This is a genomic window from Actinoallomurus sp. CA-142502 (assembly GCF_050936355.1).
Classification (GTDB): Bacteria; Actinomycetota; Actinomycetes; order Streptosporangiales; family Streptosporangiaceae; genus Actinoallomurus; species Actinoallomurus iriomotensis.
This window is the reverse complement of the sequence record NZ_JBNJMY010000001.1, coordinates 9823351-9937760: the sequence shown is the minus strand read 5'-3', so window position 1 is coordinate 9937760 and position 114410 is coordinate 9823351. Positions and strand designations below refer to the sequence as shown.

Sequence of the window (114410 nt, the reverse complement as noted above, 5' to 3'; positions counted from 1 at the left end):
CTCGCTCACCACGCTCACGTCGACGCGCTCGGCGGCGATGCGGCACGCGTTGTCCAGGATGTTGCGCACGGCGCGCCACAGCGCGAGCGGGTCGATGTGCGCCCACGCCGGGCTCGCGACGTATCCCACCTGGCGGATCGCGGCGAGACGCACCCCCGCGACGATCTCGCCGACGAGCTCGTCCACGCGGACCCGTTCCGGACGCGGCGGGTCGGCCGGGGGACCGTCGTCGTCCTCGTCGAGGCGGCGGAGCAGGTGGTCGAGCCAGCGAGTCTCGCCGAGCAGCGCCTCCACGCGGTCGCGGCTGGCCGGCCCGACGTCGTCGGCGACGGAGACCGCGGAGGCCAGCATGATGATGGTGCCCAGCTCATGGCGGATGTCATGACGGATCCTGCGCCGCCGGAGAACCGGGTCGTCGGCCGGCGGGGCCGGCAGGGCCAGAGCGTCACCGGCCGTCACGACCGCACGGCAGCCGAGCCGCGGAGTGGTCGCGGACGGTGAGGAACGCGATTGTCCATCGATCATGGCAGACCCCCGTCTTGGGAAAACATGTACCAACCTTGTCGACCGTCACTCGGTAAGACGCCGGTGTCCAGGCAGCCGGCGGTAAAGACAGGGTTGCTGGCCGGAGGTGGTCATGTCGTCACTGAGGGTAAACTACGCGTCGATCCGATGCGTCTCCTTGCCTCAAACGGCGGGGGAGGATCCGCGATAAACCAGGTCCAACGTCACAGAAAGTGACCGCGGATCGCACCGGTCGGCCACCCGTTTCAGGGCCGCGCGGCTCATTCGGCGTGCCTCGGCCGGGTTGTCCAGCAGGTAGCCGATCGCGCCGGCGAGTTGCGCCGGGTTGCCGGGGGCGGTGAGCAGGCCCGTCTCGCCGGCCCGGATGATGTCCGGCCCGCTCGGCGCCACCGTGCCCACGAGGGGCACGCCGGCCGCGGCCGCCTCCACCGCGGCGTACGGCACGCCCTCGTGCCGGCCGGTCATCGCGAGCACGTCGAAACCGGGCAGCAGGTCGGCGATGTCGTCGCGCCGGCCCAGCCAGATCAGGCGTTCACCGCCGAGCCGCTCGGTGAACCCGCGGCCGACCCGCCCCGGCAGGCGCGCGGCCGGCCCGCCGTCGCCGTCGGCCCACACTCCGTAGACGCCTCCGGGCAGCCGCGCGATCGCGCGGGCGAACACGTCCGGACGCCGCGCTCCGTGCGCCGGGCCGATGCCCCCGACCACCTGCGCGCCGAGCGGCAGCCCCAGCAGTTGCCGCGCCCGCGTACGCGTGCCGGCGCGGTCCGGCAGGGCGACGGCGGGCCAGATCGCGCGCAGCCGCTCCGGAGTCGCCAGGCCCAGCCGGAGCGCGCGGGACGCCGTTCGCGTCCCCACCGCGAGGAACATGCCGGTGTGCCGCGCGGCCCGCCGCTCCGCGAGCGTCGGCGCGGGCGGGAAGTACCAGGTGTGCACGACGCGCGGGACGCCGGCCCGCGCGGCCGCGAGCCGCCCGGCCGTTCCCTCGTGCGTGTGCACGACGTCGTACGCGCCCGCCCCGATGACCTCGGCCAGCGCGTACCGCCCTAGCGCGCGCACGACCTCCACCCCCGAGCGTTCGGCCCACGCCTCGAGCCCCCCGCGCTCGCCGGTGATCACAGTGTGCGTGTACGCGTCCGGGTCGAGCGCGAGAGCCGCCGTCACCGCCGCCCGCGCCGGCCCGCCCTCGAACCGGTCGAGCACCAGGGCGACACGCAGCGGCGCGCCCGTCCCCCCGCCGCGCTCAGTCATGAGCCCTCCTCCGTCGGAAGAGAGACCAGGGGCGCGGGTCGTCTGATTCGCTCGCTCCGCTCGCTCATGGGCCCTCCTTGGTCGGAAGAGAGACCAGGCGCGCGGCCTGCTTGCTTCGCTCGCTCATGGGCGTTCCTCGTACGGCCGGTACTCCGGCAGGATTCGCCGCATCAGCATCCGTACCTCGTCGTCGGCGTCGCGCGCGGCCGCGTCGAGCAGGGCGGTCAGCGGTTCGCTCCGGCCCTGGGCCGGCGGGGTGGCGCGGGTCGCGCAGATCAGCGGATGGGCGGTCCGCGCCCGCTCCTCCGAGTCGGCGAACGACCGGGCGCGCAGCCGCTCGCCGGGCCCCAGCCCGGTGAACCGGATCGTCGCGTCCGGCACGCGCAGCCCGTCGACGAGCGCGCCCACCACCGCCAGCACCGACGACGGCGGACCCGTGTCGAGGGCGAACGTCTCGGCGTCCTCGGCCATCACCGTCGCCTCCAGCACGAGTTCGGCGGCCTCGCGCGCGGACATGAGGTGCCGGGTGGCGTCGGGATGGGCCACGGCGACCGGCTGGCCCGCGGCGAGCCGGCCGGCGACCGCGCTCAGCGGAGAGTCGCTCGAGCCCAGCACCCCGCCGGCGCGTACCGCCGCGAAACAGGTCGAGCCGCCCGCCTCCGCGTGCAGCACCAGTTCCGACAGCCGGCGGGTCGCGCCGAGTACGGAGACCGGCTCGGCGGCCTGGTCGGTGGAGACGAGGACGAAGCGTTCGACGTCATGACGCAGGGCGGCGCGGACGAGGTTGCGCGTGCCGAGGACGTTCGTGCGCACCGCCGCGGACGGGCGGCGTTCGAGCGGGCGCGGGTCGTGGTTGAACCCCGCCGCGTGCAGCACCAGCTCGGGCCGTACGTCCTCGAACAGCGCGTCGACGCGTGACGCGTCCCTGATGTCCACCACCGCGGAGCGACCGGTCTCGCTCTCGGCGGCGAGCCTGGCCAGGCCGTCCGCGTCGTGGTCGAGCTGGACGAGCGCGGCCGGGTGGAGCGTACGGAGCCGCCGGCACAGCCGTGCGCCGATCGTGCCGCACGCGCCGGTGACCAGCACGCGGCGCCCCGAGACGAACCGCCGCGCCCGCGTGCTCGCCACGAGCAGCTCCCGCCGCCCGAGCAGACTGAGCGGCGTCTCGCGCGGGCCCGCGCCGGGCGGGAGGTAGCGCACGTCGAGGCCGGCCGCGCAGACGTCGTCGATGAGCCGCGCGACGCGTACGGGGGGCAGCGAGGGGATCGCCACGATGACGAGGTGCGCGCGGACCGGCCAGGTGGCGCCGGCGATGTCCGCGGTGCCGCCGAGCACCGGCAGGCCGTCGACCGTGTCGCCCACCGGCCCGTCGTCGAGGAACCCGACCGGAGTCAGGCCGCCGTCCCTCTCCAGCAGCGCCCTGGCCACCGTACGGCCCGCGCCGCCCGCACCGACGATCACAGTGCGGACGCCGTCACCGCCACGGCACCGTCGCCTGCGCAAGCTCAGCCCCGTCCGATTCTCACGAACACCCCTCTCGCCTGCGCCGAGAGTACGGCCGCCGCTCCGGCGCCTGAACGCGCATCAGGACGATGAGGACCTACGCCATATGGTGGACGCCGTTTCACATCGGGGGATCATCACCGGGATTCGACGGGCGCATGCCCGCACGCATCGCCACCGTGATCGCTTCGAGCGCGGAGTGCGCGTCGAGCTTGCCGAGAAGGTTCTGGGTGTGGGTGCGGACGGTGTTGGCCGACAGCCCGAGCCGGTCGGCGATCTCCGGCCGGTTCAGCCCGTCGACCATGCAGCGGAGCACCTCGCGTTCGCGCGGTGTGAGCTCGGCGAGGTCGTCGGCGTCCGGCGCGCCGTCGGCGAACAGCCGCCGCAGCACCTCGCCGAGGACCGTCGGCGGGATCCAGCCGCCGCGCCCGGCCGCTCCCCGGATCACCTGCGAGACGAGGTCGGCGCTCTCGGTCTTGGGCAGCCACCCCACCGCCCCGCGCCGCAGCGCGGTGACCATCGGGTCGAGGTCGGTGATGCCGCTGAGCACGACCACCCGGACGTCGGGATGACGCCGCCGGATCAGGTCGAGCGCGTCGAGCCCGCTCTCCTCGCCGAGCACGAGGTCGAGCACGACGACCTGGGGCGCCTCGGTCGCGATGAGCGCGGTGGCACGCCGGATGTCATGGGCGACGGGCAGCACCTCAAGGTCACGCTCGGCTCCGAGCCGCGCGGCGAGCGCCTCGGCGAACAGAGCCTGGTCGTCGACGATGAGGACGCGGATAGGCCTCATGCGGGCCAGGATGACGCACCCGACCCGATCACGGATCCCGCATTTGCTGGAGACCGCCCCTCGGAGAACCGGGCGGCCGGATCAGGCGACGGCGCCCCGGTCGCGCAGGTCGGCGATCTCCTCCGGCGACAGGCCGAGTTCGGTCAGCGTCGCGTCGGTGTGTTCGCCCGCGCGTACGGGCGGTGCCGGCTCCTCGGCGGCGGTGCGGCTGAAGCGCGGGGCCGGGGCGGGCTGCGTCAGGCCGCCGACCTCCACGAACCCCTGGCGCGCCGTCACATGCGGATGGCCCGGGGCCTCGCCCAGGTTCATCACCGGTGCGACGCACGCGTCGGTGCCGTCGAAGATCTCCGTCCACTCCGCCCGGGTACGGGTCTTGAACACCTCGGTGAACCGCGCGCGCAGTTCCGGCCAGCGGTCCGTCTCCAGCTGGCCCGGCAGGTCCTCGTCCGCCAGTCCCAGGCCGTGCAGCAGCGCGGCGTAGAACTGCGGTTCGAGGGCTCCCACGCTCATGTACAGCCCGTCGGCCGTCTCGTACGTGTCGTAGAACGGCGCGCCGCTGTCGAGCAGGTTGGTGCCGCGGGCGTCCGACCACAGGCCCTGGCCCCGCATGCCGTGAATGAACGACGTCAGCAGGGCGGCCCCGTCGACCATGGCCGCGTCGACGACCTGTCCCCGGCCCGAGCGCGACCGCTCGTACAGCGCGGCGAGGATGCCGACGGCGAGCAGCATGCCGCCGCCGCCGAAGTCGCCGACGAGGTTGAGGGGCGGCAGCGGCCGCTCGCCGGCGCGGCCGATCGGGTCCAGCGCGCCCGCGACGGCGATGTAGTTGATGTCGTGTCCGGCCATTCCGGACATCGGGCCCTCTTGGCCCCAGCCCGTCATCCGGCCGTAGACGAGGCCGGGGTTGCGGGCGAGGCAGACGTCCGGGCCGAAGCCGAGACGCTCGGTCACGCCCGGGCGGAAGCCTTCGACGATGACGTCCGCGTCGTCGACCAGGCGCAGGAGTACGTCGACTCCGGCGGGGTCCTTGAGGTTGAGGCCGATGGAGCGGCGGCCGCGGCCGAGCGGATCCGTCGGCGCCTCACCGCCGACACCGGCCGGGCGGTCGACGCGGATGACGTCGGCACCGAGGTCGGACAGCACCATGCACGCGAAGGGCGCGGGTGCGAGACTCGCGATCTCGATGACGCGGACACCGTTCAGCGGTCCCATGCTCACCTCTTAGGTCGGTCGCTGCGGAACACTCTAGAACGTCGTTCTGGAGCGCCGAGCACCGCCTTCGGGGAAGGGGGATACGAGAAACCGGTGCTCCGTGGCGGGAGACCACGGTGGGACGACAGCGGAGAACCGCCGTTGAAGCGTTGAGGTGGCGCGGCCTGAGCCGCGCCGGAGATCACAGTGCGTTCACGAACCTTGACAAAGAGTGGCCCGCGTCGGAGAGGCTGCCGAGTGCGTTGTGCACCACGCGAGCCGCGCCGGACGGAGAAGTCAGCAGGTAGAACACAACAAAGGCCCCGAGTGCCCAGGTAAGGTACTTCTTCATTGGCGCTCCCGCCTCCCTATGAACGCCGATTTGCCGCCAACGTGTGGCGCGGACGGCATCCTTCCGGTTTCAGTTGTAGTGATGCGAGCCGCCCGGTGGGCGGACCGTCATCGCGATCGTCCGTGTCTCATAGTCGAGTATCACCGCTTCGCTGCCTTCTGTCGCGTGTCAACTTTGACACACATTGGTGCGAGGGGGCGACCAAGAGTCGAGACCCCGTCTGAGGTTTCGCTAATGACATCAAATGTACTGGTCACGGCGGTGTAGTGGCGATGTCATGCGTTCCTTCGCGGCGGCCGGTGTGGCGCGAACAAGATGGCGCGGAAGTGTGAGATATGCCGACGGTTCCGTCGCGGAGCGTGTCCGGTGATCACTCCCGGTTCGCGAACCGTATCGCCGCCGTGAAACGGGAACAGATGTATATATCGCCCATCTTCTCGTCGCCGGCGGCAGCCGGGCCCCGGCCGCTTTCGGACAGCCCGTGCCCCGGTCAACGGTGAGACCGCCAGACGCCCGCCGACCGGGCGTCCGACCGTCGCGACCCGGCGGACGGAGGGCCGTACAGCACCTCTGGCCTGCGCAAATGCATGAATTAAGCGCCCGCCGGGTAACTCATCGTTGCCGTGCGTGGCCGTCGGGGGGCGCCGCTCACGGCCGAAAACCGTGCGGCCTTCGAACGAGCAACTCATCAGAGTGCGCGTCACCGTCATCGCGATGGTGGTGACGGGCTTCCTCGCCATGCTCGGGTACGGGGGGCTGCTCGCCTTCATCCGCATCCAGGCGGGCATCCAGCTCGACAACCAGCTGACGTTCACCGCGCGCCAGGTCGCCACCCTCGTCCGTGCCGGTCACCTGGAGAACCCCATCGTCCTCGGCAACCCCGGCCTGATCCAGGTGCAGAACGACCGCAGGCAGGTCGTGGCGGCCAGCCGCTCGCTGGTCGGCCTGTCCGCGCTGCGGGCGAAGGCGCCCACCGGCGACGCCCGTCTCTTCGAACGCGTCTGCCCGGGAAACCGCTGCTTCCGCGCCGTCTCGATGCGGGTGGCCGGCCCGGACGGCCCACTCACCGTGTACGTCCTGGCGCCGGAGCTGGGCCTGTTCCCCCGGCCGGGGCTCGCCGTCTTCCTCGCCCTCGGCATCCCGTTCAGCATCGGGGTGACCGGGGTCTGGCGATGGTGGCTCGCCGCGCGGAGGCTGCGGCCCGTCGAGCTGATCCGCGCCGAACTCGACGAGATCAACGCGGCCGACCTGCACCGGCGAGTGTCGGTGCCGCCCCGGCGCGATGAGTTCTTCTCGCTGGTCGAGGCCGTCAACGCCACGCTGGACCGGCTGGAGGCGGCGGTCGAGCAGCAGCGGCGACTGGTCTCCGACGTCTCGCACGACCTGCGTAGCCCCATCGCCGGCCTGCGTGCCGAGCTCGAGGCAGCTCTGATCGACCCGGAGGGCACCGACCTGCGGTCGGCGCTGACCCGTACGCTGAAGAACACCGAACGCCTGCAGAACATCGTCACCGAGCTTCTCGTGCTCGCCCGTAGAGAGGCGGGCCTGCCCGGCCGTACCGAGCGCGTCGACCTTGGCGAGCTCGCCGAGCGCGAGGTGGCCCGCCGGCCCCGCCGCGTCTCGGCGAAGGTCGCCGCCGAACCCGGCGTGATCGCCCGGGTGAACGACGTCGACGTCGGCCGGGTGCTCACCAACCTGCTCGACAACGCCGCCCGGCACGCCGACTCCGAGGTGATCGTGACCGTACGGCGCGACCGCGACGTCGCGGTCGTGGAGGTCTTCAACGACGGTGAGGCGATCGCGCCCGAGGACCGCGAGCGGATCTTCGAACGGTTCATCCGGCTGCCCGCCTCGCGGAAGCGGGACTCGGGCGGTACGGGGCTCGGGCTGGCCATCTCACGTGACATCGCCGACGCGTACGGCGGTTCCCTGGAACTGGCCGACGACGACCTCGGCACCCGGTTCGTCCTCACGCTCCCACTCCTGGAGGAGCCCGAAGCCTGAACGCCTGAGCTACTGCGGGTTCCGCCACATCGGCCAGACGCGCGGCCCGCCCCCGGACACGCGGATCTCCCCGGTGACCCGGAAGTCGAAGCGCTCGTAGTAGGCGATGTTCGACTCCTTGGACGACTCCAGGTACGCGGGGAAGCGCCCGTCGTCGCAGCGGGACAGCCGCGACATCAGCAGGGCCGAGCCGAACCCGTGGCCCTGGGCCGCCGGATCGGTGCCGAGCACCGCGAGGTAGTAGTGCGGCTCGATCGGATGGGCCCGCTCGATCTCGCCGAGCCCGCGCAGCACCGTGTACGTCCGGGTGCCCAGGACGCGGAGCATGGCGGGGAACTGCCGGAGCTGGGCGGCGAGGGAGATCTGCCAGCGGCCCGGCGGGTCCCACAGCGCGCCCGCCCGGACCCGCCCGTTCTCCTCGGCCAGCTCGTTCAGCCCGTTCGGCAGGTGTGCGTGGCGGAGCAGCAGGGCGAACATGGCGGCCATCCGCTCCGGATGGCGGGGAAACATCCACGTCCAGACCGGATCGTCGGCGAAGGCGCGTCCCAGCACCGCCGCGAGGGCGTCGGCGTCTGAGGCCAGGACGTCACGGACCGCGTTCATCCGCGAAGTGTTTCGTGCAACGATCGGTATGTGAAGATCCTGATTCGAGTGGTTACGACCGCAATCGCACTCTGGGTGGCGACACTCATCGTCAGCGGCATCGACCTGACAACGGCCTCCACACCGAAGAAGGTCGGCACTCTCATCGCCGTGGCCGTCGTCTTCGGTCTGATCAACGCCTTCCTGAAACCGATCGTCAAGACGCTCGGCTGCGTCTTCTACATCCTGACGCTGGGCCTCTTCGCGCTCGTGGTGAACGGCCTGCTGCTGTGGCTGGCCAGCTGGTCGGCGGGCAAGATGAACCTGCCCTTCCACGTGAGCGGGTTCTGGCCGGCGTTCTGGGGCGCGATCGTCGTCGGCGTCGTGAGCTGGCTCCTCAACCTGTTCGTCCACGACGACAAGGAGTGAGCCCCGGCGATCTCAGGCGGGCAGATCCGCGGCGTCGAGGTGCTCGGTGCTGTTGGAGGTGACCAGCCGCAGCTCGCCGTCCTTGCGGGCCCACAGCGTGAGGGAGGCGTTCGGGACGAGCGTGCGCTCGATCTCGAGCAACTCCTTCTCGCTGAGCCGCTCCACGATGTAGCGCGTGAGGACCACGACCGCGTCGTGGGCGACGACGAGCACCCGGCCGTCGGGGTGCTCACTCTGGATCTCCGCCAGCACGCTGCGGAGCCGGAGGGCGACGTCCGCCCAGGACTCGCCGCCGGGCGGCCGGTAGTAGAACTTGCCGGTGAGCCGCTTGCGCGCCGCCTCCTCGGGGAACCGGGCGGTGATGCCCCGCCACGTCAGCGCGTACAGCGCCCCGTTCTCCCGGTCGCGCAGCCGCTCGTCGTACCGGATCGGCAGGTCGCCGAGCTCCGCCATCGCGATGCGCGCGGTCTCCGCGGCGCGGACGTACGGCGAGGAGTACACCACCGTGGGCCGCTCGTCCGGCGGCATCGCGGCCAGCCGCCGGCCCAGCGCCTCGGCCTGCCGCCGGCCGGTCTCCGACAGCGGCACGTCGGGGTCGCGCAGACCGATGTCGATCTCCTCGAGCCGCTGCGTCTCGGCCTCGCGCCAGGCGACGTTGCCGACGCTCTCCCCGTGCCGGGCCATCGCCAGCCACTCCACTTCGTTCAGGAGTCCTCCTTCGTCGGAAGAGTGACCAGGTGCGCGTGTTCATTGGTTCGCTCGCCACGCTCGCTCACAGAAACTCGACCTTACCCGTCTGATCAGGACATGGGGCATTCCTGGCCGCACGTGAGGCGGATCAGCATCTCCAGGAACACCTGCTGGATCCCGCCGGGGTCCAGGGTGACGAACGCCTGGCCGCCGGTCCGCCCGGCGATCTGCTGGAGCGGGCCGGGGTCGATGTCGGGCCCGAAGGCGATGGGCACGATCGCCACCGGCTTGAGCGGGTCCGCGATGCGCTCCAGCTCCTTCAGCAGCTCCTGCAGGAGGATCGTGTGCCCGGGGTCGTAGTTCATGCCGTCGGTGAGCACGACCAGCACGTTGTTGCGGTCCGGCTGGTAGGTCCGCACCGCCTCCTTGTACGCGGCCAGCACCGAGTCGTACAGCGCGGTGCGGGTGCCGGGCGCGGGCTGGGCGGCGTTGAACGCGGCGATCACGGCGTCGCGCTGAGTGCCGGCGCCCACCCGCTGGGTCAGCTGCCGGTACGGCACGAGCTGCCGGTAGTCGCGGTCACCGTCCAGCCGCGTGGAGAACTCCCAGAGGGCGACCTGGGAGTTGCCGCTGAGGATGCGGGTGCCGCCGATGGCGGCGCTGGTCGTCGCCCGCATGCGGGTCTCCTTGCCGCGCGGCACGGGATCGGCCATCGAGGGGGAGACGTCGAGCAGGATCAGCATGCGCGCGCCGAGCACGGTCCGCTGCCACATCTGCAGGATCCGGCCGACCGTCGCCGGGTCCTGGGGACGCGTCGGCGCCGGCGCCTCGGCCGTGACGCCGTACCGGGCGCCGAACCCGGCCCCGGCGACGCCGTCCGGGGTCCGCAGGCCGAGCGGCTGCAGGGCCTCGCGCGTCGGCGACTGCGACAGCGCGGCGCCGAAGTCCTCCACGGTCCGCGACCGCTCGCGGTCGGTGGTCGCCGAGACGTACGGGAAGTCCAGCGTGAGCGCGCCGTCACTCGGATAACGGGCGCTGACCGGCCGTTTCGGGTCCGCGTGGTTGTGCTGCCAGACCGACTGTTCCGACAGCACCACGGCGGTCGGCGGGTCCCCGCCACGGAACATCGCCTCGTACGCGGCCTTGTCGTCGGGCAGGGCGGAGCCGAGGTCGGAGTACAGGGTGATCGCGAACGTGCCGAGCCCGGACTTGCCCGATCCGGACGCCTGGTGGGCGAGCATCAGCGCGCCGAGGCCGCTCGCCTGCGTCGTGGGGTCGAGGAACCGTACGCGGACCGCCGGCCGCGCCGCGCCGGTGCCGGGCAGCCGGGAGGACAGCAGCAGCCGCCAGCTCACGTCGTTCGGCGAACGCCCCTCGGCGGCGGCCAGCACCAGAGGCGAGGACGCGATCGAGGTGCCCGCGGCCCGTACGGCGCCGGCGCCGAGGCGGGTGCGCCGGGCGACCGGCAGCCAGAGCGAGGAGTCCGGAATCCACGCGTCGGGCCGTACGGCGCCGGGAGAGGAACCCTGCCCGGACAGGACGCCGGCCACGTCCGCCGGCTCCTCGCTGCGCACGGTGACGCGGACGCAGGTCGTCCGGGCGTTGAAGCGGCGGGCGGTCTGCTCGACGGCCGGGGCGATCGTGGGCGCCGCCGCCACGGTGATCGCCTCGGCGCGGCACCCGTCGGCGTGGGAGCCGAGGCCGCAGGCGGCGGAGCCAGGGACGATGGTCAGCAGGAGGAACAGTGCTCTGGCGCAGGCGGCGCCACCGCGACGGTATGACATCCAACACCCGTCCCCGATCATCGACGGCATCCCGTCATTTGCCCCGGAGATTATCCGGTTAAGCGCCGACCAATGCCCCTTTCCTGACATTCCGGTGGAGTGTGTCCGGGGAGTGAGATGACCGTCGTCACACCAGTCACAGAACTTTCCTTACGCCATTCTGTTAACAGCTGATACCGGGAGGACTTTCCGCCGGTCGGCTCTTGACCAATGGGAATACCTGACGTCGCATAGGTCACTGACTAAGCTTCGCGGTTGTGGGACGTCATGTCTCTTCCGGGCGAAGACGTGCGCTTCGTGGCCGGTTCCTCCTCGCGCTTCTCGCGATCGCGGCTCTCGTATGCCTGGCGGCCTTCGCCGGCTACCGGATCTGGGACGAGACCCGCGGCCGGCCGCTGTCCCGGCACGGCCGGCCGTCGCCCTCACCGACCCCGGTCACGCTGACCCTCGCGCTCACGGTGACGGGACCGAAATGCGAGGTGTTCGTCCGGGTGCCGGGCGGCGACATCCTGGTCAACCGGAGCTTGGTGCGCGGCCAGTCGCTGCGCTTCGACGAACAGCGCCTGAGCGTCGTCCTGAGCGACGCGGGCGCCGCGCGGGTCTATGTGAACGGCCGACTGCGCCCACCCGGCAAAGCGGGTCAGCGCGTCGCCTTCAACGCGCTGAAGGGCTGACCGCTGAAGCGATTTTCGGCTCGCCGGAAAGGTGGATTAGGCGTCTGTCGTCATTGCGGTCGGCAGTGCGGCGCGTCGGCGGCCCGGGTGAGTTCGCCGACGCGCTCGGGATCAGGTGCCGTCCCGTGCCTTCTCGCGGTGCATCACCGCGGCCGCAAATGGCGGGGACTAGGAGACAGACCCTCGCGCCGATCCGCCGCCGCGCAGGCGCTTCGCGACGTGCTGTACGCCCACCGGAGTGCTGGCCCGGATCACCTGACTGCCCTGTCCACCCGCCACCGACCCTGCGTACGGCCACCGGCACCTGGAGCCGCGCCCTGACGCCACTGCTCCTGATGTGCGCGGTGGCAGGCATGCGCGCAGGCCCACGGCCCGCGCCGAACGCCCGCCCGGCGCCGCCACCTCACCGATGGCGGCAAGGACGACCAGCCCGATCACCAGGCGGCGCTGGAGGTGTCATAGGGGTTCGGCGGCGAGGGAGGTCGGTGCGGTCGACGCGGAGCCCGTTGGAGGCACGGACAGAAGGCCGCCCGCCCGTCCGGCGTGGTCCTCGCCCGCCGGGGCCGGGGACCATGTGATGTCAGGCTCGGCCGTTCGTGGTGCGGCGGCGGAGCCTGACATCACGGCGCAGATCGCGGCCTGGTGGCGCGTCACCGCCTGTGCATCACGCGCCGGAGGAGGGGGTAGCCGATGGCGGGCCTCTTCTGAGAGAAGAAAATTCTCCTGTCAGGAGAACCCCTTGAGAGGAACACCCGCCTCTCGCCCGGTCCGACACGTCCGACCGCCTACGACCACTGACATCAAGCCCTTGGCGGCCGGTGCGGTCGGTGCGGTCGGTGCGGCGCCCGCTGGGGCGGCGGACGGAGAGCCGCCCGGCCGTTCGGGGTGGTCCCCGCTCGCTGGGAGCGGGGACCACGCGGTGTCAGGCTCGGCCGTTCGGGGTGCGGCGGCGGAGCAGTGCCACCACGCCGGCGATGGCGGCGAGGATGACGACGACCAGCCCGATCCACCACCAGCCCGCGCTGGAGGTGTGTCGTACCGGTTCGGCGGCGGGGGAGGCCGGTGCGGACGACGTGGGGCCCGCCGGGGCCGCGGACGGAGAGCCGCCGCCCGTCACCGTGAACTTGTACTCGCCGGTCACGGGGTGGCCGTCCTCGGCGACCACGCGCCAGCCGACCGTGTAGACGCCCGGCGCCAGTGCACCGCCGACCTGTTGGGTCACGTGGTTGTCGACCGCGCTCGCCTTGCCCGCCTCGTGGTGGCCGCCCTTGGCGTCCAGCAGGACGACGCCGGGGAAGCGCACCGGGTCGGCGTAGGTCAGGCGGATCTGGGCCGGGGCCGTCACCGAGGCGCCCTTGGCCGGGTCGGAGGACGTCAGGGTCGTGTGGGCCTCGGCCGGCGCGGCCGTGGCCAGTACGCCCAGCAGCGCCGCCGCGGCCGCCGCCGCCGCGAACCTCATGACGCGCGCTTCCGGGTCAGGCCGTACGCGCCGACCGCCAGGCCCACGATCCCGACGGCGAGGCCCAGGCCGCCGAGCAGCCGGGCGGTGCCGTCGTCCGAGGACGCCGGGGCTTTCGCCGCGTTCACCCGTGCCGTCGCGTCCTTGGCGTCGGACGCGGTGGCGACGAGGTGGATGGTCGGGGCGGGGTGCTCGGGTTCCTGGCCGCCGTTGCCGGGGTCCTGGTTCCAGTTCACCACGTCGCCGTTGGAGTAGGTCTGGGCCGCCTTGAACATCAGCCGGTCGACGCCGGTCGGCAGCGGGCCCATCGAGACGTCGAACTCCTGGAACTCGCCGGGCGCGATCTTCCCGCCGCTCCAGGTGATCTTCGAGACGGCCTCGGTCAGCTCACCGCCGTCGGTCTTGAGCGGCGTGGCGAGCTTGGCCTTCTCGACCTTGATCTTCCAGCCGGGGACCGGGCGGACCGACACGGACGCGATCGGGTGGTCGGCGGGCAGGTCGACCTCCAGTTTCGTGGTGTCGGCGTCCGGCTGCTCGTTCGGGACGCGGAACGACACCTTGCTGTACGAGCCGGGCTCGGCCGTGCTCGGGTTGGCGGTGACGTGCGCCGAGGCGGCTCCGGCCGCCAGGGTGATCGTGAGCCCGGCCAGGGCGGCCACGGTCGCCACGCGCTGTGACATGCGCATAAGGGGACTTCTCTCCATTTGATGGTGGAACGCCGAAGTGCCGGATCGGTAAGGACCCGGGAGCGGTGCGGCGCTCAGCCGTCGAGCGCCGCCGTGAGAGCGGCGGGAGGTCCCCGTCGAATGACGACGTGACGCAGGAGGGCGCCGCGCGGCGCGGCGCCGGGAGCGGCGGTCTGAAGGCGCGGCGCCACGCACACCGGCGGCTCCGCCGACAGCAGGGCGCGCGCCGGGCGTACGAGAGCGGCGGCGACGCGCCGGGCCAGCCTCCACACCGCGCGTTCGCCGCGCCGGAGCCACCAGGCGGACACGGCCGCCGCCGCGACGTGCGCGAAGGTCATGGTCCAGCCGGCCGTCGACGGTGCCATGGTGTGGCCGTGGGCCAGGTGCTGCCCGTGCTCGGCGGCCGAGAACAGGGCGTGCAGGACGAACTGCCCGCCCAGCAGTCCACCGAAGATCGTCCCGAGGGAGCGTTCGGCGCCGCCGAGGACCGTGCCGACCGCGGTCATGACCGCGAGGCCGCCGATCGCCGCCACCGGGGAGACGGTCGCGTGCGAGGCCATCATGTGTCCGGTGACGGCCAGCGCGACGCACACGGTGGCGAACACCACCGCGCGCGCGGCACGGTACGTCGGACGGGTCGGCATGACGCCTCAATTATCGGTGTACGGCCTCTGTGCTCGCGGCCGCATCGCCGGATACGGGCGGTCGTGCGGCCCGGCCCGCGCGCCGATGTCGGCCAACCTTGACGTCGCAGGCTATTGACGCCGTGATCGTTAGTACTTAACTTCCATACGACCACGTGATGACGTTGGTTTTTTCCAGAACCACCGGGAGATCCATGTTCCGGCCCGCCTCGCCCTCCCCGCGCCTCGTACGCCACCGCGCCGCCGTACCGGCCCTCGTGGCACTGCTACTCGGCGCGCTCGCCACCGGCCCATCCGCCCATGCCGCCACGCAGAGTGACCACGGTCGAGGCGTACGGTTGCGGGTGATGAACTACAACATCCAGGCCGGCGCCGGCTCCGATCATGTGTTCGACCTGGAACGACAGGCCGAAGCCATCGAGTCCGAGCACCCCGACGTCGTCGGTCTGGAAGAGGTCGACGTCGACTGGGGGACCCGCAGCGACTACACCGACGAAGCCGCGTGGCTGGCCCGGCGGCTGCGCATGCACGTCTTCTTCGCGCCCATCTACGACCTCCCGCCGGACCGCGACGGCGCGCCCGACCGGAAGTTCGGCGTCGCGCTGCTGTCACGCTTCCCGATCATGTACGCGAAGAACCACGAGATCACCCGGCTGTCCACGCAGGTGCCCGACCCGGTGCCCGCGCCCGGCCCGGGCTTCCCCGAGGTGCTGGTCAACGCCCACGGCGTGCCGCTCTGGGTGTACGTCACCCACCTGGACTACCGCGCCGATCCGGGCGTACGGGAGGCGCAGGTGGCCGACATGGACGCGATCATGGACCGCCGGCACGGCCCCAAGCTGCTCCTCGGCGACTTCAACGCCCAGCCGGACGACCCGGAGCTGGCGCCACTGTGGACGCGGCTGACCGACGCCATGACGGTCGCGGGACAGCGCACCACGCCGACCTGGCCCGCCGACACGCCGACCAAGCGGATCGACTACGTGACCTACTCGGTGGGGTACGGCATCCGTACCGTCGGCGCCCACGTGCCGGACACGCTCGCCTCCGACCACCGGCCCGTCGTGACCGACCTGACGGCCTTCTGAAGGGGGATCACATGACGACTCGACGAGGAGTACTGCGCGGCATCGCCGTCACCGGAGCCGCGGCACCGTTCGCCTCCCTGGCCGCCGCGCCCGCCGAGGCGAAGAAGGCCGGCGGCGTGCAGACCGGCTTCGACGTGCTGCACGCGAGCGGCTACCAGCAGCTCAAGGGCCAGAAGGTCGGCATGGTGGCCAACCCGACCGCGGTCGTACGCGACCTGACCCACGAGGTCGATGTCATGCACGGCTCCGGCGCCGTCGACCTCGTGGCGGTGTTCGGCCCCGAGCACGGCTTCCGCGGCTCCGCGCAGGCCGGCGGCTCCGAGGGCTCCTACAAGGACCCGCGGACCGGTATCCCCGTGTACGACGCGTACGCCAAGAGCGTGCAGGCGATCGCGGACGACTTCACCAAGGCCGGCATCGACACGGTCGTCTTCGACATCCAGGACGCGGGTGCGCGCTTCTACACCTACATCTGGACGATGTACGACTGCATGCAGGCGGCCGTCCTCGCCGGCAAGCGCTTCGTCGTCCTCGACCGGCCGAACCCGCTCGGCGGCACCGAGGCGACCGGCCCGGTCATGCACCCGGAGTACACCTCCGGCGTCGGCAAGCAGGCGATCTCCGAACAGCACGGCATGACCGTCGGCGAGCTGGCCCTGCTGTTCGACAAGGAGTTCCTCGGCGGGAAGGTCAAGCCGCAGGTCGTCAAGATGCGCGGCTGGCGGCGTGGCGTGTTCTTCGACGAGACCGGCCTGCCCTGGGTCATGCCCTCGCCCAACATGCCGACCCTCGACACGGCCATCGTCTACCCCGGTCTCGGCCTGTTCGAGGCCCTGACGATCTCCGAGGGCCGCGGCACGACCCGGCCGTTCGAGATCATCGGCGCGCCGTTCCTCGACTGGCACTACGCCGACGCCCTGAACGCGCTCGCCCTGCCCGGCGTGCGGTTCCGCGAGATGTACTTCGTGCCCACGTTCAACAAGTGGGCGAACCAGAACTGCGCGGGCGTCCAGGTCACGGTGACCGACCGCCGCCGGTTCGACCCGATCCGTACGGCGATCGCCATGATCGTGACCGCGAAGAAGCTCTACCCCAAGGACTTCGCCTGGCGCGAGAGCGCCCCGCCGTACTGGATCGACAAGCTCACCGGCTCCGACCTCGTCCGTAAGGGGGTCGACGGCGGCTCCACCACGGATCAGATCGTCGCCTCCTGGCAGGGGGAGCTGGCACGGTTCCGCGCCCAGCGGGCCCGTTATCTGCTGTACCGCTGAGGAGGAACCGATGCGTCGCCCCCCACGTCGCTCCCTCATGGTCCTGACGGCCGCCGCGTGCCTGTGCGCGCCGGCGGTCGCCCAGGCCGCCCCCGCCGCCGCGCCCCCGAGCGGCCCGCCGACCGTCACCGCCTCGGACCTGAAGTTCACTTCCGGCCGTACCCTGCACTACGGCTCGGCCGCCTCCGCCGGGCTGCTGCCCGACCAGGTCGCGGCGATCGCCCGTGACGCCGCCGCGTACGAGACCGCCCTGCCGGGCGCGGCGCACCCGCTGTACCCGGGCGCGGTCGTGCTCGCCGCGCACGACGGCACGATCGTGCAGCACAGCGCGTCCGGTTACGCGCTGCGCTACTCCGACGACAAGCCGACCGAACTGCCGCGGGACCAGTGGATCCCGATGCGCAACGACACGATCTTCGACCTGGCGTCGATGTCGAAGCTGTTCACCACGATCGTGGCACTGCAGGAGGTTGAGCGCGGCAAGATCGATCTGGACAGCACGGTCGCAACGTACCTGCCCGGTTTCGCCAAGAACGGCAAGGACCCGATCACCCTCCGCATGCTCCTCACGCATACGAGCGGCCTGCGTCCGGACCTGCCCTTCTACAACTACACCGGCCGCGCCGCGCAGGAGCAGGCGCTGTACGACGAGCAACTGCAGAACCCTCCCGGCACGGCGTACGTCTACTCCGACCTGAACCTCATCACGATGCAGTTCATCCTTGAGAAGGTGACCGGCAAGACCCTCGACGTCCTCGTACACGACGGGATCACCGGACCGCTCGGGCTGAAGGACACCGGCTACAACCCGCCCGCCTCCAAGAAGCAGCGGATCGCCGCGACGGAGTACGAGCACAAGCCGGTCGCCGCGCTCGACCGCGGCCTCGTGTGGGGCCAGGTCCACGACGAGAACTCCTACGCCCTCGGCGGCGTCGCCGGACACGCCGGGGTCTTCTCCACCGCCCACGACCTCGCGGTCATCGCCCAGATGATCCTGGACGGCGGCCGGTACGGGCACGCGCGGGTGCTCGGTGACTCGTCGGTGCGGCAGATCTTCACGAACTTCAACCAGAAGTTCCCCTCCGACTCGCACGGCATCGGATTCGAGCTGGACCAGCGCTGGTACATGGGCGGCCTGTCCTCCCCGGTGACCGCCGGCCACACCGGCTACACCGGGACCGACATCGTCATCGACCCGCTGTCCCGGTCGTTCAGCATCCTGCTGACCAACCGGGTGCACCCGAGCCGCAACTGGGGCAGCATCAACCCGGCGCGCGTCGCGGTCGCCCAGGACCTGGCCCGCGCCATCCCGGTACGGCCGGCCGAGGGCCGCACGGCGTGGTTCTCCCAGACCAGGGACAAGACCACCGCGACGCTCACCGCCCCGGTGACCGGCGCGACGAAGCTCTCCTTCGACCTGTGGTACGACACGGAGGAGACCGACCTCGGCGTGCTGGAGACCTCGTCCGACGGCGCCAACTGGACGCCGGCGCCGTTCTCGCTGAAGGCGGGCCGCAGCTCCTGGACGTCGGACGGCACGTTCTCCGGCTTCGAGGACCGCCGCTGGGCGAAGGCCACGGCGACCCTGCCGCCGGGCACCACGCAGGTGCGCTGGCGCTACACGACCGACCCGCTGTACGAGGGCCGAGGCGTGTACGTCGACGGCGTCCGCGCCTACGACGCCCACGACCACGTGGTCCTCAACGGCGAACGCCCGTCGGACGCGGCACGCTTCGTCACGAACGGCTGGGTCGTGAGCTCCGACTGACCTTCCCGGCCCGGCTCGCGGCACCCGCGGGCCCCGGCCTCTCCCGGCCCCTGATCCCGCCGCACGCGACCCGTGCGGCGGGATCAGGGCGTGGAGCGCCGTACAGGGCCAAGCCGTCGCGGTCGACTGCCGCCGGGCCTGAGCGGCACCGGCACGGCTCAGGGACTCGGCCGGGGCCTGATCGCCCTTCTGCCAGCGGGAACCCGCGGTCAGCGGCTATCGTTCCAAATGAGGGGAGTACTTCTCAGCGTCGGCCCGGTCAGCACGGACACCCCTGCGGTGGCCCCGGGCGGCGGCCCGCCTCGCGGGTGAAGGAGACCTCGGACGATGAGCCGTTCGAGGAGCCCGCATGTCCACTGCCGTATCTTCCGTCGCTTCACCTCTGGTCTGGGGCGTCACCCTCGCGGGGGTGCTGTTCTTCTTCGCGGTGGACTTCGTACTGACCCGCCGCCCGCACGCGGTCGCCTTTCGTGAGGCGCTCGCGTGGACGGCCTTCTATCTCGCCCTGCCGATCGTCTTCGGTTTCTTCGCCTGGCAGCGGTGGGGTTCGGAGACCGCGGTCGACTACTTCACCGGCTGGCTGGTCGAAAAATCCCTGTCAGTCGACAACCTCTTCGTGTTCATGCTGCTCATCGCCGCCTTCGCGGTGCCGGCCGCGCTCACCCAGCGGGTGCTGCTGTACGGCATCGCCGGCGCCCTCGTGCTGCGCGGCGTCTTCATCGCGATCGGCGCCGCGGCGGTCCAGGCGGTCTCCTGGACCTTCGTGATCTTCGGCGCGATCCTCCTGTTCACCGCCATCAAGATCATGAAGGACACGGTCACGGGGGCGGGGCACGAGGTCGACGTGTCGTCCCTGCGGTCGGTCCGTCTCGTACGCCGCCTGATGCCGGTGACCGACGACTACCGGGGCCCGCACCTCACCGCGCGCCACGAGGGCCGACGGGCCCTTACACCGCTCGCGGTCGTCGTCGTCGCGGTGTTCGGCACCGACCTGGTCTTCGCGGTCGACTCGATCCCCGCGGTGTACGGCGTCACCCAGGACCCGTACCTCGTCCTCACCGCCAACGCCTTCTCGCTCTTCGGCCTCCGCGCCCTGTTCTTCGTGCTGCAGAGCACGCTGAGCAAGCTGGTCCACCTCGGGTACGGCCTGGCGGTCATCCTCGCCTTCATCGGCGTGAAGCTGATCCTGCACTGGGCGCACGGCACGTGGAAGTGGCTGCCGGAGATCCCCACGCCGGTCTCTCTCGCCGTCATCGTCGTGACCCTGCTGACGGTCACTCTGACGAGCCTGCACGCGAGCCGCCGGCGCGCCGCGTCCGCGGTCGCCGACAGCCGCTGAGCGGGTACGCGGGTCAGCGGCCGATGATCCTTTCCGCGACCTCTCGTACGACCGCGCGGGTGTTGGGTTCGGTGGCCAGCCAGGTGGTCATCATCAGGGAGAGGTCGGTGAGGGCACCCCAGCGCCAGGCGGGCAGCTGGGCCGCGGCGGTGTGCGCGCCGACCAGGACGGCGTCGGCCTCGGTCGCGTAGGCGTGCGCGTACGCGTGTTCGGTGAACCGGGCGAAGTGCCAGTGAGGCCGCACGCCAGCCGCCTGCGCGGCCGCGATGAGGCCGTGCTGCTGGGTCGGCACCTGGTCCTGAGAGTGCAGGAGGGTGCGGAGTCCGTCCAGGTCACCGAGCCGATAGGTGGCCTTGGCGGAGAGCGGGTGCCCCGGCCGGACGGCGATTCCCAGCGGTTCCTCGTGCAGTTTCCGTACGGTGTGGCCGTCCGGCGGAGCCTGGTGGACGATGCAGATGTCGAGGCGCCCCTGCCTGAGCATGCGGAGCTGCTCGGAGCTGTTGGCCTCGACGAAGTCCGGAGCCGCCCGCGGCACCCGCTCGCGGATCGTGTCGACGACCTCGATCAGCCATGGGCCGTCGGTTCCCGGCGGAACCCCGATGGTGACGGACTGGCGGAGGGCCGTCGTCCCGGCCACGGTCTCCCGGGTCGCGTCGGCCATCGCGAGCAGCTGGTGGGCGTGCGGCAGCAGTGTCTCTCCGGCCGGGGTGAGCCGGACGCCCCGGGACGTCCGCTCCAGCAGCCGGACGTCGAGCTGCCGCTCCAGGTCGATGATCTGACGGCTGAGTGAGGGCTGGGACGTCAGGAGGCGCTGGGCGGCCCGGTTCATTGAGCCCTCCTCGGCGACGACCACGAAATAGCGCAGATGCCGTAGTTCCATCTGTCCGGCCTCCGGGTGTCCGAGTTATGCGGCGTGAGCATAGCGGGTCTGCTGGACAGGACTTGGACGACGGTCCTGGTCAAGGTCTCTAATGAAGCGACTCGGCGTGCAGATGCCATGGCCGGTACCGAATTGAGGGTGAGTGGATGAGACTCGGGGTGTGTTCCGTCGGCCTTCCCGACCTGACGCCGGACCAGGCGATCCCCCTGGCGGCTCAGGCGGGCTATGCCGGAATCGAATGGCGCGTGTCCCCGGAAGTGGGCGGCCCCGGCCCGGCGCACTTCCTGACGAACAACCGGTGCACCGTGCCTCCCACCGACGCCGCCGTCCGCGCCGTACGCGAGCGCTGTGCCGAGGCCGGGCTGCGGATCATCGGCCTCAACCCGTACCTGGAGCCCGGTGACCTGGCCGGGCTGGAGGAGATGATGCGACTGGCCGTCATCGCCGGCGCGGCCGGTGTCCGGCTCCGCGCGCCGCGGATGGGCGACGCGGGCTTTCACCGGTTGGTCGCGACGGCGACGGAGTACTTCACCGCGGCGGCGGAGCTCGCCCGCCGGTACGAGATCAAGGCACTGCTGGAGATGCACCAGGGCACCGTCTGCCCCAGCGCGTCCCTGGCCGTGCGGGTCGTCGGCGAGCTGCCGGCCGAGCACGTGGGGGTGATCTACGACGCGGGGAACGTCGTCCTCGAGGGCAGCGAGGACCCGTCGATGGCCCTGCAGATCCTGGGCCCGTACCTCGCCCACGTGCATCTGAAGAACGCCGCCTTCACCCGCCCGCCCGGCGGGGGTGTGTGGCGGCCGGAGTGGACGCCTCTGGACGATGGGGTCCTGGACGTTCCCCGGGTCCTGGACGTGCTGGCCGCCGCCGGATACCAGGGCTGGATCTCGGTCGAGGACCTGTCCACCGACCGGCCGCCGGCGGATGCCCTGCGGTTCAACGCGTCGTTCCTGTCCCGGCACGTGGCCTGCACCGGCTCCGCCCCGGCCGCGCGGGCCGCGGTATGAGCGGGCATGCTTCCGGCGGCGCCGCACCGGGCCCGGTGGCCGTGATCACCGGCGGTGGCGGGACGCTCGGTACCGCGATGGCCACGCGCCTGGCCGAAGAGGGGAACGCCGTCGTGCTCCTGGACCGGGACGAAGCCGCGGCCCGCGCGGCGGCGGACGAGGTCGCGGCACGTACGGGAGGTTCGGTCGTGGGCTGGCGCGCGGACGTCGCCGACGAGGACGACGTCCGGGCGTCGGTCGACCGGATCGTCCGTACGCACGGCCGCCTGGACCGGCTCGTGAACAACGCGGGCGTCAACCGGCGGGACACCCTCGCCGACCAGGATCCCCGGATCTGGGACGAGGTGATGGCCGTCAACCTGCGAGGACCGATGCTGCTCTGCCGCGCCGCACTGCCGCTGTGGCGCCGTACGGGATCGGGCCGCGTGGTGAACATCGCCTCCCGGACGTGGCTGGGCGGCGGCCCCACGTCCTATGTCACGTCCAAGGCCGGCGTCGTCGGTCTCACCCGTACGCTCGCGGTGGAGCTCGGCCCGCTCGGCGTGACGGTCAACGCGGTGGCGCCCAGCATGATCGTCACGGCACTCACCAGCGCCGGACGCGACGAGGCCCGGCTGCGCGAGCTCACCGAGCGGCACCGGCGGATGACCCCGATGAGACGGCTGGCCACACCGGAGGACGTGGCCGAGGCCGTCGTGTTCCTCACCTCGGACGGGGCCGGCTTCATCACCGGCGAGGTGCTGCACGTCTGCGGTGGGGCCCAGCTGGCCCCCGCCCCCTGAACCACCGTCGCCGACGCGGCGGTCCCCCGGCACCCCCGAACCCACATCCCGACACACACGGAGCCGCGCACACGGCAGGAGTATCCGCATGCCCTTCCTCGATCTGCCCGAAGTCCGCCTGTTCTATGTCGACCACCCACCGGCCGATCCCACCCGTACCGGCGCGCTCGCGACGCCGACCGTCCTGCTCCACGGGCTGTGGAGCAATGCCGAGGCCTGGATCCACCAGCTCCCGCACTTCCGCGCCCGCTGCCGCACGATCGCCGTGGACCTGCGCGGGCACGGCCGCTCCGGCCTGGCCGACGCATACTCCACCGACCGGTACGCCGCCGACGTCGCGGCGCTGATCGAACGGCTCGCGACCGGCCCGGTGGTCCTCATCGGCGCCTCGATGGGGGCCTCGGTGACGAGCCTGCTCGCGGCGCGCCGGCCCGACCTCGTCCACGCCGTCGTCTCAGTGGACCCCGACTACGCCGGCGCCGACGACGACCGTGCCCGCATGCGGGCACTGGCCGACGCGTTGGACGGCCCGGACGCCGAGGCCACCGCCCTGGACATCGTCGACCGTCTGGTCGAAGGGCCGGACACGCCACCGCACGTGGACGAATGGCAGCGGCTGGCGGTCCTGCGGCTGTCGCCGGAGACGCGTGCGCGTACGTGGCGGCAGAACGCCTTCAGCCCGGGCGGCCTCCGGTTCCGGCACGAGGCCGACGCCGTGCTGCGGGAGCGTTCCCAGCCGGTGCTGGCCCTGCACCGCGACCCGGAACGGCTGAGAGCCGACGAGCGGTCGTTCGCCCACCCGGCCAGCAGGGCGATCCTCGTCTCGGGCGCCGGCCACTGCCTGCACCAGGAGATTCCCGAATATGTGAACGCCGAGATCGATCGCTGGCTCGCCACACTGTCCCTCTCGTCCGGCGACGTCTCGTCGCGGGACGCGTTCGGTGAGGAGCGGTGATGGCCGTCTCAGAGAATGTGACCCCCACCGGAAGCGATGGGCTCACCACCGCCTGGCACCGTACGGACCGGCTTCGCGCCTGGGTGGTCACCGCTCTGGTGGTGGCCTCCGCCGTCGTCGTCTATCTCGACAAGGTCCTGCTCGGGCTCGTGGCCACGCCCATGAGCCGTGAGCTGCACCTCGCCGCGGCGGACTTCGGCGCGCTCGCCAGCGCCTCGTACGCCCTGTTCGGGGTTACCTGCCTGATCGTGGGCTTCACCGCGCAGCGTGTCTCGCCGCGGCGCGCATCGGCCCGTACGGGGCGGAGTCGCCGCGCACCTCCGCCGAGCCGGGTGAGCCGTCCCGTCCGGCCTCGGTGCCCTGGCGAAGGGCGCTGCTCAACCGGACCTTCATCGGCTGTCTGACCGCCTGTCTCACCCAGAACGCCCTGGCCGCCGTCGTCATCACCTGGCTGCCGTCCTACTTCCACAACGTGCTCGGCTTCTCCGCCCTGTCATCCGGCTCGCTGCTCGGGCTCCCCAGCGTCGGCGGCGTCATCGCCTTGTTCGCCACCGGATTCATCGCCGACCGCCTGGTGCGGCGGGGCGTACGGTCACGACGCGCGAGAGGGCTGTTCGGCGGCGCCGTGCTGGCCTGCGCCGGCCTGGTGCTCGTCTTCCTTCCCTGGACCCACCGCCCGGTGCCGGCCATCGCCCTCCTGATGCTCGGCTACGGCGGTTCGGTGACCGTCAACACCTTCACCAACCCCGTACTCGCCGAGATCGTGCCCTCTCACCAGCGTCCGGCCATCATCGGGGTGATGACCGGGCTCGGCATCAGCGCCAGCGCCTTCAGCCCCGTCGTCTCGGGCATGCTGCTCGACGCGAGCACCACGGCCCGGGCCGGGTACGGCAGCGTGTTCTGCTACTTCGGAGCCCTGGTGGCGATCGGTGGCATCACCTTCGCCCTCCTCGTCGACCCGGAGCGCGACGGCGACCGAACGCCGATCCGAGACTGAGCACGGTGAGCGGGAGGGCCGGACCGGTCCTCCCGCTCACCACCGCGTCACAGCCAGCCGTCGAGGGCGGCGAGGAAGCCGTCGAGGTCGTCGTTGTGGATGTTGTGGCTCGTGTCGGGCACCGTCCGCAGCTCGAATCCGGCGGCGGTGAACTCCTCCGCGCGGTGCGGCGGGATCAGCGCGCTGGGATCCGCCAGCAGCACCAGAGACGGGACGCTCGGGATGACGGGCACGTACGCCGTCTCGACGTAGCGCATATGCGTCGTGGCGGGGTCCCACCGCTCGAACGCGGCCAGCCTCGCCTCGTGGGCCTGCGCGGACCAGTGCGGGAACGCTCTCTTGAGGTCGTCGATCGTCCAATTCTTGGCGTCGGCGATGGCGGGCATGCCCGCCCCGTAACCGCCCTCGGCGGGATACCAGGCCGGATCCTCATAGACGGCCCGGGCTGGGCGAAGCCGGTCGACGATCATCGCCAGCAGCACGCCGCCGAGCGAGTGCCCGATGGCCAGGTCGGGGCGCGCGGGCAGGGTTTCGAGGAGGTCGCCGGCCCAGCGTTCGCGGCTGTACTCCCCGCGAGGACTCTGGCCGTGCCCGGTGAGGTCCGGGGCGAGGACGCGGTATCCGCGCCGGGCGAGCTCGGGAGCCACCTGGAGCCAGCCGGACGAGTCTCCACTGAGGCCGTGGACGAGTACGGCGACCCGGTCGCCCTCGCCCCATTCCCGTACGTGCAGTCGTGTCATGAGATGAGACCTTTCGTAAGTGTTGGGGGCGCCCGGTCAGGCGTGCTCGCGCAGCCAGGTGTCCAGCCGCCCGAAGAATCGGGGGAAGTCCTCACGGAACAGCGAGTGGCCGGTGCCGGTGACGGTCTCCACCTGCAGGCCGCGGCGCCGCAGGTCCGCGGCGTGGTCCGGCGGGATGAACCCGCTGGGGTCGGCGGCGAGCACCAGAGAGGGCATGCTCGCCCGCTCGGGCGACAGGTCGTACCCGCAGCCGGCCGCCAGACCGGGGACGACGGCGGGGTCGGCCCGCCACATCGACGCCCAGCGCAGGCGCACGTCGATCTCCGGCCAGCGGGCGCCGAGGTGGTCGCGCAGCTGCTGGACGTCGGTCCACGCGAGCCAGCTCGACCAGACCGCTCCGAGCGACCGGTTCTGGTCCGCCGACATCCGCCAGGCCGGGTCGAGGTAGACGGCCGTGGCCGGTTCGAGGACCTCGGCGACCATGCCGAGCGCCAGCCCGCCGAGCGAGTGCCCGATGGCGACGTGGGGCCGTATCCGGACCGTGTCGATGAGGTCCATCGCCCAGTCGTGCGGAGAGTACCGGCCGCGCGGGCTCCGGCCGTGCCCGCGAAGCTCCGGGGCGAGGACGTGGTACCCCCGCTCCGCCAGGGCGGGACCGAGGCGATGCCAGGAGTTCGCGTCGCTGAACAGGCCGTGCACCAGCAGGGCGTACCGGTCTCCGTCCCCCCATTCGGCGACGTGCAGTCTCATCGGAGCTCCCGTGCCGGCTCGGTGCCGGGGGCGGAGCCGGACGCCGCCGGGTTCGCGTCGTCGATCTCCAGCCACGACGCACCGCGCGCGTACAACGCGCGGACCTCGGGCCCGGTGAGGCCCGGCATGTCGCGCTTGACCTCGTATCCGAGCTGGGTCTGGAGGTAGGCCAGATGTCGGTATCCGACGGGAAACGCCGCCAGCAGGGAGCCGTCCAGGGTCAGAGAGGCGGCCGGGTCGACCGGATCGAGCCGATCGCTCTCATAGATCGGCTGCCGGTGAACGATCGCCCATCGTCCCTGCACCCGTTCGAACAGATCGTAGAAGCGCCCGGTGCAGACGACGTCGCACTCCACCCCGTGCACGCTCCCGCGCTGGGAGATGGTCATCTTCGTCTGCGCGACCGCGTGCGTGCCCACGACGTCGATCTGTGACCCGCCGAGGAAGTGCAGGATGCGCACCCCGCGGTCGAATCCGGCGCGACTGGCCTCGATGAACTCTTCGGCGGAGCCCTGGAACCACGTCGCCATCATGCGTCCGTGCGGAGCCCAGACGGTGGCGAACCGCTCCCAATCGGCGGCGTCGCGCCACACCGCCCAGTTCTCCACCACTTCACGGACCGAGAGCCGATCCAAGAGATCTTCCATGCGCACCAGCCTGGTCGGCGCCCATCCCGGGGCGGAAGCGGCGAGTTTCGCCCAGTGGAAAGCCCGCCCCGGGTGCTCCTTGAGCGACCGTCAAGCCACTGCGGCCACCGTGCCGGCCGGGTGGCAGGCTGTCAGGGTCAACGGCGCGAGAAGGCCCGCCCGGAGCATCTGGCTGGCCTGTCCGCCACTGGGCTGATCACCGCGGGCGCGCGGTCGTGGTCGCCGCGTGTCGGGCGGCGTCGGTGCGGTGCGCGGCGGGCTGGGGCGGATCTGAGCGAGCCGGTGCAGGGCGCTGAACACGTCCTGCACCGGCCGGCCCGCCGCTATCGGATCCTCCGGCCCCAAGTTCCCCTCCAGTGTCCGGCCGGTGAGCCGGTGGCGGAAGGCCCGCAGCACGGCTGTGGGCAACCGGCGGCAGCGAAGGGGCACCGGAGTGCTGAGCGCTATTGGCCGGGCAGGCCCTTGTCGAGGCCCGCGCGGCGCAGGGCGTCGGCGAGCGCGCCGCCGCCCGAACCACCCGAGCCGCCGCGGCCTTGGCGTCCGCCGCCGTTCCGGCCGCCGCCTTGGCGTCCGCCGCCTTGGCGTCGTCCGCCGCCGTCGCGTCGGCCCTCGTCCGGTTTGCGTCGGTCGGCCTCGTCGTCGAGCCGGAGCGTCAGTGAGATCCGCGCCCGCGGGATGTCGACATCGGCGTGAGGCTGATCCTGCACTGGGCGCACGGCACGTCGAAGTGGCTGCCGGAGATCCCCACGCCGCGTTCGCGGTTGCCGACAGCCGCCGAGCGGGTCAGGGCCGACCCCTCCGCCAGACGATCAGCGCGGCGGAAGGCTGGAGTCTCACGCCCTTTCGGTCACGACGAGGCGAAGACGCCCGCGCGTGCGGCGGCGGCGACGGCCGCGGCCGCCTGGTCGGCCGCGGCGCTGTCGAGTGGTTCGGCCGTGACGAGCAGCCGCATGTAGAGGGGCGCTCCGACGGCTCGGGACACGTCCGCCGGTCGAGTGTCAGGGGGAAGTTCGCCGCGGCGGACGGCCCGGGCGACGATCTCGGCGACCATCGTGGTGTGGTCGGCCCAGAACGCACGGATGACCTGCGCGACCTGGCTGTGGTGGCCGGCCGAGACCATGGCCCGGACCAGCGCCTGCCCGGTGCGGTCGGCGAGTACGGCCAGCGCGGAGCGGGCGAGCTCGCGTAGGTCGCCGTCGATGTCGCCGGTGTCGGGCGTCGGTACGGACTGGTCGGCGAAGAACGTGAGGGCGTCGACCAGGAGACCCTCGAGGGTGCCCCAGCGCCGGTAGACCGTCGCCTTGTGGACGCCGGCGCGGTGGGCGACGGACTCCATGCTCAGTCCCGCGTAGCCGGTCTCGATGAGCTCGTCGACGGTCGCCGTGAGCACGGCCGCGCGGGTGCGTGCGGTGCGGCCACCGGGCCGGGTCTGGGTCATGTCCGCCTCGACATCTGATGCGACGAATCGTTGCATTAAGGGCTCGGTCATGTCATCGTAGCCGTTAATGCGACAGTTCGTCGCGCATGGATTTGTCAGGGGAGTGGATCGTGAACGCTTCGACGGCCGGCACATCGTCTCGGTGGCGGACCACCGGGCAGCTTCTGACCGGGTTGGCCGCGGTCTCCGCACTGCTCGCGGCGGTCACCGCGGTTTCCGATGTGACCGCGGCGGACCATGCCACCCTCGTCGTGCAGACCTGGCGGATGTACGGCCTGTTCCTGTGCGGCGGGATGTTCGCGCTGCTCGCGCTGAGGCCGCGAGTCCATGGCGCGGTCTGGGCATTGGTGATCGCCAACAAGGCGGCACTGACGGTCACCGCGGCCGCCTACTCGGCCCACGGCGGCATCGCGGAGGCGGCCAAGACGGTCGGCTGGGACGGCACGCTGACCGTCGCCCTGGTCGCAGCCTTCGTCATGTGCCGGGCGAACTCTGAGAGCGGGTCGGAGCTCGCCCGCTGATCCATGGGGTCTGGGCGTGCCCGTTCAGTCGGATGCCAGGAGCGTCCGGGCTCTCAGTGGCCGCGCGGCGCAGGGTGTCGGTGGACTCTGAGAGCGGGTCGGAGCTCGTCCGTTGATCGACGGGGTCGTGGGCACGCCTGTTAAGCCGGATGCCAGGACCGTCCGGGCTCTCAGTGGCCGGGCAGGCCCTTGTCGAGGCCCGCGCGGCGCAGGGCGTCGGCGAGCGCGCCGCCGCCCGAACCACCCGAACCACCCGAGCCGCCGCGGCCCTGGCGTCCGCCGCCGTTCCGGCCGCCGCCCTGGCGTCCGCCGCCGCCCTGGCGTCGTCCGCCGCCGTCGCGTCGGCCCTCGCCCGGTTTGCGCCGGTCGGCCTCGTCGTCGAGCCGGAGCGTCAGCGAGATCCGCGCCCGCGGGATGTCGACGTCGAGCACCTTGACCCGGACGATGTCGCCGGGCTTGACGACGTCACGTGGGTCCTTGACGAACGTCTTGGACATCGCCGACACGTGCACGAGCCCGTCCTGGTGAACGCCGACGTCCACGAACGCGCCGAACGCCGCGACGTTGGTGACCACGCCTTCGAGGATCATGCCGGGCTCGAGATCGGCGATCTTGTCCACGCCCTCCTTGAAGGTCGCGGTCTTGAACTGGGGGCGCGGGTCGCGGCCCGGCTTGTCCAGCTCCTTGAGGATGTCGGTGATCGTCGGCAGGCCGAACGTGCCGTCGACGAAATCCTCCGGCCGGACCGTCCGGAGCGCCGTGGTGTTACCGATCAGGGCGGAGACGTCGCCGCCGTCCTTCTTCAGCCCGGTCGACTCGAAGATCCGGTGGACCAGGGGGTACGCCTCGGGGTGCACGCTGGAGCCGTCGAGCGGGTCGTCGCCGCCCCGGATGCGGAGGAAGCCCGCGCACTGCTCGTACGCCTTGGGGCCCAGCCGCGGCACCTCCTTCAGCGCGTTCCGCGATCGGAACGGGCCGTTGGCGTCGCGGTGGAGGACGATGTTCTCGGCGAGGCCCGAGCCGATGCCGGACACCCGCGTCAGCAGCGGCACCGAGGCCGTGTTGACGTCGACGCCGACCGCGTTCACGCAGTCCTCCACGACCGCGTCGAGCGAGCGGGACAGCTTGGTCTCCGACACGTCGTGCTGGTACTGCCCGACGCCGATCGACTTGGGGTCGATCTTGACCAGCTCGGCGAGAGGGTCCTGCAGGCGGCGGGCGATCGAGACCGCGCCGCGCAGCGAGACGTCCATGCCGGGCAGCTCCTGCGAGGCGTACTGCGAGGCGGAGTACACCGACGCCCCCGCCTCCGACACCATGATCTTGGTGAGCCCGGGCATCAGCTTGATCAGGTCGGCGGCGAGCTGGTCGGTCTCGCGGGAGGCCGTGCCGTTGCCGATCGCGATCAGGTCGACGCCGTGGAGCTGGGCGAGCTTGCCGAGCGTGGCGAGCGCCTCGTCCCAGCGGCCCTGCGGCTTGTGCGGGTAGATCGTGTCGGTGGCCACGACCTTGCCGGTGGAGTCCACCACCGCGACCTTGACGCCCGTGCGGAAGCCAGGGTCCAAGCCCATCGTGGTGCGGGTGCCGGCGGGCGCGGCGAGCAGCAGGTCGCGCAGGTTCGCCGCGAACACGCGCACCGCCTCGTCCTCGGCCTCCTGCCGCAGGCGCAGCCGCAGGTCCAGGTCGAGCCGGACGAGGATGCGGGTGCGCCAGGCCCACCGCACCGTCTCGGCCAGCCACCGGCTGCTCAGCGGCACCTCGAACCGCCGCGCGATCGACCGCTCGTACGCGGTGACCTCGCCGTCCTCCTCTTCCGGGGTCAGGGTGAGGTCGAGGACCTCCTCCTTCTCGCCGCGGTAGAGCGCGAGGATCCGGTGCGAGGGCAGGCTCGTCAGCGGCTCGGCGAAGTCGAAGTAGTCGGAGAACTTCGCGCCGGCCTCCTCCTTGCCCTCGCGTACGCGTGAGACCATCCGGCCCTTGGACCAGAGGCGCTCGCGCAGCTCACCGATGAGGTCGGCGTCCTCGGCGAACCGCTCGACCAGGATCGCGCGGGCGCCGTCCAGGGCCGCCGCGGCGTCCAGGTCGTCCTTGACGAACGGCTCGGCCGCCGCCTGCGGGTTCAGCGACGGGTCGGCGAGCAGCCGGTCGGCGAGCGGCTCGAGGCCGGCCTCGCGGGCGATCTGCGCCTTGGTGCGCCGCTTGGGCTTGTACGGCAGGTAGATGTCCTCGAGCCGGGCCTTCGTGTCGGCCTCGTTGATCTGCGCGCGCAGGGCGTCGGTCAGCTTGCCCTGGGACTCGATCGACTCCAGGACCGCGGTGCGCCGCTCCTCCAGCTCGCGGAGATAGCGCAGGCGTTCTTCGAGCGTCCGCAGCTGGGCGTCGTCGAGCGTGCCCGTCGCCTCCTTGCGGTAGCGGGCGATGAACGGCACGGTCGCACCGCCGTCGAGCAACTCGACGGCGACCTGTACCTGCCGTTCGCGCACGCCGAGCTCTTCGGCGATCTTCTGGTGAACAGACGTCGACACGATCCCTTGCCCTCTCACTGAGCTTGGGATGCATTGTGCAGGCATCCGCTGACATTGTCGCGCCGGACCGGCCCGGTCCGGGGAGACGATCCCCGGAATCCGGCCCGACTCCGTTGTCCACAGGCTGTGGATAACATGCGTCGCGCGCCGGTGGTCACTCGGGCGTCAGGTGCGGGCGCCACGGACCTGGAGGTCGGCCAGGAGATCGGCGGTGGCCCGCGTCACGGCGTCGACCGCGCGCTCGAAGACGGCCTCGTTGTGGGCCGCCGGCTTGCGGAACCCCGAGATCTTGCGTACGTACTGCAGCGCGGCCGCGCGGATGTCGTCGTCGGTGACCTCATCGGTCATCGGTGGCCGGAGGGTCTTGATGCTTCTGCACATGCCGCCCATCTAACGCCCTCGGCCGTGCGGCCGGGAAGGCATCGCCGGGCCATGGCGTTACATGAGCGACATGAGTGATGCGACCGGAACTGTGGGCGAACGCCGGGACGCGCCGGAGCGCGCCCGAGCAGGCCTGGCGGCGCTGGCCGACCTCGTCGCGGACGGCGACGTGGTGGTGCTCAGCGGCGCCGGCCTGTCGACGGAGTCCGGTATCCCGGACTACCGCGGCGAGACCGGCCGGAAGCGGCGGGCCGAGCCGATGACCTACCAGACGTTCACCGGGAGCGCCGCCGCCCGCCGCCGCTACTGGGCGCGCAGCCACCTCGGCTGGCGGCACGTCGCGCGCGCCGCGCCCAATGACGGGCACCGCGCCGTCGCCGAGCTGGAGCGCCGCGGTCTCGTCGGCGGGATCATCACCCAGAACGTCGACGGCCTGCAGCAGGCCGCGGGCGGGCACCACGTGATCGAACTGCACGGCAGCCTCGACCGGGTCATGTGCCTGAGCTGCGGCCGGCGCACCTCCCGCGAGGTCCTCGACGAACGCCTGGCCGCCGCGAACCGCGCGTGGAGCGCCGAGGTCAGCGCGATCAATCCCGACGGCGACGCGGTCCTCGCGGACGAGGAGGTCGCGTCGTTCCGCGTGGTGGACTGCGTCGACTGCGGCGGCCTGCTCAAGCCCGACGTGGTGTTCTTCGGCGAGAACGTGCCGAAGTCGCGGGTGGACGAGTGCTACGCGCTGACCGCGCGCGCGGGGCTGCTGCTCGTGCTCGGGTCGTCGCTGACGGTGCTGTCCGGCTACCGGTTCGTCCGCCACGCGGCCCGGCTCGGCATCCCGGTGGCCATCATCAATCAGGGCGTCACCCGGGGCGACGAGCACGCCCTCGTGACGTTCGACGCCCCGCTCGGGCCCACGCTCACCGCGCTGCTGGCGGAGCTGGGCGACGGGTCGTTCGCGTCGCGTTAAGGACCGCCGCGGCGCTGTGAAGGCTCCGTGTACGGGCCGCCGGGATGTCTGATGCGTCCCTAGCGTGACCGTCATGAGCGAAACGGGATTAATGGTCGTGCCGGTACGGAGCGGGTCAGGGATGGTCTCGCTCCGCTGTGGCCGGCTTCCCAACGGCGAACGGGTCGGGATCGCCTTCACGACCGAGGCGCGCCTGGTCGAGGCCATGGGCGCCGGCCAGGCGTGGATCCGGCTGCACGAACGCGCGATGCGCGCGATGCTCGCGCCGCTCGGCGTGACGCGTGTTCAGGTGGACCCTCGGGTCGTCGCCACCACCCCGTCGACGGCGCGTCTCGCCGTCCCGGCGGCGGTGTGAACCGCCGCGAGGCCGCCTCCGAACCCGGCCGGCGAGTTTCGCCGCGTCGTGAATTAGTGGACCGGCCTGACGGTATTCGTATCCTCGGCGGCCGCACAGGACCATACTGAGAAGAGTGAAGCCACCCCGCGCCGCGAACCGGCGACATCTGCCCACCAGCCCGTTCAAGCCTCCGGCCGACGCTCCGCCGGTCGAGCGGTTCGCCGTCGACGACCAGGTCGTCCACGACCAGTTCGGCCTCGGCGTCGTCATCGGTGTCGAGGACGACGTCGCCGTACTCGTCGACTTCCGCCCGCGCCGCGAGCGCATCACGGCGCCGTACAACAAGATGACCAAGCTCTGAGCGGAGTCACGGCGACGGCCTCCTCCCGCCCGCGGTCCCCGCGGCGTGGCGGGCACGGGCCGCGCCCGCTTCCCGGCACCGATGCCGTCCGGCTCTTACCCGGAGTACGGTGTCGTGCATGCCGGCGGCCATCGTCCACCTGACGATCGCGGCCGTCTGGCTGGGCTCGATGGCCTACAGCATGTTCGTCGTCCAGCCTCGCGTGGCGCGCTTCTTCACCGACGAGAGCCGCCGCGAGGAGTTCCTCCTCGTGCTCGCCCACGGCAACCGGCGTGGCGTCGTCGCGGTGGTGACCGGGCTGTCTCTCAGCGCCGTCGCCGTCATGGCGACCTGGCCGGCCGTCGCGACCGCCTACGCCGTCGCCCTCGTGCCGTACGCCGCCGCCACGGGCGTCTTCGTGAACGTCTCCTGGCGGCACTGGCCGGCTCGCGTTTTCGCCCTTCCGGAGGAGCTGCCGCGCTTCCGCCGGCGGCTGCGGGCCCAGGCTTGGGCGATGCTCGTGCTCGTGGGCGTCGCCTTCGCGCTCACCCTGTCCGCCAGCGTCCTGCGGTGGTGACCTGGGCGGGCTCAGGGTTTCGCCGATCGGCACCGGGTAGGTCCCTGGGCGAGTCGGCGATGCGCGGAGAAAGGAAGTCCGGCCATGGCCCAACGTCCGGAGACGATGCCGCAGACCGGCGCCGTCGCGTTGCTGCTGCGTCAGCACGAGGAGATCCGCCGCCTCTGTCACCGGGTCGAGGCGAACACCGGCCGGCGCCGGGAGGAGGCGTTCGAGAGCCTCCGGCGCCTGCTCGCCGTGCACGAGACCGCGGAGGAGCAGGTCGTCCACCCGATCGTCCGGCGCATCGCCCCGCGCGGCGACCAGATCGTCGACCGGCTGCTGGAGGAGGAGAAGCGGGGCAAGATCATGCTCCGTGACCTGGAGCGGATGGGCACCCACGACCCGAGCTTCCCGCCGATGTTCGCGCGCTTCCGCGCGGCGGTTCTCGAGCACGCCGAGCGCGAGGAGCAGCAGGAGTTCCCCGTGCTGAGCCGGCGCGGTCAGGCGGAGCTGCGCGGGCTGGCCGCCGCGATCAAGGCGGCCGAGGCCATGGCGCCCACGCACCCGCACCCGGGCGTGGAGTCGGCGAAGAGCAACATGATCTTCGGTGTCTTCGCCTCGGTGACCGACCGCGCCCGCGACCTGGTCCGTACGGTCACCCGCCGCGGGCGCCGCTGACGGCTCCGCGTTCCGTTCACGCCACGATGGTGAACGAGGGGTGCCGGCTTCTGAGGAAGGCGAGGTCGGCCTCGGTGAGCGCCAGGTAGAACCCGCGCGGGATGTCCACGAGCAGGTCCGTGCCGTCCGGCAGGTGAGCGACCCCGGTCACGTTGGCGGCGAAGAGGTTGGTCGGGGAGACCGCCTCCTCGTCCCGCTCCCGGATGTCGGTGGCGCCGGCGTCGTTCGAGAACGTCGTGCCGCGTTCGCCGCCCCGGCTGCCCAGGCCCGTGAGGACCTCCGGGCCGCCCGAGACGCCGGTCTGGTGGCTCGTGCTCCTCCCTTGTGCCTGGGTGTCCTTGTGGAGCGTGGTGTCCTGCTGGTACATGCGGATCTTGTACGTCGCGTCGGTGACCTTGACGAGACTCGAGATGTTGATTCCGAGCCGGATCTTCTCGCCCGGACGGTGGTCGCCGCCCTCGACGGTGAACTCATGGGCGAGGAGCTGGTCCACGTGGGCCAGCAGGTTCCGCTCGCTGAACCTCTCATCGAGGTCCGCGTCGAGGTACCGGTTGAGCTCAGGTCCCCGGAGCGGCTCGGACAGCTGCGGCACCGGGCCGCGCAGCTTCTTCGGCACCGCGGCCATCGCGGCCATCTCCCGGATCGCCGGCGCCCCGGGGAGCGCGATGCGGTGGAGCAGGCCGGGTTCGAGCAGCGTGGCCTGGTGGGCCAGCGGCGGGGTGTACCTCGCCCAGCGGTGCGCCTCGCCGGCCACCGGCCTCCATCCGGGCACCGGCTCGCCCGCCGTGGCGGGCCGGGTGAGGTGGTTGGAGACCGCCACCACGATCCGGCCGGAGGTGTGCTCGGTGTGCGTTCGGACGTTCTGCCGGTGGTCGCCGAACGCCGCGGCGGTACGGTTGCCGGTCCGCGCCGCGACCCAGCCGCTGGCGTTCCGGGCCGTGTCGACCAGGGATTCGGCGACCTTGGCCGGTAGGTCCACGGACTGGATCGAGACCTCGAAGTCGACGTCGTGGGTGAATTCCTGCGAGCCCTCGAGCGTCTGGCGCCGGTCGTACCGTCGCCGGCTCTCCCTGGCGCTGTGGCCGGTCTCCGTCTGGGAGCTCCTCCCGTACGTGTGCTGACCGCCGATGCCTACATCGTGGTAGCCGACGATCCCGCGGACGCGCCACTTGAACCCGCGGCTGGACGTGGCCTTGCTCGTCGTGCTGGTCGCGTCCTCGGGCTGGGTCCGGATCATCTGACGGAGCTCGGGACGATCGCCGGTGTGCCTGCCCTCGTTCAGCTCGGCACGGACGGAGACGCGCGTGACACGGGTATGGCCGTCGCCGATCGGCGTGTGGAACACCTGTGTCACACCGTGGTCGACCAGCGTCGGCAGGTCCGCGGCGAGGGCCTCGGGCGCGAACCGCTTCTCGAGGATCCGCATGTTCTGGCTCGCGGTGAGGCGCTCTCCCTCGAAGAGCGTCCCGGCGTCCTCGAGCGCGCCGACGATCCGGTCGAGCAGGTGCGGCGCCTCCACGACCTCGGGGAACGCCGACGGCATCGCCGCCTCGGGCAGATAGGTCCGCGGCTCGGTCGCCGGGACCACGGCCGTGGGCGGCCCGGCGAGGGCGTGCCTCTGCGCCATGCGGTCGGGCACGGTCAGGTCGACGCTCTCGTGGGCGCGAAGGTGCACGGGCGTGCCCTCCTCGACCGTGTGCCCCTTCCAGCGCACCGGCGTGACCTTGATGTGCAGGTCCGCGCGGTCGATGATGTGCGACACGCCCTCATCCGAGTACGTTCCGCGCAGGACGCCGGTCGAGCCCTCCGCCGCGGTGACGCTCGTGTTCCGTCCGATGCCCCGGGTGAGGCCGACCTCGTGCAGACCCTCCACGTCTCCCGCGTGGACGTGGACGCCGAGGAGCCGTGCCTGCCCGGCCAGGTGCCAGCCGCCCTCCGTCGTGGCGACGCCCTCATAGCCCGTGGTGCGGTAGTGCTCGCTCTCGATCCCCCGGACCGGGAACTGGTCGCGCGGGGCACCGACTCTGAGCTCGATCCGTACGGCCTGCTGCCAGCCGTCCGCCGTCTCGCCGACGGGGATCTTCAGACCGCCGGGGGCCGTGTACCTGCCGAAGTCGGTCTGCAGCCGCGAGGGCTGGGTCGCGTCGCGGATCCGCAGGGGAACGTCGAGGCGGTCGTGCGGAGCCTCGTGGCCGTTCAGGTCCGCCAGGGTTCTGGCGACCTCCAGGTCCAGGCCCCGGATGGCGGCGATGGTCGGCGTGATCCCGGTGACCTGACCGGACAGATCCAGGGAGTTCTCGGGGAAGTCCGTGGTCCGTTCGAGCCGGCCGATGTCGGCGACGTCGGCGTTGGCGCCGCGGGGGACGTGCACCTCCGGCACCAGGACATTGGCGGTCATGTCCTTCCCGTGTATGTTCCACGAGACGTCCGTCATGGGGGACCCGTCCGGTCCGTGCACCCGCACCCGCGCCGTGTACGAGACGCTCTTCTTGATCGTTATGGTCGGCCCGCTCGTCTCCCTCCGCGAGTACGTGGTCATGTTCTTCACGAGCTCGTCGCCCCTGGTCCGGTCGAGCCCCACGCTTCCGGTGAGCTTGGCGGGGCTGACCTTGACCCACTTCAGCGGTGCGAGAAGCCGGCGGAGGCGAGGGCTGCCGGGCATGTCGGCCACGCCGTCGAGCTTGAGCTCCACCGCGCCGACGGTGTCCGCCCCGACTCCGAAGACCTTGCCGTGTCCCACCACGACCCCGGACATGGTGAGGTCCCGGGTGTTCACCGTGACGTCGGACGTGGAGCGGCTCACGACGTCCCCCAGATTCGCGGTGAGGGACACGTCGACGCGATGCCCCTTGACCACGGCGCTGAAGTCCACGCCGTTCACCAGATCGGCGACCGTGCGTCCTTCGAGACCTCTCTGGCCGAACGAGGGCGCGAGCAGTTCCGCGAGGCGGCTGGAATCCGCGTCGGTGAGGCCCGGGACCGCGCCGGTGACCGTTTCCCTGATCTGCGGAACGATGCGTTCGGCTCCGGGCAGCTCGTGCAGGGTCGCCCGGCCGGTACCACGCCCGGCGGCCAGAGCCGGTGGTTCCTCCGGGATCCGCGCGGGCCCGTGATGCGCCAGGGCCGGTGCCGCGGAATGGGCGCTCGGCGGGGGCGGCAGGAGGCCGTCGGTCTTCTCCGCGCCCCAGATGTCGCGTTCCATCTGGGCGGCGTCCTCGGCTCGTACGGTCAGCCAGCTCGGCGCCTCGGTCGTGAACGTGCCCAGGTCCTTGGACTTGATCTCGACTTCCAGCCGGGCGCGGTACACGTCGAGCGGCACCTGCTTCTGCAGCGCGGTCAGTTTCACCATGCTCGTGTCGGTGTTCATGGTGACGTGGATATGGCCCTTCTGGTAGTGCCCGCCGAGGGACCACTTGAGGGTCCGGCCGGACGGGTCGAAGAACCAGCTGATCTTGATCCGGCCCGCGGCCTGCCACTTCGCCTTGCTGCGTTCCCCGTCCCGGTGGATCGTGCTGGTCGCGAGGTCGTCCCGGATCGTCCCGTGGGTCCTGGCCAGATGCTCCATACGCACGACCTTCGCCCGGACCTCGACGCCGCCGACGCTGAAACCGTCGAGCAGGGCCGCGCCCTGGTTCGCCAGCTGCTGCTGGCCGAGTGGTCCGGCGGCCAGCCTGTTCGCCAGTTCCTTCGCGGCCTCGGGCCGCATGCCCTTGGCGATGGCGTGGCTGACCAGCTTCGCGACGATCGGGCGGTTGTCCACCGCGGTGAGGATGGGACGGTACGGCCGTACCGCGCCCGCCCTGTCGTCCGGGACCGCGTGCCGGGGGAGCGGCGGCAGCGTGCCGTCGGCCGGATTCTCTCCCCGGAAGTTCTCCGGGTAGGCGATGGTCATGGAAAGGTCCGGGACGCGGGCGTCGTTCGCGACCTTGGCCCCGTCGAGGTACACCTCGACCGATCCGCGGACGTCGAAGGCGTCGTGGGCGGCCACCATCACCTTGTGACCGGGCATGACACGCGTCACTCTGGCGTGGGTCTCACTCGACGTCTTCGACCGTGCGACGCCGGGCAGAGCATTGTCGTCGGTCATGTCGGAGATCTCTTCGTTGTGCGCGGCGCCGATCGAAGCATCCTTCTCGTTGCTCCGGCCCTCCCGTACCGCCGCTTCCCAGCTTCCGAACTCGACCGAGTACTTGCGGGCTCCGCCGGTCCCCTGGAGGTGGACCGGATCGCGAGGGTTGAGCCACAGCGTCACCGCGTGTTTGCCGTCCTTGCCCCGTACGGTGAAGGTCTCGCCGTTCTTCAGCAGGTCGAGCAGCCGGTCCGGGCTCCCGTCGGCGAGCACGTCTGCGAGGTGCCGTTCGATCGCGTCACGGACGCGCGGATCCAGATCGGGCGCGAAGCCCTTGCCCCAGCGCCGGGCCGCGGCGAGCGGGTCGGCGGGAAGCTCGGCGGTCCGGACGTCCATTCCGTCCCCGGCCACGCCGTCCTTCGCGTAGTCCGGCCAGATGACCTCGGGGCGGTCACCCGATGTTCCGTGGGTGCCTCCCGCGGAACCGGCAGGGGACGCGCCTTCGCCTGGCTGGAGCGGTTGTGCCGGAGCGGCGGTGCCCTGCTCGTGAGGCGGCGGCTGCTCGGGCGTCACCGCCTGCCCGCCACGGCGTACCGGGCGGTTCAGGACGTCGGCGATCCGGTTCTCGGAGCCGCCGTTCGACGACGACCCGGCGGACGCGGAGTTCTCCGGGTGGGGGCCGGCGACGAGAACGTCTCCAGCGTGGGGGACCACGGGAGCGGACGGCTTGGGAGTCGGCGTGTCGGGATGGACCGTTCCCACGCCGTGGCCGGGCGGTGTTCGGCCGGTGGAGGGAGAGGCGGGCGGCTCGGGGGCCCTGGCGAGTTCGGTGTGCGGTACGGGCCCGGTGGGGCCGGTCGTGAGCCGGGCCGGTTCGCTGCTGGAAGGCCCGGGCTCGAGCTGCCATCCGGAATCGGAGACGACTTCGCCTTCATGGTCGTAGCCCTCGCCGGTTTCGGAGTGGAACTCGTGGGCGCGGGGAGGCGCTCCGGCGGGCGGGGGCGTCGGCTCGTCGGGAACGATCTCGCCCTCGACCACCTCGTCGCCACCAGTGCCGGTGGAGCCCCTCTTCCCGGAGAGCGCGGCCGAAGCGACCCCGTGCTTGCCCGCGTCGAGCGCGGCCATCCCGAAGCCGAACGCGGCCGCCTGCCCCACATCCATGTGATGCTCCACCGCCTCCTGGCCCGCCAGGTTGCCCGCCGTACCCGTCGTGCCGGAGAACAGGAACCGCGCGGCCCCGCCCTTGAATCCGTCGGCGCCCATGAGGTTCGCCAATGCCGTGGTCAGCCGGTTTCCCCGCTTCGCCACCCACGAGCCCGCGCCGCCCATCACCGCACCGGCGATCGCGCCCTCTCCCACGGCCTTGAGGAACTCGCCCCCGTCGAAGCCGTCCTGCAGCCCGTAGTGAATGCGCGCGTACTGTCCCGCCGCGTCCATTCCCCCCGCGTACCAGGCGCCCATCAGCACCGCCTTGGCCACGTTCCGCAAGAACTGCTTCAGCGTCAGGCCCGCGGCCCGCGACACCAACGTCGCCGACTCCACCGACCCACCCGCGGTGAACGCCGACCAGGCCATGGCGATCGCCCAGGTCGCCACCAGGAAGTCCAGGGTCAGGGTCCACTGCAACCGCGCCGCCTTCTTCTGCGCGATCAGGTTGTCCACCGAGCCCGCCAGGCCCTCACACGCCTCCGCCAGCCAGACCAGGCCGCCTTCCTCCCCGCCGCCCTGCAGCGCGTCCGCGTACGAGGCGAACTGCTGCGTCGCCTCACCCGCGTTGTTCGCCGTGACCGCCCGCGCGTGACCCGTCACGTCCTCGGCCACCAGCCGTACCTGATAGGCCGCGATCCGCCACTCCCGCGCCAGCCCGCTCATATAGCCGAGACTCCCGTCCGGCCACGGGCACCCGCCCACCAGCGTCTCCAGGAACGCCGCCATCTGCGACAACGACGACGGCTCCGGGTCCGACTGCGGGAAGGCCTTCGTCTCCGGCGGCAACGTGTACGGCCGCGTCTCCGCCAACGCCCCCTTGTCCGCTCCCGGCGGCAACGCGGACCCGACGGTGCTCGCCTCCTCCGCCAGCGCATAGGTGTGACCCGAAACGATCAGCATCCCGCCCGTGGCGCGCAGGAGGTTCACCATGTCCGCCAGCGCGTCCAGCACCTGGGTCCGCGACGCCCCATACCCCGGCGTCTTTTCATCACCATTGAAGAAAGCGCGGCCGATGTCGTCCTGACCCCAGCAGTCACCCGTGCCCATCAGGCCATAACACAAGGCGTCAACCACCGTGCCGAGAGTGTCTCCCGAATCCAGCATCCCGCGCCCCGACCCCACCCAGGTCTTGGGATGCGCCAGGTATCCGGACATGGGCTACTTCCCTCCGGTCGTCGGCATGCCATCGCAGGTCGGCGTGATGATGGCCGCGCCGACCAGGCCGGCCACCCGGGGTTCACCAAGAATTCGCCGACAGTTCTCCGTTTTCATCCGGAAAGACACGAACAATTAACATCCATTTAACAGAGTTGCCGGCCGTCCATTTCCTACTGCCACGATAACGGTTGAACGCGCTCATAAAAAGTGGCGAGAGAGGTACGGGCGGCGGTCGCCGGCTCGACCCGGCGACCTCGGGACGGCGAAGGGGACCGATGGCGCCCCGCCGTCCGGTCAGGTGTGACCTGCGGCGACGACATCCTTGCTAGAAAGTTCGTGCCGCGAACCGGCGGTGTTATCGTGGGCGAATGAGCGAGGCGGAGGGCGAACGGATGGGTGTCGCGACCGCCCTGGTCCGCTCATCGTTCCTGGTCAACGCCGTGTACGCCGAGTCGAGCCGCGAGCACGGCCTGACCCCTCAGCAGGGACAGCTTCTGTGCGTCCTGATGCCGCGGCCGTACGGCATGAGCGAGCTGGGCGGCGTGCTGGGCCTGGCCAAGTCGAGCCTGACGGGCCTGGTCGACCGGAGCGCGCAACGCGGTCTGGTGCGCCGGGAGCCGGACCCGGAAGACGCACGCGCGGTACGCGTCGCGCTGACCTCGGAGGGCGCCCGGCTGGCCAAGGAGTTCTACGCCGAGACCACGCGCCGAGTCGAGAGCCTGGCCGAGAACCTCGACGAGACCGACCGCCGCGTGCTGTCCGCCCTGCTCGCCAGAGTCGTGTTCGACAACAAGGTGCCGGTCGTCTTCATGGACTTCGGCGCGGCGCCCCCGGCCCAGAGCTGACCCGAGCCGCCAACGCCCCGGGCTCGGTGACCAACGCCCGCTGATGACAGAGCCCCTTCACGGCAGCGGAGCCGTACGGTGGCGGAGTCGTACGGTGGCGGAGTCGTGCGGCGGCGGAGCCCTGGCGGAGCCCTCCCGCCCGGGGTTTCCATCCCATTCCCATTGTCCAGGGCTCGGATCCGTTCGCGGAAGGGTGCCTTGGCGGCTGTGGACAAGTCGATCGCGCGTTCGGCCGGGTTGGGTCAGGCGGTGCCGAACAGGGCGGTGAATCGGCCCGTGTACAGGTCCGTGCCCTTGCGTTCGCTCACCGCGAGCGCGGACAGTACGGCCGGGCCGTCGGGGGAGGGCATCTGGCCGACGCCGCCGGTCGGGCCCAGCGGAAGCAGGATCGCGTTGATCCCGGAAGGCTCGTAGATCGCCGCCGGTGGCTCGCCCCGTACCTGGGCGAGGATGTTCTGTGCCACGACCTCGGCGTGCCGCATCGCATGGCCGGCCATTTTCGCCTCGTCGAGATCGGTCAGGTCGCCGATCGCGTAGGCGCGGTCGTGGCCGTCGACGTTGAGCTTCTCGGTGACCCGTACCTGTCCGCGCACGTTGCGGGCCGTGGTCAGGGTGCCGTCGAGGTAGTCGCTGTTCGGGCGTACGCCGTGGCAGGAACCAGATGTCGGCCGAGATCGTGCCGCCGGTGACGTCGGCGGTGAAGGGCCTCGGCTCGCCCGGTTCGGTCGGTGGCGGTGTGAGCAGCGTGGTGCCGAGCCGTACCTCGACGCCCAGCGCGTCCAGTTGGCGGCGCAGGTCCGCCCGCATCTCCGGGGCGAAGCCGGGCACCAGCTCACCGACGGGGTCGATCACCGTGACGTGCTTGTCCGGCCATACCGCCTTGATCTCTCCGGAGAGCTCCAGGCCGACCGGCCCGGCCCCGGTGATCAGCACCCGTGTCGCGTCGGCCAGTCCCTTGTGCGTCGCGCGGAGCCGTTCCCGTGCCTCGCCGGAGTCGTCGGTGTCCATCTTGGCCGGATAGGGGTAGATCGAGCCGGAGGCCAGGACGAGGTAGTCCGCGTCGACGCGCCGGCCGGAGGCGAGCGTGACGCCGCCCGCGTCCGCCGACACCGCCCGTTCGCGGACGACGGTGCCGCGCCGCAGCAGCCGGGCGTACGGGAAGAAGATGTTGCCCGCCCACTCCGGCCGGACCAGCGCGCGCAGCGATCCGGCGGCGTGCACGAACGCGTCCTTCGGCTCGACCAGTACGACGTCGGTCTCCTCGTCCAGCGCCTTGGCGACCGCGGCGCCGCCATAGCCTCCGCCGACGACCGCGACGGTTCTGCCCATGATTCTCCCCAAAAAAAAGCAAGTTCGTGGCACGAACTGTATTAGTTCGTTCCACGAACTTCAATGGCGAGCCGTCTGCCGTACCAGGCGTGACGGCTCCCGGCCGGGGAGCCGTCGGTCACGCGTCGGCGCCGATGCGCCGGGCGAGTTCGGCCGGGAGTGGATAGACGCGCTCTCGGGGGAGCAGGGCGGCGGCTCTGGCGGTATGGCCGTCGCCGAGCAGGCGCCGAATCCGGTGCACCGTCGGCGTCAGGTCGCGGATGTCCAGGGTCCACTCATCGGCGTACCGGTCGATGACATGCCGGCTGAGCCCCACCTGAATGCTGCGCGCGTCCAGCGCGCGCCCGCGCAGCGTCCGCTCCGGATCCCACTGGACGTGCACGCGAGCGTGCCGGAACGCCGCACGCCACTCGTCATTGTCCCGGTGGACCCGGCGGTCGGCGCTCGTGGGTACGGCCTGGGACAGCGCCTCCTCCCAGCCTTCGCGGGAGATCCGTACGGCGAGGACCATCTCCTGCCCGGCCTTGCGAGCCCAGCCGCTCCGCTCCATCAGCCACAGGAAGGACGGCTTGATCCAGGTCATCCGCGTCCGGGAGAACGGCGGCACGAAACGCCCCTGCTCGACCGCCGGCCGTCCGATGTGCGGCCCGTACGCCTGGTACACGACGATCGACGTACGGTCGTAGTCGGCCCTGATCTCGCGCGATCTCACAGGTCGCATGCTGTCCCCGCCCGGACGGCGGATCAACCCGATTTCCCGGTCCCGGCCCGCCGAGGAGGCGGCGGGAGAGCGCCGGCGACGCCGCGAATCTCGCGCCCGGGATCCTCGCGCGCACCCCGCCGCGTACCTTTCGCCTCACACCTCGCGTGCCGGGGCGGCCGTGCGCGACGCGTCGACGGCCGGCGCATACTTGGTCGGCCGGCGTCGGTAGAGGGAGCCGAGCCCGACACCGGCGCCGCGGACGACGCGCGGTCCGTCGTGCCCGCGGCGGTCGAGCTGGGCGGGCGTCTCGCGGAGTACGGCCGGCTCGCGAGGCCGGCCGCGGGTGCGCTCGGTTGATTGTCACGAACAGCAAAGGACTACGGCCATGGATCTCGCCCTTCGCGGCAAGCAGGCTCTGATCACCGGTGCTTCCAAGGGCATCGGCGCGGCGACCGCCGAGGTGCTGGCCGAGGAGGGCTGCCATCTGCACCTCGCCGCGCGCGGCGAGGCCGGACTCCACGCGCTCGCCGAGCGGCTGCGCGAGCGGCACGAGGTGACGGTCGACGTCCACCCCGCCGACCTGCGCGACCCCGGCGACCTCGCCCGGCTCGCGGAGGCCACCGACGGCATCGACATCCTCGTCAACAACGCGGGCGACATCCCTGGGGGATCCCTCGACCTGGTCGACGAGGACGCCTGGCGGCACGGCTGGGAGCTGAAGGTGTTCGGCTACATCAACCTGACACGGCTCGTCTACGCGCGGATGAAGGCGCGCGGGCACGGAGTCATCGTCAACGACATCGGCGCGGCGGGCGAGGGGTTCGACTTCGACTACATCGCCGGCAGTTCCGGCAACGCCGCGCTGATGGCGTTCACCCGCTCCCTGGGCGGGCGGAGCCTGCGCGACGACAACATCCGCGTCGTCGGCGTCAACCCCGGGCCGGTCGCGACCGAGCGGATCGTCGAACTGATGAAGACCCGCGCCCGTACGCGCCTCGGCGACGAGGGGCGATACCGCGAGCTGATGGCCGGCCTGCCGTACGGGCGGGCGGCCGAGCCGCGGGAGATCGCCGACGCGATCGCCTTCCTGGCCTCCGAGCGGTCCGCCTACACCAGCGGCGTCATCCTCACCCTGGACGGTGGCCTGTGCGCGAGGGGCGGCGCCTGACACCCGGCCTCAACCGGCCGTGGCGGCGACGGCCTCCGGCTGCGCGGGCCGGGGAGCGCGCCGCCACAGCGGGACGGCCAGCCCGACCACGAGGAGGCTGCCGAGGCCCGTGACCGCGAACGCCCAGCCGGTGCCCGTACGGTCGATGAGGAAGCCGGTGACGGGGTTGGCCACGGCGATTCCCAAGGTCAGAGCGGTGCTGTGCAGGCCCACGGCCTCGCCGCGGGCGGCGGCGGGCACCCATCCGCTGAGGGTGTCCACCGTGGTGGACAGGGCGGGGGCGCACAGTATCCCGGACGGCACCAGGGCCAGGCACAGCAGCGGCCACGGACCGACCAGGCCGACCGGTACGGTGAGCGCGGCCATGCAGCCGATCGTCACCAGCGGGGACAGGCCACGGCGCAGCGAGCCATAGGCGAAGCCGCCGACCAGCGACGACAGGCTCCACACGGCGATGGCCAGACCGGTCCACCGGGTGGCGGCGTCGGCCTTGAGCACCGCGACCAGGTTGAGCTCCGTCGCGGTCAGCACGAAGGTCGCCGCGAACGTCACCCCGAACAGGGCCAGCAGAGCGGGAGTCAGCCACTGCCGCCGGGGAACGGCGGCCCCGCCCGCCTCCGGCTCGTCTCCGCCGCGCGTCGCCGGGTTCAGCACCAGCAGGGCCGTACCGGACCCGACCAGGCCCAGTCCCACGAGAGCCATGGTGAGGTCACTGCCGAACGTCGTCGTGGCGGCGACCGCGACGGTCGGGCCGACCATGTAGCTCACCTCGACGAGCATCGCGTCGAGCGCGAACGCGGCACGACGCCGCTCGGTCGGGACGGCCGCGGCCAGGCACTGACGGATCACGTTGAACACCGGCAGCGCCAGCACCCCGGCGGCGAACGCCCCGCCGACCAGCGGCCAGTACGGCAGGAACGCGGCCGATGACCAGAAGACCAGCTGGGCGACCGTGGTGACCGCCACCACCGGCCGCAGGCCGTGCCGGTCGACGAATCGCCCGGTGATCGGCGCGCCGAGGGCCACACCGCCCGTCGAGGCCGCGCCGACCAGGCCCGCCTGGAGGAAGCCGAGCTTCATGCCGGTGATCACGTGCAGGGTCAGGGTCACCCCGATGGCGACGACGGGGATGCGGGCGAGGATGCCGACGAGCAGCAGCGGCCGGACCCCCGGAACGGCCAGCACGCGTCGGTAAGGTTCAAAGGCCACTGCGGTTACTTACCTCCGCTGCGGATTGTGGCAGCGGCCGACGCGCGAGGAAAGTGAATTTTCGGGAGGCGGCGCGCTCACTCGCCCCCGAGGACCGCCTGGAGGAGTCCGGGGAACCGCTTCTCCATGTCGTCGCGCCGCACTCTGACGATCCGCTGGCGTCCCACGACGAGTGTCCTGGTCAGGCCGGCCTCGCGGAGCACGCGGTAGTGGTGCGAGATGGTCGGGTTGCTCAGGCCGAGGTCGGCCTCCTCCGCGAGCACGGAGCAGTCGACCGGATCCGGCCTCTGGTACAGCGCGGTCATGAGCGCCCGCCGGCCGGGGTCGGCGAGTGCGCTGAGGATGACGGTGAGGTCGAAGGAGTCGACCGAGGGCTCGGGCAGCGTGCGCGGCATCCGTCGCCTCCTCTCAATTGTTTGACGCTCATCGAATCGTAGCCTAACGTCCCATCGTGTGACCGATCGACAATCATCGAATGAACTCGGCGTCTGGCGGTTGCTGATCCTCGCCGTCGGCACCTTCGTGCTCGGCGTCGACGGCTTCGTGCTGCCGGGGCTGCTTCCTCACGTCGCCACGGACCTGTCCGTGAGCCTCGCCACCGCCGGCCAGCTGACCACCGCGTTCGCGGTCGCCTACGCGGTCGGATCGCCGATCATCGCCACGGCGACCGGCCGGATGGACCGTCGCGTGGTCATCGGCGCGGGCATGTTCGCCTTCCTGGCCGGCATGGTCCTGCAGGCGGCCGGTCCTTCGTACGCGGTCGTGCTGGCCGGGCGCGTCGTCGCCGGGCTCGGTGCGGCGGCGTTCCAGGCCAACGCCTTCGCCGTGGCGGGTGTGCTGTCCCGGCCGGACCGCAGAGCCCGGTCGTTCGCGGTGATCGGCGCGGGTTCCAGCCTGGCCTCGGTGCTCGGCGTGCCCTTCGGGCTGCTGGTCGGGCAGTGGCTGGGCTGGCGCGGGGCGATGTGGACGATCGCCGCCCTCGCGGCCGCCGCCGCGGTGCTGGCCGCGGCCGGCCTGCCCTCCGTCACCCTGCCGGCGACGTCACTGCGCAGCAGGCTCGCCGTGCTCGTCGACCCGCGCATCCTGATCCTGCTCGTCGTCAGTGCGCTCGTGCTCGCGCCGCTCTACCTGGTGTCGGCGTACGCGGCGGTCGTCGTGGGGGTGAGCACCTCGGCCGGCGGCGCCGTCGTGGCCGCGCTGTGCGTCTTCGGGGCGGGCTTCTTCATCGGCAACCGCCTGGTCGGACGGTTCGCCGACCGGTTCGACTCCCTGACGTCCCTCACCGCCGCGCTGGCCGTGGCGGTCGGCGCGAACGTCGTCCTGAGCGTCGTCCAGCACTGGTTCGTGCCGACGCTCGCCGCGCTGTTCGTCCTCGGCCTCATCGGATCCTTCCTGTTCATCCCGCAGGCGGACCGGGTGTTCGTGGCGGGCGGCGACGTCGCCGCCGTCGCGCTCAGCCTGAACGGGGCGATGGCCTACGTGGGCACGGCCGTCGGCGCGACGCTCGGCGGCGTGGTGCTCTCGGTCGCCGGGGCGCTCTGGCTGGCCCCGGCCGCCGCCGTCCTCGCCGCCATCGTGCTCGGCGTCACCCGGCTGACCGCCCCCGAGCGCCGTACGGCGGCCGGTCGCCCGGAACCCGCGAACGTTCCCGCCGAGGCCACCGGACTGTGACGGTTCAAGGATCGCTCGGTATGCGCGGGCTGGCCTACGACCTGCCGGTCCCACCGGTCTGGAGTACGCCGTACCGCTGCCCTGACCGGCGTCCGGCTCACCGCGTCGCGGGAGAGCCGGAGAGGCCGAAGCGTTCGGCGAACGCCGACATCTCGTCGCGTTGCCGGTCCGGTTCGGCGGCGGTGACGCCGACGACGATGCGTGTCACGCCCTCCGCGGCGAACGCCTCGACCCGTTCGGCGGGCATGTCGATCGATCCCCATCGCGTGTACTCCAGCGCCTGCGGGTCACGGCCGGCCTCGACCGCGGACGACCGGGCGAGCTCCAGCCGGGCGGCGCGTTCGTCCGGGGTGAGCGCACCGCCGGGGAAGTAGCCGTCACCGCGCCGCCCGGCGCGGCGCGCGGCGGCCCGGCTCGACCCGCCGACGTGGATCGGCAGCTCGGTGACCCCGAACGGCTTCGGGAAACTGCACAGGTTCTCGAAGGCGAAGAACTCCCCGTCGAAGCCGACGCCCTCCTCGCCGCCGCCCCAGAGCAGCCGCAGCACGTCGATCGCCTCGTCGGCGCGACGGCCGCGGGTCCTGAAGTCGACGCCGACCGCCCGGGCCTCACCCGGCAGGGTGCCGAGGCCCACGGTCAGCAGCCGCATCCGTCCCCTGGACAGGACGTCGATGGTCGCCAGGCGCTTGGCGAGGACGACCGGATGGTGGTACGGCAGGAGCAGCACGCCCGTACCGAGCAGGATCCGCCGCGTGGCCGCGGCGACGAAGGCCAGGCAGTCGAGCGGGTCGGCGTACGGCAGTGACGTCGGGAGCTCGGCGGGCCCGATCGTGGCGCCGGGATACAGCGCGATGTGCTCCGGGAGGTACAACGACTCGAAGCCGCAGTCCTCGGCGTGCCGGGCGAAGGCCGTGATCCGGTCCGGGTCGGCGCCGTACTGGGGGGTGCTGTAGCTGATCGCGAATTTCATTCCAGTCTCCGCGTCGAGCCGGTTCAGGAACCGGCCTGGTCGTCGGGCGGGGGAGGCGTCACTCCGCCCGCGAGACGACCGGTGGCGGCCTGCCGCCGTGGCGTACCCGCCGGGCGAGGACCGTCGTTTCCCTCCGCCGGGAACAGGTCGCAGCCGGGACAGGTGTACGTCAGCTGAGCGGTCACCTCGGCGCGGTGCCGGATCAGCGCGCGGATCTCCGCGTCGATCTCGGCGAGCTTCCTCAGTGAGACGGCGACCGACTCCGGGCACGAGGCACCCGCCTCGTGACCCGCCCGCAGACAGTCCACGAACGGCCGGGCGTCCTCCAGCGTGAAGCCCACCGCCAGCAGCGATCGGATCTCGGCGACCAGCCGGACGTCGGACTCGTCGTACTCCCGGTAGCCGTTGGCCGCACGCCGCGCCGAGATCAGCCCCTGCTGCTCGTAGTAGCGCAGCGCGCGTGCGCTCACACCGGCCCGTTCGGCCAGCTCACCGATCCGCATCGGCTCCTCCCGCCCTCTGGCGTCAGCGACGCTACCCCCTGACACCGGCGTCAAGGTCAAGCCGGGAGGCGCCGTGGGCCGGACGGTCGCGCCCGTCCGGCCCACGGCGGAACTCAGTCCGACCAGTCGATGATCCGGGCGCCGGCCTGGAAGCGGAGACCCGGATCGGCGTAGCGGGCCTCGGGGACGGCGTAGAGCATCGCCACGCCGAGGTTCTGCGCGTGGTAGCCGGCCACGAGCTTGGCGATCTCCGGACCCGTGGCGGGCAGGCCGCCTCGCGTCAGCGCCATGCCGATCTCGGTGACGAGCCGGGGGTCGGCCGTCGAGTCGTTCACTGTCATGTCGTGTCTCCTCCTCGGAACTAGACCGCGGCGGGCGTCGCGGCGGCGGAGTCGTCGGCCATGGCGGGTACGCGGCGATGCCAGTCGGTGGCCTGCTGGAACGCGTCGCCGGCGGTCAGGATCGTCGCCTCCGCGAACGCCGGCCCGGCGAGCTGCATCGACAGCGGCAGCCCCGCCGCGGTGAACCCCATCGGCACGGCGAGGACCGGGTTGCCGACGCAGTCCCAGTACTGGGTGAAGATGAACTCGAACATCGCCTCGACGTCGATGGTGCCCTCGGCGTCGGTGATGTCGTCGTAACGGGGCGCGGGCAGGGCCGTGGTGGGGCAGACGATGACGTCCACCTCCTCGAACAGCCGTGCCACGGCGTCCTGCGCCACCCTCCGTACGCGCTGGGCCTGGACGTAGTCCGCGCCGGACACGAGCGCGCCACGGGCGAGCAGGAGACGGGTGGAGGCGAAGTAGTCGGCCCACCGTTCGACCAGGTCGTTGCGGTGGTACGCGAGCGCCTCGGCGCACATGGTGACGAGGTTGGCGGTCAGCATCTCGGGCCAGTACGGCAGCGCGACGTCGGTCAGGGTGGCGCCGAGCGAGGTGAGGGTGGCGAGCGCCTCGTCGAACACGGGGCCGAGCGCGGGATCGGACCGTTCGGGGAAGTGGTGGTCGCGGACGACCCCGATCCGCAGGCCGTTCAGGGAGCCGCCGAACTCCGGCGGGGCGAGCGGGAGGTCGACGCAGTCCGGGTCGCTGGGATGGTGCCCGGCGATGACCTCCAGGACGCTCGCGCAGTCACGGGCGCTGCGCGCGAGCGGGCCCACGTGGTCGAGGCTGTACCCGAGCGGCGCGCAGCCGGACTTGGGCACCCGGCCGAACGTCGGCATCAGGCCGGTGACCCCGCAGAACGCCGCCGGAATGCGGATGCTGCCCGCCGTGTCGGTGCCGAGCCCGGCGAAGAACATCCCCGCCGCGACGCCGTTGCCGGTGCCCGAACTGGAGCCGCCGGGCCAGGTCCGCGGATCCCAGGGGTTGCGCGGGACCGGGAAGGGCTTCGTGGGGTCGACCATGCCGCAGGCGAACTCCATGGTGGTGACCTTCCCGGTGATGACCGCACCGGCCGCCCGCAGCCGGGCCACGACCGGCGCGTCCCGGCCCGCGCCCCACGCCGGATCGAGGATGAGGCTCTGCGCCGTCGTCGGTCCCTCCGCGGCGGCGAGGATGTCCTTGACGCCGAACGGGATGCCGTGCAGCGGGCCGCGGTCGAGACCCTCGGCGAGTTCGGCGTCGGCGCGTTCGGCGGCGGCGAGCGCGGTGTCGTCGAAACGGGCGAGATACGTGCCGAGCTCTCCGTCGAGCCGGTCGGCCCGCGCGATCGCCGCCTCGGTCAGTTCGGTGCTCGTGACGGTGCCGGCGCGCAGTGCGGCGGCGGCGTCGGTCAGCGTGACGGGTGTGGGCATGGGGGAACTCCTCCAAGGGCCTCGGGAACTGGGGAGATGCCGGTTATCCACAGGGAAGGCGCAGGTCTTTTCGCGCTGGGGGACCGGGCTGGACAATGGAAGTGGGGTCGCCCCCCTGGGCGGGCGGGGGCTGTCTGGGCGGGCGGGGGCTGTCTGGGCGGGCGGGGGCTGTCTGGGCGGGCGGGGGCTGTCTGGGCGGGCGGGGCTGTCTGGGCGGGCGGGGGCTGTCTGGGTGGGTGGGGGTTCGTCTGGTGGGGGTCAGATGCCGGACGCGTGTTCGCGTACGGCTCGGGAGACGAAAAGGAAGCGGTCGCCGCGTGTGTGGATGTGGGCCAGGTCGAAGGCGCGGCCGGTCGCGTCGCGGATCACCTGTTCGATGGTGATCAGCGGGGCGCCCTCGGCGACGTCGAGCAGCGGGGCGTTGGTGGCGTCGGCGGGTGCGCAGCCGACGACGAACTCCGACTCGCCCAAGCCGATTCCGGCGTCCCGCAGCAGGGCGTACCAGTCGGTGTCGAACGGCAGGGCGAGCAGCCGCTCCGCCTCCGGGAACAGCACATAGTTGGTGGCCAGCGCGGTCGGTTCCTCGTCGAGGAGGGCGACGTACTCCAGGCGCAGGCACGGGACGCCGGGCGGCGCGCCGAGGCGTTCGGCGGCGATGGCGGGCAGCGGGATGGTCGAGCGGTCGAGCACCCGTGGTCGCAGGCGGCGGTTGAAGACGCTGTCCACCCGGGGGTCGGCCGCGCCGTGCGCCTCGGCCAGGCGGGCGAGGACGGCGTGTACGACGACGTGGGTGCCGACGCCCTGCCTGCGGTCGATGAGTCCCTCGCGGCGCAGCAGGGCCAGCGCCTCGCGCACGACCGCCCTGGTCACGCCGTACGAGGTCATCAGTTCCGGCTCACCGGGCAGCTGTCCGGCGGGGAAGCCGTCGCGCAGGATCGCGGAGCGCAGCAGGTCGCGGAGACGGCGGACGTGAGCGTCCTGGGTTCCTCCCGGCCCGTACGCCGCCGTCACCATGGCCGTGGACATTACGGACATGTCGTTTCGCCGCGATTCCGGCTCGGTTACCCGGTCATTACGCGGCCAGGTCATCAGGGCGGTGCCCATGGGTCAGCCGACCTCCTCGGTGGCCGCGCCGACGGGGGCGGACACCGTACGGGCCGGAGCCGTGGGCATGCCGAGCGGCACGGGTCCGCCGCCGGGCCGCCAGGCGCTGGGTTTGCACCGGTCGCGGCACGAGCCCTCGGTGGAACAGCAGAGCGAGCAGATCGTCCCGCCGTGGTACGGGCAGGCGGCCATGTCGGCGGTGTCGTACGAGCCCGCGCAGACCGTGCACGGCAACTCGCCGTCCGGCAGGTCGCTGGTCCGCGCGATGTACCAGCGTCCCCGGGTCGCCGCCGCGATGACGGGCGGCAGCACGAGCGCCAGCACCAGGGCGATGAAGGGTGACAGCGCCGCCGCGGTCGCGCCGAAGGCCCCGTAGTAGGCCGTGATCGCGGCCGCCGCCGCGATCACCATGGAGCCGAACCCCACCGGGTTCACGTTGTAGAGGTGGGCGCGCCGGAACTCGATGTGCGCCGGGGAGAGCTTGAGCAGCCGCTTGTTGATGAGCAGGTCCGCGGCGAGCGCGGCGATCCAGGCGATGCCGACGTTCGCGTACCAGGCGAGGACCGTCACGATGTGGTGGTAGACGTCCAGCTCCATGAGCACCAGCGCCAGCCCCACCTGCAAGAACACCCACGCGGCGCGGCCCGGGTGACGGTGCAGCAGCCGGGAGAAGAAGTTCGACCACGACAGCGAGCCCGAGTACGTGTTCATGATGTTGATCTTGATTTGGGAGAGCAGGACCAGCAGGCCCGCGAGGACCAGCGCGGCGGTGTGGTTCCCGGTCAGCCGCTGGTAGACGACGGTGAACAGCTCGACCGGCTCGGCCGCCCGGTCCGGCGTGGTCTGCGTCTCCGCGTACCCCACCAGCAGCGTGGACGCGAAGAAGATGACGACGGCGAACAGTGTCAGGCCCGGCCCGCCGAGGATGACCGCGAGCCGCCACCGGCCCGCCCGGCCCGGCTTCGAGTCGGGCATGAGCCGCAGGTAGTCGCCCTGCTCGCCGACCTGCGCGGCGAGGGACAGCTGAGCGGCGGCGATGGTGAAGACCGCCAGTACGGTCACGCCGGTGGCCGCCGTCGCGGGGATGTGCGGGTGGACCATGGTGTGCGCGGCGTGCGGGGCGGTCGCCGCGGACCCCAGCGCGACGCCGATCAGCGCCACCCACAGCGGCCAGGTCCACGCCTGGAACTTCGCGGTGAAGCTCATGCCGTACACGGTGAGCGGGATCATCACTAGGGCGACGACGGCGTAGGAGATGTGCAGGTCGAGGTGGGTCAGAGCGGTCAGGGCCTGCGCCATGATGGCGCCCTCGTAGGCGAGGAAGATGAGCGTGTACGTGGCGTAGACCAGCGAGGTGAGCGTCGAGCCGAGGTACCCGAAGCCGGCGCCCCGGGTCAGCAGGTCGATGTCGATGTGCTTGCGGGCGATGGCGAAGGCGGCGGTGAGAGTCAGCGGAAACGTCACCGCGGTGGCGACCGCGAAGCCGAGCAGGGCGTTGCCGAACCCGAACGCGTTGACGAACGCGGCGTCGAGCGCGTAACCGGCCATGGCCGACAGCCCGGCCAGACAGCTCAAGAAGATCATCCAAGGTGACCAGGAACGGAAGGCGCTCGGCGCGTACCGGAGGGAGTAGTCCTCCAGCGCCGGATTGTCCGCGAGATCCATGTCGCTCCCTTGTGCGTGGAACCTGGGCGGGAACGCTAAGGACGCCCGGTTGCCACCTGATGACGGGGCGATTGCGCGCTGTTACGCCGGAACCGCACCGCTGTGACGTGGGAAGACGCACGGAGCGACGGGAGATGCGCCGTCGTCCGGAGGGTTCGGCCGCGGCTCGGCGCGGCCGGGATCGTCAGCCCTCGCGCTCGTGGAGCTCTCGGACGAGCAGCGGCAGCAGGCCGGGAAGGTGCCGCTCGATCGTGTCGCGGCGCAGGGACACCGCGCTGCCGTTGCCGTGGTGGCGCTGGTCGATGAGCCCGGCTTCACGCAGCACGCGGAAGTGATGGGTACGGGTGGCCTTGCCGACCGGGAGGTCGAAGGAGCCGCACGGGCGTTCGCCGTCCGTGGGCGCGTCCGCGAGCTCGGCCACCACGCGACGCCGCGAGTCGTCGGAGAGCGCGGCGAACACCTTCCCCAGGTCCACGGTTCACCCCCGGCCTTCCGTCGCAAAGGTACGGCTTACATCGTACCAATGCCGGACGCTAGTTTCCGCAGGTATGGAAATCGTCATACCTGAGGTGTCCGGCCCCATCGGCCTCTACGGGTTCGCCCGCCCCGCCCCGAACGCGCGGCGGACCACTGGCTGCTGCCGCTCAGCTGAAGGGGCCGGCCGCCGAACCGGCGGCCGGCCCTTCGTCTCAGGCGTTCAGCAGGACCTGGTCCAGGAGCACTCGAGGTTCTGGCCGGACGGCGCCCGGCGTACCGCGTTGACGGCGGCCGTGGGGCCACCGGCGAGCCGTACGGCGATCTTGTCCTCGATGTCCTTCGGCGCACCGCCCTGGTAGCCGTTGAACATGCTGGAGAAGACCAGCTTCTCGCCGTTCGGGTCGGTCACGTACCCGGACAGGGCGCTGACGCCGGTCAGCGTGCCGGTCTTGCCGTGCAGGTTCCCCGCGGCGGGCGTGCCGGTCATCCGGGAGGCCAGCGTGCCGCCCACGAGCGGATCGGGCTCACCGGCGATGGGCAGGGCGTTGTACCAGGTGTCGAACCAGCTCTGGGACCGGGCGCTCCTCAGCACGTTCGTGATCTGCTGCGGCGTGGTCTTGTTGGTGGCGGCCAGCCCGGACCCGTCGGTCAGCTTGATCTGCGAGGTGTCGACTCCGTGGTTCTTCAGGTACGCCGTGACCCCGGCCAGGCCGGCGTCCCAGGTGCCCTTGCCGCTGACCTTGCGGCCGATCGCCTTGACGACGGTCTCGGTGATCGGGTTGTTGCTCAGCTTCAGCCACGGCACGGCGATCTGCGACAGGGGGATCGACACGCGGTCGGTGAGCACCTTCGCGGTGCTGGGAGTGGCGGCCTCGGTGATCGTCCCGTCGACCTCGACGCCGTGTGCCTCGAGCGCGTCGCGGAAGACGTCGGCGGCGTACATCGTCGGGTCCGGCGCCGTCGTCAGATGGTCGGACTCGGCTCCGCCCGCCGGGTAGGACCCGGTCACCTTGACGACGTTCGTGCCGTTCACACGGTCGACCGAAAGCGTGGAGGCGGAGCCGGCCGCGCCGGTGACCGCCTCGTTGTCAATCTTGATCACGCTGGTCGGCGGTGAGACGGCGACCTTGACCGGCTCGCCCGCGGCGCCGGGAGTGATGTCGACGCCGATCGAGCCGATGTCGTACACGTCGTCGGGCGCCACGGTCAGCGCCGAGATCCCGGCCGCGTAGGAGTACGGCAGGTCGGAGGGGTCCCAGTCCGGACGGGTGCGCTCGGCGTCGAACCAGGTGTCGTCCGCGACCAGGTTGCCGGAGACCTTGGTGACGCCCTTGGCGGCGACGGCCGCGGCGAGCGCGTCGTACTCCTGGGCGCGCATCGTCGGGTCTCCGGTGCCCTTGAGGTAGAGGTTGCCGTTGCCGACGGCGACCTTGGTGTGGAAGCGGTAGTCCGAGCCCAGCAGGCCGAAGGCGGCCGTCGAGGTCTGCAGCTTGTTGTTCGACCCGGGGGTCTCCTGGGTCGACGAGTCATGGTCGTACAGGACCGCGCCGCTCTGGGCGTCCCGGACGATCAATCCGACGCTCGCGCCGTTGAGCCGGCTGTCGGAGAGGATCTGGTCGAGGTCGGTCTTCAGGTCGTCTGACGAGGGCCGGGCCGTGCCGGTGGCCGCGCCCGCGGCGGCCGGTGAGGCCGAGACGAGCACCCCTGCCAGAGTCAGTGTGAGACCGCGCTTTACCAGCTTGCGCATGTCACCCCTTCGTCGGGAAGCATTGTTCGTTGACGCGGTGAAACACCGTTGTTTCTTCGTACGCGCCGGACATCTGATCGGCATGCGGAAAACGCGTCGACCTTATAGACGGATATGGGCCCCTGAGTGTGACATGCCGCAGGTCGTGCGTTCTTCATATATCGCCTTCACAGCAGGAAGCCGCCGCCGGCGCGCAGGTTCTGGCCGGTGATCCAGTGGGAGTCGGGTCCGGCGAGGAAGGAGACGACGTCGGCGATGTCCTCGGGACGGCCGAGCCGCCGCAGGGCGGTGAGCGCGGCGGTCTGTTCCAGGGCCTCGGGCGGGTTCGACGCGCGGAGCAGGTCGGTGTCGGTCGCGCCGGGGGAGACGGTGTTGACGGTGATCCCGCGCGCGCCGAACTCCCGTGCGGCCACGGCGGTGAACTGCTCCAGCGCCGCCTTGCTCGCGCAGTACAGGGCGTGGCCGGGCGCCGGCAGGACGGTGTTGAGCGTCGAGATGTTGACGACCCGGCCGCCGTCACGCAGCGCGGACGCGGCCCGCCGCATCGCGAGCAGCGGAAACAGCGCATTGACGGTCATCACCCGGTCGAACTCCTCGGCGGTGAGGTCCGCGATCGGCGCACGCGGGTTGACGGCCGCGTTGTTGACCAGGATGTCCAGGCCGTCGCTCACCGGCGCGAACAGCGCGTCGAGGGCGGCGGGGTCCTCCTGGTCGGCGCGTACGGCGATGACGCCGTCGAGCCGGGCGGCGAGCTCGTCTGCCTGGGCCTTGTTCTCTTTGTAGCTGAACACGACGGTGGCGCCGTCGCGCGCCAGGCGGCGCACGATGGCCCGGCCGATTCCCCGCGAGCCGCCCGTCACGATCGCTGTCTTCCCGGTGAGCGTCATGGCCCGGGACGCTAGGGCGCGCGCTGCTCGACGTCTTGAAGGAACGCGCACAGCTCGGTGGGGGTGACGCCGCTCATCGCCCGCACCTCGCGGGTGAAGTGCGGCTGGTCGGCGAACCCGCCGGAGGCGGCCGCCGTGGCGAAGCTCGCAGACGACCTGCTCAGCGCGTACGCGGCGTGCTGGAACCGCGTGATCCGGGCGACGGTCTTGGGCGGGAGGCCGATGTGGCGCCGGAACCCGAGCTCCAGGTACCGGCGGCTGGCGCCGAGCTCAGCGGCGAGCGCCTCGATCGTGCGGCGGCCCGCCGGTTCCTGCAGCCGCCACCACGCGCGCGTCACCAGCGCGTCCGGCGTCCGGTCCGGAGCCAGCCAGGCGCTCAGCCGGTCGTCGAGGACGGCGAACCGCGCCGCCCAGTCCGGCGCCTCGCCCAGCTCGTCCACCAGCGGACCGGCGCGGCGGCCGAGCAGGTACTCCAGCGGGACGGTGACCCCGGTCAGCTCGCTCATCGGCATCCCGGCCAGCGCGGACACGCCCGCGGGCGTCAGCCCGAACGCGACGCCGCGGCGCCAGCCGTCCTCGTACACGGCGGGAGTGGCGCGCGGACCGGTGACCAGCCGTACCGGGCCCGCGAAGTCGATGATCACAGTCGTCTGGGCCAGCGGGAAGAACCGCCGCCGCGACGGACCCGGCCTCGTACGGAAGCCGGAGTATCCCGAGACGAAGGGGCGCAGCCGCGGCTCCGGCAGGCGGGAGACCGCCCGGCACGGCCCCGCGCCCACGTCCGCCATCGCCGAATGGATCTGGATCACGAGCCCATCCTGGCCGGTCGGCCACTTGGACAGAAGCTCTCGACGGGTGCACGAAATGGTGCATTCCTGTGCGCGCGATGGCTCTGCCCGGAATCGGGGGCCTGCCACCATTCGCGACATATCCGGCGAATCGCACGAAGGAGGTGACCGCGATGCAGCCGACCGACGTCATTTGGCAAGGCATCAGCCTCATCGACTGGGGCTGATCCCGACCGGAGGGCGCCGCGTTCGGGCGGCGCCCTCCGCGGGAACTCACCGGTTACCTGCCCGCGCCACGCTCATGCGTCGAGCGGTCCGCGGCGCCGACGGTGTCGCGCGGGGGCGGGTGAGGTACCACGTGGCCGCTCCGGCGAGGAGCATGAGGACGCAGGCCCACGCGAACCAGTCGCCGAACCGCGTGTACGGCGTGGTGGTCGCGCGGGACGGCAGGTCGGCGCTGACCGAGACCATCGGGTTCCCGGCGGTTCGCACCTCGGCCCGTACGCGGCCGTGCGGGTCGCTCACGGTCAGCGCGCCCTGCCGCGCGGCCCGTACGACCGTCATGCCGTTCTCCACTCCGCGGGTGACCGCCATCCTGCTGTGCAGCCACGCGTCGTTGGAGAAGTCCCAGGCGGGAACGAACAGCGCGGTCGCGCCACGCTGCCGGTAGTCCCGTACGAGGCCGGGGAAGTCCAGGTCGAAGCAGATGGCGATGGCCCAGCCGGTTCCGGTGCCGGGGACGAAGGCGGTGCCCTCGCCGGTCGTGAAGTCGCTCTCGGCCCCCGGTACGAGGTGCCGTTTGAAGTAGGTGACCGGGCGGCCGCCGTCGGCGGGAAGGTCGATCGCCGCGTTGTAGAGGGCGTTCCCCCGCCTGAGCGCCAGCCCGGCGACGATGTCGGTGCGCTGTTCGACGGCGAGGCGGGCCAGGGGGCGTTCGAGCGCGGCCAGGTGCGCGTCATCGGTGAGGAAGACCTTCTCCGGGAGCACGATGACACGGACGTGCTGCCCGGCCAGCGAACGGATCCGGGTCACGTACGCGTCGAGCATGTCCCGGCCGGCGGGCGTGCCCACGGTCACCGGGTCGATCGCCCGGTCGGTGGCCAGCAGCGCCGTGCGCTGGGTCTGCCGACCGTCGGAGGAGTGCAGCCGCAAGCCGCCGTATCCCAGGGTCAGGGCCAGGATGGTCGTGGCTGCGACGGCCACCGGGAGGCGTCCCCTGGCGCCGGGAGCGGTCAGGGCCGCCACCGCGGCCGGTGCCCCCATGAGGAGGAAGGTCACCCCCCACACGCCGGTGACCGAGGTGAGCTGCAGCACCGGCAGGACGCTCGCCTGGGTGTAGGCCAGGCTCCACCAGGCGCCGTTCGGCGCCGCCAGCGACATCACGTACTCCACGGTGACCCAGGTCGCCGGGAAGACGATGATCGCGGTGACGGAGCGCCTTCGCAGCATCAGGGCCCGCGTCGCGAGGACCGCCAGCCCGAACAGCACCGCCGAACCGACGATGACGGACACGGCCAGCGGCGGCGGTATCTGCACGGTGTCGAGGAAGTAACCCCACATCCTCGTCTCGCCGCCCAGCCACGCGGCCGCCCCGACGGCGAACGCGATGACGCCGCGCACGCGCGGCGCCACCGCCAGCACGGGAAGCGGAGCGAGCCAGGTCAGCCAGGGCACCGGCCGCAGACCGGTGCCGAAATAGAACAGCACGGCCGACGCCACCGCGATCCCGATCAGGGCGGCGGCGGACCGGGTCTTCGAATTCATCGAACACGTCTCCCTCTGGTTGGGAATCGCGTCGATGATCCGTACGCCGCCCCTGACCGCACATCGCCGGGAAGCATGAACGCGGCATCACCCGTGCGAGTGAGAGATCCCCGCGGCCGGTCAGCCCGAGGCGTCCTCGGTGAGGAGGGGGCGCATGAAGGTCCGCTCGTAGCGGAGGACGCAACCGCTCTCGTCGCGGATGCGGTCGGCGGCGACGAAGTCCGGATCGTTGCCGAACAGGCCCCGGTAGCTCTCGTACGCGGCCAGACTCGGGAAGCTGAACAGCGCGAGCGCCTTGTCACTGGCCCCTTCGGCGGGAAGGTAGTAGCCGTGGTGCGTCCCGCCGTGGCGGTTCACCAACTCCACCCAGCGACGCGCGAACCGCTCGAACTCTTCGATCTTCGCCGCGTCGATCGTGTAGTCCACCACGCAGGTGATCATCATTCCTCCGTCTCCCGGGTTGAGGGCGCTCGCCCCATGCCCGAAATGGCGGGTGATCACCCCCTGAATTGTGGTCTTATGCCGGTGACCTTGTTCCAGCGGACGGCGTAGCGGGGGTTGGCATGATTCTGGTGACCGGCGCGACCGGCAATGTGGGCTCCGAACTGGTGAGCGCGCTGGCCGAGGAGGGACACCGGGTACGCGCCCTGGTGCGCGATCCGCGGAAGGCGACTCTGCCGGCGGGAGTCGAGCCGGTCACCGGAGACCTCAACGAGCCCGGCACCCTGACCGGCGCGCTGTCCGGCGTGCGCGCGGTGTTCCTGTTGCCCGGCTACGCGGACATGCCGGGCCTGTTGACCCGGATCCGTGAAGCCGGGGCGGAACGCGTGGTGCTGCTGTCCGGTGGTTCGGCCGGAGGCGGGGACATGAGCAATGCGGTGTCCCGCTACATGATCGTCTCGGAGCGGGCCGTCCGCGACTCGGGTCTGCCGTGGACCTTCGTACGGCCCAAGGCGTTCATGTCCAACGCCCTCCGCTGGCTGCCTCAACTCGCGGCCGGTGACGTGGTGCGGGTTCCCTTCCCCACCGTACGGGCCGCCGCCGTCGACCCGTACGACATCGCGGCGGTCGCGGCGCGATCACTGGTGACCGGCGAGCACGAGGGCCGGATCCATCTGGTGTCGGGCCCGGAGTCGCTGCTCCCGGCGGACCAGGTCGCCGTGCTGGCCAAGGTCCTCGACCGGGATCTGCGCTGCGAGGGCATGACCGACGAGGAGGCGCGAACCGAGATGGAGGCGACCATGCCGGTCGAGTACGTCGACGCCTTCTTCAGCTTCTACGTCGACGGCACGCTGGACGAGTCACAGGTCGAGCCGACCGTCCAGGAGGTCACCGGGCGCCCGCCCCGTACCTTCGAGCAGTGGGCCCGAGCCCACGCCGAGACGTTCCGCTGAGCGCACCGCCGTCGACCAGTGTCACATCCTCTTCTGCGTCTGAGCGCGCTATGAGGAGTGGCCGGAGAGGAGGGCGCCGAGCCGGTCGGGTGAGTCCGCGCCGTCCGCCGCGAGGACGGCGCCGGTCCCGTCGGTGACGACGGCGTACGGCGGCCAGGGGATGCCGTTGTTGTCATAGACGTCCGGGTCGATCAGCACCGGAAGGTCGACGCCGTGGTCTTCCAGGTACCCGCGCACCGCCCGCTCCTCGTCCGCGCTCACGAGGACGACCCGCATCCTCGCGCGCGCCGCGAGGAACGCCGGGAGCATCGCCGTGCACAATCCGCACGCCGGTGACACCAGCGCGAACAGGGTGGGGGCGCCGGCGGTCGCCGTCTCCACCGGTACTCCGAGGGTGAAGCGTGTGCCCGTCCGTGGCCCGCCGGCGTCCGGCGCCCGCGGGCCGAGCAGGGTCACCGCGCCGACGAGGCCCAGGAAGACCACCGCCGGCACGATCTGGGCGGCGCGGAACGGCTCCGCTCCCGCGACGGCGGTCATGACCGCCAGGACGAGCAGCAGTCCCGTACGGGCCACGGTGAACGGGCCGACCCGGGAGCCGCGGGACGAACCGAAGCAGCCGCAGTCGACGTCCAGGCCCCGTCGCAGCACCGAGACCATCGCGGCCACGAACACCGCGAAGAGCGCCGCCGACAGCAGCCCGCCCCACCGGCGGGTGACGGGAACCACGAGAAGCACGGCGGCCACCGCCTCCACCGCCGGCACCGTCACGGCGGCGGGCAGGGTGAGGCGCCGCGGCAGCAGACGGTAGCCGTCGATGACGGCGGCGAACCCGCGCACGTCGCGTACCTTGCCCACCGCGGCGGTCACCAGGACGACCACCAGCGCCGGCCACGCCGCCCCCAGAACGGTCACGGGACCTCCTCCGTCGGAAGGTGTGACCACTGGGCCGTGTCTTCGATTCCCTCGCTGCGCTCGGTCATGGGACCTCCTCCGTCGGAAGGTGTGACCACCGGGCCGTGTCCTCGATTCTCTTGCTGCGCTCGGTCATGGGACCTCCTGGTAGGCCGAGGCCTGCAGCCGGTACAGCTCCGCGTACAGGCCGCCGTGGTCCAGCAGTTCTCCGTGGTCGCCCTGCTCGGCGATCCGGCCGTGGTCGAGCACGTAGATCCGGTCGGCGAAGCGGACGCTGGCGAGGCGATGGGTGATGAGGATGACGGTACGGCCGTCGGCGTGTCGCCGGATCCGTTCGAACAGCGCGTGTTCGGCGCGGGCGTCCAGCGCCGAGGTCGGCTCATCGAAGATCACCAGCGCCGCGTCGCGGTAGAAGCCGCGGGCAGCCGCGATGCGTTGCCACTGACCGCCGGACAGGTCGTGCCCGCCGCGGAAGCGGCGGTCGAGCAGGGCGTCGTAGCCGTGCGGCAGGTCGGCGATCACCTGGTCGGCCCCGGCCGCCGCCGCGGCGCCCACGAGACGGTCCTCGTCCACGGGGCGGCCCATGACGATGTTCTCCCGTACGGTGAGGGGCCATCGCGTGTGGTCCTGGGCGATCACGGAGATCCGCTGCCGGAGGGTGTCGCCGTCCAGTTCGGCGAGGTCGGTGTCGTCCCAGCGGATCGTCCCGGCGTCGGGCCGGTAGAGCCCGGCGAGCAGTTTGGCGAACGTGGTCTTGCCCGATCCGTTCTCGCCGACGAGCGCGATCACCTCGCCCCGCGCGACCGTGACGCTCACGTCCGACAGCGCCGGCTCGCTCGCGCCCGGATAGGTGAAGGACACCTTCTCGGCGGTCAGCCGCTGGAACGGCGCCGGCGGCGCCGTCCCCCGTGGCGCGCGGATCCGGGTGGCGGCGAGTTCGCGGAAGCTCAGGTAGTCGCCGAAGTACAGGCCCGCCTCGTACAGGCGGTTCACGGTCTGCATCAGCGCGGCGAGTGACGCCTGACCGGCCCTGATCGCGAGCACCGCCGCCGCGGCCATGGCGAGCGGGATCATCCCGCCGGCGAGCAGCCCACCGAGCGCGCAGTACACCGCGACGGTGGCCGTGCCGGTCAGCAGGTCGCCGGAGGCCTTGGCCGCGGTCTGGCGGCGGGCCGTCCCGAGCTGGACCTGTTGCTCCTGCTCGGCGACGCGGTCGTACTCCTCCAGGAGGAACGTGCGGAGCGTGAACGCCCGGACCTCGGCGGCAGGCTGCCGCTCGGCCATCAGGTCCGAGAGCATGAACTTGCGCCGTCGCGCCGTCGACAGCCGGTAGAAGGCCTCATAGCGCAGGCGGGCGGTGCGCAGCGCGGTGTACCCGGACGGTACGGCCGTGACGAGGAGCAACGGCATGAGGATCGGGTGCATCAGGCCGAGCGCCACCGCCGGGGCCACCACGCCGACCGCGCCGGTGACCGCGCTGACCGTCGTCTCCACCACGGTCGCCGTGTCGGGAACGCCGTTGTCGCGGGCGCGGCGCATGGCGTTGTGGAAGTCGTGGTCGTCGAACGCGGTCAGCTCGACCTCTGTCGTCAGCTCGAACAGGCGGGTCTCCGCGTGCCGCTCGACCTGCGGTTTCAGCCGTGCCTGCGCCCAGCCGGCGACGACCAGCAGGGTGCCGCGCAGGCCCGCGGCCAGGGCGACGACGAGCAGTGCGGGCAGCGCCGCCCGCACCCGGCCGGGTGTCGGCCCTGCGGCGAACAGGGGCGAGAGCACGTCGGAGGTCGCCAGCAGCCCGAACGCGGTGAAGAAACCGGCCAGGAGGTTGCCGCCGAGCGCGACGGCGGTGTCCCGGCGGCTCGCGCGCCAGGCGAGCCGGAAGGCCGCGGCGACGAGCGCGGGCAGCCGGCGGGCCATCGTGCCCAGCCCGGCCGACAGCAGTTCCTCGTCGTGGCTTTCCCAGTAGGCGACATCAAGGCCGGACCGGTCCGGCGAAACATCCTCGAGGCGGCGCTTTTTCGGTCGCAACCTCATCCGCGAAAGTCAACCGTCGGTGGGCAGGTAAGGGTATGACTACGCCATGACACGGGTGACACTGTAAGTGAAGATTTGCACCATGTAAACGCCTCCTTACCGTATTCATGCGCAGTCGGATGCTCACAGAACGCGGTCTGGACAGCCTCCCGGACGTCTGTTCATAATGCGTCGGTGTTCACGTCCGAATCACTATGTGGAACCCGGATGTGACGAACACGGGGAACGGCGCGTACCCGCATCGCCCCCAGCTCTTGCCCCGTACCGGCCGCTCAACAGGTGGCCAAGGAAGGAGCCCCCATGTCCGCACTTCTCCTCGAGCCCCGTGACGCGGGCGTCCTCGACCCCGAGGACCTGGACGTCGACTTCGAAATGGAGTTGACCGGGCTGCTGCACGGCCCCCAGGCCTGCGTCAACACCTGCAAGCGCACGGTCTGCAGCACGTACCCGTGCTGCCCGTCCATCGTGTAACAAGCCGAGAACAGGCCCGGCTCCGCGAAAGACCGGGCTTCGGTCCACGGGCGTCGGGAAAGGCCATCGCGCCGATCGGTGGCCTTTCCCGGCCGTCCCCTTATGCGCTCAGGGATGGCGATGGACACACCCTCATCTGAAGCCGGTCCGGACATTCTCGGCCTGATCGCCGAGCTAGCCGACCGGAATGGTAGGGAAATTGGTTCGGACGACACGTGGATAAATGTTCACGACCCCACGTTCAAGCTGGACCCGCAGGGCTGGAAACTCCATGTGTCGGCACGTCCGGCGACTCTGGAGGCCACGCTTCGGCGCGCCATTCCGATTCTGTTCGCGGTGGCCTGTGACTTCAAGGTCGTACGGTCCACGGAAATGCTCCGTGAGTTGAACTCCGGCGACCTCGACGCCGGAGCGGTCGGCAAGGCGATCACCGTCTACCCGCCCCAGGAGGCGGTCGCCGAGATCGGGCATCGCCTCGCCGAGGCTCTCGTCGGGCTGGCCGCGCCGCGTGTGGTCAGCGACCGCCGGGTGCGGCCCGACGCGCCGGTGTACTACCGGTATGCCCCGTTCGCGCCGCAATACCGGGTCGACGACAACGGTGACTTCGAGCTGGTGGTGGTCGGCCCGGACGGTGAGAGCCTGCCCGGCACGGCCGGCGCCGAGTACACCTGCCCGCCGTGGGCCACCGACCCGTTCCGCCCGGCCGCGCCCGTCCCGGCCGGCACCGCCGGCGGCGGCGCGGCGGCCCCGCCCCGGGCCCGGCGCATCGGCGGTCGCTACCGCGTGACCTCGGGCGTCATGCGGGGACCGCGCGGCAACGTCTACCGCGCGGTCGACGCACGCGAACGGCCCGTGGTGGTCAAGGAGGCCCGCGCGTACGTCGGGGAGAACGCCGACGGCACGGACCTCCGGATGTACCTGCGCAACGAGCTGCGGATCCTCACCGCGCTCGCCGGAGTCGCCGGCGTCCCCGAGCCGATCGACCACTTCCGGCACGGTGAGGATGAGTTCCTCGTGATGACCGACGCGGGATCCAGCGACCTCAACCGGTTCGTGGGCGAGCAGGGCGTGTTCCGCGACGCGCCCGGCGACCGGGACCTCGCCGTACTGGCGTCCCGGCTTCTCGGCGTGCTGGACGCCGTGCACACCCGCGGCGTCGTCGTACGGGACCTGTCGCCCAAGAACGTCGTGCTCGGCGCGGACGGCGGCTGCACGCTGATCGACTTCGGCACCAGCCGCTACGAGGACCTGCAACTGCCCGGCTGGAGTCGCGGCTACAGCGTCCCCGACCAGCGCACCGGACGGGCCTCCGTGCCCGCCGACGACTACTTCTCGCTCGGCGTGACCCTGTTCTACGCGGCCACCGGCCTGAACCCGATCATCATCGACCCTGATCCGGAGCGCGGGGTGGAGCGGACGCTGCGGTGCCTGGCGCGGATCTTCCCGGGCGTGACCACGGGCGTACGCGGGCTGCTGCCGCGCCTGCTCGGCCTCGACCCGGAGGAACGCGCGGAGGCCGCCGCCGACATCCGGGCCGGGCGGCACGGCCGGACCGCCACGACCGCGGCCCGCCCGTACCCGGCGCCCTCGGCGCCGACCGGCGAACTGCTGTCGGCGGTCCTCGCGCACACCACCCGCGAGTGCGTCCGGTACGCCGAGAAACTCCTGGAAGGTCCGGCCGACGTACGGCGCTCCAGCCCACCGGTCACGAACGTGTACGGCGGCTCGGCCGGGGTCGGCATGGAGCTCCTGCACCACCCCGAGGGCAAGACCGTCGCCGCCGACCTGGCGCGGTGGACGGTCGAGAGCATGCCACCGGCCGAGCTGCCGCCGTCGCTCTACTTCGGCATGACCGGCACGGCGCTGTTCCTCACCGCCGCCCGGCTGACGGCCGTCCCCGACCTTCCGCTGCCCGAGCCGATCCGGCGTACCGGAAGGGAGCCCGCCGACCAGGCGCACGGCGTCGCCGGGATCGGCACCGGCCACCTCCTCCTCGCCGCCGTCGACCCCCGCCCGTCCCACCACGAGGTCGCCGCCGAGTGCGCCCGGCGCCTGATCACCGGGGACGTCGCCGAGCCCGGCGACGCGCCGGAGGTGGAACTGCCCGGCTCCGGCGTCGCCGTCGACCTGGCCTACGCCCACGGCGCGGCGGGCGCCGCGGACTTCCTCCTCGCCCATCACGAGGCCACCGGCGACGCCGAGTCCGGCGTGGCGGCCCGGACGCGGTTCGCGGACCTCGCCGAGGCGGCCGAGGCGTTGATCGGCGACCTGAACGGCCCCGCCGCCCGCCCGATGGGCGCGTCCTGGTGCCAGGGGATGTCCGGCATCGCGAGCGCCCTCCTCCATGCCGCAAGCGCCTACGACGACGACCGGTACCTGGCGCTCGCCGAGCAGGGCGTCCGCGCCTGCCTCGCGCTGGCGCCCCGCGCGTGGGTGACCTCGCAGTGCTGCGGCCTCGCCGGAATCGGCGAGGCGCTCATCGACGCCGCGATGACGACGGGCGACCCGGCGTACTGGCAGGGCGCCGAGGAGATCGCCGCCCTGATGCTCACCCGCGCCGGCGGACCACAGACGCAGCCGATCTTCCCCGGCAACGACCTGGACACCCCGGCGTACACCTGGGGAACCGGGACCGCGGGCGTCCTGTCGTTCCTCCGCCGCCTCGACCACCGCACCGGTGCCCGGCTGTGGACACCCGGCTGGTGCCTCCCCACCTGACCTGCATCGCCACAAATCGCGTCATCCGCATCACCGGCCACTCCGGCGTCACTCCTGCGCCTCGTGACCGCGCCATCTAAGTAGGTACCTACGTAGTCCCACCGTTGTCCGCCCTGCGGGTCGGCGGAGACGCTGGCGGTGATGAGTCCAACGGTCACCGGTCGCCAGGGGGGTGGTTCCGTGTACCGGAACAAGCAGTGTGAGCGTCCGATGTCACGCAGATACAGAAGCTCGATCCTCCGGCTCGCCGCGGGAGGGTTCCCGCTGGCGCTCCTCGTGGTCGTCGCCGCCGCGAGCATGCCCGGGGCGATCGGTAGCCGGCAGGCGTCGGAGGCCGACCACACGACCATCGTCGAGGCCGCGGGTGGCCTGGCGGGAGTGGTCGCTCTCGTCCTGGTCTGGGCCGGCTACCTGGCGGTGTCGCTGCGGACGACCCGGGCCGAGCTCATCGCCTCACGGGCACGCCTGGTCACGGCCGGCGACACGGCTCGGCGCCGCGTCGAGCGTGACCTGCACGATGGCGTCCAGCAGCGGCTGGTCCTGCTGAAACTGGACCTGGGGCGGGTCGAGTCGGAGGTGTGCGGGGACGACCACCTGCGGCGTCAGCTGAAACGGGCGCAGCAGGACGTGACGGAGATCCTGGAAGAACTGCGGGAGGTCGCGTACGGGATCTATCCGCGGATCCTGTCCGCCGGTGGGATCGAGTCGGCGCTGAGGACACTCGCCCGGCGATCTCCGATACCGGTGCGCCTCAATACGGCCGTCGACCGGGACATCGACGAACAGGTGGAGACAGGCGTGTACTACGTGATCTCCGAGGCCCTGACGAACGTCACCAAGCACGCCCACGCCTCGGTGATCCACGTCGACGTCCGTACGGAGGGGAACCACCTGCGGCTGACCGTCCGTGACGACGGGATCGGCGGGGCCGACCGCCACCGCGGGTCGGGGCTCCTCGGCCTGTGGGACCGGGTCGAGTCCATGAACGGAACGATCGAGCTCACGAGCCCGGTCGGGAAGGGCACCACCTTGTCCGCCGAGATCCCCATCGCGAGCCGGCGGATCGCCGACTCCCGGCTGGGGCTGCCGGCAAGAGGGCCATTCGGTTCATCACGTAGCGTGAAGCATGGTCACGTCAGCGCGGCGGCCCCTCGGGAACCTACCTGAGGAGCGGACACGCTTCGTCGGACGGCGACAGGAGTTGCGGGATGTGGAACGCCTGTTCGCCGACACACGGTTGCTGAGCCTGATCGGGCCCGGCGGCGTCGGCAAGACACGGCTGGCCCTGCGGGCCGCGGCCAAGAAGCGCCGGGCGTTCGCCGACGGTGTGTGGCTGGTCGACCTGTCGCCACTGCGCGGTCGCGGGCTCCTGATCCAGGAGATCAGCACCGCGTTGGGGCTGCGCGACGCGTCGGCGCGGTCTTCGGTGAGCTCCTTGGTGGCCTACCTCCAGGACAAGCACCTGCTCCTAGTGCTGGACAACTGCGAGCACCTGCTGGACGAGTGCGCCAAGCTCGTCGACACCCTCCTGGCCGGCGCATCGGGTCTCACCGTTCTGGCGACCAGCCGGGAACCCCTCAACATCCGGGGTGAGCGGGTTCTCGGCGTGCCGCCCCTGGCGATGCCCTGCCTGAGCGACCGGCCAAAGGCGGAGGCGATCATCCGGTGTGACGCGGTCCGGCTGTTCGCCGACCGGGCCGCGCTCGTGGCGGAGAACTTCGCGATCACGGCGGAGAACTGCGGCACGGTGGCGAAACTGTGCCAGCGGCTGGATGGAATGCCACTGGCGATCGAACTGGCGACCGTCCGGCTGCGGATGCTGTCGGTCGAGCAGATCCTCGAACGGATCGAAGACCGTTTCCATCTGCTGGCCGGCCGTGACCGCACCGCGCTACCGCGTCATCAGACGCTGCGGGCGGCCATCGACTGGAGCTACGAACTGTGCTCGCCGCAGGAACGGATGCTGTGGGAGCGGCTCTCGGTGTTCTCTGGCGAATGCGACCTGCAGGCGGCCGAGCAGGTCTGCGCCGGCGGCGGGATCGCCCGCGAGGACGTCCTGGATCTGGTGGCGGGCCTCGTCGACAAGTCGATCCTGATCCGAGAGGGCCACGGCCAGGCGCGGTACCGGCTGCTGGAGACCATCCGCGTCTACGGGTACGAGCGCCTCGCCCAGTCGGGGGAGGAGGAGGCCTTCCGGCGCGCGCACCACGATTACTACCGGGACATGAGCGGCAGGGCGGAGAGGGAGTGGTTCGGCCCGCGGCAGCTCCAGTGGCTCGAACGGATCCGGCTCGAGATGTCCAATCTCCGGGTCGCGCTGGAGTTCTGCATGAGCGGTCCCGGCGAGGTCGACGTCGGGTTGGAGATCGCCGCCGCCCTGAGAGTCTATTGGATCTTCTACGGATCCATGGGAGAGGCGCGTCATTGGCTGGACCGGGCGCTGGGGCGTCCGACGGACCAGCCTTCGATCAAGGCGAAGGCCCTGTTGGCCGATGCGTTCATCGCTCTGCTGCAGGGCAACATCGACGACGCGGTGCCGATGCTGGACGAGGCCAGCACCGGGCACGCGCGCGACCCTCGGATGCTCACGAGCATCCTCTTCGTCCGCGGAACACTCGCTCTGTTCCGTGGGGACACGGCCGCCGCGATTGCCCTGCTGCAGGAGGCGAGCGGACCTGACGACGCCGGTGATGCCTTCCACACCTCACTCTTCCTGGCGATGGCCGCGGTGTTCGACGGCGACGATCGCGGCACCACCTACAGCGTGGAATGCCGGTCCAGGGCGGAGGACGCCGAGGCGGAGTGGGCCATGACGTGGGGCAGCTGGGTGCTCGGCCTGGATGCCTGGCGGCGCGGCGCCATCCCGGACGCCGTCCCCTTCTTCCGCGACAGCCTGTGGCGTCAGCGGCGGATCAACGACAAGTGGGGCCCTACCTGGAACATCGAAGGTCTGGCCTGGGTGGCGGCGGCCGCCGGGGATCACGAACGCGCGGCGCTGTGCCTGGACACCGCCCGCAGGCTGCGAGAGTCGATCGGCGTATCGATTCCGCAGCTACTGCCGTTCTCCGAGGCCCACAAGGCGTGCGAGGCCCGTGTTCGTGAGTCTCTGGGACAACAGGGGTACCTCGCGGCGATCAGGCGAGGGGCGGGTCTCGAACTCGACCAGGCCATTGACTACGTGCTCGGCGAGGACGACCTGTTGCCCGGCGCGTCCGCGCCCTCACGCGACGCGGCGTCGCCGCTGACGCCGCGAGAGCAGCAGGTCGCCGAGTTGATCGCCCAGGGCAAGACGAACAAGGAGATCGCGGCGAGCCTCGTCATCGCCCAGCGGACCGCGGAGGCCCATGTCGAGAACATCCTGGTCAAGCTCGGCTACACGTCCCGGGCGGAGGTCGTGATGTGGATGACCGAGAGCAAACACACTTAACCGACATACCGGCATGAATGGATATTTACGCCAAAGACCGCATCAAGTTTGCGCGTGAACCCCGAAAAGTCTACTAAGCATGAACGCTCAGGGGGTAGATAGCTCAGGGAGATGTACCCGACCACTCGTCCCTGAGCAGATGGGGGCGTCGAAAGTGAGATATCGGCGCATGAGATCGTTCACCGTTCCGGCCCTGAGCGTGTCGTGCCTGGCGGTATCGCTTTGGCTGGTCGGATGTGGTTCGGCGCGGCCCGCGAGCGCCCAGGGCTCCTTTTCGTACAACGGCTATCAACTCGTGGCCGGTGACGGAAACGGAACCGGCAACAGGAATGTCTGGATCGTCAAGAGCCCAACGATCAACAACGGAATACAGATGATCCTCGGCGGTAATGCCGGAGGCGTCTTCTCCAGCCAGGCCGCGATCTGCAAACGGAAGCGCGCCTGCCGCATCAACCAGAAGATCCACGCACGCTGAGCGCCGCGGGGAGAAACGCCATCACCGGTGAGTCGGGATCGATGCCGTTGTGGCTGGAGTCCGGGTTAGGTGAGTCGGTCTCGGTTGGCGTTCGCTTCGGCGCGTACGGCGTCGGCGAACGCGTCTTCGTCTTCTGGGTCGGTGTTGTCCTGGTAGATCAGCCAACAGCCGCGGATTCCGTCGAGGAGGTCTTCCAGGAGGTCGTGTGCGGGGCGTTTGGGGTCGAGCGGGGTGGTGCGGAGCTCGTTGAGGAGCGCGTCGCGGAGGTGCCGGTCCTGGTGTTGTTCGGCGAGTTCTTCGGCCTGCGCGATCTGGTCGAGGAGCTCGCCGAGGTCGGGAATCTGGCCTTCGGCGACGGTCATGGCGCCGCGGACCAAGCCGGTGACCGTCTCGTACGGGCTCAGGCCGAGTTGGAGAAGTTCCAGCACGATGGTGGGGGTCTCGTGCGCGAGGGCCTCGATGTTGTCGGCTTCCAGGATGATCTGGGTGGGGGCGAGGCCGGAAGCCTTGGCGGTGACGTCGGCGGCGGCTTGAAGCCAGTGGGTCGCCGCGATGGCGCCGGCAGCGGGCTCGATCTCGGTGAACAGGGCCGGATCGCCGAGCGGGTCCGTGGCCAGGATCTCGTCGGCGGCCTGAACCTGGGCGGGCGACGCGCCGGCGCGAGTGAGGGCCACGGCCTGGCGGGCCCGGCCGGCGAGTTCGCCGAGTTCTGCCTGTTCGACGGCGGCGAGTTCGGCTTGAACCTCGGCGACGACTTGTCCGGTCAAGCCGGGATCATTGATGTTGTGCAGGGCTCGACCGACCTGATGCGCTGTCTCCTCGACGGGGTTGTAGGAGACGGTCAGCATGCCGCCGGATGGCAGGTTCGGTCTGGTCAAGGCCTCGGCGACTGTGGCGAAGGCTTCCCGGTGCCCGTCGCGCCGCCAGCCCTCGGTGTTCACCTCAAGATCGTCCGCTGCCGCGGCCGGGTGGGTGTAGGTGCGCCAGGCCTGGGCAGAGAGGAGCGTCAGAGCGTGAACGAGACGCTGAATCGCGTCGTCGGGGACGTCGCGAGCGAGTTCGGCGATGGTTGAGGCGGTGCAGCCCGTACCGGTGTTCCAGAACACCATGAGCGCGTGACGTTCCTCGTCGAGGGCGTAGGTGCTCACACCTCGCTCCCTTCCGCTTCGGTCGGTGGCGTCCACTGTGCCACGCGGTGCGTCGGTGTGTGTCGTGGTTGCCGCACCGCTGAGACGTGGCTGCTGGTGTACGGCATGCTCTCCAGACGGTGGCCCGCCCAACGCCCGCCTGCTGAGCGACGCGCTGATGAGTGACGGCACCAGAACCCTCGCCCACCAGCAGCTCCCGGGCGGCGACGAGCATCGCCTCCCGGCTGCGCGCCGGAGACGGACAGAACGCTTCCGTGCTGGGCCGGAAGGACCGGCAGGACATAGCCGTTGAACTCGGCTTCCAGCGCCGGCCACGGCGGATCGCACACGCACGCTCTGTTCGCGGACCGCGCTTGCCGCCCGCGTCGCGTCAGCCACTTCACGAAATCCTCCTCGGACCGGTGCTGTCCACGGGCACCGCTCGCTCAGGCAGGGATAGACGCCTCGGTCCTGAGCGCGCCTGTGGCTTCCACCGGTACCCCTCCGAACCGGTGTCGGTGGCCGCGACGCCACTCAGGACCGAGACTCCCTCTCTCTACTCACAGCGAAAAACAGGATCGGCGTATCACAATGTCGTCTTCCATCCGCTCGGCCTGCACCGAGCAGACCACCGCCAGGACCGGGAGACGGCTTTGATTCAGCACCACGAACGGCAGGATCGGCTGGCCGGGTACGCGAGCGACTTCGCCGAAGTGGCCCTGGCCAACATCGTCCGGGAGTACCCCCATGTGATGCTGCATACGATGTCCGGCCCTGAAGACCGGCCGCGGCCTCGGGACGTCAATCCGGCGTTCTACGGCAGCTTCGACTGGCATTCCTGCGTGGAGATGCACTGGCTGCTGATCCGCCTCCTGCGCACCGCGTCAGAACAGGTTCCCGGGCAGCGGATCCGCGCCGCGCTGGATCGGCACCTGGCCGCCGAACCGCTGGCGGCCGAGGCCGCGTACATGGGCGACCCCGACCGCGGTATCTACCAGCGCCCCTACGGATGGGGATGGACCCTGTGGCTCATCCACGAAACAGCCACCTGGGACGACCCCGACGCCCGCCGCTGGACGACCGACCTCACCCCGCTCGCGGACGTACTCACCCAGAACTACCTGCGATGGCTCCCCAAAGCGACCTACCCGGTCCGCTACGGCGTCCACTCCAACACCGCCTTCGGGCTCTCCCGCGCCCTCCCGTACGCCCGCCACCGCGCTCGGCACGGCGACGGCACGCTGCTCACCGCCATCACCGAAAAGGCCCATCACTGGTACGGCGGCGACCGTGACTACCCCGCCCAGTGGGAACCCGCCGGTGTCGACTTCCTGTCGCCCGCCCTGGTCGAAGCCGAACTCATGACACACCTGCTGCCACGCGACCGGTTCGCGGACTGGCTGGACGGCTTTCTCCCGCGCATCGCCGACCGGCAGCCGGCGAACCTGTTCACCCCGGCCACCGTCTCCGACTCCACTGACGGCTACATCGCCCACCTCCACGGCCTCAACCTCAGCCGCGCGTGGTGCTGGCGCCGACTCGCCGAAACCCTCGGTGACGCCGATCCGCGTACGCCGGCCATGCTCCAAGCGGCACAACACCACGCGGACGCCGCCCTCACCCACGCCACCGGCAGCCACTACGCCGTCGAACACTGGCTCGCCTGCTACGCCGTCCTCCTGCTCACCTGAACAGCCCGACGCCAGTTGATTTCGGGTTGGTCGTCGCTCAGGAAGCAACCTTCGAGCCGCTCGTTGGTCTTAGAGCTATGACGTTCGATCAAGGCTTGGCCTCGTGCGGTGCCGACAGGCGGCAGGAGGCCGCCGACCCTGCGAGTCATCTGACGGAGTTGTTCCGGGTCCATCACATGTCGCTGGTCCGCCTGGCGCTCCTGATGGTGGGCGATCAGACGAGCGCGGAAGACGTCGTACAGGATGTTTACGCGCGGCTGCAGCGGCGGCACCGATCACGTCCTCCTGCGGACCTGGCCGCTTACGCCCGTGCCGCGGTGCTCAACGCGTGCCGGTCCCTGCTGCGCCGCCGGGCGCTGATGCGCCGGTTCGTGGAAGTGCCCCAGCCCGTCTGGTCAGCGGAGAACGACGTGCTGATCGCGGAGGACCGCCGGCGCGTTCTCCGTGCCCTCACCCGGCTGCCGCCCCGGCAGCGCGAGGCGATCATCCTGCGTTACTACCTCAACCTGTCCCAGGCCGAGATCGCCACATCGATGGGCATCAGTCCCGGCACCGTCAAGTCGACCCTTTCCCGTGGCCTGACCGCGCTGCGTGTCCAGTACGAGGAGGAGTAATGATCACAGAACTGCTGCGCGAAGCGCTGAGCGATGCCGCCGCCACCGTCGAGCACGTACGTCCGCTCACCGGCCGGGTCCGACGCAGGCGCCGCTGGGTCATCCCGGCCGCCGTCACCGCCACGGCCGTGACCGCGGCCATGGCCGTCACCGTGGTATCGACCCGGCCAGGCGATGTGACCCGGCCAGGCGATGTGACCCGGCCGGGCGAAGTAACCCGGACGAACGAGGGAGCCCTGCCGAGCGAGGTGCCCCTGCCAATAAAAGAGTCTCGGCCTCCGGCGCACGCACCGACCGCGTCGCGCTGGACGCTGGCGGCCTACACCGATGCCAAGTACGTGCTCGTCGGCGCGGGAACAGGTGGCGAACCGGTCGCGGTCAACGACGCGGCCACCGGCAAGCGGATCGCCCAGGTCCCCGTACCCCCAGGTTCGACCGGATACTGGGACACCGCAGGTGCCGGCGACAACCGCACCTTCTTCCTCACCAGCGTCGACTACAAGCGCGCGATCGTCTCCTTCTACCGGCTTCGCCTGAACGCGGACGGCTACCCACAGCAACTGTCCGAACTACCGCGGGCCACCCTGCACAACGGTCTGCAGGGAGAAGGTCCACAACTGCTCGCCGCTACGAATGGAGGCACCAAACTCGCGTACGTGACCGAGACCGGCGCCAAGTTGACCATCACGCACGGCGGATCCTCCATGACCGATGACGACAAGATCCGCGAGCGGATCCACATCATCGATCCCCGCACCGGGGACCAGCAGGCCATCAGCCTGCCGCAAGGAACCGTGATCGATGAACTGGTCTGGGCGCCGGACGGCCGGGCCCTCGCCTTCACCGAGGAGACCCCCGGCTACGGCTTGCGCACCCTCGACCCCGCCACCGGCACCATCCGCCATGTCGACCTGGGCGGCGACGATGGGGCGTTCCGCGCCGCCGACATCGGCTCGGACGGCGACATCGTGGCACTGACCTACCGCACTGGCGAGAATCACCTGGTCTGGTACTCCCTCGCCACCTCCAAGATCACCCGCGATGTGCCGCTCGAGCACTCCCACACCGACCAAGCAGTGGGGCCGACCATCGCCGGCGACGCCGCCGTGGTCGTGATCGGCGACACCATGTACCGGGTCACCGGCACCAGTGTTCGCACACGGCGCGTTGGCCATGACATCAATCTGGAAGGCACCTGGTAGATGCTGCGAGCGCCGGGGGGAATGACTCAGGACGCCATGCCGGTACGGCGAGGGCCGTCCGGGCCCGCAGGGGACGCGTGCGCTCGTGTCGTGCGGTGAGCCGGCGTGTCGCCGTCGGCCCGGCCGTGCCCCGCGGCATCGGCGTGCCGGGTCTCACCGGCCGGGGCGAGCAGCCAGTGGTGGAAGGCGGGATACTCGCGCGCCAGGCCCGCGGCGTCGAGCGCGTCCGCCAGCCGGCGGCGTTCCTCCGGCTCGGGTCGCCAGTGCTCGCGGAGCGTGGTCAGCGCACTCGCCGCCAGGGCGGTGAGCTGTTCCCTTGTCTCCGTCATCCCGATCGACGTGCACAGGTCACGGGCGTCGAGCGTCGTGCGGAGCAGCCGTACGACCAGGTCGGGGTCGCCCGGTTCGGTCTCCAGCCGGGCGGCGAGAGCGCTGATCCGTTCGCCGAGGTCCGTGAGCGTCCGGCCGTGTTCGCGTGCCGTGTCCGGCGCCGCGTACAGGCTCAGCGGGATGTCCTCGAACGTCGCCAGCCGTTTCAGCGTCGCCTTGGCCGTCTTGTTCCGCCGGTCGACGGCCAGCACCGCCTCGGCGAGGGCGCGCGCCCGCTCCCGCGCGGCCAGGGTGGTCGGCTCGTCCTGGCCGAGGGCCGTGGACAGCCGCAGTGCGACCTCGGCCTGCTCGCGCAGGAGCGTACGGTCGGTGCCGGCCGCTCCCGGCACGCTGAGGTCGGGGCGGCCGAGCCGTACGGCGCACCGCTCATAGGTCGTACGGACCGGGCCGGGGATGCCGCACGACTCCAGGTACTCGATCAGCGTGCGCAGGACGCCGGGGCCCGGTTGCCCGTCCAGCACGGCCTGGAGGTCGGGAACGGCTTCGGGCGAGCGCCCGAGGCGTACGCGCAGCAGCCCGAGGAACAGCCGGTAGTCCGGATCGTCCGGCACGAGCGTCACCGCGGCGAGCAACGGCTCCTCGCAGGCCGCCCAGTCGAGCCGGGCGCTCAGCGCCCGGTACAGCGTGTAGTGGTTCCAGTGGTCCGCCGGATCCGTCTCGACCGCGCGGCGGGCCGCGGACACCGCCTCGCCGCCGCGGCCGTCGAGTTCGAGCAGGATCTCGGCCAGGAGGCGATGGTGGTCGGCGACGTCCGGAGCGAGTGCGGCCGCGCGCCGGGCGTGCGGCTCGGCGTCGGCGTGGCGTCCGGCGGAGCACAGGTCCGATGCCGTGTCGTACGACGCCTCCGCCTCGGTCATCGGCTCACCACGACATGGAACTGTACGGCCTTCCCAGCCCGCGCGTCGCGGCACATCGCCACTCACCTCCGGGGTCCGGCCGGACGAACATCTCGCGCCGATCCGGGACGCCGTACCGACCTCGGGGCGACCACGGTCGCCATCGCGATCCCGCCGGCGAGGAACAGTCCGGCCGGGACGATCCAGCCGAGCTCGAAGCCGGCCAGCGGGGCGAGCACGGCCGGCCCCGCGCTCCGGGCGATCGGGACGGCCGCCCCGTAGGTCGCCTGCCAGGCGGCCGTGCCGCTGGTGGGCGCGAGCCGGTACCCGAGATCCCACGCGCCGACGGCGAAGCGGACCTCGCCGAGGACCTGGGTCACGATGCCCGCCCCCAGCCCGAGGGCGATCAGCGCGGGCGCGAGACGGTGCCCCAGCAGAGTCGTCCACAGCAGGCCGGACGACGTCGCGAGCAGGGCTGCGCCCGTGAGCAGAGCGTGCCGGGTTCGCTCGGCGGTCGCGACCCGGATGGCGACGCGGCGCTGCATCGCCATGACGCCCAGGGTGTTGGCGAGGAAGCACGCGGAGATGGTCCATCGCGGGACTCCGGACGCGTTGGTGATCATCAGCGGCAACGCGACGCTCAGCATGGGCATGTACAGGTAGAGCGCGGATGCGGCGACGGTCGCGACCAGCTGGGGCAGCGTCGCACGACCGGCCCCGCCCGCCACGGGACGGCCGGCCGACGCCGTCGGGGCCGGTGCGGAGATCCGGATTCCTCTCGCGACCAGCAGGCTCGTGACCAGGTAGAGCAGCGCGTCGCCGGCCACGACGACGCGCAGGGCCCCGATCTCGCCGAGACCCAGCGCCAGACCGCCCACGGCGGCGCCCACGGCCACGGCCCCGTTGCCGATGGACTGCAGCCTGGCCCGTTCGGTGACGGCGGCCGCCGGGTCCGCCGCGGCCTGGACGAGCGCGGCGCGCAACCCGCCCCAGGCGCTCTGGCCGCTGGCGTACACGAGGAACGCGCCGGCGACGAGGGCCGGTTCGCCGCCGAGCGCGAGGCCGAGCAGCCCGGCCGCGCAGCAGCCGAGGGTCGCGGCGCTGGTCGCGACGAGACCGTGGCGGTCGGCGAGGCGGCCGACGCGGCGCGAGAGCAGCGCACCCGCTCCCCAGCAGAGGGCGAGCAGGATTCCGACCCGGACGGGGCTCCAGCCGAGTCCGACCAGATAGGCCGCTGACGTGACGTAGAAGGCGCCGTCGCCGGTCTGGGCAAGAGCATGCGCCTGGCCGAGGCGGCGCAGCCGCGTCCGGCCGTCGTCAGCTGGTCTGCAGCCGCTCATCGCGAGTCCCCTTGATCTCGCTGAACGACGGGGTGGTCGCGAGGGTCGACACCGCCTGCCACAGCCGGACCGCGGCGTCCCCCCGCGGTACGGCGGTGAGCACCGGGCCGAAGAACGCGCGGTCCGCGACGTGCAGGATCGGAGTGCCGCCGTCGTCGGCCAGGGGTACCGTGGCCGCCTTGGTGCGGTTCCGCAGGTCCGCGTCCCAGGACGGGTCCTCCGCCGCCTCGGCCAACTCGGCCGGGACGCCGAGTTCATGCAGCGTCAGCGCGAGGTTCTGCGCGTCGTCACGGAGACCGTCGACGTGCCGCCGCCGTCCGAACACCTCATAGAAATCGGTCCACAGGTCCGCGTGAGGTGAGGCCAGCAGGGCGGCCGCGACTCGGGCGGGTCGCCACGCGCGCTCGTTGTAGTCGCGGTACCACGCCTCGAGCTCACGCCCTTCGTTCACCACGGACAGGCTCATCAACTCCCGGCGTACCGCCAGTCCGCTCTGCGTCTCGACCTCCGCGAGCCAGCTGCTGGTGATCCACGCGAACGGACAGGTCGGATCGAGGTAGGCCGTGACGGTGGGGACGATCAAGGTAGTTTCCACGGAAAGTATATTAGTTGACGTGGAAAGTATGCTGTCAAGGTGGAAGAACGAACCGCCCTGGACCACGCCACGGACGGCGACACGGTGAGCTCGATCGTCGACGCGTGGCGCGCGCGGCTGCCGGACCTCGACCCTTCGCCGTTGCTGATCCTGGGGCGCGTCCAACGCCTGGCCGCGATGTGCGATCCGCTTCTCCGGCCGCCGTTCGCCGCCGCGAGGCTGGCGCCCGGTGACTTCGACGTGCTCGCCGCGCTGCGCCGGAGCGCGCCGCCCCACGCCCTGTCGAACGGCGACCTCGCCCGGGCGACGCTGGTCACGCCCGGCGGAGTGACCAAAAGGATCGACCGGCTGGCCGCCGCGGGGCTGGTGACGCGAACCCGCGACCCGGCGGACGCTCGTGGACGCGTCGTGGCCCTGACCGAGGCCGGCCGGCAACTCGCCGACGAACTCATCCGCGTGCACATGGCGAACGAGTCGGCCATCATCGGGGCGCTCGACGGCGACGAACAACACCTGCTCGCGTCCCTGCTCGGCAAGTTGCTCGCGTCCGTCGAAGCCGGCCGGGGCTCCTAGCGCGGAGCCGATCGGGGTCGTCCATTCAGGCTTGATGCGCCCGAACGTTATTAGTTAAGTATCTTTACAGTCGCTGGTCACGTACTTACTGTGACGTCATGGATCGAGTCGCTTCCGTCCGATCCGTGATCGCCCGTACGGCCATGTCCGCGCCCCCGCCAGGACGCGTGTGCCCCAGCACGTGAAGGAGAACGTTCGTGACCGCACAGAACGACCGAGCGCGCCGTATCCGCCGGAAGCTTCTCGCGGTGGTCGCAGGCGGTGCCATGGTGGTCGCCGCCGGCGCCGTCCACGCCGGTGACGCTGTCGCCGCCGGCCTCGACCCGACCGTCGCACCGGGCGGCAACTTCAACCTGTCGGTGTGGGAACTCCAGCTCCCGATCGGATCGCCCGGCTCGCCGACCACGATCCCGCCGTCCCAGTTGAAGGGCGCGAACGGGTACACGAACCCGGCGTACTTCTGGACCGACAAGAACGACGGCTCGATGACCTTCTGGGACCCCGAGTCCGGAGTGACCACGCCGAACTCGAACTACGCCCGCTCCGAACTGCGCGAGATGAACGCCGATGGCAGCGCCGCGGACTGGTCCCTGTCCGGCACTCACAAGCTGTCGGCGACCCTGCGAATCGTCTCGGTGACGAAGAACGTCTGCGTCGGCCAGATCCACCTCGGCAGTGGCGGCTCGTCGACGAAGCCGCTGCTCGAGCTCTACTACCACTCCAACGGCGACGTCGTCCTCGGCCTCGAGAGGTCACCCGATGGCGGTCAGAACACCTACACCCTGACCAATGTGCCGCTCGGCACCCAGTGGAGCTATGTCATCGCGATCGTCGGCGGCAAGATTCAGATCACCGTCAACGGCACCACGAAGAGTTACTCGATCGCCTCGGGCTTCAACGCCTACCACCAGTACTTCAAGGCCGGCGACTACAACCAGTCCTCGTCGAGCAGCACCACCAACGGCGCGAAGGTCAAGTTCTACGCCCTGACCGTGTCCCACACCTGACCGCCCACCCGTTGGCCTCTCCGTCGCGACCCGTGTGACAGTCGACGGGAAGTTCGTGGTACCTGGCCTCAGGTACTGACGTCTCGATCTACAGTCACGTGGCGAAGCCGACGATCAGTGAGGAGCGCTACATGGGGGGACTGCAGTCCGGGGGAGGGACGAGCGCGGTCGCGGCGTCGGCGCACGCCGGGTGCGAGCGGTTCCGGTTGACCGATCCGTTCATCACCAGCAAGACCCGCAAGGCCCTGGCGGCGCAGGTCGGCCGGCCCGACACCAGCGCCGGGATCCCCGAGGCTCGATGGATGCGGGCGATGACCTTCGAGGGTCTTGTGCGCTCCGAACGCTTCGTCTCCGAGCTGCTCACCAAGACGGTCGGACAGCTGGGCCTTCCCCGGCCGAAGGCCGTGCGCCGGCGCGACTGCCACGGGGCCGTCGCGGTCACGGCCACGGAACTCGCGCAGGCTCACCAGAAGGCGAACTCCTCTGGTGAGACGACGATGTTGACCGCGCTCGCCGTGCCGTACCTCCACCTCGAGGACGTCCCCGACGCGACCGCCGTTCAGCCGGATTTCGCCATCGTCTGCCCCCGCGAAGGCGACGGCTCCTGGCTGATCATGGGTGATGCGAAGGACTACGAGCGGGTTCGCTCGCGCATCGACGACGGTCGGATGCTCAAGGGTTTCCTGCAGGTCGCCCTGGGCGCCGAGTCCGCCGCCGGCTGGAGCGAACTGCCGAGCGGCATGCGGGTTCACCGTCATGGCGCGCTGGCCGTGCCGCGCAACGCCTTCCTGCAGCCCGAAGCCGTGGTGGAGTTGCTGGACGACCACCGGGTCGAGGTCCGTACGAGGGCGGATGAACGCCTGGAGACGAAGGCGCGGCTCGGCGACGCTTCCCCGGCAGAGGAGGACCTGGCCGCCTACCTCGCCGATCTCACCGCGGCTTTCGACCCTCGCAGCTGTGTGACCTGCAACCTCTTGGCGTACTGCCGGGAAGAGCTGCGCGCCGCCGACGACCCGCTGGCCCTGCTCACCGAGATCGGAGTCGATCGTTTCGTACGGCCTGCCGTGGTCGGGCTCGTGTCCGGCACCGGGGAGGTCGGGCAGGCCCCGCACAGCGTCGTCGGACAGGTCAACGCCACCGTCAGCGGCCTCCCGTACTGGCCCGGACGCCTGCGTACCGACCCGTGCGGGTTGCCGGGCACCATCGAGCTGGTGCTGGTGAAGTCGGATGCCACGGCTCTCGGCGTGCACGGCGTGGCCGTGCGGAAGGTGGGGGCGGACGGGCCGGCCGGCTGGGTGCGGCGGGTCTTCGCCGACCCGCAGTCCCCGCTCACCCGCCGAGAGATGATGCGGATCCTCGGGAAGGCGATTCGCGAGGTCCGGGAGGCGGGCCTCGGGCCGGTCCACCTGGTCGTTCCGGACCGGCCGAGCGCCGACCTGCTGGCCACCGCCGCGGACTCGCTGGCCGGGGTCGAGCTGAGCCGGCTGCGCTGGCAGCACGACCTGGACAGCGGCCGGCCGGCCTTGACCTTCGATGGGGAGCCGGCCACGCTGCCGGACCCGCTTCACGCCGACGAGCGGCTCGCGGTCAGCTTCCTCCTGGAGGAGGACCGGGCCCGGGCCATGAGCCTGCGCACCCCCATCGTCGACCTGCGGGCGGTGCTGGCCGCACACGTGATCGCCGGCGGCCCGGCCGTCGACGCCGGCCGTCTCGACTACCTCGTCACGTGGGCCGAGGCGAGCGATCCGCTGGACCACCGCAAGGTCTCCGACAGCATCGCCGAGCAGCCGCAGACCCCCGGTGCCCGGCTCTCCAACTCCGTCTCCGACGCGATCGACAAGGCGCGGCGCGACGAGGACATGGGGGAGTACGACGCGCTCGTCGAGGCGGCGCTGGGCTACCGCGTCGAGGTGGTCGAGAGGGCGTTGGCGGTCCTCGGCGGGTTGCGGACCTCCCGGCTACGTGAGGTGCATCGCGTCCTGGAGGGTGACGCGCAGGAGATCTGGGGCCGCCGGGTGGCACTGCAGGCCTCCGACCTCGTCCGCTTCTCCCGGACGCACCGCACCTGGCGCAACACCCAGGTCGAGATGCTCGATGCCGACCGGAAGTGCGCTGACCAGCTCACCTGTCTGGCCGACGCATCGGTCGCGCGCGACAGGGCGACCGACGCGGGGGTCCGCGAGCTGGCCCTCGCGACCGTGGTCGACCTCGACCCCCTCCGCCTCGACGTGAAGTCACGGCGCCTGGCCGACGGGTCGACGGTCGTCGCACTGCACATCGACGACCGGAGTCTCGTCGAGCAGCCGAGTACGACCATCAAGGTTCAGGCAGGGTCGTTCAAGCTGGGGCAGCTGCCGGTCGGGACGCTCACCCGTACCGACGGCGTCGAGGGACTCCTCTGGGATCCCAAGGTCGTACCCGGCCTGGCCGTGGGCGACGAACTGGTCCTGGCCGACACCACCTGGTTCGGCAAGCCGCTCAAGTCCGGTCATGAGATCGCGGTGAAGCGGCCGTCGCTGGACAACCAGTCCGCCCCGAGGGCCACCTGCACCCCGGACGCCTACTCCGCGGACCCCGAAACCCACGAGTGGTGCTGCCGGCCGCACACGGTCGCCGAGGCGCAGTGGTCGGACACGCTGGCGGAGCGCCGGGGCCGTGGCGAGCTGAACCCCGAGGTCTGGCCACCCCTGATCGACGAGGAGCGGTTCGACGTCGGCCCGGACGATGAGGGGCCGCTGCCTCCGCCCACCTCTCCTCCCGACGGCCTGACCATCGACGACCTGGACTGAACCGCGATGACGATCACTTTCTCGCCCCCCGCCGCGTCGCCCGCCGACGCGCTGCACCACGAAGCCGCGGCCAAGGGGAACTTCGAAGCCGCCCAGAGTGCCGTCTCCGCACTCTCGTCGGTCCTGAGCGGTGATGCCGACCACGACAAGATCCTGCTGCGCGCCGCCGCCGGCGCCGGAAAGTCCTACGCGCTCGTGAGGATGGTCCGAGAGGCCATGGAGCATGCGAGCTGTACGCGGGTGGGTGTCACCGCCTTCGCCAACAAGCAGGTGTTCCCGCTGGCCGGTGAGTTGGGGAAGGAACTGGGCGCCTCCCGGGTCTGCCTCTTCGTGGCCGAGGACCGGGTGCCGGAACTCCCGCAGAACGTGCTCGACCACGTCTCCGTCGCGACCTCCACCGGCACCATCCCCGAGACATGCTCCGTGATCCTCGGAACCTCGCACAAGATGGGCGCATGGGGACAGCGGAAGCGGTTCCTCGACCACCTGGGTCCGGCCGCCAACGCCGAGCTTCCGTTCGACGTCCTGTTCGTCGACGAGGCATGGCAGCTCCCACTCCACCGGTACACCACGGTCGAAGGGCTGGCGCCCCTGTCCGTCGGCGTAGGCGACGTCGGCCAGCTGCCGCCGATCGACCCCAGCCAGAACCCATGGCGAGGCGACCCCGGCTACAACCCCTACCGTGCCTGGCCCACCGCGTTCGAGGACGACGAGAGGACCTTCACCGTCGATCTGCCCGCGGTGTGGCGTCCCACGGCCGCCCAGCTTCGCCTCTGGCGGACCTTCTACGGCGACTGGGACCGGCTGGACTGTGTCGCGGGCCCGGGCGACCGGTCCATCGAGCTGCCGGCCCTGACGGGAGCCGCCGCGGCGATCTGGGCGTCCGTCGCCACCGGCGACCCGACGCTGCTGGAGGTCGACGGCCTCCCAGATCCCGAAGCGGCGGACATCGACCCACCGCTGCTCGGCGTCGTCGAGGAACTACTCGTGCCGCTCCTGGAGGGCGGATTCACGGTCGTCCGCCGACGGTACGACGGGGTGGGCAACCCTGGGGACGAGGTCCGGACCACCTCCGACGCGCCATCCGGCGATCCCCTGATCGTCGTTCTCGCCACCCGCAACCAGGCCGTGGACGACGCCACCGCCATGGTCGAACGCCTCACCGAGAAGTACGACCTGCCCGATGGCGTGCTCCTCGCCTCGACCGTCGACTCCTGGCAGGGCCAGACCAACGCCATCACCGTCGCCATCCACCCGCTCTCAGGCGCCGACCAGCTCGATGAGTTCAACTCGGCCTTCGGCCGCCTCGCCGTCACCTGCACCCGCGCCACGCACGGGCTGCTGATGGTCGCCCGAGCCGGCCTCAACGATCTGCTGGGCGAAGCCCCCGCACGACCGGGCACGCCACTCGGCGAACCCGGGAACCGATCGCTTCCCCGCCAGACCCACCAGCGGATCCTCGCGACATTCAGCCGTGCGACGTTGAAACTCGACGCGAGCAACGGCGACGCCGGGTGACTCACCCGGATACCCGACGGCCTGATGGCGGCTGACGAATCGCGCCACTCACCGCCGTACGACGAACCGCCCCGCACCTCTTCGGAGGGCGGGGTGGTTCGTCGTACGCGGTGTCAGCGTGGCGCCGGCTCCCCATTCCACGAGCGCCTGGGTACGAGCCGGCGGCGCTCCGGCTTGCCTGTCAGGCTCAGGCCGGAGTGTCCGACGTGTTCTTCCGGGCGCGTCCGGCCTGTTTGGCCTTGACCGCGCTCTGCATGAACGGCGCGAGCTGGTCCAGGAGCTCCTGGAGCTTCGCGAAGTTCGCGTCCCCCAGGTCGATCGTGTACATCAAGCCGCCGAGCTCGAAGTCTCGCTTCGCCACGTCGTCTCCGTCACGGCCATCGATGTCATCGATCTTGATGGTCTTGGTTGCCAACTACCGGCCTTTCCATGTGAAGGGCGAGCCGCGGCACGTCGCCGCGAGCATCGCGAGAGATGGCGGGAGGCCCAGGAAAACCTCCGCCCGCGCATCGAGGTCCAACGAATGCGCGGGGCTCAGACTACGGCAGTCTTCCAGACCAAGATCATCTATTCGCGACACAGTACGGGGTCGTGCGAATGGGCTCGATCGGCCGGGAGCCGTCGGGGTGCCCCGAGCGCAACCGGCAAGCCGACCCTGCATGACCACACGTCGGTCGGCCGCCGGATCGACGAAAGCGCCGCGGCGGGCAGACCACCTCGGCCTGGGCCGGCCATCTCGGCCCGCCGCGGTCTCCGGTCAGAGTCCGAACAGCCGCTCCGCGTTGCGGTGGGTGATCGCCGCCCGCTCCTCGGCGGTCAGGTCGAGCCCGTCGATGAAGTCCGGCACCTTCCCGAGCTGCAGGAAGGGATAGTCGGTGGACCAGATCACCCGGTCGAGGCCGACGGTCGAGCGGACGAACTCGAACTCGGCGTGGTGTTCCATGCCGCTCGGGGTGACCCAGACGTTCGAGCGGTAGGTCTCGGTGATGGTCCGCGACAGACCCGTGTCACCCGGCGACAGGACGTCGTCGAGGCGATTCAGGAAGAATGGCACCATCTCGCCCCAGTGGCCGCTGACGACCTGCAGGTCCGGGAAACGGTCGAAGACCCCGCCGAGGATCATCCGCAGCACCTGGATCCCGGCCTCGTGGTGCCAGCCCCACCCGCCCAACGACAGCTCCGCCGTGACCTTGTCGCCGAATCCCGCGTAGTACGCCTGCTGGACCTGGGGAACCGGGACGAATGGGTGCACGTAGAGGGGCACCCCCAGCTCGGCGATCCGGGCCAGGACCGGCCGGTACATCGGGTCGTCGAGGAACCGCTCGCCCGGGCGGCCGAGGATCAGCACCCCGCGCATGCCGAGCCCGGACACGGCCCGGTCCAGCTCGGCGACGGCGGCGACCGGGTCCTGCCACGGTAGGGCGGCGAACCCGTGCAGCCGGTCGGGGTAGGTGGCCACCGCCGCCGCGAGGCGGTCGTTGGCCGCCTGGCACAGCGCGATGCCCGGATCGGTGGGCACCATCTGGACCGGGCTCGTCCAGGACACGATCTGCACGTCGATGCCGTGCTCGTCCATACGCCGGATCCGTTCCTCGCCGAGGTCGGTGCCGAGGCGGTACGCGGTCGCCTGGTCGACCGCGGGTGACCGTCCGGGTCCCGGCCGTACGGGCGCCGAGCTGGTGCTCTGGAAGCGCAGGTAAGGGGCCTCGCGGGCGAGCACCGGGCCGGCGGCCTCCATGATCGCCGGGTCGATCGCGTGTTCTTCGATGCAGATAAGAGTCATCTCGTCCTCGTGTGGTGTGGTCAGGAGCGGGCGGCGTCGACGGCGGGTCGGAGAACCTGCGTGCACCACTGGCGGAAGGTGGTCGGCGTGCTGTTCTCGGCGGTGCGGACGACACCCTCGTCGAGACCGTCGATCTTGGCCGTCGCCATGTCGGCCATCGCCCGGGCCATGCCGGGCGACGCGCCGAAGGAGAGCATGGCGGTCTCCAGCGACGCGGCCTCGACCTGCACGTAGCGCACCGGGATGCCGAGCACGTCGGTGATGACGGCGGCCATGTCGTTGCCCGACAGGTCTTCGGGGCCCAGCACCGGGACCTCGGCGAACCCGGCCCAGCCGCGGTCGAGCAGCAGGCGGGCGGCGGTGCCGCCGATGTCGCGGGTGGCCACCAGCGGCAGCTTGCGGTCGGGCGCGAGGGGCCCGGAGATCACACCGTCGCCCAGGATCGTGCGGATTTCGCGCAGCGTGTTGTCCATGAAGGTCGGGTTGGCGAGCGAGCGGTAGTTCGTGACCGTGGCGAACAGATCGTCCATGGCCAGCGAGGCGGTGACGTTGCCGGCCCGGCCGGCGACGGCGGTGCCCCGGCCCAGCGCCGAGACCCCGACGACGTGACGGACGCCGTGCGCGGCGACGGCCTCGACGCCCGGCCTGCTGGCCTCGACATAGGAGGTCATCACGTCGGGGGCGCGCAGGTCACTGGGCATCAGCCAGAACACCGCGTCGGCGCCGGCGAAGGCCTTGTCGACCACCGCGGCGTCACGGTGGGAGCCCTCCACGATCTCGACACGGTCGCGAACGGTGGCAGAGAGCCGCCCCGGGTCACGGACGACGACCCGGACGGCCTCGCCTGCATCGAGCAGCTGCTCGACGACCTGGCGGCCGATCTTGGCGGTGGGTGCGGTAACGACGATCACGAGTACTCCTCTGTACGGCGGAGAATGTAAACTCTACCGTACCGTTTACTTTCGCATTCGGCGCACCCGCGCTTCGGCGTCCCGGCCGGCCTAGGTCGGGAACGCGCCGTCGAGCAACGCGGCGAGCCTGGCGACCGGAGCAGCTCCTGGACCTCGTCCACCGTGCCGCCGGCGTCCACGACATCGCCGCCACGGGCATGACGAAGCCGATGCGGAGTGACTCGGCGATCGAGGCGCGCGGCCGCGGTGATCAGGTCGTTGATCGCGTCTGGCCCGCATCGGCCCCCGACCGGCTCACGGAACAGACCGAAGTCACCCGTCTGCACCCAAACGATCTCCGCCCGCTCGAACGCGTACTGGTCGTGAGTCCGGACCACCGGAAGTCAACCCCGTTCGGCTCCGCGCCCAGCCGGAGACGATCAAGGACGTGGGGAAGACCCAGGGGCCTCGTGTGGGCGCTCGGTGTCCGGCTGATGTGCGAGCAACTGATCCACTGGACGGGCCATGAGCCGCCTCGTCCCCGGATCAGAGGCCCCGCGGGAGGCAGGAACTTGTGAGTCGCACACGGCTCCGCTGAGCTGTCCGCGTGCGACGCGAGCGTGTCCGTTCCGGGCGGAGGACCCAATTCCGGACGAAGGGCTGCCAGCGCCGGAGCCGTCGTCGGACGCCGTGCTGCGGGTGGGGCTATCTGGGAGAGCAGGGTTTGCTCCGAGTCGCCCCGTGGGGCCCGGCGTGTCATATGCAGGCTGGAATGACGATCGTCGTCGTGTGATCGATATCGGGTTTGCACATCGCGCCCGGTCTGCGCACTTCCCTGTCGATGCCGGACAGGCAGTGCAGATGGAGGAGCGATGCAGCAGGAAACCCCTCAGCCCTCAGTGCAGCAGCGAGATGGAACAGCGCCGTCGTCGAATGAGCACGTGAGCACGCCGGGACTGATGGCCGTCGTGAACGCGATGCTCGTGGGCGTCCCCGCTGCCTACGCTGCCTCCCGTTCGGTCTTGATCACCGTGATCACGGGAGCGATCGCGTTTGGGGTCGTCCTCATGTGGCGCTGGATCCGCTGACTTCGAACCCTTCCCGAAAATATCTGGAGAAGGGACTGCACGTTCGGAGCTCCATACGACACTGATAGAGCAAAAGGGGGGCCACCGCAGCATGGCGGCGCCTCTGAACCACCCACCACAGGAGAAGGGCCACTCCATGTTGCCATCCCGCGGTCAGGCACTACGCCGACACCACACAAAGGAGAAGGCCCCTTGTACGCCCAGAGCGACCTCACCCCCGAAAATTTCGATGACTACTTCCGCTTCGACCTTCCTCGCCTGATCCGCTTCACGGTGCACCTTGGCGCGCCCTTGCCGGAGGCCGAGGACGTGGCGCAGCAGGCCATGCTCGATGTCTTCCGCCACTGGGACGACGTCACCGCGCCGGCCGCCTACACGCGCACCGCCGCCACGCGGATCTACCTGCGCGGCCGCAAGAACGCCAAGCGGGAGCATGAGGCGGTCCAGCGTAGCTGGATCCAGGAGACGAAGGAGCTGGCCTTCGACGGGGACGTCCAGTACGTCATGAACATGCTGGCCGGGCTGCCGACCGACCAGCGCGAGATCATGGCGTGGGCGATCGACGGCTACGGGCCCAGCGAGATCGCCGAGCTCACCGGCCGGACGGCCGCCACGGTCCGGTCTCAGCTGCGGCACGCGCGGCGCAAGCTCGCGCAGACCATCGCTCAGCGCAACCACGAGCCGACCAGGAAGGAGGACGGCGATGGATAAGGAGACCGACTTCGTACTCGACCGACTCCTCGATCAGACCGCCGAGTCCGCACTGGCCACTCTGACCGCGGGAATCGACATTGAACAGCGCCTCCGCGACCTCTACCGCGAGGCTGAAGAGGCCCCCTGAACCGATGTCCATGGTCCCGGGATCTATGATCCCGGGATCATTCGCATTGGGCGGGTGTCGGGAAGAGATACGCCCCAAGAGGTCAGGGCGTGAGGAGCGAATCGAAAACCCCTGTTGGTCGGGGCCTGTAGAGGTGCTGCGGCGAGTTCGTTACTGCGGTGGGCCGCGGCGGCGCGCAGCGTCGGCGCCTTGACGCTTTGAACGCTGATGCGAAGACGCCCCACCCTCGAATACGCGCATAGTACGTGGACGCCGACAACGAGCCGCCTCGGACGGCCTGGGGGAGCGCGATTGTGACCTGCGGTTCTTCTGGACGTGAGACGACGTTCGGTCGCGATGCACGATCAGCGTCGCCCGCCGTGCAGGGCTATGGCTCTGGTGAATCCGGTCGGGGAACTCGTCCGTTTGGCGGCAGCGCTCGCCCGGAGCCATACAGCGGTGACCTTTAGCCGGCTCGGGGCCGGTATGGACAGAACTTGAGCACGCGGCCGGTAGGGTATGCCGATCGGGTGCCTATGAGATGCCCAGGCTCACTTCTGCTTGAACATGCAGGTCAGCGCCCAGGATGCGATTTCGAGCGGTACACGGCCATCCGGTCTCCTCATTCGTCACCGAACGGCATTCTGTTCTAGGGTCTTGTCCGCCGGCGACGTCAGGCGTGTGGCTACGAGATGGCGAAGCGGGTCGCTGCGTTGCGGTGCGGGATCAAAGCCGGCGTTCTTTGGAATCGTCCAACATCTCTGCTGAGATCGAATGCGCGGATATTGGCACGGCGCAGGGGAGGCCCTGCCGCAGGCGGGAGAGGCTCTGGCGGAACTTCTCACCCCTCGTGAGGCGTCCAGCCTTACAAGGGTGGTGATCCGACGCTGCCCACGACGCCGTGTATCCCGTGCGTGGCGCCGCAATCCCCGGTCGGCGGTACACGGACGGAGCACTGAATGATCACAGGTCTGGTGACCGCTGTCGCCGCATCGGCTTGTTACGGCACCGGCTCGGTGCTGCAGGCTGTGGGTTCCCGCAAGTCGGCCCGCAGGGAGGCCGCCGCGATGTCCACGACGGGCATCACCTCCTACGGCGGCCCCAGCCTTCTGTCCACCGCGAAGGCTGCGGTGACCTGGGAGTTCCTGGCCGGAACCGTGCTGGACGTCGTCGGCTTCGGCCTCGGCGCGCTGGCTGCCAGGCTGTTGCCGCTGTTCCTGTCGCAGACAGTGATCAGCGCCAACCTGGTGATCACCGCGGTACTGGGCATCAAGATGCTGGGCATCCGGCTGAACCGGCCCGAGTGGTTCTCCATCGCCGTGGTCTGCTCGGCTCTGGTTCTGCTGGCCGGCGCGGCAGGTCACGAGGGAAGCGGCCGTACCTCGATCTCCACACATTGGTGGCTGCTGGTGGCCTCGGCACTGGTGATCGGCGGTGGCATCGTCGGGGTGCGCTGGCTGGGGGCGAAGGCCGCGATCCTGGCCGGGCTTTTGTCCGGCCTCGGCTTCGGCGCGGTCGGCGTCGGTGTGCGCGTGCTGAACGGCGCGGACCCGATCGCCCCTGGCGCGCTGCTGACCGACCCGGCCCTGTACGCCATTCTGACCGGCGGGGTTGGCGGCATGTACCTGCACACGGTCGCCCTCCAGATCGGTTCGGTCAACGGTGCGACGGCGGCCCTCGTCGTGGGTGAGACGGTGGTGCCCGGCGCCCTCGGCGTCGTCTGGCTCGGTGACGCATCGCGCCCTGGATACGCTTCGGTGGCGATCGCCGGATTCCTCTTGGCCGTCGCGGGTGCCGTAGCGGTCGCGCGGTTCGGTGAAACGGAGCAGGCCATGGCCGGGGCTCCGCTCCCGGAGGAGCTCTGACCTGCAGCGCTCCGGGCGCTCCCGCGCAAATGAAGCTGTGGGTTAAAAGTCCACAGCTGTGGAGAAATTACCTGGCTCTTCAGTATCCGGCGGTGGTCTTCACGCGCTCCGGAGCGATCGCCTCGGCGGACTCATCCACGAGTACAAGCAGGTCGCATAGGGTGACACCATTTTCGGCACCGACAGGTCCTGGGCAGGCCCGGCGGTTACGTCTCCTCGCCGACGCGGCAGCGGCCGTCGCCGTGGCGCTGAACGCTCCCGCGGGGACGTACAACATCGTGGACGACGAGCCACTGACCAAGCGCCGGTACGCCGACGCGCTCGCCCATGCCGCGGGCACGACCCTATGGCTACACGGACCAGGACGGGCCGCACTGGTCTTCGATGACCGCCTCACCTCGCTCACCCGTTCTCTGCGCGTCAGCAACGCCCGTTTCCGTACGACGACCGGCTGGGCCCGCGCTATCCCAGCGCTCGCGAGGGTTGGCCGGCCACCGCGGAGGCTCTGACGACTGCGTGACCGAGGGCTGGTCAGGTGAGCCAGTGGGGGCGGATGAACCCGATTCGTACGCCTGGACGACCAGTTGTGCGCGGTCGCGGGCGTCGAGTTTGGCCAGGATCCGGCTGATGTGCGTCTTGGCGGTCGCGGGGCTGATGGCCAGGCGTTCGGCGATCTCGTCGTTGGATCGCCCGGAGACGACCAGCCGGAGAACCTGTTCCTCGCGGTCGGTCAGGTGACGGAGGTCCAGCGGTTGCGGTGGCGTCCGGGATCGGGCGGTGAACTCGGCGATGAGCCGGTGGGTCACGGTCGGTGCGAGCAGTGCCTCACCGCGGGCGACGGCTCGCAGGCCGGTCAGCAACGCGACCGGCTCGGCGTCTTTGAGTGCGAAGCCACTGGCACCCGAACGCAGTGCCTGGTAGACGTACTCGTCCAGGTCGTATGTCGTAAGGATCACCACGCGCACCTGCGACAGCCGGTGTTCCGCGACGATGCCGCGAGTGGCGGCGATGCCGTCGAGTCCCGGCATCCGGATGTCCATCAAGACGATGTCCGGCCGGTGCTCGATGGCCAGCCGGACCGCCTCGTGGCCGGTGGCCGCCTCGGCCACCACCTCGATGTCGTCCTCGTCGAGCATGGCCCGCAGTCCGACCCGTACCAGCGGCTGGTCGTCGGCGAGCAGGATCCGTATCACGGCCGCTCCACCGCCGGCAGTCGCGCCCACACGCGGAAACCGCCGGTCTCGAGCGGCCCTGCCTCCAACTGCCCCCCGAGCAGCAGAGCCCGTTCGCGCATGCCGGACAGGCCGTGGCCGGGCCGGCGCGCACTGTCCTCGAACGCACCGGGTCCGTCGTCGCACACCTCGATGATCAAGCCGTCCGGCGCGTGCACGATGCGGATGCGTACGAGCTGCGCCCGCGCGTGCCGGACCGCGTTGGTCAGGGCCTCCTGGACGATACGGAACGCGTCGGACTCCACGGGCGCCGGCAGGTCACGCGGTGTCCCGTCGACATCCAGCTCGACACGGACATCGGCCGAGTTCGCCCGCTCGACGATTACGGGAAGCCGGGCCAGGGTCGGTACCGGGTTCGTGCCGATCGCCGGATCGGCGGCATCGCTCCGCAACACCCGCAGGGTCGTGCGGACCTCGTCCAGCGCCTCGTGCGCGGCGGCACGGATCGTCTCCAGCGCCTGATCGGCGAACTCCGGCCGGCTGCGCCGGCGCATGATCGCTGCCCCGGACTGAGCCGTATTGGACTCTTCTAAGAAGAACCGAGTGCGCGGCTAACCCAACGAGGCCCGCGAAGCGAAAAACCCTCCTGCGGCAGCAACCCGTGGGGGCGTGGGGGGCGGAGCCCCTCACATCGGGGGTTCCAGGGGGTCGCCCCCCTGGGTCACACGGCGCCCCCTGCAGGGCGTACAGAACATGGGAACAGGAGCTTCAAGGTCCTTGGTCATTGAGGATTGTGTTCCTCTACCTAGGTCGCCTCGTCATCTTGGCAGCCGTGACTGAGGAACGTACCGAGCGGGCGATCCGGTGGATGTGCACCAGCGTGCTCGTGCTGGTCGACAGGCGCGACCACGCCCATGGGCGCTGTACGGAAGCCGGATCATCTGGGGGCGGCGGGACCGGCCTCTTGAGCTGGGCACGTCCATGGGTTCTGCGGGGACCACATTGGCAGGTCGGCAGATCGACGCGGTCTACGGCGTAGACGGTCAGACGATGACCGAGCGACTTCGCAAGCGGGGCTGGCGACCGACTTGTTGACGTCCCCCAGCCGCAGTGTGGCGATGCGCGCGACATGCAACGCGGCCACCGATTTGGGACGGCTTTGCGCGTGATTCACTGTTTCCTAAATTCGCCCTAGTAGGAAACTTGACGAGGTGTATCTACTCTGTCATCCTGCAATGTTCTCCTTAATATTTGTAGCTGAAAGGCCGAACCCTCTTGACCTCGAACTTTTCTGCGATACGCCCATCGGTACCGCCCCCTCGGCCCTTGCCTGTACTGGTCCTTGCCGATGTGAGCGGCAGCATGGCGGAAGCCGGCAAGATCGACGTGCTCAACCGGTGCGTTGCCTCGATGATCCGGTCGTTCGCTGGCGAGGACACGATTCGCGGAGAGATCGTGGTCGGGGTAGTGACTTTCGGAGGGGTCGAGGCGACGTTGCACCAGCCGATCGCACCCGCGGCCGAGGTCGTCTGGCAGGACATGACTCCGTTCGGACGCACGCCGCTCGGACAGGCGTTCGACCTGGCGAACGTCCTGCTGGCCGACGAGAGCGTCATCTCGCGGCGAGCGTTTCTGCCGACGCTCGTCCTTGTCTCCGATGGCCTGCCGACAGATGAATGGCGGGAGCCGCTCGACCGTCTTCTCGCCTCGCCGCGCGGGGGCAAGGCCGTACGTCTCGCGGTCGGCGTGGGCCAGGACATGGATGAAGACGCCTTCGACGTCCTCCGTGCGTTCATCGACAATCCGGCGATCCAGCCGGTCCGTGCCGATGACGCACACCTGCTCTCTCGGTACTTCTCCTGGGTCACCATGAGCGTCACCCAAAGGGCTCGTAGCACACGGCCGAATGACATAGCGCATATCTCCAACGATGAATTGGACGATCTACTCGGCTGACCTGGCGTTATTGACAGGAATCGGCAGATAGCGGAACACGGGGGCGGTGACTTACGACCATGTCGTTCGAACCGTGGAACGTCACGAACGCGGTCGTCCGGGACGAGCACGCGCAGACGCTCCGGCTGACGCGGCTTCTGGGCTCGGGAGGCCAAGGCGAGGTATGGGCAGCGGGGGAGAGAATCGCAGTCAAGATCCTGCATGCGCGGACCTCACGGGCAGCGACGAGGTTGCGGCAACGGCTTCGCATGGTGAAGGGGTTGGATCTGGAAGGACTACCAATCTCCCAGCCGCTGGCCATGCTCGCCGAGCCGAAGGTGGGCTACACGATGGAGCTGCTCAGCGACATGGTCGGGCTCCGGTCGTTGGCTGTTCCTCCACGGCGGACGGACGTCGCGGACTGGTATGCGGCTACCGGCGGGCTCCGCCGCAGATTGCGCATCTTGGCGGGGACTGCGGAAGCACTGGCGAGCCTGCACGCACGGGGAATTGTTTACGGCGACCCTTCGCCGGCGAACGTCCTGATCTCGGAGTCTCCCGATCACTCCCAGGTGTGGCTGATCGACGTGGACAACCTTGAAGTCGAGTCGGGGGTGCCCGATCAAGCCCTTATGACCTATGGGTACGCGGCGCCGGAGTTGGTCTCCGGGCGTATGGGGATCTCGAGCCTCAGCGACGCTTACGCCTTCGCAGTGATCGCTTTCGAGACCCTGGCGCTCGTTCATCCCTTCCTCGGTGACATCGTGGAGGAGGGCGAACCGGAGTGGCAGGACCGGGCGTTCGCCGGGGAACTCCCGTGGATCGACGATCCCGATGATGACCAGAACCGATCGAGTTATGGCCTGAGCCGGCAGGTAGTGCTGACTTCCGGCTTGCGTCGGCTGGCGAAAGAGACCTTCGGCGAAGGGAGGCTCCACCCGATCAGTCGGCCCACGGTCGCCGAATGGCGAACGAAGCTCCAAGCAGCGACCGACCTGACCGTACGGTGCTCAAGCTGTACCCACACCTCTTTTGTCGGTCAGGGCGCCTGCCCGTGGTGCGGCGGCACGATGCCGGAGTCGGTGGTCGCATCGGTGTACCTCGCCGTGCCCGAAGACGAGCGTCTGGCCCCGGTGAATGAAGCGCTCGCTCTGGCCTCGGGAGAGCAACTCGAGGTGAGCGCGCGTACCGCAGGTCTGGACAGCGAGGAGTCCGCGTCCGTCGCCTGGATTTTTTGGGAACGGGAACGCAGGCTGACGGTTCGCAACGGCGGTCGGCGCCCGCTCTGGCTGAGCCCGCGCACCGGGGGTGCGTATGTGGTCGTGGAGCCGGATTCCCAGATGTCGGTTCCGGCGTATGCGGCAGCCCCTGAGTGGGCTGTGCATTTCGGACCGCAGTCGCAGCTGCACCGCGCCCTGTTGTTCCGTACGTTCGGCTGAGGAGAACGGTTATGAGTATCGCGGAGCCGGGGCGCCCTACGTCGGGCAGGGAACGGGGAGGCCAGCGCCGAGGTCGGCCGCGTCAGGGCGCCGGCCCTCGCCAGGGGCGCGGGAAACGGCGGGTGCCCGAACCGTTGCCCGGCCGCCCGGAGTTCGTCTGGTTGATCTGGCCCGACGCCCCCGAGGACTTTGTCGAGCCGGATCCGGCGTGGCCCGAGATACAGCTTTCGCGGACGCCGTCCGGGCAAGTGGTGGCCACGGTGGACACGGCCAGCAAGACTGTCACGCCCGACGATGCCGCGGATGTCGACCGGCTGATGCGCACGATGGCGAACCGCGCCCGCGTCGCGGTGTTCGCGGTGAGCAAGGGCGTCGACGCCGGCGGACGGCGGCGCGTGCAGCTCGGAGTGAACCTCTACGCCTACGAGCAGGCGGATCCGATGGACCCCCAGAGCATCGGCGTGGGCGACCGGGTGATGAGCGACATCGGCAAGATGGACTCGGCCGTCACCGACCAGCCCGACAGGATTCTGCGGTGGCTCGCAGATCGCCTGCTTCTGCCGCCGCCGCCAGGAGCAGGATCGGAAGGTCCCCCACGCATGATCGTGTCCGTCGGCCTCGGTGAGATGGGGGAGACCACCGGCTACCGGATACACGGCCGGGGCCTCATAGCGGATGTCGGGACCCAGGGCGGCCGGTTGCTGATAAACCGAGTACGCCGCCCGGGGAACCAAGACGCGCAGGGGCCGTTGCGGCTCACTCGGTGCCAGGTGACGTTCACGGACGTGTCGCGGGCCGGTGAGCTGCGCGCTGAGATGAGGCATCAGCTCAACCGCCTGGCCGCTGGCAAAGGATTCCTCGCCATGTGGCAGGAGTACAACCGGCTGGAGACACAGTTCGTCAAGAATCAGGTCCGTGAGGTCGGCTTCGCCCGGTATGCCCGCTGTGAGCCGCTCGTTGGGGACGTCTACCGTTTTCACCTGGAGGGGGGCCTGTATCGCGAGGGCCAAGAACTTTCGCTGGCCGAGCGGGCACGCCAAACCATCGACGGACGGGGCGACCTGGAGCTCGAGGCTGCGACAGAGCTTCCCACCGCTCTCACGATCACGGAGCAGGAATCCGAGGCCGACAGCGCCGGCTGGGCACTGATCGGTGATGTACTCGATCGGGAAGCCGTCAGCGGGCAGGTAATCAACGCCGACGTCTCCGCCGGCACCGTCGACCTGCGACTGGTGGCTCTCCACGGGCGGCGTGTGTCCGGCATCGGAGCGGACCGGTCGACCGATCCGCCGCCGAAGGGATTCCTTTACCGGTCCTTCCGCGGCGACCGGCGCCAGATGAAGCGCCGCAAGGACGCCTTCGACCGAATTCGTACCGGTGGCACCCGGATCCCGAACTTGCTCGCGCTGCTGGAGGGCAGAAGCACGAGCGCGGATCCCCCCAAGAAGGTGAAGCCGATGTCCGAGGCGGCCCGCCAGTGCTTCAAGGGCGGCGAGCCGACGCCACGACAGGTGGAGGCGCTCAGAGTCGCTTTGAACACTCCGGACATCGCCCTCGTCCAAGGACCGCCCGGCACAGGGAAGACACAGGTGATCACCGCGCTGCAAACCCGGCTCGCCGAGGAGGGGCGTGGATACGCGCAACTGCGCGGCAGCATCTTGCTCACCAGCTTCCAGCACGCCGCGGTCGATGAGCTCGTCGAGCGGTCCCTCGTCTTCGGCGTTCCGGCGAGCAAGATGGATCGTACGGGCCGTGGTACCACCATCCAGGTGGACCGGTGGCGGCAGGACACGATCGACAGGCTCGCTGCCGAGGTCGATGCCAGCGCACTCGGGCGTTTGCTGCTCCTGTTGCGTAGCGTCGCCGCCCGGGCGGCCGCCTATCTGCTCGCTCCGACAGGACCGGACGCGACCGCCCGTCTGCTTGAGGAGATCGAGGATCTCGTCGGCGACTTCCTGACCGTCCGGCTGGGCGACCGACTCCGACAGGTGCGGGGCATACTCGAGATCGCGTCCAAACCGTTGCCATCGCATCTCGACGACGACCGTGAGCTGGCCGTGCGTGCCCTGCGGGGGGTCCGCACCATCCCGGAGGCGTTCGCCGACGATGGGCCCGCCACCGCCGCCAAGGCATTGCGGCGGGTCCGTGCCCTCCTGGAAGCCACCGGTCTGACCGCGGCGGCGGGGGATCCCGAAGACGCCGGCGATGAGCCGCGCAGCCCGGCGCCGGCCGACGAGGATCTTGAACTGCTGTCACGCGCGTCGTCGTGGGGCGACGACGACACGCCCGATTTCCTGGACGCGCTCGGTGAGGCCCGAGACCGTCTCCTCGAACGGCTCCGGCCGTCGAGCGGTCCTGTCGCGCCGGCCGGCGTCGATCCCGACGTCGAGCAGCTCCTCGCCGAGATCGCCGAAGAGCTGGAGGACCGCGTGCGAGAGTCGGGCGAGAGCGGCCCCGAACTCGCGATGCTCGACTATCTAGAAGCACTCCGCGGTGATCCGGTCGCGGTCGACTGGACACTGCGCACCTACACCGCCTCCTACGCGACGACGTGTCAGCAGGCGGCGTCTCCCGGGGTGGCGAGAGCCAAGGAGGAGGCGCGCGTCGACGACGTCGTGTTCGACACGGTCATCGTCGACGAGGCCGCGCGAGCCAATCCACTCGATCTCATGATCCCGTTGATCCACGCGGGGAAGCGGATCATCTTGGTCGGCGACCACAACCAGCTGCCGCACATGCTCGAGCCGGAGGTGGAGCGGCAGGTCGAGGAGCTAACCCCCGACGCGCGGGGACGACTGCGTGAAAGCCTCTTCCAACGGCTGTTCACCGGCCTTGGCGGGCCGGACACTCCCGTACAGCGGGTCGTCACGCTCGACGCGCAGTTCCGAATGCATTCCACCCTCGGAACGTTCGTGAGCCGGGCGTTCTATGACGGCGCGCTCAGGTCGCCGCGCCCGGACGAGGAGTTCGCGCACGACCTCCCCGACTATGAAGGTGTCGTCGCTGCCTGGTTCGCCGTGCCGAACAGCCGTGGCCCAGAGTTCGGCGGGCGCAGCAAGCGGCGTCCATGCGAGGCGCGGGTCATCGCCGAGCAGCTCGCGAAGCTGCTGCCGGCGGCACCGGACCTCACATTCGGTGTCATTTCCTTCTACGCGGACCAGGTCGAGGAGATCTGGCGGGAACTCGCCCGACATCGTCTCGTCCAGCGGGCCGACCGCGGCTACGAGCTCTCCAAGGAACTGCAGTACGACGCGGAGGGCCGCCGCCTCGACCGGCTGCACGTCGGCAGCGTCGACGCCTTCCAGGGAAAAGAGTTCGACGTCGTCTTCCTATCCACGACGAGGTCCGCACCACCGGCCCGGACGGTCCCCGATCCTGGATCTCCGGGGTACGACCGATGGGTGCGCCGCCGCTACGGGCACCTCATGCTGCGCAACCGGCTGTGCGTGGCGATGAGCCGGCAGAAACGCCTGCTCATCACGGTCGGCGACCCGGCGATGTTTGAAGGCCCGGCGGTTCCGGCGGATGCGAAGCCGCTGGCGGATTTCCTCCGGCTCTGCCGCAACACAGAAGGGCAGGGTCGTGTCCTTTCCGGGTGACGCACGGGTCGTCCAGTTCACGGCCCCGGGCATCCCGCGCGACCGGCGCGTCTGCGTGGTGTTCCCCTCGTGGGCACATCGCGTGACGGCCCCGGTGATGCCGCGCCGGGGAATCGACCTGTTCGAACGGGTGATCCTGGGGCTCAGCCAGGCCGGCGTACGCGAGCCGGCGCAGATCGCGGCGCGGATCAACCTCCACGTTCGTCTGTGCGCGTACATCATCGAGCAGGCGATCCAGCGCAAGCTGCTCGACGAGCGCAGGGAGCTGACCCCGCTGGGCAGGCAGGCGCTCCGCACGGGAAGCGTGGCGGAAGAGACGACCTGGTCGGTGCGCTACGTCTTCCAGTCACCCGAGGAGACCGGGGAACTGTGGCCGCGCACCGCCGACGCGCTCATCAACGCGTACGTTCTCCGGCGAACGTCGCGGAACGTCCGACTGCAACTGGGCACGCCGGGTCATCCCGACGTCATCGAAGCTGCGATCATCGCACCGCCATCACCGGAATCGGCGGAGCGGAGGCCCCGCCCAGGACGTCCGACCGTTGCCCAGATCGTCGAGGTGGCCCGGCTCGACCGCGCCGCCAGGGAGGCCGAGAAGGTGCGGGCGTTCGAACGGCGCGAAGGGCTGGCGTCCGCGGTGGCCCCCGAGGACGGGGGCGCATCCGGTGTCCCTCGCACCGCTTCGGCCGTCGCCGAGTCACCGGAGCTGCACCGGGTCGCGTTCGTCGATGATCCGGAACCCGTGTTGGTCGTCGGCTTCGCCGAGATCGGTGCCGATGGTGCGCTGGTTCCGCACGACCCGTTCGGGGTCGGGAGCAACGCGATGTTCCGGGAACTCCTGGAGCACGGGATCCGCGTCGATGAGGACTTCGCCGGCCGGGTCCAGCGGGCGGCGCGCCAGGAGACTGCCGACGTACGGCGCCGGTTCAATTCAGTAGAGGCCGACGCGCGTGCCCTGATCGAGTCCGCGCTCACCACCGAGTTCGGACGGGAGATCCGGGAGCACGGTGATGCCCTTGGCCTGATGGTCGAGGTCGATCTCGCCCTCTGGCGCGGAGACCAGCCTGACGCTCTGGAACGCGTCGCCCAGGCGTCGTACCGCCTGCACGAGGAGTACTTCCGCCGACTGGCCGTCGCGTACCCACCGGGCCCCGACCGGCTATCAACTGCCACACGATCGGCCGAGCTCGCCAAGGCCCTGATCGTCGAGGCGGGGAACCGCAGCGGATTCGACACCGTGCCCGAACTGTTCGCCAAGATCACCGACAATGCGGTGAAAGGTGTTCGCCGCGGGCAGGGGCACCTCTTTTTGAAGGAGGCCGCGCCGCTGTGCCTCGTCGCTGCCCATGATGACCCCGATCACCCGCTGCGCGGCATTGCGGCCGAACGACCGGACCTGCTCACCGCCTTGGCGACCCTAAACCAGCTGCGCAATCGCGTCGCGCACGGGGGCCGCGACGCTCCCGCGACGCAGGACGCGCAGTGGTGCCGCGAGCTGGCCGCCATCGCGGCGTACGGGCTCATCACGCTCCGCTGAAAGACACCACCCCCAGCACGCTGTTTTCGAGAAGGAGCCGAATGGCCAAGAAGCGTAAGGGACGCGGGCCTACACCCCCGAACGCGAGGAGGCAGGGAGTCAAACCGGCGATCTCCGGAGGCGCTTCGTCCGGTCAGTCGTCGACCCGGGAGAAGATCCTGACCGAGCTGCGGGCGCGGCGTCAGGAGGCGGTCGCCGTCGGAGGCAGGGACACGGCCCCCGCCTTGAGCGAGGAGACGGCCGCCGAAGGAGGCGCGGAGACGGTCGCTGAGGCGGCCGATCAGGCGTCGTCGTCCCCGGCCGCCGGTCGGGACGATCCGGGGCCCGCCGAAGTCTGGAGAGAGGCCGCCGAATATCTGCGCATCTATAAGCGGGCGGTCGAGGCGCTGGAGCGGACGCGACAGGACCTCGCCGAGAAGGAGGCTCGGCTCACCGAGCGGCTCAGCACGGCCGAGAGCGGGGTCGCGGACGCTCGGGAAGAACGTGAACGGCTGCGGCGGCGTTCCGCCGAACTGGACGCGCGCGAGCAGCGCCTGTTGGAAGCAGAGGCCGATCTCTTCTCCCGGCAGGAACGCGAGAAGGAGACGGTGCTCGCCGCGGCCCGGGACACCCTCGCGGGGATGCGCCAGGAAGCCGAGAAGCGGCAGCGTGAGCTGGCAGACGAACACGAGCGGACCCGCGCCGTCATCCACGCCGAACTCGATGCGCGCCGTGATCAGCTGGCCGCGCAAGAGACCGAGCTGGCCGGGGAACGTGCCCGGCTCCGCACGCTGCAGGTGCAGCTCACCGCAGATCAGGAGGACCTCCAGGACGCGCGGGCGTTGCTGTCCGAACGCATCGAACGCGCGGTGCACGCCGCGGTGGAACGCAGCGAACGACAGTGCGAGCAACTGGAAAAACGGTGTTCGATGCTCCGTAAGCACGCCGAAGAGCTGGAGAAACAGCTCGGCGAGCGGGACCGGGTCGATCGAGCGTTCGGCAACCGGACGCCCGATGAGGTACTCGCGGAACTCGAACTGCTGCGCACGCAGAACGCCGAACTCCGGCAGCAGCGGGCCATACCGGAGGACACACTCGAACGACTCGCGGCCCTGCAGGAGGCCGAACAGCGCTGGAGAGAGGAGCGTGCAGTACTCGTAGCGGACAACGAGCGGCTGCAGCGTCGGCTGTCCGGGCACGAGGTCGCCGCCGTAGAGCTCGAACGTCTCAAGGTCACCAAGCAGGATCTCGAGGCGTCGCTCAACTCCTACCGGGCGCACCTGGAGGAACTCCGCCGCGACATTGAAGGACTGACCGAACGTAAGGAGGGGGAATCGCCGTTCCCCGAGTGTCAGGCGATGGACCGCCGCCACGGCGAGCCGCGTGACGACCTGCGGCGCCAGATGCCGCCGTTGTCCCGATTCGTGCCGTGGCTTCGCGACTATGTGGCGCAGCAGTACCGCATGTTCTACGCCGAAGATGACTTGATCATGTTCCTGGGCGGACTCGCGGCGTCGCGCCTGCACCTGTTCCAAGGCATCAGTGGTATCGGAAAGACGCAACTGCCGATCGTGTTCGGCAAGGCCATTCAGGCCGAAACCGTGGTCGTGCCGGTCAGCGCGGACTGGCGAACCCCCCAGGACCTGGTCGGATACTTCAACGCGTTCGAGCGCCGGTTCTATGAGTCACCGTTCACGCAGGCGCTGTACAAAGCGGCATGCCCGGAATTCTCGGACCGGCCGTTCTTCGTCGTGCTGGACGAGATGAACCTCTCTCACCCCGAGCAGTACTTCAGCGAGGTGCTGTACCAACTCGGCCAGAAGCGCCGGCCGGACGGCTCCCCGCCCAGCCTGGAGTTGATGACGACCGAGGTCCGGCCAGCCCCGCAGCGCCTAGTGAACGGACGGAAGCTGACCATCCCGCCGAATGTCTGGTTCATCGGCACGGCGAACCACGATGAGACCACCGTTTCCTTCGCGGACAAAACCTACGACCGGGCACACGTGCTGGAACTGCCCGCTCGGCCCGAGCCGTTCCAGCCCTCGCCCGTGGAACCGCAGCCTGGCCCCGTCTCACTCCAAGCGCTGGAAAAGGTCTTCTCCGATGCTCGCCATGCGCACGCCGAGTCCGCGGACGAGGTCAAGAGATTTCTGGACGGTGAGCTGAGGGACAGGCTGCTGCGCGATTTCCGGATTTCGTCAGGCTCCCGCACGACGGCGCATCTCGAAGCGTTCGTGCCGGTCGTCCTGGCAGCGGGCGGGACCGTAGGAGACGCGGCTGATCACGCCCTGGCCACAAGGGTGCTACGCAAGCTGCGGGGACGGTTCGAGATTCCGGTGCCGCTGATCGAGGGACTGCGTGAGGACCTACCCCGGCTCTGGGAACCGTTCAAGACGGCACCTCATCGCTCACTCGAACGCCTTGATGAGGAGATCCATCTCCGCGGAGGAGTGTGACATGGGGGTGCGGAGCTGGGACCGGCTCCTGGACGTCGAGGCACCGCCAGCCCCAGGACGGGGGACACTCGGACGGTCGTTGTTCCTACCCGGCGATCGAGCGCTGTCGCTGAACGGAGCGACCATAAATTCTGGGCAATATCTCTCTGCGGAGGGCAGTTGGGTCCTCTGGGACGAGAAGCGGCATGGCAGGACCGAAGGTGATTTCGGGCATCACGCTATGCCTGACGACATCACGGTGTACGTCGTCACCGCCATCGGCCGCAGGCTCGCCGTCCTCATGCAGGAAGGCGCCGCGGAGGACCAGTGGCTGGCGGAAACGCCGCTGATGGGCGGTGCCGACATGGACGAGCGGCTGCGTCCCCAGACCATCGACGAAGAGATCCAGCTGCGTCTCCCGCACCTACGCGCGGCCTGCCACAATCCGGTGACCCGGCTGCGGACCGTCGAGCGCCTGGTCCCGGCCTCGCAGGTACGGCGGGTCACCCCGAACGCGATCGCCCGGCTTACCGCGCGCAGCGAGGACTGGGGACGGCTACGACCGGACGGCATCCGCCCGGCTCGGCTGCTGAACCCCGGCCGCGAGGTCGACTTGGACTTCTACGAGAACCGAGTGCTCGCCCGTCTCACCGACCACCTCTGGCACCACGTCCAGGCACGGCTGGTCGAAGTGAGCCGGATCCAGGCGATGCTCGACGATGTGACGACGTACACGGACGACGCGAGCGACCGTCCGTGGCGGGTGAGCCAGTACATGTTCACCCTCATAGAAGGGCTCGTCCAAAGCACTGGCAGACGCGAGAGTGCCCAGCAGCTGCGCCGGGACTTGGAGAGAATCCGCGATGCTCTGGTGGAATTGCGTGGCCCGGCGGTGCTGCCGGGCGTCCATCGCCGGACCGACGTTGGCGCGGCGCTACGCACCACCAATGTCTTCACGAACGACGACAGGTACCGCAACGCGGCCGCCCTCTGGCGGGCCTGGATCGGCGAGAAGACGGGGAGAACGTCGCCGGGACCGCATGCCGACCGCGCCGAGGAGTGGTGCCAGGCGTTCACCTCCTATACGGCGTTGTTGTTGCTGCATGCGTTCGCCCAACTCAGGCTGTCGCCCGCGGGAGTCTTCACGCCGGGCGGCGACGAGCTGAACATCGGCCGTAGCGAGGAAGGAATCAGCCTCCGATGGGAGCCGACGAACACGTTCGTTCTGCTCCGGGGGAAGGACGCCGTCCTTCGCATCGTCCCGATCGCGCACGCGCTGACGGCATCGGGCCAGGCGGGCATCGTCGCCCAGGAGATCGAAGCGCTGCGGCCCGCCGCGACCACGAACCCGCGGACCCTCATCGTCTATCCCGGGCAGAGAGACGAACGGGCAGGGCTTCCTCTGGCGCTCCGGCTCCAGGCCTTCCAGGGATGTGATTCGCCGGCGCCGTCCTCCGGCGCACGGGCCCTGTCGCTGCTTCCCGTGTCACCGCTGGAGATCGACAGTGTCACCAGGCTGGCCCGGAGCATACGCTGGAGCCTCACCGAACACCTGACACGCGGCTACCCACCCAGAATCGCCTGCCCGGCCGACCACGCGCAGTCGATTGCCGAGGATGTCGACTGGCTGGCTGCCACGCCAGACGGACTCCGCGTACTCAGACCGCCCGCCTCGCACGAGCTCGCAGCCGTACAGCGCCGTATCGACGCCCTCGGAGCCCGCGCCGCTCAGTTCCGGTGGCGCGGTGACAACATCGACTTGATCCAACACATCACCGCTGAACTATCCCGATCCGCAGAGTGGATGGCGGAACTCACCCGCTGCCCACTCTGCAGAGCCGCCTCAGCCGATCCGGCGCGGACCTTTCGACCGCGGGATAATCACGCCTTCCTCAGCCGCTGCGACGCCTGTGGCGCTGGATGGGAGCTCCGTCGATGCGCATCCTGCGGTCACGGCTACCCCGTCCTAAACGCCGCACCGATCGAATCGACGACTGATGATTACGGCGGGCCCCCCATGGACGGGGATGACATCGACCAAGGCTTCGGTAGCGAGACGCTCAGCGCCCGCTGCTGGATGCGCCCAGCCGCCGCCATATGCCCCCACTGTGGAAACTGTGGTGAGATAAGCGACGCGAGCCACTCAGCCTGCAACCGCTGCGGTACGTTGGTGACCGGGCAATGAGCAACTGGGGGTCGCGATACTCCCAAGCCGTTATAACGTGTTCGTGCTTGTATTAGGCACAAACGATCCGGCGTCTCGGGCCAGGCGGCAATAGGTGTCGCCGCTCGAGTTCGTTCCTCCAAGTGACAACCTTCGTTAGGTATCCACGTGCAGAGGCTGAGTTGTCACCAAGCCACGCCAGTGATCTTAAAAGCACCCCAGATGGCGACGTGGTCCGTGCCGTAAGTCTCTAGTTCAGTGCGCCACTGGGGGCGATGAGTATCGAGGAAATCCTGGACGAAGCACTCGGGCGTCTCTCCGGTGGAGACGTAGAGATTTTTCCAACCGCTGTTGCGGAGGTACCCAACAGCGCGTTGATATCCCTTGCTTGGGGACTCTCCCATGGCGACGCTGGCATGCAGGAGTATCGAGAAAACAAGCGCGCAGGGGTCGTAGACTTCCCAAAGCGTGGAGACGACAGACCGTACTCCGCGGGCGAGAAATGCTCCGTCGATGCCGCGTAGCGTCTGGACTGACGAAGTCCTACTGGCTATACCGGCAGTTCTGCACGCGTTCAAGGTCAGCAGTCTAATATTGCCGAAGTTCGGATGCGCTAGCACATGACCGGCAGTGAGGAGGGATTTACCGAGTGAGGCCCCTGCTAGGACCAAGCCACTGGACCACCGATCAGAATCGCTAAATGCGTGGCCGGACACATTGACGATTCGAGAACTGATCACAGCCTGCATTGCAGAGTCGCGTGTCGCCGCCTGCTCAGTGATTGTCCTGGCGTCTGGGTATAGGCGAGCGAGCGCGAGGGTTTCGAGCTCCGGCCCGCGCAGCGGCTCGAAACCTGGAACGCCGGATCCAGAAAACGAAACCAAGACAGGAGGGCCGGATGAGCGTCTGCCTTCGCTCAGATGCCCGATCAGGTCGAGAGTAGGCGCGTAGACGACTTCGTCGAAGTGGTCAAGCACGCAAATGTCTCCACGATCCGGATGGAGTGCGACGGCGTGCAGCGGTAGCTGATCGAGGGGAGGTACAGGGCTCAAGATGAGCCGTTTGGTTCCGATAGGGACGGAGGTGACGATACCACCAGCGATGTCACGCAGAATGGCAAGGCCATCGTTCTCTCGGTGATCGAGTTCCGCCCGATCCCGCAGGTTTCCCGATGCCCACGCGATGCCAAGCTTATGCAGTTGCCGGACCGGAACATCGAGGATGTACATCTCAACCAGCGGATGTGATTCCTGCCTGCTCAGGGCGACGGCGTAGAGGGCCCCATTCACGATTGTCAGATGAACGAACGAAGTCTGGTCGTCCGGCAGGAGAGCTGCGAGCGCTGCGAGCCTGTCATCGAGAGGCGCTCGTTGCTGATATCGGCCGCGAGCGACCTCCCGAGCTCGCTGCCTTTCTTCGATCGCGTTCGCGAGTGACACGGTAAGGGCTGCGGTCTCACACCCGTCGAGACGCGCCTCTACGAGCTCAGCTCGCGCCTTGGCTACCAGCCTGCTCGCGTTCTGGAAACGGGACCACTGCTGTGCCGTAACCCCGGTTGGCGGCGTGCTGATCAGCTCATCCAGGAGGTCTTCCGCCTTGGCATTCTCACAGACCTCGAAAGCGTTCATCGATATTATTGCGGGGTCGTAGTTGGTGAATGCCTCTTTGAGTGCGTCCATGTCATCACCCACGAGAGCACGCAAGGCCCGCGTAGCCTCGGCTTGAACACGGAGACGAAGCTCATGAGGGAGCCGGGCAGCGACAGCGCCCACCGTTGTCACCTCACCTTGATCGGTAAGGCGCAAAACCGTCAGACGTATATAGCCGGCCGCGCCAAGGTGTAGCAGTTCCCACGAATGCTCTACCCTCGCCAGAGGATAAGAGAAGGTGAGTCGCAGGTCACCGTCTTCGCAGTCGTCGGGCACAAACAGCGACAGATGCACTATCCCGGCGTCCGAAGAAAATCCGAACTCCCAGCGATCGTTATTTTTCAATAGATTCCGAAGAAGTGCCTCATGTAGCGCCGTTTCGGCCGTGGTCAGCCAGATCGGATAGGGGCCGACCCATCTATGCCAGTTTCTGGCTCCTTCGGCAATGACGTGATCAACAATCCACTGCGGCGCGGCATGTGGCTGGCTCGCCAGATCGTCACGTGTAGGGAGAGCTTCAGTGATCTGGAAATCATATTGAATTATGTCACTAAGGGCGGTCAATGCTTGGTAGCGGTAAAGACTATCCTCGTCGACCTCACTTATTAGGTTTACTTCAAACCCGGTCATTGACATAACGAATTGCTCGAGCCGTTGATCCCAACTCCGGAAGTCCTGGTTCACCGCTTCCCGGAGATCGCCCTCCATGGGGATGCGAGCCATCAACTCACCGAGTAGTCTCCGAACATGGACTCTTCGTGCCACCTCGATGAGGTCCGTTCTGTCGGCGCAGATCGGATGATATGCGAGTGGCCACTTCTCCAATGCCTGCTCGAGCGCTTGGCGTATTGGCCCAAGCTGAGTGATCAACGCCAAACGTCCGGTCGGTGATACGTCAAGCAGGTCCTCGGGCAAGAACGCGTAGGGCGTGTAGGCGTTCTTGATCATTGCGTCGAGTGCCGGCTCGTCATGTACATCCCAAAGCTCAATGAGATCCTGCCGGATCTCTTCGGGGGAGTGGAGCAGTGACTGTTCACCTACCCAGAGTTCGAGAAGAAGCTCATAACGCTCGCCGACGTCCCACCACGCCGTCGGGTTGATTCCTCCGGAGCGGGCAGCTTGAGTAACCGGCTCCACCAGTGAGTGGACGAGCGTCTCTCTGTCGGGCGAAAAGACGAGTCGCCGAGTCAGAAGACGTTCAGCGATCTCCTCGGGGCCGTCGGCGTGAAGGTCGCGGAAGGCGATGTAGGCCAGGATCAATGCCTTGGCCATATCTCCTGATCCGGCGCGAAAGCTGAAGAGGCGGTTCAGCGCCTCTCGCCGACCTGGACCGAGTAGGCCTTCGATGACCTGCTCTACCTCGGCGGAAGCCCACGCGTCACGGATGTCGCACATCGCGTCGAAGTCCATCTGTTCCCCCAGTGCCCGTGTGCTCGAAACCGTCCGTACACTGCCCTATCCTCATATGTGAAGCAAAGCCGCACAAGGCGACCGAGGATACTATGGAGGGCCGTCAGATTCCCCAGACGCCTAGTACAATCGGGCAGATCGGACTACTTGTCCTGTTTGTGCTTCCCGGAGTGAGCTACCAGTTCGCGCGCGAACGCTTTCGTGGACCAAGCCCTCGCCAGCGCGACCTCGCCGAGCGCGTTCTCCTCGCAGTCGCTGCCAGCATCATCCTGGATACGATCTACGTCGCCGTATTCGGAAGAACGCTAATTAATCTTATCTTCAAGAAAAAGGAGGGTTGGATCCCGGCTTCGGACCCACGTCCTGCGGCGGTGTTCGCCCTAATCCTGCTGTTCGCGGTTCCGGCATTTTTGGCGTGGGCGATCTCCTGGCGAGAGGGGCGACAAAGGAAGTCTTTTTATGACTCCACGCCTCCGTGGCGGCACGCAGTCGGTGATCGCGATCCATGCTTCATCCGTGCGCGTACCAAGGGTGGAAACTGGGTCGGCGGTTGGTTCGGAAATAACTCCAACATCGCCCTCAGCGGACCGATCGACCTTTTTCTGGAATCGGCCTGGGAGATGAGCTATGACGGTCGATTTATGCAGCGCGTTGACGACAGTAGCGGCCTCTATCTTCGTCTCGATGAGCTGGAATACATCGAGTTTATTGATCCTTCTACCACCGATAAGGCAGGAAAGTCGTGACGAACAATCCCCGCCGCCCAGCAAGAATATTCATCGACCCACCGGAGGAGCGAGGCTATCGACCAAAGAAGGTCGTTGAAGAACCGACTCAGCCACCGATAGGGCGGCCCGGGATGAGTCCGTCCGAGCCCGACCCCACCGACACCTCTCCGCAGGAAAAGTCGCCACCGCAGCGAAGTGGACAGACGGAAACCCGCTGACTTCCCAGAAGCGCGGAATTGTATGATGGCGCCAATCGGAATTGGCACTTAACAAGCTCCAGCTCCGCTCTTTGGAATTCGCCCGATGATCGAATCGGCATTATGACTGCCTACACTTGGTTACGCGGGTGTGACGCTGACCTTGACCGCACCTGCGCTAACCCACTGACATGTCGACGAGAGGACGCTAAGCCACGCTCAGTCCCAGGCGAGTTGGCCGTCTGGGGTGTTGGCTCGTGGTGGTGCTCCTGTGGCGGCGTCGTGCGTGATGCGGTGGGTGAGGGCGGTGTTGCGGCGCTGGGTGTGGTTGTTGGCGATGGCATCGTTGACGGCCTGGGTCTCGCCGATCAGCACGACCCCGTAGCGGGCTCGGGTGACTGCGGTGTAGAGCAGGTTTCGCTGAAGCAGTATTTTCCCGGCCTTGCTGACCATGGGGACGATTACGTAGGGATATTCGCTGCCCTGGGAGCGGTGGACGGTCAACGCGTAGGCGTGCACGAGTTCATCGAGGTCGGTGAAGGGGTAGGTGGCGATCTGGCCGTCGTGGAAGGTAACGGTGAGCAGGTGGGCCTCGGTGTCGACGGCGGAGATGGTGCCGCTGCTGCCGTTGAAGACTCCGCTTTCGCCGCGGTGGGGGTTGTTGCGGATTTGCTGGACGCGGTCGCCGAGCCGGAAGGCGGCCCCGTCGTGATGGTGCTGGGGCTTGTCGTCGGATGGCGGGTTGAGGCGCTGCTGGAGGCGCAGGTTGAGGTCGGTCATGCCGGCGATCGTCTTCTTGCCCGGACACAACACCTGAATGTCCTCCGGACGGGTCCCGAGGTGCTTCGGCATGAGCTCGCAGACCAGCTCGACCACACGCTCGGCGGTGCTCTCGGCGCTGGGCTTGGGCCGGTTCCAGAAGACTTTGGGGTGCTCCAGGGGGTGTTCGCCGTTCAGGATGCGGTGGGCGTTGATGACGATCGCTTCGCCTTCGTCGTGCTGGCGGAAGACTTTGGTCAGCCGGGTACGTGGAATGTCCTCGACGTCGAGCAGGTCACGTAGGACGCGCCCGGGGCCGACGCTGGGGAGCTGGTCGGTGTCGCCGACGAGCAGCAGGTGGCAGCCGTCGCGGAGCGCGGCGAACAGCTTGCGGGTCAGGGCAAGGTCGAGCATTGATGCCTCGTCGATGATGACGAGGTCCGCGGTCTCCAACACGCTGGCGTGATCGAAGAGTGAGTCGCCGTCGGGCGGTCTGATCAGCCGGTGTACGGTCATCGTCGCTTGGCCGCAGGTTTCTTCCAGGCGTTTGGCGGCCTTCCCCGTAGGGGCGGCCAGGGCGACGACCGCATTGACCTCGTCGGCAAGGTCGACCAGGGTCCGCAGGGTGTGGGTCTTGCCGCAGCCGGGGCCGCCGGTGAGGATCGACAAGGGGCGGGTCAGCGCGGTTAGGATCGCCTGGTGTTGCTCGTCGGTCAGCCCGGCGGTCTCCGGTCCCCTCAACGCGGCCACACGTTCCGCCCACGGCGCGAGGTCGGAGAGCACTGACGTGGAGGCGAGAAGGCGCCGTACGTGGGAGGCGAGTTGCGTCTCGTCGTGGTGCCGGCGCGGCAGCATGGCGATTTCGGTGTCCGCCAGGGCGTCAGCGCCCTCCAGGACCGGGAGCGGTAGCGTTTCGGTGACCACCTCACCGTGGCTCCGCAGCGCTTCCAACGCTTGGCGCAGAATCGCGTTGTCGAGGATCTCGGCACTTGCCGGGTCGTCATCGGTAAGAAGCTGACGGGTACGGGCGATCAACAAGCGCACCGGAAGGTGACAGTGGCCGCTTACTCCAGCTTGGTCGAGTTCGTGTAGCAGGGCGGCCTGGAGTCGTGCCTCACTATGCTTGGGGATGCCCACGGCGAGAGCGATCTTGTCGGCGTTGACAAAGCCGACTCCATGCACGTCCCGGCAGAGCCGGTACGGGGTGCGGCGGACGATGCGCATCGGGTCGTCGTCGGTGTCGGCGTACGTGGTGTAGATCTTCACGGCGAGCGCAGGGGTGATCTGGAGTCCCTGAAGGAACACCATGATCTCGGCGATGGCCTTCTGCTCCTGCCAGGCCGCCGTGATCCGGCCCAGCCGGATCTGACCGATGCCATACACCTCAAGGAGCCGCTGCGGTTCGGAGTCGATGACCTTCAGCGTCTCCTCGCCGAAGACGTCCACGATCGCCGAGGCGATAGTCGGCCCGATCCCGCGAATCATGCTCGAGCCGAGATAGATACGAATCGCCCTCTCGTCGGCGGGCATGATCCGTTCACACTGTTCAGCTTTGAACTGCCGTCCGTGACGCGGGTGGTGGACCCAATCGCCGTGCAATCGCAGGCCCTCTCCAGGCCGTACGCCGAAGAGCACCTTGCCGACCGCCGTAACGCTCTCCTCCTCACCCGCTACGGCGGTCAGCCGCAGCACCGTGCGCTGGTCGTAGCTGACGTGCAGCAGATGATCGACGACGCCCTCGACCACTTCGGGAGCATCCAAGGGGACCGGGTGGGGCACAGGCTTTCGTCCGGAGGTCACGACGTGATCGACGCCGCGTACTTGGCGACGGCCGTGATGAGATCGGGGAGTTCGGCCGGTGTTGGAAGCAACGCGACGTCAGCGACCGGCACCCGGCGGTACCCGTGAGCCTCGACGGCGTCGAGGACGACGTTCGTGGTCAGCGGACGGGGCGCGTACACGGCGTCGACATGCCGGTGCAAGCCGATCTTCTTGTCTCGCACCTGCACATCGATGAGGGCGAACGGCAACAGCACCTCCTCGATCTTCGGATGGGAGAACCGCCGTTCGGTGATGAGCTCGATCTCCAGCCCAACTTCCTCGCGGACCTCACGAATCGCCGCTGGCGCCATATCTTCGCCCGGCTCAACGTGTCCGCCAGGATAGATCCAACCCGCTCCTTTCGCGCTGTTGAGGAGGAGTACGTGGTCGCCGGCGAGGGTGATCGCAGAAGCGGTGAAGTGACGGATCACAACACCTCCTGAACGCTCGCCGGATACAGGTCTCCTAGTCTGCCCGCCGATGAAGCAAACCGCCCGAAGGACAACCCAACGCGGTCATGGGAACGAAACGAAGAGCCGGCTGGCGATCAGCGGCCATCGCGAAATGACGGACTGTGCCGGCGGGACTGGCAGCTGTTAACCGTCGCCCTCGCTGGGGGCCATCGCGATGACATTCACAGATTGGCATCTTTGTTCGGCGGCCAGGAGTGGCGCGGGAGTTCGGCGGCCAGCGTGCCGAAATAGCGGTTCTGGCTCCATACCGCGTGGTTGCCGACGACGAACAGGCGGCGCTTGGCGCGGCTGACCGCCACGTTCAGCAGGTTCGATGTTTCGCTGGCCCAGTCCCGCGCGCCTCGATTGCGTTCTGGGCGCGTGCCGAGGACGAGGATGACGACGTCCGACTCCTTGCCCTGCATGGTGTGGACCGTCCCGATGTTCGCTTTGATGAAGTCTGAGACCTGCTTGTCGTAGTCCTTGACACCGGGCGGTGGTGAGGATGCCCAGCCGAGAGCCCGTATGGCGTCCTTGCATCCCTTGACCACGTCCCGGAAGGGGCTCAGCACACGGATCCGGTCAAGTTCGACTCCATACCGGTGATGGAGCTTGTCCAGCATCATCGCGACGGCCGCTCCCTCAGCGGGCACCCACTTGCCCTCGGTGTCGGTGCTCACCACGTCGACCCAGCTGCTCGGCGGATATTTCTGGCTCTCGTCCGGGAACTGCTTATATCGGGTCCCGTGGACCATCAGACCGTCGTAGGCGATGGCATTGCTGATGTCGAACATCGGACGCTCACACCGGCGGTGCACCCGCAGTGGAGCACCCACCCACACCGACTCCAGCTCACCGTCCTTCCGGCGTCGTCGCACGGACGTGCCCAGACGGTTGACGCGGTCGGCGGCGCTTTGCGCGGATGTGCGCGATGGCAACCATTCCGGCTCGATGCCGTAGCACTCCTGCAGCAGCTCTTGCACGGCCTCGGGCAACGCAACGACAGGTTCGAGTTGGAGTGGGTCACCTACGAGCACTGCCCGGCGGGCGCGCCACAGCGCCCCGACCGGTGCTTGCGGTGCGGCCTGTCCCGCCTCGTCAACGAGCAACCATCCCAGGGATTCTCGGCCCAGCGCGCCGAACAGCCGGCCGCAGGAAGAAAAGGTCGTCGAGATGACGGGTACCAGCAGGAAGAGAGTCTGCCAGGCGGCGAGCTCTGCGTCGGGCGGGGGAGCGTCGCGTTCGCCAGCGAGCTTCGCAGCGAGCTGCAACAGATTGATCCGGATGGTCCTGGCCGCGCCCGTGATGAACGCGCGGTGCAGGTCGAGGGCGGCGAGAAAAAGGCGGGTACGAGCGCGGAGCCACTCCTCGTCCGACCAGGGGGCTGATAGCTCCCGCTCCTCGTCAGTCCTCTCGTGCCAGTCGTCGGGGAAGGAGTCTTCCCACGCCGCGCTGGCATGCTCGATTCGACGCTCGTCCGCTGCGCGCCGAGCCGCGGAGGCTTTGGCTGCGTCGGCTGCCTGCTCGGCGGCCTGCCTGGCTGCTTGCTCGTGTTCGATCGCCGCGTCGGCGCGACCTCGAGTGTCGGTCAGGATCTTCAGCTGGGTGGTGCGCCGGTCCCGCAATAGCTGATCGCGTTCTCGCCATTCCCGCATCGCACGACCGATGCCCAGGAGCGCGCTGAGACCGCTTGGCCGAGCGCCGGCGTGCTGGTCGAGCTCGATGCCGAGCGCCTGCGCGGCGTGGTCGGCCGACCGAGCCTCCTGGGTGGCGTGTTCGCAGCGTTGCCGGATCTCGGCCCAGTCCCGTTCAGCGGCGGCAGCCCGCAGCGTCGTCTCCTTTTCGGCAGCCCCACGGGCCGTACGGTGACGTAGCGCGTGCTCGGCCGCGATGCGTTCGTCGCGCATCCGCGTCACTTCGTCCAGCGTCTTCCGGAATCGGGCGACCGCGTCCGGCCAGGCCGTCGGCGTCGGCGGTATGTGGTCC

98 protein-coding genes and 2 pseudogenes (2 of these 100 only partly in view) are annotated in these 114410 nt (G+C 70.0%); 45 read left to right on the top strand and 55 right to left on the bottom strand.

Translation table 11 applies throughout. The features are described 5' to 3' along the window. The 6 genes from ACQEV1_RS46460 to ACQEV1_RS46435 form a co-directional block, all read right to left on the bottom strand. A protein-coding gene (locus tag ACQEV1_RS46460) for an ATP-binding protein (protein ID WP_285626214.1) crosses the window boundary here: on the bottom strand, nucleotides 1-525 show its 5' portion. Its footprint begins 192 nt before the window's first position; only the first 525 of its 717 coding nucleotides appear in the window; the start codon lies at nucleotides 523-525; its stop codon lies off the left edge, out of view. 162 nt (nucleotides 526-687) lie between these two features. Next, nucleotides 688-1773, bottom strand: coding sequence for a glycosyltransferase family 4 protein (locus ACQEV1_RS46455; protein WP_433403822.1), 1086 nt, complete (start codon nucleotides 1771-1773; stop codon nucleotides 688-690). A gap of 123 nt (nucleotides 1774-1896) precedes the next feature. Continuing rightward, a complete protein-coding gene (locus ACQEV1_RS46450) occupies nucleotides 1897-3276 on the bottom strand; it encodes a polysaccharide biosynthesis protein (protein WP_433403819.1) in 1380 nt (459 codons plus the stop codon). Nucleotides 3277-3397: 121 nt separating this feature from the next. After that, a complete protein-coding gene (locus ACQEV1_RS46445; RefSeq protein WP_285626221.1) occupies nucleotides 3398-4069 on the bottom strand; it encodes a response regulator in 672 nt (223 codons plus the stop codon). Nucleotides 4070-4150: 81 nt separating this feature from the next. Beyond that, a complete protein-coding gene (locus ACQEV1_RS46440; RefSeq protein WP_285626224.1) occupies nucleotides 4151-5281 on the bottom strand; it encodes a CaiB/BaiF CoA transferase family protein in 1131 nt (376 codons plus the stop codon). 181 nt (nucleotides 5282-5462) lie between these two features. Then, the gene (locus ACQEV1_RS46435) at nucleotides 5463-5612 is read right to left on the bottom strand and encodes a hypothetical protein (protein WP_285582895.1); all 150 of its coding nucleotides are present in this window, start codon (nucleotides 5610-5612) and stop codon (nucleotides 5463-5465) included. Between the two features lie 693 nt (nucleotides 5613-6305). On the opposite strand from ACQEV1_RS46435, the gene ACQEV1_RS46430 reads away from it, so the two are divergent. Continuing rightward, a complete protein-coding gene (locus tag ACQEV1_RS46430; RefSeq protein ID WP_433403816.1) occupies nucleotides 6306-7616 on the top strand; it encodes a sensor histidine kinase in 1311 nt (436 codons plus the stop codon). 9 nt (nucleotides 7617-7625) lie between these two features. Here ACQEV1_RS46430 and ACQEV1_RS46425 read toward each other — a convergent pair whose 3' ends face one another. Continuing rightward, nucleotides 7626-8219 (bottom strand): GNAT family N-acetyltransferase, encoded by a 594-nt coding sequence (locus ACQEV1_RS46425; protein WP_433403813.1) that lies wholly within the window; start codon nucleotides 8217-8219, stop codon nucleotides 7626-7628. 30 nt (nucleotides 8220-8249) lie between these two features. On the opposite strand from ACQEV1_RS46425, the gene ACQEV1_RS46420 reads away from it, so the two are divergent. Next, a complete protein-coding gene (locus ACQEV1_RS46420) occupies nucleotides 8250-8627 on the top strand; it encodes a phage holin family protein (RefSeq protein ID WP_433403811.1) in 378 nt (125 codons plus the stop codon). A 12-nt stretch (nucleotides 8628-8639) separates the two neighbouring features. On the opposite strand, the gene ACQEV1_RS46415 is transcribed toward ACQEV1_RS46420, so the two are convergent. Continuing rightward, a complete protein-coding gene (locus ACQEV1_RS46415) occupies nucleotides 8640-9326 on the bottom strand; it encodes a histidine phosphatase family protein (RefSeq protein WP_433403808.1) in 687 nt (228 codons plus the stop codon). 101 nt (nucleotides 9327-9427) lie between these two features. Beyond that, a complete protein-coding gene (locus ACQEV1_RS46410; RefSeq protein WP_433403805.1) occupies nucleotides 9428-11101 on the bottom strand; it encodes a substrate-binding domain-containing protein in 1674 nt (557 codons plus the stop codon). A gap of 257 nt (nucleotides 11102-11358) precedes the next feature. On the opposite strand from ACQEV1_RS46410, the gene ACQEV1_RS46405 reads away from it, so the two are divergent. After that, on the top strand, nucleotides 11359-11775 hold the full coding sequence (locus ACQEV1_RS46405; RefSeq protein ID WP_433403803.1) for a hypothetical protein: 417 nt from the start codon (nucleotides 11359-11361) through the stop codon (nucleotides 11773-11775). Nucleotides 11776-12697: 922 nt separating this feature from the next. Here the strand turns inward: ACQEV1_RS46405 and ACQEV1_RS46400 are convergent. The 3 genes from ACQEV1_RS46400 to ACQEV1_RS46390 form a co-directional block, all read right to left on the bottom strand. Next, the gene (locus tag ACQEV1_RS46400) at nucleotides 12698-13234 is read right to left on the bottom strand and encodes a copper resistance protein CopC (protein ID WP_433403800.1); all 537 of its coding nucleotides are present in this window, start codon (nucleotides 13232-13234) and stop codon (nucleotides 12698-12700) included. Continuing rightward, on the bottom strand, nucleotides 13231-13914 hold the full coding sequence (locus ACQEV1_RS46395; RefSeq protein WP_433403797.1) for a YcnI family copper-binding membrane protein: 684 nt from the start codon (nucleotides 13912-13914) through the stop codon (nucleotides 13231-13233). Before ACQEV1_RS46395 ends, ACQEV1_RS46400 begins: the two co-directional genes overlap by 4 nt. An 80-nt stretch (nucleotides 13915-13994) precedes the next feature. Further along, the gene (locus tag ACQEV1_RS46390; RefSeq protein ID WP_285626244.1) at nucleotides 13995-14564 is read right to left on the bottom strand and encodes a hypothetical protein; all 570 of its coding nucleotides are present in this window, start codon (nucleotides 14562-14564) and stop codon (nucleotides 13995-13997) included. A 194-nt stretch (nucleotides 14565-14758) separates the two neighbouring features. Here ACQEV1_RS46390 and ACQEV1_RS46385 point away from each other — a divergent pair, with 194 nt between their 5' ends. From ACQEV1_RS46385 to ACQEV1_RS46370, 4 genes are all read left to right on the top strand, one after another. Further along, entirely contained in the window at nucleotides 14759-15652 is an 894-nt protein-coding gene (locus ACQEV1_RS46385; RefSeq protein ID WP_433403794.1) for an endonuclease/exonuclease/phosphatase family protein, read from the top strand. Nucleotides 15653-15663: 11 nt separating this feature from the next. Continuing rightward, on the top strand, nucleotides 15664-16923 hold the full coding sequence (locus tag ACQEV1_RS46380) for an exo-beta-N-acetylmuramidase NamZ family protein (RefSeq protein ID WP_285626248.1): 1260 nt from the start codon (nucleotides 15664-15666) through the stop codon (nucleotides 16921-16923). 10 nt (nucleotides 16924-16933) lie between these two features. Continuing rightward, nucleotides 16934-18691, top strand: coding sequence for a serine hydrolase (locus ACQEV1_RS46375; RefSeq protein ID WP_433403790.1), 1758 nt, complete (start codon nucleotides 16934-16936; stop codon nucleotides 18689-18691). A gap of 349 nt (nucleotides 18692-19040) precedes the next feature. Then, nucleotides 19041-20030 (top strand): TerC/Alx family metal homeostasis membrane protein, encoded by a 990-nt coding sequence (locus tag ACQEV1_RS46370; RefSeq protein WP_433403787.1) that lies wholly within the window; start codon nucleotides 19041-19043, stop codon nucleotides 20028-20030. A 13-nt stretch (nucleotides 20031-20043) separates the two neighbouring features. Here the strand turns inward: ACQEV1_RS46370 and ACQEV1_RS46365 are convergent, their stop codons facing one another. After that, nucleotides 20044-20910 (bottom strand): LysR family transcriptional regulator, encoded by an 867-nt coding sequence (locus ACQEV1_RS46365; protein ID WP_285626255.1) that lies wholly within the window; start codon nucleotides 20908-20910, stop codon nucleotides 20044-20046. A gap of 146 nt (nucleotides 20911-21056) precedes the next feature. Here ACQEV1_RS46365 and ACQEV1_RS46360 point away from each other — a divergent pair, with 146 nt between their 5' ends. The 5 genes from ACQEV1_RS46360 to ACQEV1_RS46340 all read left to right on the top strand — a co-directional run bounded on the left by ACQEV1_RS46360 (nucleotide 21057) and on the right by ACQEV1_RS46340 (nucleotide 24651). After that, on the top strand, nucleotides 21057-21917 hold the full coding sequence (locus tag ACQEV1_RS46360; RefSeq protein WP_433403784.1) for a sugar phosphate isomerase/epimerase family protein: 861 nt from the start codon (nucleotides 21057-21059) through the stop codon (nucleotides 21915-21917). Then, nucleotides 21914-22699, top strand: coding sequence for an SDR family NAD(P)-dependent oxidoreductase (locus ACQEV1_RS46355; RefSeq protein WP_433403781.1), 786 nt, complete (start codon nucleotides 21914-21916; stop codon nucleotides 22697-22699). The genes ACQEV1_RS46360 and ACQEV1_RS46355 overlap by 4 nt, the downstream gene beginning before the upstream one ends. Before the next feature lie 88 nt (nucleotides 22700-22787). Further along, nucleotides 22788-23654, top strand: coding sequence for an alpha/beta fold hydrolase (locus tag ACQEV1_RS46350; protein ID WP_433403778.1), 867 nt, complete (start codon nucleotides 22788-22790; stop codon nucleotides 23652-23654). Beyond that, nucleotides 23654-24058, top strand: a complete 405-nt coding sequence (locus tag ACQEV1_RS46345; RefSeq protein WP_433403776.1) for a hypothetical protein — start codon at nucleotides 23654-23656, stop codon at nucleotides 24056-24058. Before ACQEV1_RS46350 ends, ACQEV1_RS46345 begins: the two co-directional genes overlap by 1 nt. Next, nucleotides 24010-24651, top strand: a complete 642-nt coding sequence (locus tag ACQEV1_RS46340; protein ID WP_433403774.1) for an MFS transporter — start codon at nucleotides 24010-24012, stop codon at nucleotides 24649-24651. Before ACQEV1_RS46345 ends, ACQEV1_RS46340 begins: the two co-directional genes overlap by 49 nt. 47 nt (nucleotides 24652-24698) lie before the next feature. Here ACQEV1_RS46340 and ACQEV1_RS46335 read toward each other — a convergent pair whose 3' ends face one another. From ACQEV1_RS46335 to ACQEV1_RS46315, 5 genes are all read right to left on the bottom strand, one after another. Beyond that, nucleotides 24699-25391 (bottom strand): alpha/beta fold hydrolase, encoded by a 693-nt coding sequence (locus ACQEV1_RS46335; RefSeq protein ID WP_433403771.1) that lies wholly within the window; start codon nucleotides 25389-25391, stop codon nucleotides 24699-24701. 36 nt (nucleotides 25392-25427) lie between these two features. Then, nucleotides 25428-26141: an alpha/beta fold hydrolase gene (locus tag ACQEV1_RS46330; protein WP_433403768.1), complete on the bottom strand. Its 714-nt coding sequence runs from the start codon at nucleotides 26139-26141 to the stop codon at nucleotides 25428-25430. Next, complete coding sequence (locus tag ACQEV1_RS46325; protein ID WP_433403765.1) at nucleotides 26138-26788, bottom strand: nuclear transport factor 2 family protein; 651 nt, start codon at nucleotides 26786-26788, stop codon at nucleotides 26138-26140. Before ACQEV1_RS46325 ends, ACQEV1_RS46330 begins: the two co-directional genes overlap by 4 nt. Before the next feature lie 443 nt (nucleotides 26789-27231). Then, nucleotides 27232-27495: a hypothetical protein gene (locus tag ACQEV1_RS46320; RefSeq protein WP_433403762.1), complete on the bottom strand. Its 264-nt coding sequence runs from the start codon at nucleotides 27493-27495 to the stop codon at nucleotides 27232-27234. A gap of 140 nt (nucleotides 27496-27635) precedes the next feature. After that, complete coding sequence (locus ACQEV1_RS46315; protein ID WP_433403759.1) at nucleotides 27636-28226, bottom strand: TetR/AcrR family transcriptional regulator; 591 nt, start codon at nucleotides 28224-28226, stop codon at nucleotides 27636-27638. Nucleotides 28227-28336: 110 nt separating this feature from the next. On the opposite strand from ACQEV1_RS46315, the gene ACQEV1_RS46310 reads away from it, so the two are divergent. Beyond that, nucleotides 28337-28747, top strand: coding sequence for a hypothetical protein (locus ACQEV1_RS46310; protein WP_433403756.1), 411 nt, complete (start codon nucleotides 28337-28339; stop codon nucleotides 28745-28747). A 170-nt stretch (nucleotides 28748-28917) separates the two neighbouring features. On the opposite strand, the gene ACQEV1_RS46305 is transcribed toward ACQEV1_RS46310, so the two are convergent. Both ACQEV1_RS46305 and ACQEV1_RS46300 read right to left on the bottom strand, forming a co-directional pair. Further along, a complete protein-coding gene (locus ACQEV1_RS46305) occupies nucleotides 28918-31272 on the bottom strand; it encodes a Tex family protein (protein ID WP_433403754.1) in 2355 nt (784 codons plus the stop codon). Between the two features lie 165 nt (nucleotides 31273-31437). Next, a complete protein-coding gene (locus tag ACQEV1_RS46300) occupies nucleotides 31438-31653 on the bottom strand; it encodes a DUF2277 domain-containing protein (RefSeq protein WP_285626284.1) in 216 nt (71 codons plus the stop codon). Nucleotides 31654-31723: 70 nt separating this feature from the next. On the opposite strand from ACQEV1_RS46300, the gene ACQEV1_RS46295 reads away from it, so the two are divergent. The 5 genes from ACQEV1_RS46295 (at nucleotide 31724) to ACQEV1_RS46275 (ending at nucleotide 34531) form a co-directional block, all read left to right on the top strand. Beyond that, on the top strand, nucleotides 31724-32617 hold the full coding sequence (locus ACQEV1_RS46295; protein ID WP_285626286.1) for an NAD-dependent protein deacetylase: 894 nt from the start codon (nucleotides 31724-31726) through the stop codon (nucleotides 32615-32617). Nucleotides 32618-32690: 73 nt separating this feature from the next. Continuing rightward, nucleotides 32691-32972: an SAV_915 family protein gene (locus ACQEV1_RS46290; protein WP_433403750.1), complete on the top strand. Its 282-nt coding sequence runs from the start codon at nucleotides 32691-32693 to the stop codon at nucleotides 32970-32972. 115 nt (nucleotides 32973-33087) lie between these two features. Next, on the top strand, nucleotides 33088-33315 hold the full coding sequence (locus ACQEV1_RS46285) for a hypothetical protein (protein WP_285579528.1): 228 nt from the start codon (nucleotides 33088-33090) through the stop codon (nucleotides 33313-33315). Between the two features lie 118 nt (nucleotides 33316-33433). Beyond that, on the top strand, nucleotides 33434-33871 hold the full coding sequence (locus ACQEV1_RS46280; RefSeq protein WP_285626290.1) for a hypothetical protein: 438 nt from the start codon (nucleotides 33434-33436) through the stop codon (nucleotides 33869-33871). An 84-nt stretch (nucleotides 33872-33955) separates the two neighbouring features. Further along, on the top strand, nucleotides 33956-34531 hold the full coding sequence (locus tag ACQEV1_RS46275; RefSeq protein ID WP_285626292.1) for a hemerythrin domain-containing protein: 576 nt from the start codon (nucleotides 33956-33958) through the stop codon (nucleotides 34529-34531). 16 nt (nucleotides 34532-34547) lie between these two features. Here the strand turns inward: ACQEV1_RS46275 and ACQEV1_RS46270 are convergent, their stop codons facing one another. Further along, nucleotides 34548-40964, bottom strand: coding sequence for a hypothetical protein (locus ACQEV1_RS46270; RefSeq protein ID WP_433403746.1), 6417 nt, complete (start codon nucleotides 40962-40964; stop codon nucleotides 34548-34550). Between the two features lie 371 nt (nucleotides 40965-41335). On the opposite strand from ACQEV1_RS46270, the gene ACQEV1_RS46265 reads away from it, so the two are divergent. Beyond that, entirely contained in the window at nucleotides 41336-41812 is a 477-nt protein-coding gene (locus ACQEV1_RS46265) for a MarR family winged helix-turn-helix transcriptional regulator (protein WP_433403743.1), read from the top strand. Nucleotides 41813-42054: 242 nt separating this feature from the next. On the opposite strand, the gene ACQEV1_RS46260 is transcribed toward ACQEV1_RS46265, so the two are convergent. The 3 genes and pseudogenes from ACQEV1_RS46260 to ACQEV1_RS46250 all read right to left on the bottom strand — a co-directional run bounded on the left by ACQEV1_RS46260 (nucleotide 42055) and on the right by ACQEV1_RS46250 (nucleotide 43862). Further along, a complete protein-coding gene (locus ACQEV1_RS46260; RefSeq protein ID WP_433406213.1) occupies nucleotides 42055-42405 on the bottom strand; it encodes a hypothetical protein in 351 nt (116 codons plus the stop codon). Between the two features lie 208 nt (nucleotides 42406-42613). Next, nucleotides 42614-43141 (bottom strand): annotated as a pseudogene (locus ACQEV1_RS46255) (FAD-dependent oxidoreductase); the annotation flags it as partial. A 118-nt stretch (nucleotides 43142-43259) separates the two neighbouring features. After that, nucleotides 43260-43862: a DUF4291 domain-containing protein gene (locus ACQEV1_RS46250; protein ID WP_285626301.1), complete on the bottom strand. Its 603-nt coding sequence runs from the start codon at nucleotides 43860-43862 to the stop codon at nucleotides 43260-43262. Between the two features lie 367 nt (nucleotides 43863-44229). On the opposite strand from ACQEV1_RS46250, the gene ACQEV1_RS46245 reads away from it, so the two are divergent. After that, complete coding sequence (locus ACQEV1_RS46245) at nucleotides 44230-45012, top strand: SDR family oxidoreductase (protein ID WP_285626304.1); 783 nt, start codon at nucleotides 44230-44232, stop codon at nucleotides 45010-45012. Between the two features lie 9 nt (nucleotides 45013-45021). Here ACQEV1_RS46245 and ACQEV1_RS46240 read toward each other — a convergent pair whose 3' ends face one another. Both ACQEV1_RS46240 and ACQEV1_RS46235 read right to left on the bottom strand, forming a co-directional pair. Then, entirely contained in the window at nucleotides 45022-46197 is a 1176-nt protein-coding gene (locus ACQEV1_RS46240) for an MFS transporter (protein ID WP_433403740.1), read from the bottom strand. A gap of 101 nt (nucleotides 46198-46298) precedes the next feature. Further along, on the bottom strand, nucleotides 46299-46616 hold the full coding sequence (locus tag ACQEV1_RS46235) for an ArsR/SmtB family transcription factor (protein WP_433403737.1): 318 nt from the start codon (nucleotides 46614-46616) through the stop codon (nucleotides 46299-46301). A gap of 58 nt (nucleotides 46617-46674) precedes the next feature. Between ACQEV1_RS46235 and ACQEV1_RS46230 the strand changes: the two genes are divergently transcribed. After that, nucleotides 46675-47892, top strand: a complete 1218-nt coding sequence (locus ACQEV1_RS46230; RefSeq protein WP_433403735.1) for an MFS transporter — start codon at nucleotides 46675-46677, stop codon at nucleotides 47890-47892. A 97-nt stretch (nucleotides 47893-47989) separates the two neighbouring features. On the opposite strand, the gene ACQEV1_RS46225 is transcribed toward ACQEV1_RS46230, so the two are convergent. The 12 genes from ACQEV1_RS46225 to ACQEV1_RS46170 all read right to left on the bottom strand — a co-directional run bounded on the left by ACQEV1_RS46225 (nucleotide 47990) and on the right by ACQEV1_RS46170 (nucleotide 60093). After that, a complete protein-coding gene (locus ACQEV1_RS46225) occupies nucleotides 47990-48862 on the bottom strand; it encodes a TIGR03619 family F420-dependent LLM class oxidoreductase (RefSeq protein WP_285626316.1) in 873 nt (290 codons plus the stop codon). A 23-nt stretch (nucleotides 48863-48885) separates the two neighbouring features. Then, complete coding sequence (locus ACQEV1_RS46220; protein WP_285626319.1) at nucleotides 48886-49365, bottom strand: MerR family transcriptional regulator; 480 nt, start codon at nucleotides 49363-49365, stop codon at nucleotides 48886-48888. Between the two features lie 113 nt (nucleotides 49366-49478). Next, the gene (locus ACQEV1_RS46215) at nucleotides 49479-49706 is read right to left on the bottom strand and encodes a hypothetical protein (RefSeq protein ID WP_285579552.1); all 228 of its coding nucleotides are present in this window, start codon (nucleotides 49704-49706) and stop codon (nucleotides 49479-49481) included. Between the two features lie 20 nt (nucleotides 49707-49726). Beyond that, a complete protein-coding gene (locus ACQEV1_RS46210) occupies nucleotides 49727-51160 on the bottom strand; it encodes an amidase (RefSeq protein ID WP_285579555.1) in 1434 nt (477 codons plus the stop codon). Nucleotides 51161-51418: 258 nt separating this feature from the next. After that, entirely contained in the window at nucleotides 51419-52195 is a 777-nt protein-coding gene (locus ACQEV1_RS46205; RefSeq protein ID WP_433403730.1) for a GntR family transcriptional regulator, read from the bottom strand. Nucleotides 52196-52267: 72 nt separating this feature from the next. Next, entirely contained in the window at nucleotides 52268-53929 is a 1662-nt protein-coding gene (locus ACQEV1_RS46200) for a purine-cytosine permease family protein (protein ID WP_285626325.1), read from the bottom strand. A gap of 184 nt (nucleotides 53930-54113) precedes the next feature. Further along, nucleotides 54114-54404 carry an ArsR/SmtB family transcription factor gene (locus tag ACQEV1_RS46195; protein WP_285626328.1) on the bottom strand — a complete coding sequence of 97 codons (291 nt, stop codon included), beginning with the start codon at nucleotides 54402-54404 and terminating at the stop codon, nucleotides 54114-54116. A 222-nt stretch (nucleotides 54405-54626) separates the two neighbouring features. Continuing rightward, on the bottom strand, nucleotides 54627-56153 hold the full coding sequence (gene dacB / locus ACQEV1_RS46190) for a D-alanyl-D-alanine carboxypeptidase/D-alanyl-D-alanine endopeptidase (RefSeq protein WP_433403727.1): 1527 nt from the start codon (nucleotides 56151-56153) through the stop codon (nucleotides 54627-54629). A 167-nt stretch (nucleotides 56154-56320) separates the two neighbouring features. Then, nucleotides 56321-57040 (bottom strand): SDR family oxidoreductase, encoded by a 720-nt coding sequence (locus tag ACQEV1_RS46185; protein ID WP_433403724.1) that lies wholly within the window; start codon nucleotides 57038-57040, stop codon nucleotides 56321-56323. Between the two features lie 11 nt (nucleotides 57041-57051). Further along, nucleotides 57052-57849 carry a helix-turn-helix domain-containing protein gene (locus ACQEV1_RS46180; RefSeq protein WP_433403721.1) on the bottom strand — a complete coding sequence of 266 codons (798 nt, stop codon included), beginning with the start codon at nucleotides 57847-57849 and terminating at the stop codon, nucleotides 57052-57054. A gap of 252 nt (nucleotides 57850-58101) precedes the next feature. Continuing rightward, nucleotides 58102-59592 carry an apolipoprotein N-acyltransferase gene (locus tag ACQEV1_RS46175; protein ID WP_433403718.1) on the bottom strand — a complete coding sequence of 497 codons (1491 nt, stop codon included), beginning with the start codon at nucleotides 59590-59592 and terminating at the stop codon, nucleotides 58102-58104. Nucleotides 59593-59712: 120 nt separating this feature from the next. Then, entirely contained in the window at nucleotides 59713-60093 is a 381-nt protein-coding gene (locus ACQEV1_RS46170; protein ID WP_285626342.1) for an NIPSNAP family protein, read from the bottom strand. Nucleotides 60094-60155: 62 nt separating this feature from the next. On the opposite strand from ACQEV1_RS46170, the gene ACQEV1_RS46165 reads away from it, so the two are divergent. After that, nucleotides 60156-60986, top strand: coding sequence for an NAD(P)H-binding protein (locus ACQEV1_RS46165; RefSeq protein WP_285626345.1), 831 nt, complete (start codon nucleotides 60156-60158; stop codon nucleotides 60984-60986). A 48-nt stretch (nucleotides 60987-61034) separates the two neighbouring features. On the opposite strand, the gene ACQEV1_RS46160 is transcribed toward ACQEV1_RS46165, so the two are convergent. Next, on the bottom strand, nucleotides 61035-61898 hold the full coding sequence (locus ACQEV1_RS46160) for a TlpA family protein disulfide reductase (protein ID WP_433403714.1): 864 nt from the start codon (nucleotides 61896-61898) through the stop codon (nucleotides 61035-61037). A gap of 132 nt (nucleotides 61899-62030) precedes the next feature. Further along, on the bottom strand, nucleotides 62031-63929 hold the full coding sequence (locus ACQEV1_RS46155; protein WP_433403711.1) for an ABC transporter ATP-binding protein: 1899 nt from the start codon (nucleotides 63927-63929) through the stop codon (nucleotides 62031-62033). A 300-nt stretch (nucleotides 63930-64229) separates the two neighbouring features. Here ACQEV1_RS46155 and ACQEV1_RS46150 point away from each other — a divergent pair, with 300 nt between their 5' ends. From ACQEV1_RS46150 to ACQEV1_RS46130, 5 genes are all read left to right on the top strand, one after another. Continuing rightward, entirely contained in the window at nucleotides 64230-64400 is a 171-nt protein-coding gene (locus tag ACQEV1_RS46150) for a hypothetical protein (protein ID WP_433403708.1), read from the top strand. A 102-nt stretch (nucleotides 64401-64502) separates the two neighbouring features. After that, nucleotides 64503-67118, top strand: a complete 2616-nt coding sequence (gene lanL, locus ACQEV1_RS46145) for a class IV lanthionine synthetase LanL (RefSeq protein ID WP_433403706.1) — start codon at nucleotides 64503-64505, stop codon at nucleotides 67116-67118. A gap of 210 nt (nucleotides 67119-67328) precedes the next feature. Continuing rightward, a complete protein-coding gene (locus ACQEV1_RS46140; RefSeq protein WP_433403703.1) occupies nucleotides 67329-68285 on the top strand; it encodes a sensor histidine kinase in 957 nt (318 codons plus the stop codon). Between the two features lie 43 nt (nucleotides 68286-68328). Next, on the top strand, nucleotides 68329-70545 hold the full coding sequence (locus tag ACQEV1_RS46135) for an ATP-binding protein (protein ID WP_433403701.1): 2217 nt from the start codon (nucleotides 68329-68331) through the stop codon (nucleotides 70543-70545). Between the two features lie 169 nt (nucleotides 70546-70714). Then, nucleotides 70715-71020 carry a hypothetical protein gene (locus tag ACQEV1_RS46130; RefSeq protein WP_433403698.1) on the top strand — a complete coding sequence of 102 codons (306 nt, stop codon included), beginning with the start codon at nucleotides 70715-70717 and terminating at the stop codon, nucleotides 71018-71020. Between the two features lie 65 nt (nucleotides 71021-71085). Here ACQEV1_RS46130 and ACQEV1_RS46125 read toward each other — a convergent pair whose 3' ends face one another. Continuing rightward, on the bottom strand, nucleotides 71086-72129 hold the full coding sequence (locus ACQEV1_RS46125) for a hypothetical protein (protein ID WP_433403695.1): 1044 nt from the start codon (nucleotides 72127-72129) through the stop codon (nucleotides 71086-71088). 671 nt (nucleotides 72130-72800) lie between these two features. Between ACQEV1_RS46125 and ACQEV1_RS46120 the strand changes: the two genes are divergently transcribed. The 3 genes from ACQEV1_RS46120 (at nucleotide 72801) to ACQEV1_RS46110 (ending at nucleotide 75654) form a co-directional block, all read left to right on the top strand. Next, nucleotides 72801-73838 carry a DUF2891 domain-containing protein gene (locus tag ACQEV1_RS46120; protein ID WP_433403693.1) on the top strand — a complete coding sequence of 346 codons (1038 nt, stop codon included), beginning with the start codon at nucleotides 72801-72803 and terminating at the stop codon, nucleotides 73836-73838. Nucleotides 73839-73933: 95 nt separating this feature from the next. Next, the gene (locus ACQEV1_RS46115) at nucleotides 73934-74452 is read left to right on the top strand and encodes an RNA polymerase sigma factor (protein ID WP_433406124.1); all 519 of its coding nucleotides are present in this window, start codon (nucleotides 73934-73936) and stop codon (nucleotides 74450-74452) included. A 140-nt stretch (nucleotides 74453-74592) separates the two neighbouring features. Next, the gene (locus tag ACQEV1_RS46110) at nucleotides 74593-75654 is read left to right on the top strand and encodes a TolB family protein (RefSeq protein ID WP_433403690.1); all 1062 of its coding nucleotides are present in this window, start codon (nucleotides 74593-74595) and stop codon (nucleotides 75652-75654) included. A 26-nt stretch (nucleotides 75655-75680) separates the two neighbouring features. Here ACQEV1_RS46110 and ACQEV1_RS46105 read toward each other — a convergent pair whose 3' ends face one another. The 3 genes from ACQEV1_RS46105 to ACQEV1_RS46095 all read right to left on the bottom strand — a co-directional run bounded on the left by ACQEV1_RS46105 (nucleotide 75681) and on the right by ACQEV1_RS46095 (nucleotide 78815). Further along, on the bottom strand, nucleotides 75681-76901 hold the full coding sequence (locus ACQEV1_RS46105; protein WP_433403687.1) for a tetratricopeptide repeat protein: 1221 nt from the start codon (nucleotides 76899-76901) through the stop codon (nucleotides 75681-75683). Between the two features lie 62 nt (nucleotides 76902-76963). After that, nucleotides 76964-78220 carry a hypothetical protein gene (locus tag ACQEV1_RS46100; protein WP_433403684.1) on the bottom strand — a complete coding sequence of 419 codons (1257 nt, stop codon included), beginning with the start codon at nucleotides 78218-78220 and terminating at the stop codon, nucleotides 76964-76966. Beyond that, nucleotides 78198-78815, bottom strand: coding sequence for a mycothiol-dependent nitroreductase Rv2466c family protein (locus tag ACQEV1_RS46095; RefSeq protein ID WP_433403681.1), 618 nt, complete (start codon nucleotides 78813-78815; stop codon nucleotides 78198-78200). Before ACQEV1_RS46095 ends, ACQEV1_RS46100 begins: the two co-directional genes overlap by 23 nt. 39 nt (nucleotides 78816-78854) lie before the next feature. On the opposite strand from ACQEV1_RS46095, the gene ACQEV1_RS46090 reads away from it, so the two are divergent. From ACQEV1_RS46090 to ACQEV1_RS46075, 4 genes are all read left to right on the top strand, one after another. After that, a complete protein-coding gene (locus ACQEV1_RS46090) occupies nucleotides 78855-79388 on the top strand; it encodes a MarR family winged helix-turn-helix transcriptional regulator (RefSeq protein ID WP_285626374.1) in 534 nt (177 codons plus the stop codon). 197 nt (nucleotides 79389-79585) lie between these two features. Continuing rightward, the gene (locus ACQEV1_RS46085) at nucleotides 79586-80395 is read left to right on the top strand and encodes a polysaccharide lyase family 7 protein (protein ID WP_433403678.1); all 810 of its coding nucleotides are present in this window, start codon (nucleotides 79586-79588) and stop codon (nucleotides 80393-80395) included. A 131-nt stretch (nucleotides 80396-80526) separates the two neighbouring features. Next, a complete protein-coding gene (locus tag ACQEV1_RS46080; RefSeq protein WP_433403675.1) occupies nucleotides 80527-83184 on the top strand; it encodes a hypothetical protein in 2658 nt (885 codons plus the stop codon). A gap of 6 nt (nucleotides 83185-83190) precedes the next feature. Beyond that, the gene (locus ACQEV1_RS46075; protein ID WP_433403672.1) at nucleotides 83191-84702 is read left to right on the top strand and encodes a hypothetical protein; all 1512 of its coding nucleotides are present in this window, start codon (nucleotides 83191-83193) and stop codon (nucleotides 84700-84702) included. A gap of 187 nt (nucleotides 84703-84889) precedes the next feature. On the opposite strand, the gene ACQEV1_RS46070 is transcribed toward ACQEV1_RS46075, so the two are convergent. The 3 genes from ACQEV1_RS46070 to ACQEV1_RS46060 form a co-directional block, all read right to left on the bottom strand. Further along, nucleotides 84890-85117, bottom strand: a complete 228-nt coding sequence (locus tag ACQEV1_RS46070; RefSeq protein ID WP_285626381.1) for an Lsr2 dimerization domain-containing protein — start codon at nucleotides 85115-85117, stop codon at nucleotides 84890-84892. Nucleotides 85118-85459: 342 nt separating this feature from the next. Then, on the bottom strand, nucleotides 85460-86485 hold the full coding sequence (locus ACQEV1_RS46065) for an amidohydrolase family protein (protein WP_433403669.1): 1026 nt from the start codon (nucleotides 86483-86485) through the stop codon (nucleotides 85460-85462). Between the two features lie 20 nt (nucleotides 86486-86505). Beyond that, entirely contained in the window at nucleotides 86506-87396 is an 891-nt protein-coding gene (locus tag ACQEV1_RS46060) for an NAD(P)H-binding protein (protein WP_433403666.1), read from the bottom strand. Nucleotides 87397-88247: 851 nt separating this feature from the next. Here ACQEV1_RS46060 and ACQEV1_RS46055 point away from each other — a divergent pair. From ACQEV1_RS46055 to ACQEV1_RS46040, 4 genes are all read left to right on the top strand, one after another. After that, on the top strand, nucleotides 88248-88463 hold the full coding sequence (locus tag ACQEV1_RS46055; RefSeq protein WP_433403663.1) for a hypothetical protein: 216 nt from the start codon (nucleotides 88248-88250) through the stop codon (nucleotides 88461-88463). Nucleotides 88464-88655: 192 nt separating this feature from the next. Beyond that, nucleotides 88656-89174, top strand: a complete 519-nt coding sequence (locus ACQEV1_RS46050; RefSeq protein WP_433403660.1) for an RNA polymerase sigma factor — start codon at nucleotides 88656-88658, stop codon at nucleotides 89172-89174. Then, nucleotides 89167-89304 (top strand): hypothetical protein, encoded by a 138-nt coding sequence (locus tag ACQEV1_RS46045; protein ID WP_285632514.1) that lies wholly within the window; start codon nucleotides 89167-89169, stop codon nucleotides 89302-89304. The genes ACQEV1_RS46050 and ACQEV1_RS46045 overlap by 8 nt, the downstream gene beginning before the upstream one ends. A 938-nt stretch (nucleotides 89305-90242) precedes the next feature. Next, nucleotides 90243-91148: a hypothetical protein gene (locus ACQEV1_RS46040; protein WP_285630350.1), complete on the top strand. Its 906-nt coding sequence runs from the start codon at nucleotides 90243-90245 to the stop codon at nucleotides 91146-91148. Between the two features lie 350 nt (nucleotides 91149-91498). Here ACQEV1_RS46040 and ACQEV1_RS46035 read toward each other — a convergent pair whose 3' ends face one another. The 3 genes and pseudogenes from ACQEV1_RS46035 to ACQEV1_RS46025 form a co-directional block, all read right to left on the bottom strand. Continuing rightward, nucleotides 91499-92341 carry a response regulator gene (locus tag ACQEV1_RS46035; RefSeq protein WP_433403656.1) on the bottom strand — a complete coding sequence of 281 codons (843 nt, stop codon included), beginning with the start codon at nucleotides 92339-92341 and terminating at the stop codon, nucleotides 91499-91501. Then, entirely contained in the window at nucleotides 92338-92775 is a 438-nt protein-coding gene (locus ACQEV1_RS46030) for a sensor histidine kinase (protein ID WP_433406122.1), read from the bottom strand. The genes ACQEV1_RS46035 and ACQEV1_RS46030 overlap by 4 nt, the downstream gene beginning before the upstream one ends. Further along, nucleotides 92773-92883: pseudogene (locus tag ACQEV1_RS46025) on the bottom strand (hypothetical protein); the annotation flags it as partial. The gene ACQEV1_RS46030 and the pseudogene ACQEV1_RS46025, both read right to left, overlap by 3 nt. A 763-nt stretch (nucleotides 92884-93646) precedes the next feature. Between ACQEV1_RS46025 and ACQEV1_RS46020 the strand changes: the two are divergent. The 6 genes from ACQEV1_RS46020 (at nucleotide 93647) to ACQEV1_RS45995 (ending at nucleotide 105429) form a co-directional block, all read left to right on the top strand. Continuing rightward, nucleotides 93647-94276, top strand: a complete 630-nt coding sequence (locus ACQEV1_RS46020) for a vWA domain-containing protein (RefSeq protein ID WP_433403654.1) — start codon at nucleotides 93647-93649, stop codon at nucleotides 94274-94276. Between the two features lie 59 nt (nucleotides 94277-94335). Continuing rightward, nucleotides 94336-95694 (top strand): protein kinase domain-containing protein, encoded by a 1359-nt coding sequence (locus ACQEV1_RS46015; protein ID WP_433403652.1) that lies wholly within the window; start codon nucleotides 94336-94338, stop codon nucleotides 95692-95694. A gap of 122 nt (nucleotides 95695-95816) precedes the next feature. Beyond that, entirely contained in the window at nucleotides 95817-99293 is a 3477-nt protein-coding gene (locus ACQEV1_RS46010; protein WP_433403650.1) for a DEAD/DEAH box helicase, read from the top strand. Continuing rightward, entirely contained in the window at nucleotides 99277-100830 is a 1554-nt protein-coding gene (locus ACQEV1_RS46005; protein WP_433403648.1) for a hypothetical protein, read from the top strand. Before ACQEV1_RS46010 ends, ACQEV1_RS46005 begins: the two co-directional genes overlap by 17 nt. A gap of 41 nt (nucleotides 100831-100871) precedes the next feature. Beyond that, entirely contained in the window at nucleotides 100872-103265 is a 2394-nt protein-coding gene (locus ACQEV1_RS46000) for a hypothetical protein (protein WP_433403645.1), read from the top strand. A gap of 220 nt (nucleotides 103266-103485) precedes the next feature. Further along, nucleotides 103486-105429, top strand: a complete 1944-nt coding sequence (locus ACQEV1_RS45995; protein ID WP_433403643.1) for a hypothetical protein — start codon at nucleotides 103486-103488, stop codon at nucleotides 105427-105429. Between the two features lie 164 nt (nucleotides 105430-105593). On the opposite strand, the gene ACQEV1_RS45990 is transcribed toward ACQEV1_RS45995, so the two are convergent. After that, nucleotides 105594-108467: a CHAT domain-containing protein gene (locus tag ACQEV1_RS45990; protein WP_433403640.1), complete on the bottom strand. Its 2874-nt coding sequence runs from the start codon at nucleotides 108465-108467 to the stop codon at nucleotides 105594-105596. A gap of 92 nt (nucleotides 108468-108559) precedes the next feature. Between ACQEV1_RS45990 and ACQEV1_RS45985 the strand changes: the two genes are divergently transcribed. After that, nucleotides 108560-109213 carry a DUF6338 family protein gene (locus ACQEV1_RS45985; RefSeq protein ID WP_433403637.1) on the top strand — a complete coding sequence of 218 codons (654 nt, stop codon included), beginning with the start codon at nucleotides 108560-108562 and terminating at the stop codon, nucleotides 109211-109213. A 398-nt stretch (nucleotides 109214-109611) separates the two neighbouring features. On the opposite strand, the gene recD2 is transcribed toward ACQEV1_RS45985, so the two are convergent. From recD2 to ACQEV1_RS45965, 4 genes are all read right to left on the bottom strand, one after another. Then, on the bottom strand, nucleotides 109612-111897 hold the full coding sequence (recD2, locus tag ACQEV1_RS45980; RefSeq protein WP_433403634.1) for an SF1B family DNA helicase RecD2: 2286 nt from the start codon (nucleotides 111895-111897) through the stop codon (nucleotides 109612-109614). 50 nt (nucleotides 111898-111947) lie between these two features. After that, complete coding sequence (locus ACQEV1_RS45975) at nucleotides 111948-112403, bottom strand: NUDIX domain-containing protein (protein ID WP_433403632.1); 456 nt, start codon at nucleotides 112401-112403, stop codon at nucleotides 111948-111950. Nucleotides 112404-112606: 203 nt separating this feature from the next. Beyond that, the gene (locus ACQEV1_RS45970) at nucleotides 112607-114079 is read right to left on the bottom strand and encodes a DEAD/DEAH box helicase (protein WP_433406119.1); all 1473 of its coding nucleotides are present in this window, start codon (nucleotides 114077-114079) and stop codon (nucleotides 112607-112609) included. Between the two features lie 257 nt (nucleotides 114080-114336). Continuing rightward, nucleotides 114337-114410, bottom strand: partial view of a hypothetical protein gene (locus ACQEV1_RS45965; protein WP_433403629.1) — the end only. 856 nt of this gene lie beyond the right edge of the window; 74 of the gene's 930 nt are visible here — the last part of the coding sequence; the start codon falls outside the window, past its right edge; the stop codon is at nucleotides 114337-114339.

What these genes read in the sequence shown, in the direction of transcription:
- ACQEV1_RS46235 (WP_433403737.1), bottom strand. Translation starts at nt 46,616, where the DNA reads ATGCCGCGCACGCTGCCCGAGCCCTCGGTCGACTCCTTCGACCTCACC.
- ACQEV1_RS46175 (WP_433403718.1), bottom strand. Translation starts at nt 59,592, where the DNA reads ATGAATTCGAAGACCCGGTCCGCCGCCGCCCTGATCGGGATCGCGGTG.
- ACQEV1_RS46315 (WP_433403759.1), bottom strand. Translation starts at nt 28,226, where the DNA reads ATGACCCAGACCCGGCCCGGTGGCCGCACCGCACGCACCCGCGCGGCC.
- ACQEV1_RS46140 (WP_433403703.1), top strand. Translation starts at nt 67,329, where the DNA reads ATGTCACGCAGATACAGAAGCTCGATCCTCCGGCTCGCCGCGGGAGGG.
- ACQEV1_RS46290 (WP_433403750.1), top strand. Translation starts at nt 32,691, where the DNA reads ATGAGCGAAACGGGATTAATGGTCGTGCCGGTACGGAGCGGGTCAGGG.
- ACQEV1_RS46355 (WP_433403781.1), top strand. Translation starts at nt 21,914, where the DNA reads ATGAGCGGGCATGCTTCCGGCGGCGCCGCACCGGGCCCGGTGGCCGTG.
- ACQEV1_RS46210 (WP_285579555.1), bottom strand. Translation starts at nt 51,160, where the DNA reads ATGCCCACACCCGTCACGCTGACCGACGCCGCCGCCGCACTGCGCGCC.
- ACQEV1_RS46205 (WP_433403730.1), bottom strand. Translation starts at nt 52,195, where the DNA reads ATGTCCGTAATGTCCACGGCCATGGTGACGGCGGCGTACGGGCCGGGA.
- ACQEV1_RS45970 (WP_433406119.1), bottom strand. Translation starts at nt 114,079, where the DNA reads ATGCGGGAATGGCGAGAACGCGATCAGCTATTGCGGGACCGGCGCACC.
- ACQEV1_RS46250 (WP_285626301.1), bottom strand. Translation starts at nt 43,862, where the DNA reads ATGCGACCTGTGAGATCGCGCGAGATCAGGGCCGACTACGACCGTACG.
- ACQEV1_RS46335 (WP_433403771.1), bottom strand. Translation starts at nt 25,391, where the DNA reads ATGACACGACTGCACGTACGGGAATGGGGCGAGGGCGACCGGGTCGCC.
- ACQEV1_RS46000 (WP_433403645.1), top strand. Translation starts at nt 100,872, where the DNA reads ATGGCCAAGAAGCGTAAGGGACGCGGGCCTACACCCCCGAACGCGAGG.
- ACQEV1_RS46055 (WP_433403663.1), top strand. Translation starts at nt 88,248, where the DNA reads ATGCAGCAGGAAACCCCTCAGCCCTCAGTGCAGCAGCGAGATGGAACA.
- ACQEV1_RS46325 (WP_433403765.1), bottom strand. Translation starts at nt 26,788, where the DNA reads ATGGAAGATCTCTTGGATCGGCTCTCGGTCCGTGAAGTGGTGGAGAAC.
- ACQEV1_RS46270 (WP_433403746.1), bottom strand. Translation starts at nt 40,964, where the DNA reads ATGTCCGGATACCTGGCGCATCCCAAGACCTGGGTGGGGTCGGGGCGC.
- ACQEV1_RS45990 (WP_433403640.1), bottom strand. Translation starts at nt 108,467, where the DNA reads ATGGACTTCGACGCGATGTGCGACATCCGTGACGCGTGGGCTTCCGCC.
- ACQEV1_RS46380 (WP_285626248.1), top strand. Translation starts at nt 15,664, where the DNA reads ATGACGACTCGACGAGGAGTACTGCGCGGCATCGCCGTCACCGGAGCC.
- ACQEV1_RS46265 (WP_433403743.1), top strand. Translation starts at nt 41,336, where the DNA reads ATGAGCGAGGCGGAGGGCGAACGGATGGGTGTCGCGACCGCCCTGGTC.
- ACQEV1_RS45995 (WP_433403643.1), top strand. Translation starts at nt 103,486, where the DNA reads ATGCCTGACGACATCACGGTGTACGTCGTCACCGCCATCGGCCGCAGG.
- ACQEV1_RS46425 (WP_433403813.1), bottom strand. Translation starts at nt 8,219, where the DNA reads ATGAACGCGGTCCGTGACGTCCTGGCCTCAGACGCCGACGCCCTCGCG.
- ACQEV1_RS46150 (WP_433403708.1), top strand. Translation starts at nt 64,230, where the DNA reads ATGTCCGCACTTCTCCTCGAGCCCCGTGACGCGGGCGTCCTCGACCCC.
- ACQEV1_RS46300 (WP_285626284.1), bottom strand. Translation starts at nt 31,653, where the DNA reads ATGTGCAGAAGCATCAAGACCCTCCGGCCACCGATGACCGATGAGGTC.
- ACQEV1_RS46410 (WP_433403805.1), bottom strand. Translation starts at nt 11,101, where the DNA reads ATGTCATACCGTCGCGGTGGCGCCGCCTGCGCCAGAGCACTGTTCCTC.
- ACQEV1_RS46370 (WP_433403787.1), top strand. Translation starts at nt 19,041, where the DNA reads ATGTCCACTGCCGTATCTTCCGTCGCTTCACCTCTGGTCTGGGGCGTC.
- ACQEV1_RS46200 (WP_285626325.1), bottom strand. Translation starts at nt 53,929, where the DNA reads ATGGATCTCGCGGACAATCCGGCGCTGGAGGACTACTCCCTCCGGTAC.
- ACQEV1_RS46220 (WP_285626319.1), bottom strand. Translation starts at nt 49,365, where the DNA reads ATGCGGATCGGTGAGCTGGCCGAACGGGCCGGTGTGAGCGCACGCGCG.
- dacB (WP_433403727.1), bottom strand. Translation starts at nt 56,153, where the DNA reads ATGCGCAAGCTGGTAAAGCGCGGTCTCACACTGACTCTGGCAGGGGTG.
- ACQEV1_RS46280 (WP_285626290.1), top strand. Translation starts at nt 33,434, where the DNA reads ATGCCGGCGGCCATCGTCCACCTGACGATCGCGGCCGTCTGGCTGGGC.
- ACQEV1_RS45985 (WP_433403637.1), top strand. Translation starts at nt 108,560, where the DNA reads ATGGAGGGCCGTCAGATTCCCCAGACGCCTAGTACAATCGGGCAGATC.
- ACQEV1_RS46225 (WP_285626316.1), bottom strand. Translation starts at nt 48,862, where the DNA reads ATGAAATTCGCGATCAGCTACAGCACCCCCCAGTACGGCGCCGACCCG.
- ACQEV1_RS46040 (WP_285630350.1), top strand. Translation starts at nt 90,243, where the DNA reads ATGATCACAGGTCTGGTGACCGCTGTCGCCGCATCGGCTTGTTACGGC.
- ACQEV1_RS46330 (WP_433403768.1), bottom strand. Translation starts at nt 26,141, where the DNA reads ATGAGACTGCACGTCGCCGAATGGGGGGACGGAGACCGGTACGCCCTG.
- ACQEV1_RS46295 (WP_285626286.1), top strand. Translation starts at nt 31,724, where the DNA reads ATGAGTGATGCGACCGGAACTGTGGGCGAACGCCGGGACGCGCCGGAG.
- lanL (WP_433403706.1), top strand. Translation starts at nt 64,503, where the DNA reads ATGCGCTCAGGGATGGCGATGGACACACCCTCATCTGAAGCCGGTCCG.
- ACQEV1_RS46400 (WP_433403800.1), bottom strand. Translation starts at nt 13,234, where the DNA reads ATGAGGTTCGCGGCGGCGGCGGCCGCGGCGGCGCTGCTGGGCGTACTG.
- ACQEV1_RS46375 (WP_433403790.1), top strand. Translation starts at nt 16,934, where the DNA reads ATGCGTCGCCCCCCACGTCGCTCCCTCATGGTCCTGACGGCCGCCGCG.
- ACQEV1_RS46100 (WP_433403684.1), bottom strand. Translation starts at nt 78,220, where the DNA reads ATGAGCGGCTGCAGACCAGCTGACGACGGCCGGACGCGGCTGCGCCGC.
- ACQEV1_RS46385 (WP_433403794.1), top strand. Translation starts at nt 14,759, where the DNA reads ATGTTCCGGCCCGCCTCGCCCTCCCCGCGCCTCGTACGCCACCGCGCC.
- ACQEV1_RS46065 (WP_433403669.1), bottom strand. Translation starts at nt 86,485, where the DNA reads ATGACTCTTATCTGCATCGAAGAACACGCGATCGACCCGGCGATCATG.
- ACQEV1_RS46445 (WP_285626221.1), bottom strand. Translation starts at nt 4,069, where the DNA reads ATGAGGCCTATCCGCGTCCTCATCGTCGACGACCAGGCTCTGTTCGCC.
- ACQEV1_RS46080 (WP_433403675.1), top strand. Translation starts at nt 80,527, where the DNA reads ATGGGGGGACTGCAGTCCGGGGGAGGGACGAGCGCGGTCGCGGCGTCG.
- ACQEV1_RS46125 (WP_433403695.1), bottom strand. Translation starts at nt 72,129, where the DNA reads ATGGTGTTCTGGAACACCGGTACGGGCTGCACCGCCTCAACCATCGCC.
- ACQEV1_RS46045 (WP_285632514.1), top strand. Translation starts at nt 89,167, where the DNA reads ATGGATAAGGAGACCGACTTCGTACTCGACCGACTCCTCGATCAGACC.
- ACQEV1_RS46245 (WP_285626304.1), top strand. Translation starts at nt 44,230, where the DNA reads ATGGATCTCGCCCTTCGCGGCAAGCAGGCTCTGATCACCGGTGCTTCC.
- ACQEV1_RS46360 (WP_433403784.1), top strand. Translation starts at nt 21,057, where the DNA reads ATGAGACTCGGGGTGTGTTCCGTCGGCCTTCCCGACCTGACGCCGGAC.
- ACQEV1_RS46155 (WP_433403711.1), bottom strand. Translation starts at nt 63,929, where the DNA reads ATGAGGTTGCGACCGAAAAAGCGCCGCCTCGAGGATGTTTCGCCGGAC.
- ACQEV1_RS46395 (WP_433403797.1), bottom strand. Translation starts at nt 13,914, where the DNA reads ATGTCACAGCGCGTGGCGACCGTGGCCGCCCTGGCCGGGCTCACGATC.
- ACQEV1_RS46105 (WP_433403687.1), bottom strand. Translation starts at nt 76,901, where the DNA reads ATGACCGAGGCGGAGGCGTCGTACGACACGGCATCGGACCTGTGCTCC.
- ACQEV1_RS46075 (WP_433403672.1), top strand. Translation starts at nt 83,191, where the DNA reads ATGACGATCACTTTCTCGCCCCCCGCCGCGTCGCCCGCCGACGCGCTG.
- ACQEV1_RS46365 (WP_285626255.1), bottom strand. Translation starts at nt 20,910, where the DNA reads ATGGAACTACGGCATCTGCGCTATTTCGTGGTCGTCGCCGAGGAGGGC.
- ACQEV1_RS46390 (WP_285626244.1), bottom strand. Translation starts at nt 14,564, where the DNA reads ATGCCGACCCGTCCGACGTACCGTGCCGCGCGCGCGGTGGTGTTCGCC.
- ACQEV1_RS46275 (WP_285626292.1), top strand. Translation starts at nt 33,956, where the DNA reads ATGGCCCAACGTCCGGAGACGATGCCGCAGACCGGCGCCGTCGCGTTG.
- ACQEV1_RS46215 (WP_285579552.1), bottom strand. Translation starts at nt 49,706, where the DNA reads ATGACAGTGAACGACTCGACGGCCGACCCCCGGCTCGTCACCGAGATC.
- ACQEV1_RS46345 (WP_433403776.1), top strand. Translation starts at nt 23,654, where the DNA reads ATGGCCGTCTCAGAGAATGTGACCCCCACCGGAAGCGATGGGCTCACC.
- ACQEV1_RS46435 (WP_285582895.1), bottom strand. Translation starts at nt 5,612, where the DNA reads ATGAAGAAGTACCTTACCTGGGCACTCGGGGCCTTTGTTGTGTTCTAC.
- ACQEV1_RS46455 (WP_433403822.1), bottom strand. Translation starts at nt 1,773, where the DNA reads ATGACTGAGCGCGGCGGGGGGACGGGCGCGCCGCTGCGTGTCGCCCTG.
- ACQEV1_RS46130 (WP_433403698.1), top strand. Translation starts at nt 70,715, where the DNA reads ATGAGATCGTTCACCGTTCCGGCCCTGAGCGTGTCGTGCCTGGCGGTA.
- ACQEV1_RS46015 (WP_433403652.1), top strand. Translation starts at nt 94,336, where the DNA reads ATGTCGTTCGAACCGTGGAACGTCACGAACGCGGTCGTCCGGGACGAG.
- ACQEV1_RS46185 (WP_433403724.1), bottom strand. Translation starts at nt 57,040, where the DNA reads ATGACGCTCACCGGGAAGACAGCGATCGTGACGGGCGGCTCGCGGGGA.
- ACQEV1_RS46165 (WP_285626345.1), top strand. Translation starts at nt 60,156, where the DNA reads ATGATTCTGGTGACCGGCGCGACCGGCAATGTGGGCTCCGAACTGGTG.
- ACQEV1_RS46110 (WP_433403690.1), top strand. Translation starts at nt 74,593, where the DNA reads ATGGCCGTCACCGTGGTATCGACCCGGCCAGGCGATGTGACCCGGCCA.
- ACQEV1_RS46350 (WP_433403778.1), top strand. Translation starts at nt 22,788, where the DNA reads ATGCCCTTCCTCGATCTGCCCGAAGTCCGCCTGTTCTATGTCGACCAC.
- ACQEV1_RS46440 (WP_285626224.1), bottom strand. Translation starts at nt 5,281, where the DNA reads ATGGGACCGCTGAACGGTGTCCGCGTCATCGAGATCGCGAGTCTCGCA.